The organism is Mycolicibacillus trivialis (assembly GCF_002102395.1).
GTDB classification, from domain to species: domain Bacteria; phylum Actinomycetota; class Actinomycetes; order Mycobacteriales; family Mycobacteriaceae; genus Mycobacterium; species Mycobacterium triviale.
The window spans coordinates 57672-173014 of the sequence record NZ_LQPZ01000012.1; the positions used below are offsets into that span (position 1 = coordinate 57672).

Below are 115343 nucleotides of genomic sequence, written 5' to 3' on the forward strand. Positions count from 1 at the left end.
CACGGTCGAGCCTGCGGATGATGCAGCAGGCGGCCAAGCCCTCACCGCTGCTGTTGCGCCGCAGCCTGGCCAGCCGCACCGAGGCGCTCGACATCGTGCTTGCCGACCTGCACCGCGCCGCCAAGGCCGCCGGCGGCTCGATCAACGACGCTTACCTCGCCGGGCTCTGCGGTGCACTGCGCCGATACCACGCCGCCCTCGGCGTGCCGGTCGCGACACTGCCGATGGCGGTGCCGGTCAACCTGCGCACCGGCAGCGACCCGGCCGGCGGCAACCGGTTCACCGGGGTGAACCTGGCCGCGCCGATAGCGGTCACCGACCCGGCCGAGCGGATCCGCCGGATCCGGGCCCAGATGACCCAGCGGCGCGAAGAGCGGGCGCTGGGACTGCTCGGGGCGATCGCCCCGCTGCTCAGCGTCCTGCCGACTCCGACGCTGGAGTCGCTGGAGGAGCGCGTCATCGCCGCCGACGTGCAGGCCAGCAACATTCCGATGTATCCGGGCGAGACCTACATCGCCGGTGCCAAGGTGTTGCGCCAGTACGGGCTCGGCCCGCTGCCCGGTGTCGCGATGATGGTGGTGCTGCTGTCCCGCGACGGTGTGTGCACCATCAGCGTGCGCTACGACCGGGCCGCCATCACCGACGCCGAGTTGTTCGCCCGGTGTCTGCATGAGGGGTTCGACGAGGTGCTGGCCCTGGCCGGCGACCCGGCGCCGCACTCGGTGCCGGCCTCGTTCACGTCGTTGGCCGCAACGGAGGGTCCATGACATCGTCGCGCGACATGCGCCTGCCCGGTTCGGTGGCCGAGGTCGCCGCCAGCCCGCCCGGCCCCAAGGTCGGCGCCTTCTTCGACATGGACGGCACGCTGGTCGCCGGCTTCACCGGTGTCATCTTGACCCGGGAACGGTTCCGGCACCGGGACATGGGGCTCGGCGAGATGCTGAGCATGATCCTCGCCGGGCTCAGCCACCAACTGGGCCGCATGGAATTCGAGGGCCTCATCAACAAGGCGGCGTCGGCGCTGCGCGGCCGGCCGCTGAGCGATCTCGATGAGATCGGGCAGCGGATGTTCACCCAGAAGATCGAGCCGCGGGTCTACCCGGAGATGCGGGAGTTGGTCCGCGCTCACCTCAAACGGGGCCACACGGTGGTGCTCAGTTCGTCGGCGCTGACCATCCAGGTGGACCCGGTGGCCCGCTTCCTGGGCATCCCGAACACGTTGACCAACCGATTCGAGGTCGACGACGACGGGGTGCTCACCGGCACGGTGCTGGAGCCGATCCTGTGGGGCCCGGGCAAGGCGGACGCGGTGCAGAAGTTCGCCGCCGAGCACGACATCGACCTCAAGGACAGCTACTTCTACGCCGATGGCGACGAGGACGTCGCGCTGATGTACCTGGTCGGCAACCCGCGCCCAACCAACCCGGAGGGCAAGATGGCGGCCGTCGCCAAGAAACGGGGCTGGCCGATCCTGCGGTTCTCCAGCCGCAGCGGAGTCGGTCTTACCGGCGCCATCCGGACCCTCGCCGGCGTCGGCTCCCTGGTCCCGGTCGCCACCGGGGCGGTGTGGTGGGGTCTGCTCACCCGCAGCAGGCGTCGCGGCGTCAACTTCTTCACCGCGAACTGGCAGCGGCTGGTGCTGGCCACCGGCGGGGTCAGCCTCAACGTCCTGGGGGCGGAGAACCTCACCAAGCAGCGGCCGGCGATCTTCATCTTCAACCATCGCAACCAGGTCGATCCGTTGATCGCCGGTTCGCTGGTGCGCGACAACTACACCGGGGTGGCCAAGAAGGAACTCGAAAGCGACCCGGTGCTCGGCGCGCTGGGCAAGGCCCTCGACGTCGTCTTCGTCGACCGCGACGACACCGCCTCAGCGGTGGAATCGTTGCAGGAGGTCGAAGAACTTGCGCGGGAAGGACTGTCGGTCGTCGTCGCTCCCGAGGGGACTCGGCTGGACACCACCGAAGTGGGCCCGTTCAAAAAAGGGCCGTTCCGGATGGCGATGAGCACCGGCCTGCCGATCGTGCCGATCGTCGTGCGTAACGCCGAGGTGGTCGCCTCACGCAACTCGGTGACCATGAATCCCGGCACCGTCGACGTGGCCGTGTTCCCGCCGATCTCGGTCAAGGACTGGACGGTGAAGGAGCTGCCCGACCGGATCGCCGAGGTTCGGCAGCTGTACCTGGACACCCTGGCCGACTGGCCGACCGGCGAGCTGCCTGAGCCGGAGTTGTACCGGCGGGCGACCGGTGCGAAACGGGCCGGGAAAGCGGCTAAGAAGGAGCCGGCTAAGAGGGAGCCGGCGAAGAAGACACCGGCGAAGAAGACCGCCCGAAAAGCCGGCGGACCGGCGAAGAAAGCCGCCGCCAAGCCGGTGAAGAAGGGTGGGGCCGCGTCGCGCGGCGACGGTTCGACGCCGCGACCGCGGGGGCGGCCGTGACCGCGCCGGTGCCTGCCGCGGGCGGGTTCACCGCCGCCGCAGACGCCTTGGTGATCGCCTCGGTGAACTCACCGGTGGAAGCCGACCTGGTCGCCGACTGGCTGCACCGTCAGCAGGCCGCGTACCCCGACGCGAAGATCGACGTGGTGACCCTGCCCGCCGACGCCCAGGAATCGAGTCGGCTGGCCAGCCTGGTCGTCCAGCTGGACGCCGACGAGAACCGGCCCGTCGTCCCGGTGCGGGTGTTCTGGATTCCGCGGGCCAACGCGTCCACCGCGCACCGGGTCCTGGCCCTGCTGCCCGGCCGTGACCCCTACCATCCCACCGAACGTCATCAGCGGCGCATCCTGCGCACCGACCCGACCCGCGCCCGGGTGGTGGCCGGTGAATCGGCCACGGTCGCCGAGTTGCGCCGCGACTTCGAAGAGACCACCGTCGGTGGCAGCCCGCGCGATTTCGCCCACTTCGTCACCCGGCGTGCGGCGCTGGCCCTGGAACGCGCCGAATACCGGATCCTGGGTCCTCAGTACAAGTCGCCGCGACTGGTGAAACCGGAGATCCTCGCCTCCAACCGATTCCGGGACGGCCTTGAGCAGATCCCCGGTGCCACCGTCGAAGAGGCCGGCGAGATGCTCGACGAGCTGTCGACCGGCTGGAGCCGGGTCTCGGTCGACCTGGTCGGTGTGCTCGGCCGGATGGTCAGCCGCGGCTTCGACCCCGACATCGACTACGACGAGTACGAGGTGGCCGCGTTACGCGCCGCGCTGGAGGCCCACCCCGCGGTCCTGCTGTTCTCCCACCGCTCCTACATCGACGGTGCGGTGATGCCGGTGGCGATGCAGGAGAATCGGCTGCCGCCGGTGCACGTGTTCGCCGGGATCAACCTCTCGTTCGGGCTGATGGGCCCGCTGCTGCGCCGCGCAGGCGTCATCTTCATCCGGCGCAACGTCGCAGGCAACCCGCTCTACAAATACGTTCTGCGCCAATACGTCGGCTACGTGGTGGAGAAACGGTTCAACCTGAGCTGGTCGATCGAGGGCACCCGCTCACGCACCGGCAAGATGTTGCCGCCCAAACTGGGGCTGATGGCCTACGTCGCCGACGCCTATCTCGACGGACGCAGTGAAGACATTCTGCTGCAAGGTGTCTCGATCAGTTTCGACCAGCTGCACGAAACCACCGAGTACGCCGACTACGCCCGCGGCGGGGAGAAGACGCCGGAGGGGATCGGTTGGCTGTACCACTTCATCAAAGCCCAGGGCGAACGCAACTACGGCAAGATCTACGTGCGGTTCCCCGAGGCCGTGTCCATGCGGCAGTACCTCGGCGAACCCGACGGGCCGATCGGAGCCGACCCCGACGCCAAGCGTCTGGCCATGCAGAAGATGGCCTTCGAGGTGGCCTGGCGCATCCAACGCGTCACCCCGATCAACGCCACCGCGCTGGTCTCGGCGCTGCTGCTGACCACCCGCGGCCAGGCCCTGACCCTGGGCCAACTGCACCACACCCTGCAGGATTCGCTGGACTATCTGGAACGCAAGCAGGCCCCGATGACCAACAGTGCGCTGCGGTTGCGCAGCCCCGAGGGGGTCCGCGCCGCCGTCGACACCCTGGCCAGCGGCCACCCGATCACCCGCGTCGACGACGGCTGGGAGCCGGTGTGGCGCATCGCGCCCGAACACGAGCACGTCGCGGCGTTCTACCGCAACTCGGTGATCCACGCCTTTTTGGAGACCTCGATCACCGAGTTGGCCCTCTCCCACGCCCGCGACGCCGACGGGGACCGCCTCGAGGTGTTCTGGGATCAGGCGATGCGGGTGCGCGACCTGCTCAAATTCGAGTTCTACTTCCCCGACTCCACCGCCTTCCGCGAGCACATCGACGAGGAGATGTCCTGGCAGGACGCCGCCTGGACCGACCGGGTGCGCGCCGGCGGTGCGGACATCGACGAGCTGCTGCACCGCAAACGCCCGCTGATGGCCAACGCCATGCTGCGGGTCTTCTTCGAGGCCTACGAGGTCGTCGCCGACGTGCTGCGCAGCGCTCCGGCCCGGGTCGACACCGACGAACTCACCCGACTCGCCCTCGGGGTGGGCCGGCAGTACATCGCCCAGGGGCGCATCCGCAGCGCCGAACCGGTGTCGGCGCTGCTGTTCGCCACCGCCTGCCAGGTGGCCGCCGACCAGAACCTGCTGCCCGAGGACACCACCGGCGTGGACACCGCCGAATTGACCCGGCGCCGGGTGGCGTTCCACCGGGAACTGCGCGACGTCCTGCGCGACATCGACCGGATCGAACGGATCTCCCGCGACCAATTCGTCGAACGGGAGGCGCTGCGCCGCTCCGCCGAGCACGACGGCGCCCCCCGACGCTGATCAGTCCGGGTTTTCGGGGCCGATTTCCGCCGGGCCTTAGGCTGGTCGCGTGAGCGTCACCCCCACCACCCGCCGGCCGGCCATCGGGCCGCTGCTGGTCGGTGTCGCGGTCCTGGCCGGCGCGGTGGCCGCGGGCACCGGCGGGCTGTCGTTGGCCGCCGCGCTGACCACCACCGGGCTCGCCGACCCGGGACCGGCCACCACCTACGGGCTGCCGTTCATCCGCGCGGCCGGGGAGATCGCCGCCGTGCTGGCGGTCGGCTCGTTTCTGACCGCGGCGTTCCTGCTGCCGCCGCAGGCCAACGGGGTCCTCGACGCCGGCGGCTACCGGGCGTTGCGGCTGGGCACCGTCGCCTCCGGGGCCTGGGCGGTGTGCGCGGCGCTGCTGGTGCCGCTGACGATCTCCGACGTCTCCGGGCACCCCGTCACCGAACACCTCAACCCCGTCGAACTGTGGTCGGTCGCCGGGCTGGTCAACGTCGCCTCGGCGTGGCGCTGGACCGCGGTGCTCGCCGCCGCCGTCACCCTCGCCAGCCTGGCGGTGCTGCGCTGGTCGTGGACGCCGGCGCTGCTGGCCGCATCGCTGGCGACGCTCATCCCGCTGGGGCTGACCGGGCACTCCGCCGCGGGCGGCTCGCACGACCTGGCCACCAACAGCCTGCTGATCCATCTGCTGGCCGGCGCGCTGTGGGCCGGCGGACTGCTGGCCCTGCTGGTCCACGCCCTGCGCCGCGGTGAGCACGCCGATGTGGCGGCGCGCCGCTTCTCCGCGCTCGCCCTGTGGTGCTTCATCGCGATGGGGCTGAGCGGGGTGGTCAACGCCGGCGTCCGGGTGCTGCCCGAGGACCTGCTGACCACCGACTACGGGCGGTTGGTGATCGCCAAAGCGGTGGCGCTGATCCTGCTGGGCGTCCTCGGGTGGCGGCAACGCCGCAGCGGGGTGGCCGCCCTGCGCGCCGACCCGCAGGCCCGCGGGGCGCTGATCCGGCTGGCGCTGATCGAGGCGGTGATCTTCGGCGCCACCTTCGGCATCGCGGTCGGCCTGGGCCGCACCCCACCGCCGCCACTGCCGATCGGCAACCCGTCGGTTCCGGAGGTCCTGATCGGCTACGACTTCGCCGGCCCGCCCACGGTGGCGCGGGTCCTGTTCGATTGGCGTTTCGACCTGCTCTTCGGTACCGCCGCGATCGTGTTCGCCGGGGTCTACCTGGCCGCCGTGCTGCGGCTGCGCCGCCGCGGGGACGCCTGGCCGGCCGGGCGCACCCTCGCTTGGCTGGTGGGCTGCCTGGCGTTGTTATTCGCCACCTCCTCGGGCATGGGCCGCTACATGCCGGCGATGTTCAGCATGCACATGGCCGCCCACATGTTCCTGTCCATGCTGGTCCCGATCCTGCTGGTACTGGGCGCGCCGACCACGCTGGCGCTGCGCGCGCTGCCGGCCGCAGGCAAGGACAACCCGCCCGGGCCCCGGGAGTGGCTGCTGGCCGGGTTGCACAGCCGGATCTCGGTGTTCTTCACCAACCCGATCGTGGCCGCGGTGATCTTCGTGGTCGGTTTCTACGGCCTGTACTTCGGCAGCATCTTCGACAGTGTGGTGAACAACCACGCCGGCCACGTCGCGATGAACATCCACTTCCTGCTCAGCGGATACCTCTTCTACTGGGTGGTGATCGGTATCGACCCCACCCCGCGACCCATCCCACACCTGGCGAAGATCGTGGTGGTGTTCGCGTCGCTGCCGATGCACGCCTTCTTCGGGGTGCTGCTGATGGGCCGGCACACCGTGCTCGGTGAAACGTTCTACCGCGCGCTGGGGCTGGACTGGCACACCGACCTGATCGGCGACCAGAAACTCGGCGGCGGGATGGCGTGGGCCGCCGGTGAACTCCCGTTGCTGATCGTGATGATCGCGCTGCTGGTGCAGTGGCACCGCAGCGACGAACGCTCGGCACGCCGCCAGGACCGCGCCGCCGACCGCGACGACGACGCCGACCTGGCCGCCTACAACGCGATGCTGGCCGAGTTGGCCCGCCGCGACTCGCCCGGGCGGGTCTGAGCCCGCTTATCCCCAGACGCCGGTTGATCCCCAGGTCGGTGCGGCGGCGGCCGCACCGTTGCCGGCGCGTCGGTGTCCGCGGGCTTAATGGGGCCAGCCCGCGAGGCGGGACACCATGAGGGGAGACACCATGTTCGAAACACCGTTGACCGTGGTCGGCACCGTCGTCGCCGAGCCGCGCCGACGACAGGTCGGTGACCGGGAGGTCATCAGCCTGCGGGTGGCCAGCAATTCGCGGCGGCGCACCGCCGACGGCGACTGGGAGCCGGGCAACTCGCTGTTCATCACGGTCAACTGCTGGGGCAAGCTGGTGACCGGGGTGGGCGCGGCGCTGGCCAAGGGCGCCCCGGTGATCGCGGTCGGAAACATCCACACCAGCGAATACGACGACAAGGCCGGTGTCCGCCGGTCCTCGCTGGAGATGCGGGCCACCGCCGTCGGACCGGACCTCTCCCGCACCATCGCCCGCATCGAGAAGCCGGCCTACACCGGTGCGCCGGTCGAACCGAGCCGCCCCGCGTCCCCACCGGCCGCTGCGGACAGCGCCGCCGGCGCCGGCGGGGAGCCGGACGGCGAAGCGGAGCCGGAGGCCGGCGAGGAAGCTGACACCGCTGGTCGGAGCGGTCGACTACCGCTGACCGCCTAGGCTCGCCGGCGCGGCCCCTAGGATGGTCTGCGAGCACCACCCCCAAACCAGGAAGGCATCACCGCGGCATGGCCGAATACATCTACACGATGAAGAAGGTCCGCAAGGCACACGGCGACAAAGTCGTGCTCGACGACGTCACCTTGAGCTTCCTTCCCGGGGCCAAGATCGGCGTCGTGGGCCCCAACGGCGCCGGGAAGTCCAGCGTCCTGCGCATCATGGCCGGCCTCGACAAACCCAACAACGGTGAGGCGTTCCTGGCCAACGACGCCACCGTGGGCATCCTGCAGCAGGAGCCGCCGCTCAACGAGGAGAAGACCGTCCGCGGCAACGTCGAGGAGGGCCTCGGCGAGATCAAGGTCAAGCTCGACCGGTTCAACGAGGTCGCCGAACTGATGGCCACCGACTACTCCGACGAGCTGATGGAGGAGATGGGCCGGCTTCAGGAGGAACTCGACCACGCCAACGCCTGGGACATCGACTCCCAACTCGAGCAGGCCATGGACGCCCTGCGCTGCCCGCCCCCCGACGAACCGGTGACCCAGCTCTCCGGTGGTGAGCGCCGCCGGGTGGCGCTGTGCAAGCTGCTGCTGTCCAAGCCGGACCTGCTGCTGCTCGACGAGCCGACCAACCACCTCGACGCCGAAAGCGTGCAGTGGCTCGAACAGCACCTGGCCGCCTACGCCGGGGCGATCCTGGCCGTCACCCACGACCGGTACTTCCTGGACAACGTCGCCGAATGGATCCTGGAACTCGACCGCGGCCGCGCCTACCCCTACGAGGGCAACTACTCCACCTACCTGGAGAAGAAGGCCGACCGGCTGGCGGTGCAGGGCCGCAAGGACGCCAAACTGCAGAAACGATTGCAAGACGAGCTGGCCTGGGTGCGTTCGGGCGCCAAGGCCCGGCAGGCCAAGAGCAAGGCCCGGCTGGCCCGGTATGAGGAGATGGCGGCCGAAGCCGAGAAGAACCGCAAGCTCGACTTCGAGGAGATCCAGATCCCGGCCGGCCCGCGGTTGGGCAACGTGGTGGTCGAGGTCGAGCACCTCGACAAGGGCTTCGGCGGACGCACCCTGATCAAGGACCTGTCCTTCACCCTGCCGCGCAACGGCATCGTCGGGGTGATCGGCCCCAACGGCGTGGGTAAGACCACCTTGTTCAAGACCATCGTCGGGCTCGAAGAACCCGACAGCGGCACGGTCAAGGTCGGTGAGACCGTCAAGCTCAGCTACGTCGACCAGACCCGCGCCGGGATCGACCCGAACAAGACCGTCTGGGAGGTCGTCTCCGAAGGGTTGGACCACATCATCGTCGGCGAGACCGAGGTGCCGTCGCGCGCCTACGTCTCGGCGTTCGGGTTCAAAGGCCCCGACCAGCAGAAGCCGGCCGGGGTGCTCTCCGGCGGGGAACGCAACCGGCTCAACCTCGCCCTCACCCTCAAGCAGGGCGGAAACCTGATCCTGCTCGACGAACCCACCAACGACCTGGACGTGGAGACACTCGGGTCACTGGAGAACGCCTTGGAGAAGTTCCCCGGCTGCGCGGTGGTGATCTCCCACGACCGCTGGTTCCTCGACCGGGTCTGCACCCACATCCTGGCCTGGGAGGGCGACACCGACAACGAGGCGACATGGTTCTGGTTCGAGGGCAACTTCGGCGCCTACGAGGAGAACAAGATCGAACGCCTCGGCGCCGAAGCGGCACGCCCGCACCGAGTCACCCACCGGAGGCTCACCCGCGGCTAGGGTTGGGGTCACAACAGCGTCGAGGCGATAGCCAGGGCAGGGGCAGACGATGTGACAGCCGATCCGAAGGGAACGACCTGCAGCCTGGCCGGGGGAGCGGACTTCACCCGCGCCGAGGACATTCCCGACTGGATCACCGCCGCCTACACCGACAGCTATCGCGCGCCGCGTAGCGAGGCGCCCCGACGCCAGGAGCCGACCGAACCCGCGGCGACGCTGACCCCGGCGATGCTGAGCGCGCACTGCCGGCTCGGGCAGCGACGCCGCGCCGACGACATCGGCGTCGCCGTCTACCCCGAAGACGACCCCGCCGGCTTCGGCCCGGCCATCCAGGTGGTGACCGGTCACGGCGCCCTGCTGATGGATTCACTCGCGGTCCTGCTGCACCGCCTGGGCGTCGGCTACGTCGCGATCATGAACCCGGTCTTCGCGGTGCGCCGCGACCCCGACGGCACCCTGCAGAGCATCGCGCCCGGCACCCCAGCCGAGGCAGCCAACGAAACCTGGATCCACGTCCAGTTGGCGCCGCACACCGACCCCCGGGTGCTCACCGAGGCCGAGCGGCTGCTGCCCACCGTCCTCGGTGACGTCCGGCAGGTCACCGCCGACACCACCGCGATGATCGACACCCTCGACCGGCTCGCCGACGCCGTCGACACCGATCCCGCCGGCCGCTTCCCGGCCCCCGACCGCCACGAGGTCGCCGAACTGCTGCGCTGGCTGCGACGCGGGCATTTCGTGCTGCTGGGCTACCAACGCGGCACCGTCGAGGGGGAGCGGGTCACCGCGGCCGACGACGACCGCCTCGGGGTGCTGCGGCTGCGCACCGCCACCCACACCCGGCTGGCCGCCGACCACGACCTGCTGGTCCTCGCCCAGGCCACCACCCCCAGCTACCTGCGGTTCGGCTCCTACCCCTACATCGTGGTGATCCGCGAGACCGCCGCCGACGCCGTCATCGAGCATCGGTTCATCGGACTGTTCACCGTCGCGGCGATGAACGCCAACGTCCTGGAGATCCCGGTGGTCGCCGGCAAGGTGCAGGCGGCGCTGGAGCTGTCCGAACGCGACCCCAGCCACCCCGGGCAGCTGCTGCTCGACATCTTCCAGACGATCCCGCACTCCGAGCTGTTCGCCGCGACCGCCGAACAGCTCCTCACCATCGCGATGGCGGTGGTGGACCTCGGCACCCGGCGACGGGCCCTGCTGTTCGTGCGCGGCGACCGCCTGGGCCGGTTCGTCTCTTGCCTGGTGTACCTGCCGCGTGACCGCTACACCACCGCGGTCCGGCTGGCCATGCAAGACATCCTGGTTCGCGAATTCGGCGGCACCGGCCTGGAGTACACCGCGCGGGTCAGCGAAGCCCCGTGGGCGCTGGTCCACTTCGTGGTGCGCCTGCCCGCCGACGCCGGCTCGTCCGGTGTCGACACCTCCGAAGCGAACCGGTCCCGGCTCCAGGATCTGCTCACCGAGACCACCCGCACCTGGGCCGACCGCCTGCTCGCCGACGCCACCGGCACCGCCGTGGCCTCAGGCACACTCGAGCACTACGCGGCCGCCTTCCCGGAGGTGTACAGGCAAGGGGTCGCGCCGAGTGAAGCGCTCGAGGACATCGCGGTGATCGAGGCGTTGACCGACGACTCGGTCAAGTTGGTTCTGAGCCGGCTCAACGACGAAACCTCGCAACTGACCTGGTATCTGGGCGGACACGGTGCGTCCCTGAGCCGCCTGCTGCCGATGCTGCAGTCGATGGGCGTCGTGGTGATCGAAGAGCACCCGTTCACCGTCACCCGCACCGACGGGCTGGCTGTCTGGATCTACAAATTCAAGGTCTCCCCGCACCCGACGATCACCCTGCCGCCGCAGGGCCCACAGCGCGACGCCGCCGCCGAACGGTTCGCCGACGCGGTCACCGCGATCTGGCAGGGCCGCGTGGAGATCGACGCGTTCAACGAACTCGTACTGCGCGCCGGACTGACCTGGCCACAGGTCGCGATCCTGCGCGCCTACTCCCGCTATCTGCGGCAGGCAACGTTCCCCTACAGCCAGCACCACATCGCCGCGGTGCTCAACGAGAACCCCACGACCGCGGCGTCGCTGGTGGAGTTGTTCGAGGCACTGTTCGACCCCGACCCGGACGGCGCCGCCGCCCGCGACGCGCACGCGGCGGCCACGGCGGTCAGCGCCGACATCGACGCTCTGGTGAGTCTCGACACCGATCGGATCCTGCGGGCCTTCGCCGCGCTCATCCAGGCCACCCTGCGCACCAACTACTTCGTGACGAAACCCGACTCGGCGAGCGCGCACAACGTGCTCGCCGTCAAGCTCGATGCCGCGCAGATCGACCAATTGCCGCTGCCACGACCCAAATTCGAGATCTTCGTCTACTCCCCGCGCGTGGAGGGTGTGCACCTGAGGTTCGGCTACGTCGCCCGCGGCGGGCTGCGCTGGTCGGATCGCCGTGAGGACTTCCGCACCGAGGTGCTCGGGCTGGTGAAAGCGCAGGCGGTGAAGAACGCCGTCATCGTGCCCAGCGGCGCCAAAGGCGGATTCGTGGTCAAGAACCCGCCGACCCCGACCGGGGACGCCGCCGCCGACCGGGACGCCACCCGCGCCGAGGGCATCGCCTGCTACCGGCTGTTCATCTCCGGGCTGTTGGAACTGACCGACAACATCGACCACGCGACCGGCGCGGTCAGCGCGCCGCCACAGGTGGTGCGCCGCGACTCCGACGACGCCTACCTGGTGGTGGCCGCCGACAAGGGCACGGCCAGTTTCTCCGACATCGCCAACGAGGTCGCCGCCGACTACGGCTTCTGGCTGGGCGACGCCTTCGCCTCGGGTGGATCGGTCGGCTATGACCACAAGGAGATGGGCATCACCGCCCGCGGCGCCTGGGAGAGCGTCAAACGCCACTTCCGGGAGATCGGCGTCGACACCCAAAGTGAGGACTTCACCGTCGTCGGCATCGGTGACATGAGTGGTGACGTGTTCGGCAACGGCATGCTGCTGTCGCGCCACATCCGCCTGGTCGCGGCCTTCGACCACCGGCACGTCTTCCTCGACCCCGACCCCGACGCACGGAGTTCGTGGACGGAACGACGCCGCCTGTTCGACCTGCCGCGCTCGAGTTGGGACGACTACGACCGATCGCTGCTCAGCGAGGGCGGCGGCGTCTACAGCCGCGAACACAAATCGATCCCGGTCAGCCCCCAGGTCCGCGCCGCGCTGGGCCTCGACGACGACGTCACCGAGCTGGCGCCGCCCGCACTCATCCGTGCGGTGCTGCGCGCCCCGGTCGACCTGCTCTACAACGGCGGCATCGGCACCTACATCAAGGCCGAGAGCGAGGCCGACGCCGACGTGGGCGACCGCGCCAACGACGCCGTCCGGGTCAACGCGAACCAGTTGCGCGCCAAGGTCGTCGGCGAGGGCGGCAACCTGGGCGTCACCCCCCGGGGCCGCATCGAGTTCGACCTGTGCGGTGGCCGGATCAACACCGATGCGTTGGACAACTCCGCCGGGGTGGACTGCTCCGACCACGAGGTCAACATCAAGATCCTCATCGACTCGCAGGTCACCGCCGGGACGATCCGCGCCGAGGAGCGCGCCGAGTTGCTGGCTTCGATGACCGACGAGGTGGCCGAACTGGTGCTGGCCGACAACGCCGCCCAAAACGACCTGATGGGCACCAGCCGCGCCAATGCCGCCAGCCTGCTGCCGGTGCACGCGGCGCAGATCCGCGACCTCGAGGAGCGCGCCGGGCTCAACCGGCAACTCGAGGCGCTGCCCTCGGAGAAGGAGATCGGTCGGCGCGCCGGCGCCGGCCTGGGGCTGACCTCCCCGGAACTGGCGACGCTGATGGCCCACGTCAAACTCTCGCTGAAAGAGGACCTGCTGGGCACCGACCTGCTCGACCAGGACGTGTTCGCCGCCCGGCTGCCGGTGTACTTCCCCGCGCCGCTGCGCGAGCGGTTCCCCGACGCCATCCGCACCCACCAGCTGCGCCGCGAGATCGTGGCCACGATGACCGTCAACGACCTCGTCGACACCTGCGGTATCGCCTACGCCTACCGCATCGCCGCCGACGTCGGGGTCGGCATGGTCGACGCCGTGCGCGCCTACGCCGCCACCGACGCCATCTTCGGGGTGGGGGAGTTGTGGCTGCGGATCCGCGCCGCGGCCACCGAACACCGGCTGCCCAGCACGGTGTCCGACCGGATGACCCTCGACCAGCGCCGGCTCATCGACCGCGCGGGGCGCTGGCTGCTCAACAACCGGCCCCAGCCGCTGGCGGTCGGCGCCGAGATCAACCGGTTCGCCGCCAAGGTGCAGGCGCTGACCCCGAAACTCGGGGAGTGGCTGCGCGGCGACGACAGCGCCATCGTCGAGCAGCACATCGGTGAGCTCACCGAACACGGCGTGCCCGAGGACCTGGCGTCCGCGGTGGCGTTGGGGCTGTACCGCTACAGCCTGCTCGACATCATCGACATCGCCGAGATCACCGACCGTGACGACGCCGAGGTGGCCGACGCCTACTTCGCCCTGATGGACCACCTCGGCACCGACGCGCTGCTCACCGCGGTGGCCGCGCTGCCCCGGGACGACCGGTGGCGCTCCCTGGCCCGGCTGGCCCTGCGCGACGACATCTATGCTTCGCTGAAATTGCTCTGCGTCGACGTGTTGGCAGTCGGCGAACCCGACGAGGACGGTGTGCAGAAGATCGTGGAATGGGAACAGATCAACGGCTCGCGGGTGCGACGCGCGCAACGCACCCTCAAGGAGATCTACGCCGGCGAGGAGCAGGATCTGGCCGCGCTGTCGGTCGCCGCGCGGCAGATCCGCAGCATGACCCGCTCCGGTGGGCGCGGGATCGCCGGGTGAGCGGCACCGGATTCGTCACCCCGGTCTCGGTGCGCTGGTCGGACATCGACATGTACCAGCACATCAACCACGCCACGATGGTGACGCTGCTGGAAGAGGCCCGCATCCCGTTCCTATCCCCGGTCTTCGGCGCGGAGATCATCACCACCGGGCTGCTCATCGCCGAGGTGCGGATCTCCTATAAAGGTCAGCTGCGCCTGCTGGACTCGCCGCTGCAGGTGACGATCACCGTCGACCGGTTGCGCGCGGTGGACTTCACCCTCGGCTACGAGGTCCGCTCGGTCAACGCCGCCCCCGACTCGCGGCCGGCGGTGATCGCCGAGACCCAGCTGGCCGCGTTCGACATCGACGAGCAGCGCCTGGTGCGGCTGTCCGCCGAGCACCGGGAGTATCTGGGCCGGTTCGTGCGCTGAGTGCCGGACGGACCGGGGGAATCACCGCTGTGCCGTCGTTGCCGCATCATGATGCGTTGGACGTATCATCGTGTCATGCGAACCACCGTGGTCATCGACGCCGACGTGGCTGCCGAGATCGAGCGGCTGCGTCGCGAGGGGCTGGGCATCAGCGAGGCCCTGAATCTGCTGGCGCGCCGGGGGATATCTGCAGGCAGTTCGGTCCGCCAAAAATATCGGCACCGCACCGCGCCGGTCGGATTGAAAATCGACGTCACCGACGTCGCCGACGTTCTGGGCCTACTCGACGATGATCGTTGACGCCAACCTGCTGCTGTTCGCGGTCGATGAGAGCAGCCCCCACAATCCGGCGGCCGCGGACTGGCTGCGGAAAACCCTCGATGGGGACATTCGTGTCGGGCTGCCGTGGCAGACAATCGGTGCGTTTCTGCGGATCATCACCCATCCGCGGGTCAGCCGGAACCCTTTGAGCGGGGCGGCAGCATGGAGCCATGTCGCTGACTGGTTGGCGGTCCCAGTAGTGTGGATACCGCCGGCCACCGAGTCCACCGCCCGGATTTACGCCAGCCTCGGAGAGCGGGTCGAGCTCACCGGGAACCTGGTGCCCGATGCTCAACTCGCCGCCCTGGCGATCGAGCACGGCGTCGAAATCGTCTCTGCCGATACCGATTTCTTGCGATTCCCGGGTGTACGTCTGGTCAACCCGCTCGTGTCGGACTGAACGGTAGACCGGGTCAGGTCATCCAGGCGGCAGTCGCCGGCGGCAACAACTCGCCGGTCAGCGGTCCACTGGCGCAGATCACCGTGCCTTCCGGCAAGGCCGCCGGATGCTCGCCCGCGTTGAGGACACAGACCAAATCACCGCAGCGGAAGGCCAGCACCGCGTCGGGTGACGGTAGCCACGACAGGCCGGCACCCGGTGGGTGTTCGGCGCGGAGACGCAGGGTCCGCCGGTACAGCGCCAGCATCGACCCCGGGTCGCCGTCCTGGCACGCCACGGTCAGCTCCGCCCAGTCGGCCGGCATCGGCAGCCAGGTCCGCGTCGTGGTGGAGAACCCGAACGGCGGAACCGACCCCGACCACGGCAGCGGCACCCGGCAGCCGTCGCGGCCCCGATTTCGGTGCCCGGAACGCTCCCACACCGGGTCCTGGAGCACCGCATCGGGCAACGCCACCTCGGGCAGGCCCAGCTCCTCGCCGTTGTAGACGAACAACACCCCGGGCAGGGCCAGCAACACCAGCGCCATCGCGCGGGCACGGGCCAGACCCACCGCCCCGCCGCCGTAGCGGGTCACCGCCCGCTCCACGTCGTGGTTGGCCAGCGTCCAGGTCGGTGTCGCCCCGACCAGGCCGACCGCGGCCAGCGAGTTGTCGATCGCGTCGCGCAACTCGGCGGCGTCGAACCCCGCCTGCACCAGCCGGAAATTGAAACCCAGGTGCAGCTCGTCGGGGCGCAGGTACTTCGCGAACTCGGCGTTGTCGTGCACCCAGACTTCGCCGATGGTCACCGCCTCCGGATACTCGTCGACGACGGCGCGGATGGCCCGGTGCAGGGCGTGCACGCCGGGCCGGTTGAACCGCGGGTCGTCGTCGCGATGAGCCAGCAACCCGACGTCGGTGGTGGGCATGTCCGGCAGCCCCGGCGGTTTGGCCATCCCGTGGGCGACGTCGATCCGGAACCCGGCCACCCCGCGATCCAGCCAGAACCGCAACGTGCGGGCGAAATCGGCCAGGACGTCCGGGTTGTCCCAGTTCAGATCGGGTTGGGCGGCGTCGAACAGGTGCAGGTACCACTGCCCGGGCCGCCCGTCGGCCTCGGTGACCCGGCTCCAGGCCGGCCCGCCGAACACCGAGATCCAGTTGTTCGGTGGCCGGTTCCCGCCCGGGCCGCGCCCGTCGCGGAAGAAATACCGGTCGCGGGCCGGGCTGCCCGGCGCCGAGCGCAGCGCCTCGACGAACCACGGATGCGCCGAACTGGTGTGGTTGGGCACCACGTCCATCACCACCCGGATGCCGCGGGCGCGGGCCGCGGTCAGCAGTCGCTGCAGTGCGGTGATCCCGCCGAACAGCGGATCGACGTCGCGCGGGTCGGCCACGTCGTAGCCGTGGTCGACCATCGGGGAGACCGTGATCGGGTTGAGCCAGATCCCGTCGACGCCGAGCGCGTCGAGGTGGTGCAGGTGCGCGGTGACCCCGTCGAGGTCGCCGACCCCGTCGCCGTCGCTGTCGGCGAACGAGCGCGGATAGACCTGGTAGAAGACCGCGTGGCGCCACCAGTGGTCGGGACGCACCGTCAGAACGGGGAGTTGACCAGGGAGTGCGCCGCCATCTCCAGATAGTCCAGCAGCGCCCGCCGGTGCGCGTCATCGAGGGTGTCGGTGTCGATCTCGGCGATCGCCACCTTCATGCACTGCAGCCAGGCGTCGCGCTCGGCCGGTCCGATGCGGTAGGGCACGTGCCGCATCCGCAGCCGCGGGTGCCCGCGCTGCTCGGAGTAGGTGCGCGGCCCGCCCCAGTACTGCTCGAGGAACATCCGCAGCCGGTCCTCGGCGCCGTCCATGTCGTCGGCCGGATACAGCGGACGCAAGAGGTCGTCGGCGGCCACCAACTGGTAGAAGCGCCCCACCAGGGCGTGGAAGGTCGGCGCACCGCCGACCGCGTCGTAGAAGGATTGTTGAACCTCGGGCATCGGCTCCATTGTGCATGGCTGCCCGCCGCAGCCGACCGACCAGCGAACACCCGGCCGAATCGAGTGCGATCACGACCGAATCGTGGTGGACTGTTGCGCGGAGGACGCATGGCGCAGCACACGCATCGTCGCGGCCCGCGCACGCCGCCGGCCGCGACCAGCCCGCCCGGGCCCGGCTCGGGTGCGCCGCTGCGCAGTGTGCCCGATCCGCCCGCCCGCCTCTCCGGGCAGCGCCGGGTGCTGCTGCTCAACGCCACCTACGAACCGCTGACCGCGCTGCCGCTGCGGCGGGCGATCGTCATGCTGGTCTGCCACAAGGCCGAGACCGTGCACGACGACCCCGCCGGGGTGATCGTGCGGTCGGCCACCACGGCGGTGGTGGTGCCGTCGGTGATCCGGCTGACCCGCTACGTGCGGGTGCCCTACCGGGCCCGGGTGCCGATGACTCGCGCCGCGCTGATGCACCGCGACCGGTTCCGCTGCGCGTACTGCGGCAACCGCGCCGACACCGTCGACCACGTGGTGCCGCGCAGCCGGGGTGGCGCGCACTGCTGGGAGAACTGCGTGGCCTGCTGCTCGGCCTGCAACCACCGCAAAGCCGACCGGCTGCTGGCCGAGTTGGGCTGGACGCTGCGCTGCCCGCCGGTCACGCCGAAGGGCCAGCACTGGCGGCTGCTGTCAGCGGGCAGCGAACTGGATCCGTGCTGGAGCCGCTATCTGGGCGAGGGCGCCGCCTGAATCCCGTTTCACCGGTCTGCTGAACTGCACCGACAACCGGTGGGATACGGTTTGCACCGTGAGTGTGGCAGAGATCCTTCTCTATTTCGTGGCCATCCCGGGCGGGCTGGCGGCGGTGCTCGGCCTGTGGAGCTGGTCGGGCAAACGCATCCGCCCGGCGACCTACCAGCTGTCCGAGCCGTGGACACACGCACCGATCCTGTGGGCGGCGGTCGACGAAGCGGTCGGCCCCCGGCACGGCGAGGCGGTCGAGTTCAGCGTGGGAGGTGGCGCAAGTGGCAAGTGGTGACGTCGCGACGATCGAACGCACCGAACTCCCGCTCGGGTCGGTGGTGACCTACAGCGGCCGGATCTCCGGGGTCGTCGAGCCCTACGAGCCGTCGATGACCTACCCGTTCCCGATCAAAGACCTCGCGATGCTGGACAACACGCTGACCTACGCATCGCGGAGCGCGCAGGCCCGATTCGCCGTCTACCTCGGCGACCTCGGCGGGGACACCGCCGCGCGGGCCCGCGAGATCCTCGGCTCGGTGCCCACCCCCAACGACGCGGTGCTGCTGGCGGTCTCACCCGACCAGCGCGCCATCGAGGTCGTCTACGGTTCGGCGCTGCGCGGACGGGGAGCCGAGTCGGCCGCCCCCCTCGGCGTCGCCGCGGCGGCCTCCTCGTTCGCCGAAGGCAACCTGATCGACGGGCTGATCAGCGCGGTGCGCGTGATCAGCGCCGGGATCTCCCCGGTCTGACCGCGCCACGGCCGCGGTTGCACACCCGCTGGCTGGGCAACGTCGAACGGCGGGGGATCCCCGGGTCGGTCATCGACGCGGTCGGACGGGCCGGGGTCGGCGCGGCCAGCTTCGAGATCCTGGCCGGGCTGACCGAGGTCGCCGACCCGCGCGGCGGAAGCCACTTCCTGATTCCGGCGCGGACCCCGGCCGTGCAGGTGCGGGCCGCGGTGCTGATGGCCGCGGTGTTCAACGCCGGCAGCGGCTATCCCGGCGGTGACTTCGCCGTCACCGACTTCGGCGCAGCCGAAGTGCGCCGGATCCGTGAGCGGCAGGCCGCCAATGCCTGGAGCTACCGCGCCGCCGGTGCGGTGGCGGGGAACGGCGCGCTGGCGGCGACACCGCACGGCATCCTGATGGGCATCGGCGGCAGCCTGCCGCACCGCGCGGCCAGCCGGCGCGGCGGCACCACCTACGGCGATGTCTTCCTGGTCAACCTCCGCGCCGGAGACGACCCGACGGCCCTGCTGACCGCGATCATCGAATCCGGTGTCGGCTGGTACCGCGGCGACGACGGCACCGCGCGTCCCGGGCGGCTGCACCTGGACCGCCTGCTGCACCATGAGGAACGACACGCCCGGCAGTGGGCCGCGCTGGGGCCGGTGCGGATGAGCGTCGGCTATCTCACCGCGGAGGCCGCGGCGGTGGTGACCGGGCGGCCGAACGCCTTCGAGGTGGCCGCCGGCCTCAGCGACGGCGGCTACCGGCCGGTGCGGTGATCAACTGCCGTCGAACATCCGCGCCCGCAGGGCCCGTTCCACGCCGGCTTTGCCCTCCAGCACCAGGCGGCGCAGCGGTGGCGGCACCTGCGGGTCGGCCAGGAAGGACTCGGCCGCGCCGATGCCGTCGTCGCTGACGTTCCACGTCGGGTACAGCCCGATCACCACGGTCTGCGCCACCTCACTGGACCGGCGCTGCCACACCCCCGGGATCGCGTTGAAGTAGCGCGCGGTGAACGCATCCAGCAGCTCGGCCTGCCCGGGTTGCACGATGCCGGCGATGATCGCCCGACCGGTGATGTTGGCCAGCGTGTCGTCCTCGATGACCCGGGTCCAGGCCCGTTCCTTGACCGCCTGCTGCGGCCGGGCGGCGGCGGCCTGCGCGCCGTGGCGGCGCCCGGTCGCGGTCGGGTCGCGCTGCACCTCGGCATCGATGAACGGGGTGTCCGGGCCGTCGGCATCGACGACGCCGCCGCGCGCCAGTGCGGTGACGATACGCCAGCGCAGATCGGCGTCGACGGTCAAGCCGGTCAGCTGCTGGCCGGCCGGATCGGCGTCGAGCAGAGCGGCGAGCACGTCGGTGTGCCGGTCGGCGAGCACCGAGGTGCTCAGCGCGTTGACGAAGGCCAACTGGTGATCGGAGGCGGGATCGGCGGCGCGGGCCAACTCCAGCAGCCGGTCGGCGAACGCCGGCCATCCGGTGGCCGTCGCCCAGCCCGGGTCGGCGTAGGAGCCCAGCGCGGTCTGCGCCTGCAACAGCAGTCGCTGGGCGACCCCGACCTCGGTCTCGGCGTGGATGCCGCCGGAGACCAGCGCCACGAAATCGCGTGCCTTCAGCTCGGCCTCGCGGGTCATCTCCCACGCCGCCGACCACACCAGCGTGCGCGGCAACGGCTCGGCGATATCGGCGATACGCTCCAGCGCGGTCGCCAGCGACTCCGGATCCAGCCGCAGCGAGCAGTAGGTCAGGTCGTCGTCGTTGACCAGGATCAGCGCGCCGCGGTTCCGGCCGACCAGGGCGGGCACCTCGGTGCTGGGACCCTCGACGTCGAGTTCTTCGCGGTGCACCCGCACCAGCCGGCCGTCCCGCTCGTCGTAGACGCCCACCGCCAGCCGGTGCGCGCGGGTCTCGCCCGCGCCCGGCGCGGCGCCGCCCTGGGTGATGGCGAACCGGGTGACCGCGCCGTCGGCGTCGACATCGAAGTCCGGGCGCAACGTGTTGATGCCGGTGGTCTTGAGCCACTGCCTGCCCCAGTCGGACAGGTCGCGTCCGGAGGCGCGCTCCAACGCCGCCAGCAGATCGTCGAAGGTGGCGTTGGCGTAGGCGTGGGTGCGGAAATAGTCGCGCAGGCCAGCCAGGAACCGATCCAGCCCGACGTAGGCGACCAGCTGCTTGAGCACCGAGGCGCCCTTGGCGTAGGTGATGCCGTCGAAGTTGACCTCGACGGCGGCGAGGTCGGGCATGTCGGCGGCGATCGGGTGGGTCGAGGGCAGCTGGTCCTGTCGGTAGGCCCACGACTTCTCGGCGTTGGCGAACCCGGTCCACGCCTCGGTGTACTCGGTGGCCTCACTTTGGCAGAGCACCGCGGCGAACGTCGCGAACGACTCGTTGAGCCACAGGTCGTCCCACCACCGCATCGTCACGAGGTTGCCGAACCACATGTGGGCCATCTCGTGTAGCAGGGTCTCGGCGCGCCGCTCGTAGGAGGCGCGGGTGACCTTGGAGCGGAAGACATAGTCCTCCAGGAAGGTGACCGCACCGACGTTCTCCATCGCCCCGGCATTGAACTCCGGCACGAACAGCTGGTCGTACTTGCCGAACGGGTAGGTGATGCCGAAATGCTTGTGGTAGAAACCGAACCCCTGTTTGGTCTCGGTGAACAGCCGCTCGGCGTCCATGTGCTCGGCCAGCGAGGCCCGGCAGAAGATGCCCAACGGGATCTCGCCGTGCTCGTCGCGGTAGGTGTCGGTCCAGCGGGCGTAGGGCCCGGCGATCACCGCCACCAGGTAGGTGCTGATCCGCGGAGTGGTCGCGAACGCGTGCACCCCGTCGGCGACCTCGGTGGTGGGGCCGTTGGAGATCACCTGCCAGTGCGCGGGCGCGGTGACCCGGATCTCGAAGGTCGCCTTGAGGTCGGGCTGGTCGAAGCAGGCGAACATCCGTTTCGCGTCGGCGGTCTCGAACTGCGAATACAGGTACACCTCGTCATCGACCGGGTCGACGAAGCGGTGCAAACCCTCCCCGGTGTTGGAGTAGCGGCAGTCGGCGTCGACCACCACTTCGTTGTGCTCGGCCAGCCCGCGCAACGGGATGCCGGTGGACTCGTCATAGCCGGAGACGTCGATGTCGACGCCGTTGAGGGTGGCGCGGCGCACGGTGTCGGCGGCGAGGTCCAGGTAGGTGTCGGCGCCGGCCACGGCGTCGAAGGTGACCGTGGTGATCGAGCGGAAGGTGTCGGCGCCGGGCCCACCGGAACCGTCGGTGAGGTCGAGGTCGATGCGGTAGCCGTCCACGGTGAGCAGCGCGGCGCGTTCGGCGGCCTGGTCGCGGGTGAGGTTAGGAAGTGCCACCCGTCCCAACCTAATGGTTGCGCGAGGACTCCCGGTCACTCGGTTTCCGCTGAAATCGACACCTCAGCGGTGTCATGGCGCTGTTTTCGCGGCTGTACGCCGATACGGCTGTCGATTTCAGGGAAGCGCCGCCGGTCGCGGCGGCGCCGCGGCGACTACGGTGGGGACCGGCGGACCGGCCCGCCACATCGCCGTACTGCGAGAGGACAGCTATGCCCGACAAGGCCGATTTCTGGTTCGATCCGCTCTGCCCGTGGTGCTGGATCACCTCCCGCTGGATCCTCGAGGTCGAGCAGGTCCGCGATATCGAGGTGCACTTCCACGTGATGAGCCTGGCGGTGCTCAACGAGGGCCGCGACGACCTCTCCGACGACTACCGGGAAGGGCTGAAGAAGGCGCTGGGCCCGGTGCGGGTGGCGATCGCCGCCGAGCAGCAACGCGGCGCGGCGATCCTCGCTCCGCTGTACACCGCCATGGGAACCCGGATCCACAACCAGGACAACAAGGACCTGCCGCAGGTGATCGAGCAGGCCCTCGCCGAAGTCGGTCTGCCCGCCGAGTTGGCGCAGGCCGCCACCGTCGACACCTACGACGAGGCGCTGCGCGCAAGCCACCACGCCGGCATGGACCCGGTGGGCAAGGACGTCGGCACCCCGACCATCCACGTCAACGGGGTGGCGTTCTTCGGCCCGGTGCTCTCGCGGATCCCGCGCGGTGAGCAGGCCGGAAAACTGTGGGACGCCTCGGTGGCGTTCGCCGCCTATCCGCACTTCTTCGAACTCAAACGCACCCGCACCGAGGCGCCGGAATTCGACTGACCGGCCGCGCACCCGCCGGTCACCGCGGACCGCTCTGACACAATGACCGCCATGCGCGTTTACCTCGGCTGCGACCACGCCGGCTACGAACTCAAGCAGCAGATCGTCGACCACCTCAAACAGTTGGGGCACGAGCCGATCGACTGCGGCGCGTTCGAATACGACGCCGACGACGACTACCCGGCGTTCTGCATCGCGGCCGCGTCGCGCACGGTGGCCGACCCGGGCAGCCTGGGCATCGTGCTGGGCGGCTCGGGCAACGGGGAGCAGATCGCCGCCAACAAGGTCCCCGGGGCGCGCTGCGCGCTGGCCTGGAGCGTGGAGACCGCGAAGCTGGCCCGCGAACACAACAACGCGCAACTGATCGGGATCGGCGGTCGGATGCACAGCACCGACGAGGCGCTGGCCATCGTCGACGCGTTTTTGGCCACCCCGTGGTCGCAGGCCGAACGCCACCAGCGGCGCATCGACATCCTCGACGACTACGAGCGCACCCACCAGGCGCCGGCGGTGCCGGGCGCGGCCGGCTGACCGGTGCCCGAAGGGCACACCCTGCACCGGCTCGGCCGGCTGCATCAACGCCGGTTCGCCGGCTCGCCGGTGGCGGTGAGCAGCCCGCAGGGCCGGTTCGCCGAGGGCGCCGCCCTCCTCGACGGACTGGTGCTGACCGGCACCGACGTCTGGGGCAAACACCTGTTCCACCGCTACGCCGGGGGCGCGGTGGTGCACATCCATCTCGGCTTGTACGGCACCTTCACCGAGTTCGCGGTGCCGCCCGACGGACCCGCGCCGCCGCCGGTCGGCCAGGTCCGCATGCGCCTGGCCGGCGCGGAGTACGGCACCGACCTGCGCGGGCCGACCGCGTGCGAGATCTTCGACGAACTTCAGGTCGCCGACCTGCTGGCCCGGCTCGGCCCCGACCCGCTACGCCGCGACGCCGACCCCGCCCTGGTGTACAAGCGGATCGCCAAGTCCCGCAGGGCTATCGGCGGCCTGTTGCTGGACCAGTCGGTGGTCGCCGGGGTCGGCAACGTCTACCGGGCGGAGCTGCTGTTCCGCAACGGGATCGATCCGCGCCGCCCCGGGACCACCATCACCGCGGACGAGTTCGACACGGCCTGGCGTGATCTCGTCGCGTTGATGAAGGTCGGCCTGCGTCGCGGCAAGATCGTGGTGGTGCGACCCGAGCACGACCACGGCGCACCGGCCTACGCCGCGGGCAAACCACGCACCTACGTCTACGGCCGGGCGGGGGAGCCCTGCCGCGTCTGCGCCACCCCGGTGCGCGTCACCGACCTGGAGGCCCGCGCCATGTTCTGGTGCCCGGGTTGCCAGGGTTGACCGCGATCAGTCGTCGATGACCCCGAGCACCCGGTAGATCTCATTGGAGAGGCAGACGCTGCGCGGGTCGGCGTTGGCCTTGGTCTCGTCGAACCGGTTCATCACGTAGGCGTAGCCGATCCGCTGTTCCAGGTCGACGAACCCGAACGAGCCGCCCAGCCCGCCGTGACCGAAGATGCGCGGATTCGGGCCGTTCACACACCGCTGGTTGAGCATGTAGCCCAGACCCCAGCCGTGGTCGGCCACCCTGGGGCCCAACACCAGATCGGTGTCGAAGCCACCTTGGGAGACCCGGATGAGATCCATGTGGGCCCGGCTGAGCAACCGCTCCTGGGCCAGCGCGTTGTAGAACGTCGCCATCCCCAGCGCCGACACCTGGGCGTTGGTGCCCGGGAACTCCGACGCCCGCCACAGTTCCAAGTCGTGGGTGGCGACCTCGTCGTCGGGTGCGAACCCCATCGCGATCGCCAGCCCGGCCTTGGGATGGTCGGCCAGCGAGGTCGGACGGTCCGGGGCGCCGACGGCGGCCAGGATCTCCCGGATCGACGGCTTGTCCACCGGGTCGGCGCAGCGGCGCCGCTGCTCAGCCGCGGGCAGCCCGATGTACACCTCGGCGCCCAGCGGTCCGGCGATCTCCCGCGCCAGGTACTCGCCGACGGTGCCGCCGGTGACCCGACGCACCACCTCGCCGATGATGAACCCGTAGGTGGTCATGTGATACCCCTGCGCGGTGCCCGGCTCCCACCAGGGCGCGGCGCGCGCGATGCGCTCGCAGACCAGGTCCCAGTCGGTGACGTCCTGCCACGGCATCGGGTCGCGCGGGCCGATGACACCGGACCGGTGACTGAGCACCATCGCCACGGTGATGTCCTGTTTTCCCGCTTGGCCGAACTCCGGCCAGTAGCGGGCGATCGGCGCGTCGAGGGCCAGCTCGCCGCGCTCCACCAACTGGTGCACGCAGGTGCTGGTCAAACCCTTGGTGCCGGACAGCACGGTGGACAACGTGTCGGGAGTCCACGGCCGTGGGCCGGCCGGGCCACCCCAGAGGTTGACGACGAGTTCCCCGTCGACGAAAGCGGCGACCGCCGCGCCCAATTCGCCGCGGACGGCGAAGTTCTCCTCGAACACCTCGGCGACCCGCTGGAACGCCGGCGCGCACCAGCCCTGGATGCCGACGTCGTTCACGCAGTCTCCCGTCGAGGAACCCCCTTCGAGCGGGCGACGGGAATCGAACCCGCGTCGCTAGTTTGGAAGACTAGGGCTCTACCATTGAGCTACGCCCGCATTACTTCAGCGCGACTCTACGGCCCGTCTGGCGGCAATTCCAATCGACGCCGCTCATCGGCGTGCAGGTCCGGGGCCGTAGGATCGCGTGATCAGTGCGGGGTGTAGCGCAGCTTGGTAGCGCATCCGCTTTGGGAGCGGAAGGTCGCAGGTTCAAATCCTGTCACCCCGACCAGCGTGACCGTCACAACCGACATGAGGAGTACGCCTGTGAAGAGCACCGTCGAGAAGTTGAGCCCCACCCGGGTTCGCATCAATGTGGAGGTGCCCTTCACCGAGCTGGAGCCGGACTTCACCCGTACCTATCAGGAACTGGCCAAACAGGTCCGGCTGCCGGGCTTCCGGCCGGGCAAGGCGCCGGCCAAGCTGCTGGAGGCGCGGATCGGCCGGGGCGCGGTGCTCGAGCAGGTGGTCAACGAGGCGCTGCCCAGCCGCTACAGCGAGGCGGTGGCCAGCGCCGAGGTTCAGCCGCTCGGCCAGCCCGACATCGAGATCACCAAGCTCGAGGACGGCGAGGAACTGGTGTTCACCGCCGAGGTCGACGTCCGCCCGGAGATCGACCTGGGACCGGCCGAGGGGCTGCAGATCACCGTCGACCCGATCGAGGTCGGCGACGACGAGGTCGACGCGGAGCTGGAATCGCTGCGCGCCCGCTTCGGCACGCTGACCGGGGTGGACCGGGCCGCGGCCGACGGCGACTTCGTCTCGATCGACCTGTCCGCCTCGGTCGACGGGGAGGAACTGGCCGACGCGGCGACCGAGGGCCTGTCTCACGAGGTCGGCTCCGGCCAGCTCATCGACGGGCTCGACGAGGCGATCGTCGGGCTCAAGGCCGGGGAGAGCAAGGTCTTCACCACCACGTTGGCCGCGGGCCCGCAGGCCGGTAAGGAAGCACAGGTCACCGTCACCGTCGGCGCGGTCAAGGAGCGTGAGCTGCCCGAGCCCGACGACGAGTTCGCGCAACTGGCCAGCGAGTTCGACACCATCGCCGACCTGCGCGAGAACCTGACCGAGCAGGTGCGGCGCACCAAACGCGTCCAGCAGGCCGAGAAGATCCGTGACAGCGCGCTGGAGTTGCTGCTGGAGAAAGTGGAGGTCCCGCTGCCCGAGGCCATCGTGCAGGCCCAGGTCGACGACACGGTGCACAACGCCATCCACGGCCTCGACCACGACGAGGAGAAGCTGGCCGAGGCACTCGCCGAGCAGGGTTCCTCGCGGGAGGAGTTCGACGCCGACACCCGCTCCTCGGCGGAGAAGGCGGTCAAGACCCAGCTGCTGCTCGACGCGCTCGCCGACAAGCTGGAGATCCAGGTCGGTCAGCAGGATCTGACCGAGCGGCTGGTGATGATGTCGCAGCAGTACGGTATCGAGCCCCAGCAGCTGATGACCTATCTGCAGCAGAACAACCAGCTGCCGGCGATGTTCGCCGACGTGCGGCGGGGCCTGACGATCGCCGCGGTCGTGGAGTCGGCCACCGTCACCGACAGTGCCGGCGCCACCGTCGACACCAGCGAGTTCTTCGGACGGCAGGCGCAGGCCGAGGCGGCCGGGGCGCCGGAGGCCGAGGCTGAGGCGGAGGCCGAGTCTGAGGCCGCCGACGCCGACGAGGCGTGACGCTGTCAGCGAACACGGCGGATTCGGGGCGCGTTGGGGGAGTGCACGGCCCGTCCGGTTGGTTAGTGTCGGGACAGAGCAAACAGCAGAAAGCAGGTATCCCACTGTGAGCGGTGTGACGGACATGCGGTCGGAAGGGCTGGGACTGAACCTGGCCGATTCGGTCTTCGAGCGGTTGCTGAGGGAACGCATCATCTTCCTCGGTTCGCAGGTCGACGACGACATCGCCAACCGGCTGTGCGCCCAGATCCTGCTGCTCTCGGCCGAGGACCCCACCCGGGACATCTCGCTGTACATCAACTCCCCGGGCGGGTCGATCAGCGCCGGGATGGCGATCTACGACACGATGACGCTGTCGCCGTGCGACATCGCCACGTACGCGATGGGGATGGCCGCCTCGATGGGCGAGTTCCTGCTCGCCGGCGGCACCAAGGGCAAGCGCTACGCCCTGCCGCACGCCCGGATTCTCATGCACCAGCCGTTGGGCGGGGTGACCGGCAGCGCGGCCGACATCGCGATCCAGGCCGAGCAGTTCGCGGTCATCAAGAAGGAGATGTTCCGGCTCAACGCCGAGTTCACCGGTCAACCGATCGAGCGGATCGAGGCCGACTCCGACCGGGACCGCTGGTTCACCGCCCAGGAAGCCCTCGAGTACGGCTTCGTCGACCACATCATCACCCGCGCCCACACCAACGGAGCCTCGTCATGAACCCTGATCTTCAGCCCCAGGCGCGCTACGTTCTGCCGCAGTTCAGTGAGCGGACCCACCTCGGGGAACGCATCGTCGACCCCTACGCGAAGCTGTTCGACGAACGCATCATCTTCCTCGGCGCCCAGGTCGACGACGTGTCCGCCAACGACGTGATGGCGCAGCTGCTGGTGCTGGAATCCCAGGATCCCGACCGCGACATCACCATGTACATCAACTCGCCCGGCGGCGGCTTCACCTCGCTGATGGCGATCTACGACACCATGCAGTACGTGCGGGCCGACATCCAGACCGTCTGCCTGGGGCAGGCCGCCTCGGCGGCGGCGGTGCTGCTGGCGGCGGGCACCCCCGGCAAGCGCATGGCGCTGCCCAACGCCCGGGTGCTCATCCATCAGCCGCAGCTGGCCGGGGTGATCCAGGGCCAGTTCTCCGACCTGGAGATCCAGGCCGCCGAGATCGAGCGGATGCGCAGCCTGATGGAGGCCACCCTGGCCCGCCACACCGGCAAGGACCCCGAGGTGATCCGCAAGGACACCGACCGGGACAAGATCCTCACCGCCGAGGACGCCAAGGAGTACGGGATCATCGACACCGTGCTCGAGTACCGCAAGCTCTCCGCCCAGCAGGGCTGAGACCGCGCCGGTCGCGCGCCGGCGAGGCCACGGCCGCCGAGCGTGCAGTCACTGCGAGATCAGCGCGCGGTCTTTTCGCAGCTGTTACACGTTCGGCGTCGGGGTCGGCCCCGCGGCGGGGCCGGCCAGACAGCGACCCAGCGCGGCGATGTCGGCAGGCCGCACCCGGCAGCAACCGCCGACGATGCGGGCCCCGGCGGCCACCCAGGCGGCGGCCTCCCCGGGGCGGAACCGGCTGGGCCCGGTCCACCGCCCGGCCCAGCGCTCGCCGCTGTTGGGGTAGACGATCACCGGCTTGCCGGTGACGGCGCGGGCGGTCGCGATCGCCGGTAGCACGTCGTCCGGGTCGCAGCAGTTGACGCCGATGGCCACGATCCGGTCCACCTCCGCGGCCACCGCGAAAGCCTCCGCCAGCGGCTGGCCCGCGCGGGTGCGCGTGCCCTCGACGGTGAAGCTCAACCACGCCGGCAGCTCACCCTCGGCCACCAGCGCGGCCAGCGCTTCGGCCTCGACGACGTCGGGGACGGTCTCGCAGGCCAGCACGTCGGGTCCGGCGGCGCTGAGCACCTCGAAGCGCCGCCGATGCCAGGCGGTCAACTCGGTCGCCGTCAGCCCGTAGCGGCCGCGGTATTCCGAACCGTCGGCGAGCGCCGCCCCGTACGGTCCGATCGAAGCGGCCACCCACCGGTGGCCATCCACCGTGGTCGCGGCCGCCCGCGCCAGGTTCACACTGCGGCGCAACAGTTCGGCGGTCTGCTCCGCGTCGAGTCCGCGGGCGGCGAAGCCGGGAAAGGAGGCCTGATAGCTGGCGGTGGTGGCGATCTGGGCGCCGGACCGGAAGAACCTCTCATGCGCCGCGGTGATCGACCGCGGCGCGTCCAGCAGCAGGCGCGCCGACCACAGTGGGTCGGTGAGATCGAAGCCGGCGGCTTCCAGCTCGGTTGCCAGACCGCCGTCGCTGATCAGCACGGTATCGTTGGGCACGGCGAACCGCACGGCTTCCACTGTAGGCGTGAGCGGACACCGTGGGCGCGAGCGGAACCGCCGCGCCTTGCGATTCGGTCACGTCGGCGACACGCCCGCGCCACGGCGGCGCGTCCCGCCGGGAGCAGCCGAGTGAAGCGATAGGTTCGACATGCACCAATGCCGTCGGGGTGATTCCCGTTATGAGTCGCCCGGCGGCGCAGCAAGCGGGTAGCGTCGAGGCAAGACGCGCGACGCGACCCGAGACCGACGGCGATCAGGAAAGTGGGAGCCCAGCATCATGGCACGCATCGGAGATGGTGGCGACCTGCTGAAGTGCTCGTTCTGCGGGAAGAGCCAGAAGCAGGTCAAGAAGCTGATCGCCGGGCCCGGCGTCTACATCTGTGACGAATGCATCGACCTGTGCAACGAGATCATCGAGGAGGAACTCGCCGACGGCGACGAGGTCAAACTCGACGAGCTGCCCAAACCGGCGGAGATCCGGGAGTTCCTCGACGGTTACGTCATCGGTCAGGACACCGCCAAGCGCACCCTGGCGGTGGCGGTCTACAACCACTACAAGCGCATCCAGGCCGGCGACAAGAACCGCGACTCCCGCTCCGGTGAGTCGGTCGAGCTGACCAAGTCCAACATCTTGATGCTCGGGCCCACCGGGTGCGGCAAGACCTACCTGGCGCAGACGCTGGCCAAGATGCTCAACGTCCCGTTCGCCATCGCCGACGCCACCGCCCTGACCGAGGCCGGGTACGTCGGTGAGGACGTGGAGAACATCCTGCTCAAGCTGATCCAGGCGGCCGACTACGACGTCAAGCGCGCCGAGACCGGCATCATCTACATCGACGAGGTCGACAAGATCGCCCGCAAGAGCGAGAACCCGTCGATCACCCGGGACGTCTCCGGTGAGGGTGTGCAGCAGGCGCTGCTGAAGATCCTGGAGGGCACCCAGGCCTCGGTGCCGCCGCAGGGCGGGCGCAAGCACCCGCACCAGGAGTTCATCCAGATCGACACCACCAACGTGCTGTTCATCGTCGCGGGAGCGTTCGCCGGGCTGGAGAAGATCGTCTCCGACCGGATCGGCAAGCGGGGCCTGGGGTTCGGCGCCGAGGTGCACTCCAAGGCCGAGGTCGACACCAGCGACCACTTCGCCGAGGTGATGCCGGAGGACCTGATCAAGTTCGGGCTGATCCCGGAGTTCATCGGTCGGCTGCCGGTGGTCGCGTCGGTGACCAACCTGGACCGGGAGTCGCTGGTCAAAATCCTCTCCGAGCCGAAGAACGCGCTCGTCAAGCAGTACATCCGGTTGTTCGACCTGGACGGCGTCGAGCTGGAGTTCAGCGACGAGGCCCTGGAGGCCATCGCTGACCAGGCCATCCACCGCGGCACCGGGGCGCGCGGGCTGCGCGCGATCATGGAGGAAGTCCTGCTGCCGGTGATGTACGACATCCCCAGCCGCGACGACGTCGCGAAGGTCGTGGTGACCCGGGAGACGGTCGAGGACAACGTGTTGCCCACGATCGTGCCCCGCAAGCCGGCCCGCGCCGAGCGCCGCGACAAGACCGCCTGACCGGCCGCTATCCGGTGATCCGGTCGGCGCGGGTGTAGACGTTCAGCGAATCGCCGCGCAGGAACGCCACCAGCGTCAACCCGGCCTCGGCGGCCAGGTCGACCGCCAGCGACGACGGCGCCGACACCGCGGCCAGGATTGGTACCCCGGCCATCACGGCCTTCTGGGTCAGTTCGAACGACGCTCGGCCGCTGACCAGCAACACCGTGCCGGTCAGCGGCACCCGGCCCTGCTCGACGGCCCAGCCGATCACCTTGTCCACCGCGTTGTGCCGGCCGATGTCCTCCCGGACCACCAGGGCGGTGCCTGCGGCGTCGAACAGCGCGGCCGCATGCAGCCCGCCGGTGCTGGCGAACACGTTCTGCCTGGCCAGCAGCTTGTCGGGCAATGCCGTCAGGGTGGCGGCAGGGACGGTGATCGGATCGTCGTCGGGCCGGAACCGGCTCTGCAGCAGCACCGAATCCAGCGAGGTCTTGCCGCACACCCCGCACGACGAGGTGGTGTAGAAGTTGCGCTGCAGACGCGGCCCCGGCTCGGGCACCCCGGGTGACAACGTCGCGTCGAGCACGTTGTAGCTGTTGAGGCCGTCGAGGTCCGCGTCGCCGGCCCCGGCGCAGAACTGGGCGGTGTGCAGATCCTCGCGCCCGCCGATCACCCCCTCGGTGAGCAGGAACCCCTGGGTGAGTTCCACGTCGCGGCCCGGGGTGCGCATCGTGACCGTCAACGGCGTCCCGTTGACCCGGATCTCCAGCGGTTCCTCCACGGCCAGGGTTTCCAGCCGTTCCACCGTGTCCGCGGCCCGGTAGCGGCGGATGCGCCGGCGCGCGGTCAGTCGCCCCACGCCGGCCCGATCCTCGAGAACGCCATATCGGTCATGGTTCCATCTTGGCGGTACCGGCCGTCGGCGCCGCGACCCCGGGGGTGCGGCGCGCGGACCCGACCGCGCGACAGCAGGTGCTAGCAAATGTTACCCACGGGTACGACAGATTCTTAAAGTTGGGATTCCAGCAAAAGTGACCAAAACCACAACGGTAGGGAAAATCCGGGCGGATTGCCGGTATGAGCTGGAGGTTCGCTGAGAAACCGGGGGCGTGTCGGACGGCCCCGGCGTCGAGGCAACCCTAAGAAGAGTGCAATAATCGGTACCGGCAGTGACATAAAACTTGGCGGGCATCCGATCCGACGGCGCCCACAGCGGCAGCCGGATGCCTGTGTGCGCGCGCGACGACGCGCAGACCAGCGAGAAAGGCAGCGGCGTGGAGCCGAACAACGGGGCAGACACGAAAAAGCCGCAACGGCAGAAAATCGAAAAGGTCGTCATCCGCTTCGCCGGTGACTCCGGTGACGGGATGCAACTCACCGGGGACCGCTTCACCTCCGAGGCGGCGCTGTTCGGCAACGATCTGGCCACCCAGCCGAACTACCCGGCGGAGATCCGCGCCCCGCAGGGCACCCTGCCGGGTGTCTCCTCCTTCCAGATCCAGATCGCCGATTTCGACATCCTGACCGCCGGGGACCGTCCCGACGTGCTGGTCGCGATGAACCCGGCCGCGCTGAAGGCCAACATCGACGACCTGCCGCGCGGCGGGTTGGTGATCGCCAACTCCGACGAGTTCACCAAGCGCAACCTGGCCAAGATCGGTTACGAGGCCAACCCGCTGGAGACCGAGGAACTCTCCGACTACGTGGTGATCCCGGTCGCGATGACCACCCTGACCCTCGGGGCGGTGGAGTCGATCGGCGCCACCAAGAAGGACGGCGCCCGCGCCAAGAACATGTTCGCCCTCGGTCTGCTGTCGTGGATGTACGGCCGCCCGATCGAGGCCTCCGAGACCTTCATCCGCGAGAAGTTCGCCCGCAAACCCGAGATCGCCGAGGCCAACGTGCTGGCGCTCAAGGCCGGCTGGAACTACGGCGAGACCACCGAGGCGTTCGGCACCACCTACGAGGTGGCGCCGGCCAAGCTGCCGCCGGGGGAGTACCGCCAGATCTCGGGCAACACGGCACTCGCCTACGGGATCATCGCCGCCGGCCAGCTCGCCGAGACCCAGGTGGTGCTGGGCACCTACCCGATCACCCCGGCCTCGGACATCCTTCACGAGCTGTCCAAGCACAAGAACTTCGACGTGGTCACCCTGCAGGCCGAGGACGAGATCGCCGGCATCGGCGCCGCGCTCGGCGCCTCCTACGGCGGCGCGCTGGGTGTGACCAGCACGTCGGGCCCGGGACTGTCGCTCAAATCCGAGGCGCTGGGCCTCGGGGTGATCACCGAGCTGCCGCTGTTGTTGATCGACGTCCAGCGCGGCGGCCCGTCCACCGGGTTGCCGACCAAGACCGAGCAGGCCGACCTGCTGCAGGCGCTGTTCGGCCGCAACGGCGAGTCGCCGGTGGCCGTGCTGGCCCCGGCCACCCCGTCGGACTGCTTCGAGATCGCGATCGAGGCCGTCCGGATCGCCCTGACCTACCGCACCCCGGTGGTGCTGCTCTCCGACGGCGCGATCGCCAACGGCTCCGAACCGTGGCGCATCCCCGACGTCGCGGACCTCGAACCGATCGAACGGGACTTCGCCAAGCCCGACGAGCCGTTCCAGCCCTACGCGCGTGACCCGCAGACCCTGGCCCGGCAGTTCGCCGTGCCCGGAACCGCAGGCCTGGAGCACCGTATCGGCGGGCTGGAGAAGACCAACGGCTCCGGTGACATCTCCTACGACCCGGGCAACCACGACCTGATGGTCCGGTTGCGGCAGGCCAAGGTCGACGGCATCAAGGTGCCCGATCTGGAGGTCGACGACCCGACCGGTGACGCCGAGCTGCTGCTGCTGGGCTGGGGCAGTTCCTACGGGCCGATCGGTGAGGCGTGTAGGCGGGCGCGGCGCAACGGCATCAAGGTCGCCCACGCGCACCTGCGCTACCTCAACCCGTTCCCGGCCAACCTCGGCGAGGTGCTGGCCCGCTACCCGAAGGTGGTGACCCCGGAGATGAACCTGGGGCAGCTCGCGCTGCTGCTGCGCGGTCGCTACCTGGTCGACGTCCAGTCGGTGACCAAGGTGGCCGGCCGGGCGTTCCTCGCCGACGAGGTCGAGGGGATCATCACCGCGGCGCTGGACGGGACGCTGCGCGACAAGGAGAACGAGAAGCCCGGACTGGCCCGGGCCGCCACCGCCACCATCGAGGGCAAAGCAGGAGCTATCGCATGACCGAGTTGGACACCCACCCGAAGGACCTGGGGCTGACCGCCGTCAGCAGCGTCCCGACCACCGACGAGCCGCAGAAGGCCAAGGACTTCAACTCCAACTCGGAGGTCCGGTGGTGCCCGGGCTGCGGTGACTACGCGATCCTCAACACCATCCGCAACTTCCTGCCCCAGGTGGGGCTGCGGCGGGAGAACATCGTGTTCGTCAGCGGGATCGGCTGCTCCAGCCGGTTCCCGTACTACATGAACACCTACGGCGTGCACTCCATCCACGGTCGCGCCCCGACCTTCGCGACCGGGCTGGCGGTGGCCCGCGAGGACCTGTCGGTGTGGGTGGTCACCGGGGACGGCGACGCCCTGTCGATCGGCGGCAACCACCTGATCCACACGCTGCGCCGCAACGTCAACCTGACGATCCTGCTGTTCAACAACCGGATCTACGGGCTGACCAAGGGCCAGTACTCGCCCACCTCGGAAGCCGGCAAGATCACCAAGTCGACCCCGATGGGCTCACTGGACAACCCGTTCAACCCGGTGTCGCTGGCGATCGGGGCGGAAGCCACCTTCGTCGGCCGGGCGCTGGACTCCGACCGCAAGGGGCTCACCGAGGTGCTCGAGGGCGCCATGCAGCACCGCGGATCGGCGCTGGTGGAGATCCTGCAGGACTGCCCGGTGTTCAACGACGGCTCCTTCGACCTGCTGCGCAAGGAGGGCTCGGAGGACCGGCTGATCAACGTGCGGCAGGGCGAGCCGATCACCTTCGGCGCCAACGGCGAATACTGCGTGGTCAAGGCCGACTACGGACTCGAGGTGGCCAAGACCGCCGACGTCGCCGCCGACCAGATCGTGGTGCACGACGCCACCCTGGAGGACTCCTCGTACGCCTACGCGTTGTCCCGGCTGTCCGAACAGAACCTCGCGCATTTCCCGATGGGGATCTTCCGCCAGGTCAGCAAGCCCACCTACGACGACCAGGTGCGCAGCCAGATCGGGGCCGCCCGGGAGGCCACCCCGCACGACGGCGCCGCCCTGCAGTCGCTGCTGCGCGGCCGCGACACCTGGACCGTCGCCTGAGGTGACACCGCCGGCGGGCGGCCCCGCCGAACAACCGGCGGGGGTCGTCCTCGTCGGCGGCGCGTCGCGCCGAATGGGGCGCGACAAAGCCACCCTGTCGCTGCCCGGTTCGACCCGGACCTTCGTCGAGCACCTCGTTGAACTCCTGGGCCGACGCTGCGCGCCGGTCTTCGTGGTCGCCGCGCCCGGCCAGCGGTTGCCGGCCGTGCCCGCGCGGGTGCTGCACGACGAGGTGGCGGGTCGCGGTCCGTTGCCCGCGACCGGGCTCGGGTTGCGCGCGGCGGTCACGGCCGGGGCGCGACACGCCTTCGTCGCGGCGGTGGATCTGCCGCTTCTCGACCCCGATCTGATCGACGTCCTGGCCGCGGTGGCGGTGTCCACCGACGCTGACGTGGTGGTGCCCTGGGACGGCCGCGACCACTACCTGGCCGCGGTGTACCGCAGCTCCCTCACGGCCGACATCGATGCACTGGTGGCGGCCGGCGAACGCCGGATGCGCGCTCTGGTCGCGGGCCTGGACGCCCAGCGGATCGTGGTGGGGCAGCGGGCCGGGCTGGCCAACCTGAACTCGCCGGCCGACCTGGCCGCGCTGAGAACGCCGTGACGGCATTCGGCCAGCAAATTATATTATAAGACTGTCAAACTAGTTCTAGTATTGCCTTCAAGGCGGCTGAGAAATGACCGTCGTAAATCAAAATGACATCAATTCTTTAATGATTGTTTAATTCATTTGTTATCCGCATCGAGATTTTGTCGAGGTCGCACCCCGAAATTGGCCGCCGAAAACTGTCCATTGTCGTCGTTCGGTTATCCCGCTGTGGCCGACGGGTGTCCGTGGGGTGTCAAACGTGTTGGCGGGGAACAATTTTCGAGGCGCTCCCGGTCCGGCGACGATTGCGTTGTGGGTCCGATCGCGCCGGGTGGAACGGGCGCGCCACCGCTCCGGGGGCGTCAAGCCTGGGTCGAAGAATCGCAGCGAAATAGCCCTTTCGCGACGGAAACCAGTACTGGGTACCGAGTTCGGGCCGGTACGGATTGTCGGGCCGGCGGCGAGGCGACCTGCGGGCGCGTCGGATCCCGTCGGCTCGGGCGCCTGCAGAGCGCACGCCCGACGCCAGTGTGGCGCCGTACCGGCCCGCCACTGTGGGCGGGCTCACAAAAATGCGGTGAGTTACCTCACGATATGTTTGCCGTCGCACTGCTGGGCATGCCGCTACAGCAGGCTCGCTGACCAGCAGAGATCGTTCCAATATCCGTTCGTGATGCCGCCGTTATCCAATCGATATTGGCGTGTCGCCGACGTGACGTATTGGACCGGAGTCTTCTAGCGTGCCTTTCGTTCCGAATACGGAGCAAATAAAAACTCAAACCACGAGTCTGCGTGTGAGCAGGGCTGCGCCTCATCGAGGACCACCGCAGCCGCCGGATCCGAGTCCGGCGGGCATGACCCCCGTACCTGCTGCCGTGCCCAACCGAGAGGGCACGCCCCGCACCCCGTCCAGCGCCACGGCCAAGGCCGGGTAGCGGCACGCGCCCCGCGAAAGGAACGATGTTGCGTCACCTCCGTAAGACCTTGGCCATGACCGCGTTCGCCGGCGGGATGGCGCTGGCCCCGCTCGGGCTCGCCACCGGCACCGCGCACGCCGACAGCGTGGACTGGGATGCCGTTGCGGCCTGCGAGTCCGGCGGCAACTGGTCGATCAACACCGGCAACGGCTACTACGGCGGCCTGCAGTTCGCGCCGGGCACCTGGTCGGCCAACGGCGGCGCCGGCCTGCCCCACACCGCGAGCCGCGCCGAGCAGATCCGGGTCGCCGAGAACGTGCTGGCCACCCAGGGCATCGGTGCCTGGCCGGTCTGCGGGGCGCAGGGCTGACCGCCCACTGACCCTCTCGGTGGTGCCGGGCTGTTCGCGGCCCGGCACCACTGCTCTCTGAGTACCCCCCGCTTCGGCCCAGCGGTGCGCCCTGCGCGGTAGCGTCGGAGCCGTGAACGCCGAGCACCGTGAATTCGACCTGGTCCTCTACGGAGCCACCGGCTTCGTCGGAAAACTCACCGCGCGGTACCTGGCCCGCGCCGGCGGGGCGGCCCGCATCGCCCTGGCCGGCCGATCGACCGAACGGCTCCGCGCCGTTCGCGACGGCCTCGGCGACGAGGCCCGCGACTGGCCGCTGCTGCACGCCGACGCCGAGGTCCCGTCGACGCTGGCCGACCTGGCCGACCGCACCCGGGTGGTGGTCACCACCGTCGGCCCCTACACCCGGTACGGTCTTCCGCTGGTGGGAGCCTGTGCGGCGGCCGGAACCGACTACGCCGACCTGACCGGTGAGGCGATGTTCGTCCGGGAGAGCATCGACACCTTCCACAAGCAAGCCGCCGACACCGGCGCCCGCATCGTGCACGCCTGCGGCTTCGACTCCATCCCCTCCGACCTGAGCGTCTACGCGCTGTATCGACAGGTGCGCGCCGACGGGGCCGGTGAACTGCTCGACACCGACTATGTGCTGCGGCGCTTCAGCGGTGGACTGTCCGGCGGCACCATCGCCTCCGGGGTCGAGATGCTCACGACCTCGTCCTCCGACCCGGAGGCCCGTCGGCTGCTTGCCGACCCCTACACGTTGAGCAACGACATCGCCGCCGAACCGCAACTGGGCCCCCAGCCGGACTTCCCGTGGCGGCGCGGCGCCACGATCGCCCCCGAACTGGCCGGGGTGTGGACCGGTGGGTTCGGCATGGCGCCCTACAACACCCGCATCGTGCGGCGCAGCAACGAGCTGCAGGGCTGGGCCTACGGCAGGCGGTTCCGCTACAGCGAGCAGATGAGCGTCGGCTCCTCGCTGCTGGCACCGGTGGCCGCCGCCGCGGTCACCGGCGTCACCGCCGCGACGTTCGGGCTCGGCGGGCGCTACTTCCGGTTGCTGCCGCGTCGCCTGGTGGAGGCGATCGCCCCCAAGCCCGGCACCGGCCCCAGCGCGGCCGCCCGGGAACGCGGCCACTACCGGGTGGAGACCTACGCCACCACCGACACCGGCGCCCGGTACGTGACCGGCTTCGCCCAGCGCGGCGACCCCGGGTATCAGGCGACCGCGGTGCTGCTGGGAGAGAGCGGTCTGGCGTTGGCGCTGGACCGGAAGAAGCTCTCCGAGTTGCGCGGCGTGCTCACCCCCGCCGCCGCGATGGGCGACGCGCTGCTGGATCGGTTCCCAGCCGCCGAAGTCGCGGTCGACACCACCCGGCTGGGCTAGTCTCGACCCTGCGGCACCCCCGCCACCACCCGCCCCCTCACGGAAGAAGCGTGCACCCCATGGCCGGTCTTGACGATCTGTTCGCGCAGATCCCCACCCAGCAGATCGCGGCGAAGCTCGGCGCCGACCAAGCCGACGTCGACCAGGCGATCCAGACCCTGGTGCCGGTGCTGGTCGGCGGGCTGCAGCAGAACGCCGAGAACCCGGACAACGCCGCCGACATCGAGTCGGCGGCCAGCACGCACGCCGCCCGCGGGCTGCTCGACCGCGGTGTCGCCCTCGACGACGTCGACGAGGACGCCGGCCAGCAGGAGGTCGCCCGGATCTTCGGCGGCAACGACCACACCGAGGTGGCCGCCGCACTCTCCGGCGGCGGCGTCGGCAACAACGAGCTGATCCAGAAGCTGCTGCCGATCCTGACCCCGATCGTGCTCGCCTACATCGGCAAGCAGCTCGGCGGCGCAGGCAAGGAAGAGGCCGCCAAGTCCGGCGGTGGGCTCGGTGAGGTGCTCGGCGGCATCCTCGGGGGCGGGGGCAACAACCCGCTGGGCTCCATCCTGGGCGGGGTGCTCGGCGACGACAAGGGCGGCCTGCTCGGCGGCATCCTCGGTGGCCTGCTGGGCGGCAAGAAGTAGTACGGCGGCTGCCCGCGGTTTTGCGGGCTTCCTAGAATTGGCCGGGTGACTGCCAGCCCGAGCCGCCTGACCGATGACGCCCTCCCGAAATCCTGGGACCCGGGCGCCGTGGAAGCCGCGCTCTACCAGGGCTGGGTCGAGGCCGGCTACTTCACCGCCGACCCGCACAGCGACAAGCCCGGCTACTCGATCGTGCTGCCGCCGCCCAACGTCACGGGCAGCCTGCACATGGGCCACGCCCTCGACCACACCCTGATGGACGCGCTCACCCGCCGCAAACGGATGCAGGGCTACGAGGTGCTGTGGCTGCCCGGCATGGACCACGCCGGCATCGCCACCCAGAGCGTGGTGGAACGCCGCCTCGCGGAGGCCGGACAGACCAAGGAGGACCTCGGCCGCGAGGGCTTCATCGAGAAGGTGTGGGCGTGGAAAGCCGAGTCCGGCGGCACCATCGGCGAACAGATGCGCCGGATCGGCGACGGTGTCGACTGGAGCCGGGACCGCTTCACGATGGACGCCGGGCTGTCCCGCGCGGTGCGCACCATCTTCAAGCGCCTCTACGACGCCGGGCTGATCTACCGCGCCGAACGGCTGGTCAACTGGTCGCCGGTGCTGGAGACCGCGATCAGCGACCTGGAGGTCAAATACGCCGACGTCGAGGGCGAGCTGGTCTCGTTCCGCTACGGCGCCCTCGATGACGACGGCCCGCACATCGTGGTCGCCACCACCCGGGTGGAGACCATGCTCGGCGACACCGCCATCGCCGTGCACCCCGACGACGAGCGCTACCGCCACCTGGTCGGCGCGGCGCTGCCGCACCCGTTCCTGGACCGCGACGTCGTGATCGTCGCCGACACCCACGTCGACCCGGAGTTCGGCACCGGCGCGGTCAAGGTCACCCCCGCCCACGACCCGAACGACTTCGAGATCGGGTTGCGCCACGGCCTGCCGATGCCCTCGATCCTGGACACCCGGGGCCGCATCACCGACACCGGCACCGCCTTCGACGGGATGGACCGGTTCGAAGCGCGGGTGAAGGTGCGCGAGGCGCTCGCCGAGCAGGGCCGCATCGTCGCCGAGAAACGCCCCTACGTGCACAGCGTCGGGCACTCCGAACGCAGCGGCGAGGTCATCGAGCCGCGGCTGTCGATGCAGTGGTGGGTGAAGGTCGACGGGCTGGCCAAGGCGGCCGGCGACGCGGTGCGCGACGGCGACACCGAGATCCACCCGGCCGGGCTGCGGCCACGCTGGTTCGACTGGGTCGACGACATGCACGACTGGTGCATCTCGCGGCAGCTGTGGTGGGGCCACCGCATCCCGATCTGGCACGGGCCCGACGGGCAGATCGTGTGCGTGGGCCCCGACGAGGAGCCGCCCGCGGGCTATGAGCAGGACCCCGACGTCCTCGACACCTGGTTCTCCTCGGCGCTGTGGCCGTTCTCCACGATGGGCTGGCCCGAGCAGACCGCCGAACTGGCGAAGTTCTATCCCACCAGCGTGCTGGTCACCGGCTACGACATCCTGTTCTTCTGGGTGGCCCGGATGATGATGTTCGGCACCTTCGTCGGCACCGACGACGCGATCACCGGCGCCGGCTCGCGCGGCCCGCAGGTGCCGTTCCGGAACGTGTTCCTGCACGGCCTGATCCGCGACGAGCACGGCCGCAAGATGAGCAAGTCGCGCGGCAACGGCATCGACCCGCTGGACTGGGTGGAGCGGTTCGGCGCCGACGCGCTGCGGTTCACCCTGGCCCGCGGCGCCAGCCCCGGCGGGGACCTCTCGATCGGCGAGGACCACGCCCGCGCCTCCCGCAACTTCGTCACCAAACTGTTCAACGCCACCCGGTTCGCGCTGCTCAACGGCGCCGCCCCGGCTCCGCTGCCGGACCCCGCGGCGCTCACCGCCGCCGACCGGTGGATCCTGGGCCGGCTCGAGCAGGTCCGCGCCGAGGTGGACTCCGCCCTCGACGGCTACGAGTTCAGCAAGGCCTGCGAGGCGCTCTACCACTTCACCTGGGACGAATTCTGCGACTGGTACGTGGAACTGGCCAAGGTGCAACTGGGCTCCGGGCACGCCCACACCACCGCGGTGCTGGCCGCGGTGCTCGACACCCTGCTGCGGCTGCTGCACCCGGTGATCCCGTTCGTCACCGAGACGCTGTGGCTGGCGCTGACCCGCGACGCGGCCGCCGAGGAGCGGTCGCTGGTGATCGCGGCGTGGCCGGGCCCGTCGGGTGTCGCCCTCGATCCACAGGCCGCCCAACGGGTGGCCGACGTGCAGAAACTGGTCACCGAGATCCGCCGGTTCCGCAGCGACCAGGGCCTGGCCGACCGCCAGAAGGTCCCGGCCCGCCTCGCCGGCATCGACACCGCCGGCCTCGACGCCGAACTGGCGACGGTGCGCGCCCTGTCCTGGCTGCAGGCCCCGGACGCGGACTTCACCGCTTCGGCGGCGGTGGAGGTGCGGCTCAGTGCCGCCACCGTCGTCGTCGAGGTGGACACCTCCGGCACCGTCGACGTCGCCGCCGAGCGCCGCAGGCTGGAGAAGGACCTGGGCGCCGCCCAGAAGGAACTGGCCACCACCAGCGCGAAACTGGACAACCCGGCCTTCCTGGAGAAGGCGCCCGCCGCGGTGGTGGACAAGATCCGCGGGCGCAGGCAACTCGCCCGCGAGGAAGCCGACCGGATCACCGCGCGGCTGGCGGACCTGGCGTGAGCGCCCCCGACGAAGCGGACGTCCCCACGCCCGACGAGGTCGCGGCGCTGCTGCAGGTCGAGCATCTGCTCGACCAGCGGTGGGGCGAAACCCAGATCGAGCCGAGCCTGACCCGCATCAACGCCCTGCTCGACCTGCTCGGATCCCCGCAACGCGGCTACCCCACGATCCACATCGGCGGCACCAACGGCAAGACCTCGGTGGCCCGGATGGTCGACGCGCTGCTCACCGCGCTGCACCGCCGCACCGGCCGGCTGACCAGCCCGCACCTGCAATCGGCGGTGGAGCGCATCGCCGTCGACGGCCGGCCGATCAGTCCGGCACAGTACGTGGCGACCTACCGGGAGATCGAACCGTTCGTCCAGATGGTCGACGAATCCTCCCGCGCCCAGGACGGGCCCGCGATGAGCAAGTTCGAGGTGCTCACCGGGATGGCGTTCGCCGCGTTCGCCGACGCGCCCGTCGAGGTCGCCGTCGTCGAGGTCGGTTTGGGCGGGCGGTGGGACGCCACCAACGTGGTCAACGCGCCGGTGGTGGCGATCACCCCGATCGGCATCGACCACGAGGAGTACCTCGGCAGCGAACTGGCCGGCATCGCCGCGGAGAAGGCCGGGATCATCCACGCCGCCGCGGCCGACCAGGTCGACACCGTCGCGGTGATCGCCCGGCAGCAACCCGAGGCGATGGAGCCGCTGCTGGCCCGCGCGATCGACACCGACGCCGCGGTCGCCCGGGAGGACGCCGAGTTCGCCGTCCTGGACCGGCAGGTGGCGGTCGGCGGCCAGCTGCTCACCCTGCAGGGCCTCGGCGGGGTGTACTCGGAGATCCTGCTGCCGCTGCACGGAGAGCACCAGGCGCACAACGCGGCCGTCGCGCTGGCGGCGGTGGAGGCGTTCTTCGGGGCCGGCAAGGACCGCCAACTCGACGTCGAGGCGGTGCGGGCCGGGTTCGCCGCCGTGCGCAGCCCCGGCCGGCTGGAGCGGCTGCGCAGCGCCCCGACCGTCTTCATCGACGCGGCCCACAACCCGGGCGGCGCGGCGGCGCTGGCCCAGGCCCTCGACGACGAGTTCGACTTCCGCTACCTGGTCGGGGTGGTCAGCATCCTCGCCGACAAGGACGTCGACGCGATCCTGGCCGCCCTCGAGCCGGTCTTCGACCATCTGGTGGTCACCCATAACGGCTCGCCGCGGGCGGTCGACGTCGAGGAGCTCACGCTGGCCGCCCAACAGCGCTTCGGCCCGGACCGGGTCAGCCCGGCGCCGACCCTGCCCGATGCCATCGAAGCGGCCACCGCGCTGGTCGAAGACGCCGGCGCCGATGGCGCGCTGGCCGGGACCGGCATCGTCATCACCGGCTCGGTGGTCACCGCCGGCGCGGCCCGCAGCCTGTTCGGAGGTGAACCGCAATGACCGACCGTCCCGCTCCGGTCGACCCGTGGAAGAGTTTCCGCGGGGTGATGGCCGCGACGCTGATCCTCGAGGCGATCGTGGTGCTGCTGGCCCTGCCGGTCGTCGGCATGGTCGGCGGTGGGCTGACCGCGGTGTCGCTGAGCTATCTGCTGGGGATCGCCGCCGTGCTGATCCTGCTCACCGGGATCCAGGGCCGGCCCTGGGCGATCTGGGTGAACCTGGCCGTGCAGATGGTGCTGCTGCTGGGGTTCGCCGTCTACCCGGGGATCGGTTTCGTCGGGGTGGTGTTCACCCTGGTGTGGGTGCTGATCGCCTACTTCCGGGTGGAGGTGCTGCGCAGGCAGCGCCGCGGGTTGCTGCCCGGCCAGGCCGGGCCGTCCGACGGTGCTGCCTGACCCCGGTCGGTTACGCTGTGCGCCGTGACCGAACGCACCCTGGTGTTGATCAAGCCCGACGGAGTCGAACGACGCCTGGTGGGCGAGATCGTGCGCCGCATCGAAGGCAAGGGGCTCACGCTGGCGGCGTTGGAGCTCAAGAACGTCACCGACGACCTGGCCCGCAGGCACTACGCCGAGCACGACGGAAAACCGTTCTTCGACTCGCTGCTGGAGTTCCTGACCTCCGGCCCGGTCGTGGCCGCGGTGGTCGAAGGCCCCCGGGCCATCGCCGCATTCCGGCAACTCGCCGGCGGCACCGACCCGGTCGACAAGGCCACCCCCGGCACGATCCGCGGTGACTACGGGCTGGAAATCCAGTCCAACCTGGTCCACGGCTCCGATTCGGCCGACTCGGCGCGCCGCGAGATCGAACTGTGGTTCCCCGGACTTTGAGAACAGATCACCGACTTGGTTCGCGCCGGCGCGACAGTGTGGGATACTGAGCCGAGGTGAACGACATCGAACCGATGTCCGACACCCGGGTGACGACTTAGACAAGCGCGACCATCGCAGCCATGATGTGGCGCGGATAGTCGAAGTGATCATCAGCCAGGCGCCGAGTGGGTTCGCCACGAGCCGCTCGGAGCGAGACCACCACAAGCTCGGGAAACGTGACCCGGGCATATAGCGCAAGCCCTCGTGTAGGCCCGCGTCGACCAGACGCGCCCGGGGGCTCGAGGAGACTCACGTGAGTGATGATGTCCAATCCGTATCTTCATCCGAGGCCGCAACCGAGGCCCACGACCTGCCGGAGAAGCTGAGGGTCCATTCGCTGGCCCGGGTGCTGGGCACGACGAGTAGGCGCGTGCTCGACGCGCTCGCCGACCTCGACGGCCGGATTCGCAGCGCGCACTCCAGCGTCGACCGGGTCGACGCGGTCCGGGTCCGTGACCTGCTGACCGCCCCCGAGGTCGCCGCGGAGCCCGACCCCGCGGTGCCCGAGGTCGTCACCGCCGAATCCGAGGAGCCGGAGTCCCGGCTGATGTTGGAGACGGCACCCGCGCAAGCCGAGCTCATGCCGCTGTTCGTCGCGCCCGAACCGGTGCCCGCCGCCAAAGCCGGCGCCGCGACCACCGGGGACGGCGACACCCGCGACACCCGCGATTCCGACGACTCCGACGACGGCGACGATTCCGACGACTCCGACGACGGTGACCGCCCGGCCGGCCGGCGCCGCCGTCGTGGGCGCCGGGGCCGCGGCCGGGGCCGAGGCGAGCAGGGTGGCGCCGACGACACCGGCGACTCCGGAGACGATGCGGCCGCCGACAGCGACGACAAAAACGATGCCGACGACGGCGACGACGACACCGGCGACGACGACACCGGCGACAACGGCAACGGCGACAACGGTGCCGGTGAGGGCGGTAGCAGCCGGCGCAGGCGGCGGCGCAGGCGCCGCAAGGGCGGGTCCGGCGACGACAACGACGACAACGGCGGCGACGACCCGCCGAACACCGTCGTCCACGAGCGGTCGCCGCGCAGCAAGGACTCCGAGATCCAGGGCATCAACGGCTCGACCCGGCTGGAGGCGAAACGGCAGCGCCGCCGCGACGGCCGCGACGCCGGGCGGCGCCGCCCGCCGGTGCTCTCCGAAGCCGAGTTCCTGGCCCGCCGCGAATCGGTCGAACGCACCATGGTGGTGCGCGACAAGGTCCGCAGCGAGGCGCCGCACGAAGGCACCCGCTACACCCAGATCGCGGTGCTCGAGGACGGCATCGTCGTCGAACACTTCGTCACCTCCGGCGCGTCGACGTCGCTGGTCGGCAACATCTACCTGGGCGTCGTGCAAAACGTGCTGCCGTCGATGGAGGCCGCGTTCGTCGACATCGGCCGCGGCCGCAACGGTGTGCTCTACGCCGGTGAGGTCAACTGGGAGGCCGCCGGGCTCGGCGGCGCGAACCGCAAGATCGAGCAGGCCCTCAAGCCCGGCGACTACGTCGTGGTGCAGGTCAGCAAGGACCCGGTGGGTCACAAGGGGGCCCGGCTGACCACCCAGGTGTCGCTGGCCGGCCGCTACCTGGTCTACGTGCCCGGCGCCTCGTCGACCGGGATCAGCCGCAAGCTGCCCGACACCGAACGGCAACGGCTCAAACAGATCTTGCGCGAGGTGGTGCCGTCCGACGCGGGCGTGATCATCCGTACCGCCTCCGAAGGCATCAAAGAAGACGACATCCGCGCCGACGTGAACCGGCTGCAGGAGCGCTGGAACCAGATCGACGCGACCGCGAAAGAGACCCAGAAGAAGGCCGCCGGTGCCGCCGTCGCGCTCTACGAGGAGCCCGACGTCCTGGTCAAGGTGATCCGGGACCTGTTCAACGAGGACTTCTCCCGGCTCATCGTCGCCGGCGACGAAGCGTGGGGCACGATCACCGGCTATATGGACTCCGTCGCACCCGAACTGCTGGCCAAGGTCGACAAGTACGAGCCGCCCAGCGGCCCGGACGGACAGCCCGGCCCCGACGTGTTCGCCGTGCACCGCATCGACGAGCAGCTGACCAAGGCGATGGACCGCAAGGTGTGGCTGCCCTCGGGCGGCACCCTGGTCATCGACCGCACCGAGGCGATGACCGTGGTCGACGTCAACACCGGCAAGTTCACCGGTGCGGGCGGCAACCTGGAGGAGACGGTCACCAAGAACAACCTGGAGGCCGCCGAGGAGATCGTTCGGCAACTGCGGCTGCGCGACATCGGCGGCATCGTGGTGATCGACTTCATCGACATGGTGCTGGAGTCCAACCGCGACCTCGTGCTGCGCCGGCTCACCGAGGCGCTGGCCCGGGACCGCACCCGCCACCAGGTCTCCGAGGTGACCTCGCTGGGCCTGGTCCAGCTCACCCGCAAACGGTTGGGGACCGGGCTGATCGAGGCGTTCTCCAGCACCTGCCCGCACTGCGCGGGCCGGGGGATCACCCTGCACTCCGATCCGGTCGAGTCGGGGTCGGCGGCGGGGCGGCGCTCGGAATCCGGTGGCCGCCGTGGCCGTCGCTCACGTCGCGGCCGGGCCGAGGAACCGGCGGTGGCGAAGGTGCCCGCCCACACCGCCGGGGAACACCCGATGTTCAAGGCGATGGCCGCCGCGCAGGCCGCCGAGGACGAAGCCGAAGCCGAGCCGACCGGGGCCACCGCCGCCGAGCCGGACGCCGAGGACACCGCCGCTGCGGCGGCCGGGGGCAGGGGCGGCCGGCGCCGCGCCGGCACCGGGCACGCCGGCCGCGGCTACACCGGTGAGGCCGACGAGAACGACGAACTCGACCCCGCCGACGACGCCGACGATGAAGACACCGACGACGCCGAGGACACCGAGGACGAGTTCGAAGACGACACCTCCGCGGACTTCGACGAGTTCGACGACTTCGAGGACGACGCGGAGGACTATGGGGACGCCGAGGACGACTCCGACGAGGACACCGAGGATGCCGCGGATTCCGACGAGGACGACCCGGACGAGGATTCCGGCGGCGGTCACCGGCCGCGTCGGCGCCGCGCCGCGGCCCGCCCGGCCGGCCCACCGCGGCACGAGCTGTGACGACCGGCCGGTTTGACCCCTTACCCGCTGGTCACGTACCCTTGAGCAGTTGTCGCCAGGCCGGGTGGGTCCACCGGGGCCGGCGCATCCCAGACCCAGCTCGCGCACCAGTCGGGTGTCGCAGTGTCCTCCGGACACCGGAAACGAAGAGGTAGCAGCACGATGGCGACGTACGCAATCGTCAAGACCGGCGGCAAGCAGTACAAGGTCGCGGTCGGGGATGTGGTGAAGGTCGAGAAGCTCGACGCCGAGGCCGGTAAGTCGGTCTCGCTGCCGGTCGCGCTGGTCGTCGACGGCGCCACCGTCACCACCGACGCCGCGGCGCTGGCCAAGGTCGCCGTCACCGGTGAGGTCCTCGAGCACAAGAAGGGCCCGAAGATCCGGATCCACAAGTTCAAGAACAAGACCCGCTACCACAAGCGGCAGGGTCACCGTCAGCAGCTGACCGTGCTCAAGGTCACCGGAATCAAGTAGCAGGAGCCGAACATGGCACACAAGAAGGGCGCATCCAGCTCGCGGAACGGGCGGGACTCCAACGCGCAGCGACTCGGCGTCAAGCGGTTCGGCGGCCAGGTGGTCAAGGCCGGTGAGATCCTGGTCCGGCAGCGCGGCACCCGATTCCACCCGGGCGTCAACGTCGGCCGTGGTGGCGACGACACCCTGTTCGCCACCGCCGCGGGCGCGGTGCAGTTCGGGGTCAAGCGCGGCCGCAAGACCGTCAACATCGTCCCGGCCGGCGCCGACCAGAGCTGACCCGCCGGCCGCACACCGGCGAACGTGCGCCGGCTGCGAGAATTCACCCGAAGATTCGCAGTGGTGACACGTTCGCTGCGTGAGTAGGGGTGAAAGGACGCCCGATGCCCCGGTTTGTCGACCGCGTGGTCATCCACGTGCGCGCCGGCTCCGGTGGGAACGGCTGCGCGTCGGTACACCGCGAGAAGTTCAAGCCGCTCGGCGGTCCCGACGGCGGTAACGGCGGCCGCGGCGGCAGCGTCGTCCTCGTCGTCGACCCCCAGGTCCACACCCTGCTCGATCTGCACTTCCGCCCGCACCTCATCGCGTCGTCGGGCAAACAGGGCATGGGCGGCAACCGCGACGGAGCCGCCGGCGCGGACCTGGAGGTCAAGGTGCCCGACGGCACCGTCGTCCTCGACGAGGACGGCACCCTGCTGGCCGATCTGGTCGGCGCGGGCACCCGGTTCGACGCCGCCGCGGGCGGCCGCGGCGGGCTGGGCAACGCTGCCCTGGCCTCCCGGGCCCGCAAGGCCCCCGGGTTCGCCCTGCTCGGCGAGAAGGGACAGGAACGCGACCTGGTCCTGGAGCTGAAGACCGTCGCCGACGTCGGGCTGATCGGTTTCCCTTCGGCGGGCAAATCCTCACTGGTGGCGGCGATCTCGGCGGCCAAACCCAAGATCGCCGACTACCCGTTCACCACCTTGGTGCCCAACCTCGGTGTCGTCTCGGCCGGTGAGCAGACCTTCACCGTCGCCGACGTCCCCGGACTCATCCCGGGCGCGGCGGCCGGCCGCGGCCTCGGCCTGGACTTCCTGCGCCACGTCGAGCGCTGCGCGGTGCTGGTGCACGTCGTGGACTGCGCCACCCTGGAACCCGGCCGCGACCCGCTCTCCGACATCGAGGCGCTGGAAGCCGAACTGGCCGCCTACACCCCGACATTGCGCGGCGACACCACCCTCGGCGACCTGGCCGAGCGGCCGCGGGCGGTCATCCTCAACAAGATCGATGTGCCCGAGGCGCGCGAGCTGGCCGACTTCGTCCACGACGAGGTCGCCGAACGCGGCTGGCCGGTGTTCTCGGTGTCCACCGCCAGCCATGAGGGGTTGCGCCCGTTGACGTTCGCGCTCGCCGAGCTGGTCGCGGCCTACCGGGCCGCCCAACCCGAGGTGGCGCCGCGGCGCCCGGTGATCCGACCGGTGCCGGTCGACGAATCCGGCTTCCGCGTCGAACGCGACGGGCAGGGCGGTTTCGTGGTGCACGGCACCCGGCCGCACCGCTGGGTGCAGCAGACCGACTTCGACAACGACGAGGCGGTCGGCTACCTCGCCGACCGGCTGGCCCGGCTCGGTGTGGAAGACGAACTGGTCCGCCTGGGCGCGCGGCCCGGCGCCACCGTCACCATCGGGGAGATGACCTTCGATTGGGAGCCCGCGACACCGGCCGGGGTCGACGTGCCGCTGGGCGGACGCGGCACCGACTCGCGGATGGACCGCAGCGAGCGGCCCAGCGCCGCCGACCGCAAGGCGGCCCGGCGGGCCCGCCGGGAGAGCGACCGGTGAGCGGCACCCGCGACCTGATCCGCGGCGCCCGCAGCGTCGTGGTCAAGGTCGGAACCACCGCCTTGACCACCGACAGCGGCATGTTCGACGCCGGTCGGCTGGCCGGGCTGGTCGACGCGATGGAGGCCCGCATGCGGGCCGGCTCGGATCTGGTGCTGGTCTCCTCCGGCGCGATCGCGGCCGGCCTCGAACCGCTCGGGCTCACCCGGCGGCCCACCGACCTGGCCACCAAGCAAGCCGCCGCCAGCGTCGGGCAGGTCGCGCTGGTCAACGCCTGGAGCACGGCGTTCGCCCGGCACGACCGCACCGTCGGGCAGGTGCTGCTCACCGCGCACGACATCGCGCGGCGGGTCTCCCACACCAACGCCCAGCGCACCCTGGACCGGCTGCGGGCGCTGCACGCGGTGGCGATCGTCAACGAGAACGACACGGTGGCCACCAACGAGATCCGGTTCGGCGACAACGACCGGCTCTCCGCGCTGGTGGCGCACCTGGTCGGCGCCGACGCGCTGGTGCTGCTCTCCGACATCGACGGGCTCTACGACGCCGACCCGCGCAAGGGGCCGGCGCGGTTCGTCGCCGAGGTGTCCGGCCCGGCGGATCTCACCGGGGTGGTCGCCGGGCAGGGCAGTTCGCTGGGCACCGGCGGCATGGCCTCGAAACTGTCCTCGGCGTTGCTGGCGGCCGACGCGGGCGTGCCGGTGCTGTTGGCCGCCGCCGCCGACGCGGCCGCCGCCCTCTCCGAGGCGTCGGTGGGCACCGTGTTCCCGGCGCGTGGGGCGCGGATGTCGGCCCGGCGGTTCTGGGTGCGCTACGCAGCGGACTCGGCGGGCACCCTCACCCTGGACACCGGTGCGGTGGAGGCGGTGCTGGCCCGTCGCGGCTCGCTGCTGCCGGCCGGGATCACCGCGGTGCACGGCCGGTTCACCGGCGGCGACGTGGTCGAACTCTGCGGGCCGGACGGGGCGGTCATCGCGCGCGGGGTGGTCGCCTACGACGCCACCGAACTGGCCGGCATGACCGGGCGGTCGACCTCCCAGCTGCCCGCTGAGCTACGTCGTCCGGCGGTGCACGCCGACGACCTGGTCGCCGTCTGAGCGACGCGCCGGATACAGCGCGCCGCGCACGATCGCGGTGAGCGCGTCGGCGAGGGTGGCGTCGTACTCCGGCGGGCTGCCCGGCAGGCCCTGCTGGCAGGAGCGCTCCACCATCCAGGTCAGCGCCGCGGCGGTCGCGGCGGCGGGCAGATCGGCGTGGATCGAGCCGTCGGCCTGGCCGGCCTCGATCACCGCGGTCAGCGCGGCCGCGACCCCGGCGACCAGCTCCCGGTAGGTCTCGGACACCTGCTCGTCGTAGCCGGACATCTCGCTGAGCGCGATCAGCAACGCCTGGTGTTGCCGGTAGCTGGCGATGATCCCGGCCATGCCGCGATGGACGTCGGCCGGGTCGCTGCGCCACGCCACCCGCCACCAGTTCTGCGCCGCCGCGGTCAGGTCGCCGAACACGTGGGCGGCCAGTCGCCGCAACAACTCGCCCTTGTCCTGGAAGTAGATGTAGAAGCTGGCCCGGGAGATGCCGGCCTGCGCGGCGAGCCGCTCGACGCTGAGCTCGGTGAAGCTGGCACCGGCGGTCATCAGCTGCTCGGTGGCCGCCAGCAGCCGACGCTCGATATCGCCGCGGCGCTGCTCCCGGGTCGCCTGCGGCCTGCGCGTCACGGAGGCCATACCGTCAGCCTAAGCCCGGCTGGACATATTGACTAGACACTCTGTCCAGACCTACGGTAGCTGTGGTCCACGTCACCGTGCAGGAGGTCTCATGTCCACATCACCGGTCGCCGAGCGCGGTTATGACCCGATCGACCTGTCCTCCCGGGCGTTCTGGTCGACCCCGGCGGCCGAGCGCGAACGCGCGTTCGCCACCCTGCGCGCGGAGCGTCCGGTGAGCTGGCACCCGCCGGTGCAGGACACCTTGATCCCCGACCCGACCGACCCCGGCTATTGGGCCGTCACCCGCCACAGCGACATCGTCGCCGTCAGCCGTGCCAACGATGTTTTCCTGTCCGGCAAAGGGGTGCTGTTCGACAACGTGCCCGAGGAGTTGTTGGAGGGCAACCAGTCCTTTCTCGCGATGGACCCGCCCCGGCACACCAAACTGCGCAAACTGGCCAGCGCCGCGTTCACGCCACGCCAGGTCCGCCGCATCGAGGACTCGATCAAGGCGAACGCCAAGAGCATCGTCGAAGAACTCGCCGCCGCGGGCAGCGGCGCCGACTTCGTCGAACACTGCGCCAAAGAGTTGCCGGTACGGACCCTGTCGGACATGGTCGGCATCCCCGAATCCGAACGGGACCGGGTCGCCGATGCCGCCGACGCCCTGGTCTCCTGGGCGGATCCGGTCTACCTCAACGGTCGCAACCCGCTGGAAGTCCTGTTCGAGAACCAGGGCTACCTGCACCAACTCGCGGCCACCCTGTCCGCCGACCGCCGGGAGAACCCCAGCGACGACCTGTTCTCCAGCCTGGCCAACACCGAGATCGACGGAGACCGGCTGACCGACAACGAGATCGCCGCCTACTTCGTGTTGCTGTGTGTCGCCGGCAACGACACCACCCGCCAGGCCACCAGCCACGCACTGAAGGCTCTCACCGACTTCCCCGACCAGCGAGCCTGGCTGACAGCTGATTTCGACAACCGCATCGGCACCGCCGTCGAGGAGTTCATCCGTTGGGCCACCCCGGTGTTGACCTTCCGGCGCACCGCCGCCACCGACACCGAACTCGCCGGCGAACAGATCCGCGCAGGGGAGAAGGTGGTGATGTTCTACCAGTCCGGCAACTGGGACGAAGCCGTCTTCGACCGGCCCGATCGCCTGGACCTGAGCCGGGACCCGAACCCGCACATCGGATTCGGGGGCGGCGGCGCGCACTACTGCCTGGGCACCCATGTGGCGCGTGCGCAACTGCGGGCGATCATCGGCGAGTTGCTCCGCCAACTCCCCGACATCCGAGCCGGCGAACCCGCCTTCGTCCCCAGCAACTTTGTGCACGCCATCCGCGCGATGCCCGCCGAGTTCTAGCGGGCCGTCAGGTGGGCGCGGCGGTGTCGGCCGCCGCGGTGGCGCCGAACTCCCGGCCGGTGGCGTCCCGGCCGATCGCGGCGAGGAATATCACGATCAACAGCACCGGCACGATCGTGACCGCCAGGGCGAACGGGTAGCCGCGGGCGGTCGCCAGGTGCTCCTGGATCGGCAGGTTCAGCGACGCGAACAGATTTCCGAGCTGATAGGTCACTCCCGGATACAGGCCGCGGATCGCATCCGGGGACATCTCGTTGAGATGCGCGGGAATGACCCCCCACGCGCCCACCACGAACACCTGGATGAGGAACGCGCCCAGACACAGCATCGCCGCGGATCGTGAGAACGCGAACAGCGGCACGATCGGCAATGCCATGGCGGCGCACCACATCACGGTGTGGCGCCGCCCGAACCGCTCGGAGAGCGCCCCGAAGACCACCCCGCCGATGATCCCGCCGATGCTGTACACCACCACGATCCACTTGACCGCGGAACTCGACAGGCCGGCGCCGCCGTGGTCGGTGGCCTGCAGGAACACCGGATACACGTCCTGGGTGCCGTGGCTCATCCAGGTGAACGCGGTCATCAGCAACACCAGATAGCCGAACCGCCGGATCACGGCCGGATTGGCGAGGACGTCGCGGATACGGGTGTGGGTCAGCGCCATCCGATCGTGGGTGGCCTCCCACGCCTCGGATTCCTTCACCCGGTAGCGGATGATCAAACTGATCGCCGCGGGCAGGATGCTCAACGCGAACAACCACCGCCAGGACAGCTGCAGCCAGTCCATCATCAGCAGCGCCGCCAGGCTGGCCAACAGGTAGCCGACCATGTAGCCCTGCTGCAACAGCCCGGAGAAGAAGCCGCGTCGTGCGGTGGGCACCTTCTCCATCGCCAAGGCGGCCCCCAGGCCCCACTCGCCGCCCATCCCGATGCCGAACAACATCCGCAGGACGACCAGGACGGTGAAGTTCGGGGCGAAGGCGCAGAGGAACCCGGCGACCGAGTAGAACACCACGTTGACCATCAGCGGCACCCGTCGGCCGACCCGGTCGGCCCACAATCCGAACAGCAGCGCACCGACCGGTCGCATCACCAGCGTGGCGGTGGTCAGAAAGGCGACGGTGGTCTTGGAATGGCCGAAGTCCGCGGCGATGTGGGCGTAGACGAACACCACCAGGAAGTAGTCGAAGGCATCCATCGTCCAGCCCAAAAACGCCGCCAGAAACGCATTGCGCTGATCGGAGGTGAGCCGCTGCGTGGTCACCGCAGCATCGTGGCACGGCGCGCCGGCCCGTCACGCAACCGGACTCAGCGCACGTCGAGGCGCCGGAAGGCGATCACCGCCGCGCCGGCGAGCACCAACGCCGCACCGCCCAGCACCGCCAGCCAGGCCGGGGACTGCCCATCGCGCAACTGATGGTCACCGACCGCGTAGAAGAACGGGGAAAAATACCGACCCGGTTCCAGCCAGTCGATCAGCGGGGCCAGCGAATTGACCAGGTAGCTCACCGCCGCCGCCCCGGTCGTCACCCCCAACGCCACCCCGCGGCTGCCCGTGAGCGCCCCGAGCAACAGCGCCAACGCGCCGAAGACCAATCCCAACCCCACGACCCCCGCGGTGGCGCCCCACAGCTGCGCGGCGCCGAGGTTGAGATCCAGGCCCCGACCGGCCACGATGCACGCGGCGGTGGCCACCGGCACCGGCAGCGCCTGGACCGCCAGGGCCGCCAGCTTGGCCATCGCGATCCGCGCCCGGCGCACCGGCAGGCTCGCCACCAGGGCCAGGGTGCCCTCCTCGTTCTGCCCGGCGATCGCCGTCGCGCCGTAGCCGATGGTGGCCATCAGGGTCAGCAGCGGCAGGAAGTTGCCGTACAGGTTGGCGCCCAGCCAGCCGGCCGGGGAGGTCAACGGATCGGTCGCGCCGAACAGGGCGGCCACCGCACCCGAGTCCTGCACCAGGGCGTCGAGCCCGTGAGCGTCCTTGAACGTCGGGTACAACGCGATGACCACGGCGGTGTAGGCGGCCATGCCCAGCATGTAACCGAGGGTCAGCCGTCGGCGCAGCCGCAGATCCAGCAGCGCGATGTCACCCATGACGGCCCGCTTCGTCGGCGCCGCCGCGGTAGTAGCCCAAGAACAACTCCTCGAGATCCGGTGGGCGCACGGTCATGTCGACCGGATCGAGATCGGCGGCCAGACGCAGCAGCGGTCCGATGGCGCCGGCCATCGTCAGGCGCAGCCGACCGTCCTGCTGGGCCAGCACCCGCACCCCGTCCAGCCGCCGGAACGGGGCGAGATCGACGGCATCGGTGAAGCACAGCTCGACGGTTTTCGGCGCGGCGGCCCGCAACCGCTCCACGGTGTCGGTGACCTGCAGCCGGCCCTCCTTGATGATCGTCAACCGGTCGGCGACCCGCTGCACCTCGTCGAGATCGTGGGAGGACAAGAACACGGTGCGCCCCTCGTCGGCGGTTTCGCGCACCAGGCGGGTGAACTCGTCCTGCAGCAGAGGGTCGAGACCCGAGGTGGGCTCGTCGAGGATGAGCAGGTCGGGCCGGTGGGCGAACGCCAGCACCAATCCCATCTTCTGCACGTTGCCCTTCGACAGCGTGCGGATCGGCGCGTCGAGTTCGACGGTGAACCGCTCGGCGAGCTCGTCGCGGAAGCGGTGATCGGTGTGGCCACGGATTCGGGCCAGCCGTTTCAGGACCTGCCGCCCGGTCAGTCGCGGGTACAGGCTCAGCTCACCGGGCAGGTAGCCCACCCGGCGCAGAGCCTCGACCGGACGGCGGTGCGGGTCGAGGCCGAACAGCGCGACGTGCCCGGAGGTGGGCCGACACAGTCCCAGCAGGAGCCGGATCGTGGTGGTCTTACCGGCCCCGTTGGGGCCGAGGAACCCGAACACCTCACCGGGGCCAACCCGCAGGTCGACTTCGCTGACCCCGCGGCGACGGCCGAAACGGCGGGTAAGGGCCAGGGTCTGCAGCACCGTCCCGGCCGACTCAACCACCGGGGGCCACCGCGGCCGGACGGGGCAACTCCGCGGCCAGAAGCGCCAGCAACGGAGAGCACCCCGCGTCGAGTTTCACCGTGGCCAGCGCATCGCCGCGGGTCGGCCCGCGGTTGACGATCGCGACCGGGATACCTTGCGCCGCGGCGCGCCGGACGAACCGGTACCCGGAGTACACCGTCAGCGACGACCCGGCCACCAGCAGCGCGTCGGCCTCGTCGACCAGGGCGTCGGCCCGGGCGACCCGCTCGCGGGGCACGTTCTCCCCGAAATAGACGATGTCGGGCTTGAGCAACCCGGTGCACCGCGGACAGTCGACGAACCGGAAGTCGGCGGTGTCGGTGACGACGGCGTCGGCGTCCGGAGCCACCGCGATCCCGCCGACCGGGCCGGCGGACCGGCCGAAACCGGGGTTGAGCGCCTCGAGCCGATCGGCCAGCGCCGCGCGGCTGAGGGTGTGCCCGCAGTCCAGGCAGACCACCCGGTCGTAGCGGCCGTGCAGGTCGATCACCGCTCGGCTGCCCGCCTTGGTGTGCAGCAGGTCGACGTTCTGGGTGATCAGTCCGCACACCACCCCGGCGTGTTCGAGTTCGGCCAGCGCCCGGTGCCCGGCGTTGGGCGCGGTGGCCGCCATGTGCCGCCAGCCGACATGGTTGCGGGCCCAGTACCGCTGCCGAAACAGCGGGTCGCCGGTGAACTGGGCGATCGTCATCGGGTTACTGGGCGGCGAGTCGGGACCGCGGTAATCGGGGATGCCCGAGTCGGTGGAGACCCCGGCGCCGGTGAGCACCGCGACCCGCCGCCCGGCCAACAACGCGACCAGGTCGGGGGCCGTGGCGCTGTCGGCACCGGTCACGACCGTCACCCCGTCGAGGTTAACGGTGATCGAGACACTCCGCGGCCGTCGTCAGCCGCGCCCCCATGTTCTGGCGCATCATCCGCAGCGCCGCCTCGGCCAGGTCGGCGTCGATGTGGGCCACCGCGTCGGTCGCCACCGTCACCGGGATATGGCGCACATAGGCGTCCAGCGCGCTGTAGAGGATGCACTGCTCGGTGACCTGCCCGGCGAGCACCAGTCGCTGGACCCGGCGCCGTTCCAGCAGATACCCCAGTGCGGTGGCGTAGAACACGCTGTGGCGCACCTTGGTCACGGTCAGGCTGTCGGGCGCCGGGGCGATCGGACGGACCAGGTCGGGGTGTCCCCCGTCCAGGGCCGCATCGACCAGATCGGAGAAGTCGGCGGTGAAATCGCCGTAGTTGTCGTTGACGTAGACCAGGTCGACGTCGTCGCTGCGGTGGGCCCGGCCGATGAGGTCGGCCAGTGGTTCGATGATCCGGGCGGCGTCGCGGGCCAGCAGGTCGGCATCGGGGTGCCGGTAATCGTTCATCATGTCCACGACCAGGACCGCGGTGTCACTCATGATCATCTGGTACCCAAAGCCAGCGCGATGACACCGCAGAGGCGACAATGGCGGCGATGGACTTCTACAGCGTCTACCGGCACGGGTTCGTCAGGGTCGCCGCCTGCACCCACCGCACCGCCCTGGGCGAACCGGAGGCCAATGCCGAGTCGGTGCTGACCCTGGCCCGCGCCTGCCACGACGACGGGGTCGCGGTGGCCGTCTTCCCGGAGTTGACCCTCTCGGGGTACTCGATCGACGACATCGTGCTGCAGGACACCCTGCTGGCCGCCGTGCACAGTGCGCTGGGGACGGTCGTGGCGGCCTCGGTGGCGCTGCGCCCGGTGCTGGTGCTCGGCGCACCGCTGCGGCACCGCAACCGGGTGTACAACACCGCTGTGGTCATTCACCGCGGCGCGGTGCTCGGCGTGGTCCCCAAGTCCCACCTGCCCGGCTACCGGGAGTTCTACGAGCCGCGCTGGTTCGCCACCGGGGCAGGGGAGCACGGTGAGATCGAGGTGGCCGGCGCGCAGGCGCCGTTCGGGCCGGACCTGCTGTTCGCCGCCGACGATGTCGCCGATCTGGTGTTGCACGTGGAGATCTGCGAGGACATGTTCGTGCCGATCCCGCCGAGTGCGCAGGCCGCGCTGGCCGGCGCGACGGTGCTGGCCAACCTGTCGTCGAGCCCCATCACCATCGGCCGGGCCGAGGAACGCAAGCTGCTGGCCCGCTCCGCCTCGGCGCGGTGCCTGGCCGGCTACATCTACTCGGCGGCCGGACCGGGGGAGTCGACCACCGACCTGGCCTGGGACGGCCAGTCGGTCATCTACGAGAACGGTGCGCTGCTGGCCGAGGGCGAGCGATTCCCCGCTGCCGCCCAGCGCACCATCGCCGACATCGACGTCGGCGCACTGCGCGCGGAGCGGTTGCGGGCGAACACCTTCGACGACAACCGTCGCAGACACCGGGTGGAGACCGAGTCGTTTCGAACCGTCACCTTCACCGTCGACCCGCCGCAGGGCGACATCGGCCTGCGCCGCAGGGTGGAGCGCTTCCCGTTCGTCCCGGCCGATCCTGCCCGGCTGCAACGCGATTGCTACGAGGCGTACAACATCCAGGTGTCCGGCCTCGAGCAGCGGCTCCGGGCGATCGGGAACCCCAAGGTGGTGATCGGGGTATCGGGCGGCCTGGACTCCACCCACGCCCTCATCGTCGCAGCCCGGGCCATGGACCGGCAGAAGCGGCCCCGCAGTGACATTCTCGCGTTCACCATGCCCGGCTTCGCCACCGGCGATCACACCAAGAACAACGCAATCGCGTTGAGCCGAGCACTGGGCGCCACCATCGAAGAGATCGACATTCGCGACACCGCGACGTTGATGCTCAACCGGATCGGGCACCCCGCGGGCCGCGGCGAGCCGGTCTATGACGTCACGTTCGAGAACGTGCAGGCCGGGCTGCGCACCGACTACCTGTTCCGTATCGCCAACCAGCGCGGCGGCATCGTGCTGGGCACCGGTGACCTGTCCGAACTGGCGTTGGGCTGGGCCACCTACGGCGTGGGCGACCAGATGTCGCACTACAACGTCAACGGGGGAGTGCCGAAAACACTGATCCAGCACCTCATCAGGTGGGTGATCTCCTCCGAGCAGTTCTCCACCGAGGTCGCCAAGGTGCTCGCCTCGGTGCTCGACACCGAGATCAGCCCGGAACTGGTGCCACCGGGGCACGGTGAGGACATCCAACGCAGCGAAGACGTCGTGGGGCCCTACGCGTTGCAGGACTTCACCCTGTTCCAGGTGCTGCGGCACGGCTCGGGCCCGGCGAAGATCGCGTTTTTGGCCTGGCAGGCCTGGCACGACGCCGAACTCGGCGCCTGGCCGTCGGGGTATCCGGCCGGGCGGCGCCCGGCCTACCAGCTCGCCGAGATCCGGCACTGGCTGCAGGTCTTCGCCCGGCGCTTCTACGGGTTCGGTCAGTTCAAACGCTCTGCGATGCCCAACGGCCCCAAGGTCAGCGGTGGCGGAGCGCTCTCACCGCGCGGCGACTGGCGGGCCCCGTCGGATCTGTCCGCCCGCATCTGGCTCGACGCGATCGACCGCGAGATCCCCGAGGGCTGACCGCGGTTCAGGGCAGGTCGGTCAGCGCGGCCTCGATCGACGCGGCGGTGGGCGCGCAGTCGCCGGCCCCGCCCACCAGTGTCGCCAACCCGCCGGCCACACTCGCGCGCCGCAACGCCTGCTGCGGACCTGCCGACCACCCGGCGGCCAGCACCCCGGCGAACACGTCTCCGGCGCCTGCGGTGTCAACCGGCGACACCGGCAGGGCAGGCACCGCGAACCGCCCCGCCGGACCCCGGTAGCGGGCGCCGTCGGCGCCGAGGGTCACCACCAGGTGGGCCACCGGGTGGGGCCAGTGCGCCGCTTCGGCCTCGTTGACCACCACGACGTCGGTGAGCGCCGCCAGTTCGTCGAGGCCGGGACGGGCCGGGGAGGCGTTGACGATCACGGTGGCGCCGGCGGCGCGTGCCGCCGCCGCGGCGGCCACCGCGGTCGCCACCGGGATCTCCAGTTGCAGCAGCACGACGTCGCACCCGGCGATCACCGCACGCAGCGCGTCGTCGATCTCGAGTTGCGCGTTGGCGCCGGGCGCCACGACGATCATGTTCTGGCCGGCGTCGTCGACGACGATCAGGGCCTGCCCGCTGGGGCCGGGCCGGCAGACCAGCCCGTCCAGGCCGACCCCGTTGGCGTCCAGGTGGTCGCGCAGCCGCCGGCCGGCCGCGTCGTCGCCGACGGCGCCGACGAACCGCACGTCGGCGCCGGCGCGGGCGGCGGCCACCGCCTGGTTGCCCCCCTTGCCGCCGGGCCCGCTGGCCGCCGGTCCGGCGAGCACGGTCTCCCCGGTCCGCGGCAGCGTCGCCACCCGGTAGGCGGTGTCGAGGTTGACACTGCCGACCACGCCGACCCGCGGTCCGTCCGTCACGGCCGGCTCAGAACACGATCGTCTGGTTGCCGTGCTGGATGACCCGGTCCTGACAGTGCCATTGCACCGCCCGCGACAGCACCGCGCGTTCCACGTCCGCGCCGATGCGCACCAGGTCGGCCAGCATGTGGGCGTGGTCGACCCGGGCGACGTCCTGCTCGATGATCGGCCCCTCGTCGAGATCGTCGGTGACGTAGTGCGCGGTGGCCCCGATCAGCTTGACCCCGCGGTCGCGGGCCTGCTGGTAGGGGTTGGCGCCGATGAACGCCGGCAGGAACGAGTGGTGGACGTTGATCATCGGGCAGCCGATGCGGCGCAGGAAGTCGGGGGTGAGGATCTGCATGTAGCGGGCCAGGACCACCAGGTCGACGTTGCCCTGCAGCAACTCCAGTTGACGCTGCTCGGCCTCGGCGCGGTTGGCGGCGCTTGCCGGGATGTGGACGAACGGGATCCCGAACGGCCGCACCCGGTCGGCGAGGTCGGGATGGTTGGAGATGACCATCACCACCGACATGTCCAGCTCGCCGCGCTGGTTGCGCCACAGCAGGTCCAGCAGGCAGTGGTCGGTGCGTGACGCCATGATCGCCACCCGCTTGAAGGCGGCGGCCTCGGTGAAATGGAAGTCGATACCCAACTCGGCGGCGACGGTGGCGCCGAACTCGGCCTCCAACCGGTCGCGGGCCGCGGTCAGGCCGGGCAGGACGAAGATGGTGCGCTGCAGCAGGGTGCCGCCGACCGGTTCGGTGGAGTGCTGGTCCAGGGAGACGATGTTGGCGCCGGCCCGGGCCAGAAAGGTGCTGACCGCCGAGACGATGCCGGGTTGGTCGGGACACCGGAGGACCAGCCGGCCGATGTCCTCGACCGGAAGGGAGCGGCGCGGTGCCGGCGAAGTCGTCATGACCGGCAGGTTAGTCGGCCGGGTCCCGCGACGGGGGTCGGTCGCTCACCCGGCCGCCGCCCCGCGGGGGCCGGCGGCGCGGCCCGATACCCTGGACGGATGAGTTCGCAGTTGATCCCCGATCTGACCTCGGCCGGCAAACCCGAGCCGGACCTGCGCCGACACGTCCACGACGCGGCGCGGCGGGCCCGGGTCGCTTCTCGGGTGCTCGCGACGCTGCCCACCGTCGCCAAGGACCACGCCCTGCACGCCGCCGCCGACGCGCTCACCGAACACCGCGAGAAGATCCTCGCCGCCAACCGTGACGACGTCGAGGCGGCCCGCGCCGTCGGGACGCCCGAGGCGATGATCGACCGGCTGGCGCTGGACGCCCAGCGCGTCGACGCCATCGCCGCCGGGCTGCGGCAGGTCGCCGGGCTGCCCGACCCGGTCGGCGAGGTGCTGCGCGGCTACACCCTGCCCAACGGGTTGATGCTGCGTCAGCTGCGGGTGCCGCTCGGGGTGGTCGGCATGGTCTATGAGGGCCGGCCCAACGTCACCGTCGACGCGTTCGGCCTGGCCCTCAAGTCCGGCAACGCCGCGCTGCTGCGGGGCAGCTCCTCGGCGGCGAACTCCAACCGGGCGCTGGTCGAGGTGGTCCGCGACGCGCTGCTCGGTGAGGACCTGCCCGCCGACGCGGTGCAACTGCTCGACGCCTCCGACCGCATCACGGTCACCCACCTGATCCAGGCGCGCGGCCTGGTCGACGTGGTGATCCCGCGCGGCGGTGCCGGCCTGATCGAGGCGGTGGTGCGCGACGCGCAGGTGCCCACCATCGAGACCGGTGTCGGCAACTGCCACGTCTACATCCACGAAGCCGCCGACCTCGACCTGGCCGAGCGGATCCTGTTGAACTCCAAGACCCGTCGGCCCAGCGTCTGCAACGCCGCCGAGTCGCTGCTCGTCGACGCCGCGATCGCCGACCGGGCGCTACCGCGGCTGCTCGACGCGCTCAGCGCCGCCGGGGTCACCGTGCACGGCGGCGACGCCGCCGCAGGTGAGGACGAACTGCGCGCCGAGTTCCTCTCGATGGACATCGCGCTGAAGATCGTCGACGGCATCGACGCCGCCATCGAGCACGTCAACGAATACGGCACCGGGCACACCGAGGCGATCGTGACGGCGAACATGGCGGCCGCGCAACGTTTCACCGAGCAGGTGGACGCGGCTGCGGTGATGGTGAACGCCTCGACGGCGTTCACCGACGGCGAGCAGTTCGGCTTCGGCGCCGAGATCGGCATCTCCACCCAGAAACTGCACGCCCGCGGCCCGATGGGCCTGACCGAACTGACCTCGACCAAATGGATCGTGTGGGGCGACGGCCAGACCCGGCCCGCCTGACCGACGAACCCCAGGAGCACCCACTGTGAGTCTGCCCGCCCGGCCCGCCGCCCTCTTCGCCGACATCGACGATGTGGCGGCCCGGCTGGCCGCCACCGGCTACCTGCCCGACACCGCCACCGCGACCGCGGTCTACCTCGCCGATCAGCTGGGCAAGCCGCTGCTGGTGGAGGGGCCGGCCGGGGTCGGCAAGACCGAGCTGGCCCGCGCGGTCGCGCAGGCCACCGGCTCGGGACTGGTGCGGCTGCAGTGCTACGAGGGCGTCGATGAGGCGCGTGCCCTCTACGAGTGGAACCACGCCAAGCAGATCCTGCGGATCCAGGCCGGTTCGGGGGACTGGGACCAGACCAAAACCGATGTGTTCTCCGAGGAGTTCCTGCTGTCGCGGCCGCTGCTGACCGCGATCCGGCGCACCGAGCCCACCGTGCTGCTCATCGACGAGACCGACAAGGCCGACATCGAGATCGAGGGGCTGCTGCTGGAGGTGCTCTCCGATTTCGCGGTCACCGTTCCCGAGCTGGGCACGATCACCGCCACCCGGGCGCCGTTCGTGGTGCTGACCTCCAACGCGACTCGGGAACTGTCCGAGGCGCTCAAGCGGCGCTGCCTGTTCCTGCACATCGACTTCCCCGACGCCGAACTCGAGCGGCGCATCCTGCTGTCGCGGGTGCCGGAGCTACCCGAACGTCTCGCCGAGGAGTTGGTCCGCGTCGTCGGGGTGCTGCGCGGCATGCAACTGAAGAAGCTGCCGTCGGTCGCCGAAACCATCGACTGGGGCCGTACCGTGCTTGCGCTGGGACTGGACACCCTGGAGGACGCCACCATCGCCGCCACCCTCGGAGTGGTGCTCAAACACCAGTCCGACCAGACCCGCGCCGCCGGCGAACTGCGGCTGAACTGAACCGATGACGCCGCGCCGCACCGGACCAGCCCAGCCGCTCGCGCCGCAGGGCATTCCCGGCCACCTGGTCGGGTTCGTGTCGGCGCTGCGCGGCCACGGTATCGCCGTCGGGCCGTCGGAGACCGTCGATGCGGGCCGGGTGCTCACCGTCGTAGGACTCGGGGACCGGGAGGTGCTGCGGGAGGGGCTGGCGTGCGCGGTACTGCGCCGCCCCGATCACCGCGACACCTACGACGCCCTGTTCGACCTGTGGTTCCCGGCGGCGCTGGGTGGGCGGACCGTGCTCGACGACGACGCCGCCGCCGGCGACGTGGTGCCCCCCGATGACGTCGACGCGATGCACGCGATGCTTCTCGAGGCGCTCACCGACACCGATCCGGCCGCCGAGGACCGGCTCGCCGGGCTGGTGGCCCAGATCGTGCAGGCCTACGGCCGGTACAACTCCAGCCGCGGCCCGTCGTACTCGTCGTATCAGGCGATCAAAGCGATGTCGCTGAACGAACTGGAGGGCCGACTGCTGGCCGGGCTGCTCGCCGGCTACGGAGACGAACCCAGCCCAAGCCAGGAGCAGATCGCCAAAGCCGTTGCCGCCAAGCAGATCACCAAACTGCGCAAGATGGTCGAGGACGAAACCAAGCGGCGCACCGCCGAGCAACTGGGCCGCGACCACGTCCAGATGTACGGGATCCCGCAACTGGCCGAGAACGTGGAGTTCCTACGCGCCTCCGGCGACCAACTGCGCCAGATGCGCCGGGTGGTGGCGCCGCTGGCCCGCACCCTGGCCACCCGGCTGGCCGCCCGGCGGCGCCGCTCCCGGGCCGGGGCGATCGACCTGCGCAAGACCCTGCGCAAATCGATGTCGACCGGCGGGGTGCCGATCGACGTGGTGCTGCGTAAACCCCGCCCGGCCCGGCCCGAGCTGGTGGTGCTGTGCGACGTGTCGGGGTCGGTCGCCGGATTCAGCCATTTCACCCTGCTGCTGGTGCACGCCCTGCGCCAGCAGTTCTCCCGGGTGCGGGTGTTCGCGTTCATCGACACCACCGACGAGGTGACCCACCTGTTCGGCCCGGACGCCGATCTCGCGGTCGCCATCCAGCGGGTCACCCGCGAGGCGGGCGTGTACACCATCGACGGCCACTCGGACTACGGTCACGCACTGACCTCGTTCGCGGACAACTTCCCGCAGGTGCTCTCGCCGCGCAGTTCGCTGCTGGTGCTCGGCGACGCCCGCAACAACTACCGCGACCCCGCCCTCGGCGTGCTCGCCGAGCTGGTGTCGGCCAGCCGCCATGCCCATTGGCTCAACCCCGAACCGAAACACCTGTGGGGGACCGGGGATTCGGTGGCGCCGCGCTACCAGGATCTGATCACCATGCACGAATGTCGCTCGGCCAAGCAGCTGGCGGCGGTGGTCGACCAATTGTTGCCGGTGTAGCGGCGCGCTCAGCCGATCCCGGGCACGAACCGGCCCACCTCGGCGCGGTAGCGGCGGTACTGCGCGCCGTGCACCGCGGCGAGGTAGGGCTCCTCGACCACGCGCACCTGCAACTCGATGCTGACCAGCAGCAACCCGAACGCGCCCAGCGCCAACGCATTGGGCGCCAGCAGCGCTGTTCCCGCGGCGAAGGCCAGCATGGCGGTGAAGATCGGGTTGCGGACCAGGCCGAACACGCCGTCGCGGACCAACTGCGTCGTCTCGTCCTGATCGACCCCGACCCGCCAGGACTCGCCCATGTCGCGCTGGGCGTAGAACGTGCTCAGCATTCCGGCGATCGCCAACACCAGCCCGACGGCCTGCAGCCATCCGGCGTCCAGCACCGGCACCGGGGACAACAACCCGGCGATCTGCAATGCCGGAGCGGCCACCCCGGCGAGCGCCGCGAACAGGAAACCGGCGCCGGCCAGCAGCGCGCCGGGACTCGAACCGACCCGGCGGAACCCGGTCGACCCGGTGCGCCGGTACTGCGCCCAACTGCGCCACCCGAACCCGACCGCGGCGAACACCAGATAGAGCGCCAGCGCGGCGTAGGGCATCACGACCCTCTCCTAATTCATGCAAACATTGCTATGTGTATGGCTATCGGGTGGTGCGCGCGATGTCAACACCCCCGGACGCCGCGAATGAAGCCCGACGGTGAAACAACCGTCGTTCCACCGCCATGGAACGACTTTCGAGGGCGACTAGCATCGGAGGACATGACCACCGTTGACCCGAACGCCCCGGTGCTGGTCACCGGCGGCAGCGGTTACGTCGCCAGCTGGATCGTGCGTTACCTGCTCGAAGACGGCCACCGGGTGCGCGCCACCGTGCGCGACCCGCAGAAACCACACGGGCTGGAACACCTGCACGCGCTGGCGGCGCAGCACCCCGACCGGCTCAGCCTGCACCGCGCCGACCTGCTGGAGCCGGACAGTTTCACCGCCGCGATGGACGGCTGCCACCTGGTCATCCACACCGCGTCGCCGTTTTTGATGGGCACCGTCCGCGACCCGCACGAGCAGTTGATCCGCCCCGCCCTTGAGGGCACCCGAAACGTGTTGACCAGCGTGAACGCCACCGAGTCGGTCAAGCGTGTGGTGCTGACCAGCAGCGTCGCCGCGATCTACGGTGACAACGCGGACATGGCCGGCAAGGACTGCTTCACCGAGGCGGACTGGAACACCACCAGCACCGTCGACCATCAGGCGTACTCGTACTCCAAGACCGTCGCCGAGCGGGAGGCCTGGGCCATCCAGCAGGCCCAGCAGCGCTGGGATCTGGTCACCATCCACCCGTCGCTGGTGCTGGGACCGGCCCTGACCACCTCCAGCGTCTCGGGCAGCATGACGACGATGCGCCATTTCGTCGACATGTCGATGGCGATGGGCGCGCCGGCGCTGCAACTCGGCGCCGTCGACGTGCGCGATGTCGCCCGGGCGCACATCGCCGCCGGCTTCACCGCGGACGCCCACGGCCGCTACGTGGTCAACTCCGAGATCGTCAGCATGCTCGGGCTCAGCCGGATGCTGCGCCGCCACTTCGGCCCGCGCCTGGCCTTCCCCACCCGCGAACTGCCCAAGTTCCTGATCAAGCTGGCCGCACCCGTCGGCGGACTGACCCGCACGTACGTCGAGCGCAACGTCGGTTGGCCGCTGTGCTTCGACGGGTCGCGCGCCCCGGCCGAACTGGGCATCACGCTGCGGCCGGTGGAGGACTCGGTCGTCGAACACTTCCAGCAGATGATCGACGACGGGTCGGCGCGACGGTAGCCGGTGGCCACCGGCCACCCAAGTAAGCTGGCCTATCGTGCGTGAACGACGGCGACTGGGTGTCATGGGTGGGACGTTCGACCCCATCCATCACGGCCACCTGGTCGCGGCCAGCGAGGTGGCCGCGCGTTTCGACCTCGACGAAGTCGTCTTCGTCCCCACCGGGCAGCCCTGGCAGAAAGACCGCCACGTCACCGCCGCCGAGGACCGCTACCTGATGACGGTCATCGCCACCGCCTCCAACCCGCGGTTCTCGGTGAGCCGCGTCGACATCGACCGCGTCGGTCCCACCTACACCAAAGACACCCTGCGTGATCTGCACGCGCTCAACCCGGACGCCGAGCTGTACTTCATCACCGGCGCCGACGCCCTCGCCACCATCCTGTCCTGGCAGGACTGGGAAGACTTGTTCGCGGTGGCCCGCTTCGTGGGGGTCAGCCGGCCCGGCTACGACCTCAACGACGACCACCTCGGCGATGTCCTCGACGACTTGCCCGGCGACGCGCTCACCCTCATCGAAGTCCCCGCCCTGGCGATCTCATCGACCGACTGCCGCCGCCGCGCCGCCGAGTCCCGGCCGATCTGGTACCTGGTCCCCGACGGCGTCGTGCAGTACGTCACCAAACGCAACCTGTACGCAGACCACCACACAGACCAGCGAGGCCACCGATGACATCAGCCACCGAGGCACTGGCCATGGCCCGCGTCGCCGCCGAGGCCGCGGACGACAAACTCGCCAACGACGTCGTGATCATCGACGTCTCCAGCCAACTGGTGATCACCGACTACTTCGTGCTCGCCTCCGCCGCCAACGAACGCCAGGTCGGCGCCATCGTCGACGAGGTGGAGGAGAAGATGCGCCACGCCGGGCACAAGCCGGCGCGTCGGGAGGGCACCCGGGAGGGGCGCTGGGTGCTGCTGGACTACGTCGACGTCGTGGTGCACATCCAACACCGCGACGAACGCGAGTTCTACGCCCTCGACCGGCTGTGGCGTGACTGCCCGACAGTGCCGGTCGCCCCGGCCGGGGACGACTCGTGAGCGTGCGACGCCTGGTTATGCTGCGGCACGGCCAGACCGAGTTCAACGCCACCAGCCGGATGCAGGGCCAACTGGACACCGAGCTCAGCGATCTGGGCCGGGCGCAGGCGGTGGCCGCCGCCGAAGTGCTGGCCAAACGCCAGCCGCTGGTGATCGTCTCCTCCGACCTGCGCCGCGCCCACGACACCGCCGTCACCCTCGGCGAGCGCGCCGGGCTGCCGGTGCGGATGGACGCCCGGCTGCGCGAGACACACCTGGGCGACTGGCAGGGCCTGACCCACACCGAGGTTGACGCCGCCGCACCCGGCGCCCGGCTGGCGTGGCGCGAAGACGCCACCTGGGCGCCGCACGGCGGCGAGAACCGCATCGACGTCGCCGAGCGCAGCCTGCCGCTGGTCGCCGAATTGGTCGCCGCCGAAACGGGGTGGGGCGCCGACCCCGAACAGCGGCCGGTGGTGCTGGTCGCCCACGGCGGGCTGATCGCGGCGCTGACCGCAGCACTGCTGCGGCTGCCGGTGGCGAACTGGCCCGCACTCGGTGGGCTGGCCAACGCGAGCTGGGTGCAGCTCAGCGGCCATCCCGCTGCCGATCGCGGCGGCGATCCCGAGGCGATCAGCTGGCGGCTCGACGTGTGGAACGCCTCCGCCCAGGTGGCCAACGATGTCCTCTGAGGCGAGTCGGGCCGGCGTGACCCGCCCGACGCTGCTGGTGTTCGCCGACTCGCTGTCCTACTACGGACCCACCGGCGGGCTGCCCGCCGACGACCCGAGAATCTGGCCGAATCTGGTTGCCGCCGAACTCGACTGGGATGTGGAACTGATCGGGCGGATCGGCTGGACCAGCCGCGACGTATGGTGGGCCGCCACCCAGGACCCGCGAGCCTGGGCGGCGCTGCCGCGCGCCGGGGCGGTCGTCTTCGCCACCAGCGGCATGGACTCACTGCCCTCGGTGCTGCCCACCGCCCTGCGCGAGCTGATCCGTTACATCCGGCCGCCGCGGCTGCGGCGCTGGACCCGGGACGGCTACGGCTGGTTGCAGCCCCGGTTGTCGCCGGTGGCGCGTTCGGCGCTGCCGCCGCAGCTGACCGTGGACTACCTCGAACAGACCCGCGCCGCAATCGATTTCAATCGGCCGAACATCCCGGTGATCGCCTGCCTGCCGTCGGTGCACATCGCTGAAACCTACGGCAAGGCACACCACGGCCGTCAGCCGACGGTGGCGGCGTTGACCGACTGGGCGGCGAGCCGTGATGTCCCCCTGGTCGATCTGAAAGCGGCTGTCGGCGAACACATCATGGCCGGGCGGGGCAACCCCGACGGCATCCACTGGAACTTCGAGGCGCACCGGGCGGTGGCGGACCTGATGCTCAAGGCGCTGGCGCAGGCCGGCGTCGGCGGAGCCGCGTCGTGACGGTGGTCGTGGTCACCGATTCGGCGGCGCGGATCCCGGCGCCGCTGCGCGCGCGGTGGGGCATCCCCGAGGTGCCGCTGCACATCCTGGCCGACGGGGCCGACCTCAGCGACGGCGTCGACGACATGCCGGCCGACCTGATGGAACGCGGCCGGGTCAGCACCGCGGCCGCCACCCCCGAAGAGTTGCGCGCCGCCTACCGGCGGGCTCATGCCGCCAGCGACGGCGACGGAGTAGTCGCAGTGCACGTCTCGGCGGAGCTGTCCGGCACGGTCGGAGCGGCGTGGGCCGCCGCCGGTGAGTTCGGTGACGCGGTGCGGGTCGTCGACTCCCGCTCAGCGGCCATGGGCGCGGGGTTCGTTGCACTCGCCGCGGCCCGCGCGGCCGCCGACGGCGCCGAGCTGGCCGTCGTCGCCGCTGCCGCGGCCACCGCGGCCGAACGCGGTCGCGCCTACCTGGTGGTGCAGCGGCTGGAGAGTCTGCGCCGCAGCGGCCGCATCGGCGGTGCCGGCGCCTGGTTGGGAACGGCGCTGTCGCTGAAACCGCTACTACGCATCGACAACGGCAAACTCGTCCTGGCCCAACGGATCCGGACGGCAGGCAAGGCGATCGCGGCGATGGTGGAGCGAGTGTGCGACACCGTCGGCGACCAGTCGGCGGCGATCGCGGTGCACCACGTCGACGACCCCGACGGCGCCGCGGAACTCGCCGCCACCCTCGCTGACCGGTTGCCGCAGTGCCCCCCGGCCATCGTGACCGGGCTGGGGCCGGTGCTGGGGCTGCACGTCGGACCCGGCGCGCTCGGGGTCTGCGTCGACCCGGCGGCCCCGCAGTACTGAACCCCGGATGACTACCGGGCGGCGCGTCCGGTGACCGGCGGCAGGTCGGCCAGCGTGACGATGCCCGGGGGAGCGGCCACCACGGCGGGCACCGCATTGGTGACCGGCATCGCGGTGTAGATCGATCCGAGGCCCTCGAAACTTCGCTCGGTCCAGTCGGCGGGCGGCAGACAGTGCAGCACGGTACGCATGTTGGGCACTCCGAAGACCTGGATGACGTGGCCGTGCGCGAGCGGTTTGGGCGGGGTGACCTGGTCGCCCATCGTCCAGTTGAAGCCGACGCTGACGAGGTTGCGGTCGCCGACCCAACCCCGGTGGTAGCCGTACACGCCGGCCACCGTCCCGGCCGGGATCCGCATGAAGCCCAGGTCGCTGTCGCCGGTCGCGGCGGTGAACTCGACGTCGAAGGTGACCTCGTCCAGGCGCGCGCCGAGCGCCCGGGCCATCATCGCGGCCGACTCGGCGAAGACCTCGCTCTCCCGGCGCACGCTCTCGGCGAGCCCCGGGGTGTCGGGGGAATGCCCGAACCCCATCGCCGCCATGGTGTCGGCCGACTCGTAGGTCGAGCAGTCCACCGATTCGGTGATCCGGATCTCGTCGACCCGCTCGCAGGCGCCCGACAGCACCATCCCCACCATGTTGGTGATGCCGGGGTGGGCGCCGCTCCCGAAGATCGTCGCCGCACCGCGTTCGCAGGCCGCTCGGATCCGGCGCAGGTCGTCGGGGGCCTGCTTGTCGCCGGTGATCCACGCGGCGCTGGTGCAGACGTTGACACCGGCTTCCAGCAGCCGCACCAGGTCATCGATGTCGGGCCACAGCGGGTTGTAGCAGCACGCGTCGGGCCGCAGCGCCAGCAACTCCTCGATGTCGTTGGTGGCCAGCACCCCGGTCGGCTCGGGCCAGCCGGCCAGCTGGGCGGCGTCCACGCCCACCTTGTCCGCGCCGTGGGCGTAGACCCCCACCAATTGCAGGTCGGGCCGGCCCAGGATGGCGTGCAGCGAGCGGCGACCGATGTTTCCCGTCGTCCACTGGATCACTCGCAACGGTGTGGTCAACTGAATCCTCCTGGGCCTGCGCAACCGGGTGCCCACACCTTATGGGCCGGACCGAGGACCGCCGCGCGACGACCCCGGCTCGGCAAGGTCAGCCGGTGGCGGCGCGGCCGGTGCGGCTGCCGCGGTAGGCGGCGGCCCGCAGGTCGGCCAGCCAGTGCGGGACGAGCTGAACCCCGGGCGCGGTGTTGCGCACCGGGTCGAACGCCATGTCGTCGTCGCGCACCGGGACCAGCCGCTTGAGCAGGCTGAGCTCGGCCAGCGGCCGGAATTCGGCGCCGCCGGCCGCCTGGTCCAACTCGATGCGGATCGGGGCGCCGTCGAGCCGATCGCGCACCGCGGCCAGCGACAGTCCCGGGCCGCTGACCCCGGTGTGCATCCGGGCGCGCAGCCACCATTGCCGGCCGCGATAACGCAACGGCATCAGCGTGGTCAGGATCAACTCCGACCAGGAGAACACCGGATGCAGCCCGATCGCCCGGCTGAGCGGCCCGGAGCCGGCGGTCACCATCAGCACGTCCCAGGGGCCGGGCTGCTGCTCCCACCCCATCGTGACCCGGAACGCCAGGCCCACCCCGTCGGGCAGCGCAGCGGGGGTGCCCAGTGCCTTGGAGACGCGGGCCACGATCGCCGAGGACGGCACCGGCAGCCCTTCGTCGGGTGGCGCGGTACGGGTCAGGTGTCCGGTGGCCAGCACACCGGCCGGATGGAACAGCCGGCGATCGCGCAGCGCCGCCCCCCACCGGAACGGCGCCGCCACCCAGTCCGAAGCATCCATGTGGGTTGATTGCCCACCGCCGCAGCGGTGCAAACGCCACCTGGTGGCACCCGGTGGCCCCTGAAATCGACACGCTGACGGCTTCTGAGCGCCCGAAAACGCCCCAAGTGACCGCTGAGCCGTCGATCTCAGCAGTGAGCGGTCACAGCGCGGCCACCTCGTAGTCGCCGAGCTGACCGGCGAGCACCCGCACCTGCGCGGCCGACGAACCCAGCGTCTGGTCGATCGCGGTGAGCCGGGCGGCGTAGTGGCCCACCGGGTACTCCGCGGTCATTCCGATACCGCCGTGCAACTGGATCGCCTCTTCGGCGATGTGGCGGCCGGACCGGATGATCTGCAGGCCGGCTCGCGCGGCGACGACCGGGTCGACGGTGCCGTCGGCGATCGACATCGCCGCGTAGAGATTCATGCTGCGAGCCAGTTCCAGTGACACGTACATGTCGGCGGCCCGCTGGGTGAGGGTCTGGAACTTGTTGAGGGTGACCCCGAACTGCTTACGGGTGGTCAGATACTCGGTGGTCAGCCGCAACGCTTCCTCCATCGCCCCGACGGCTTCGGCGCACAGCGCCGAGTGCATCCGCACGGTGGCCGCGGTGATCGCCGCGGTGGCGTCCGCGGCGGCGCCCAACGGCTCGGCCGGGGTGGCATCCAGGTCGAGCTGCGCGCCGTGCAGACCGTCGAAGGTTCGGTAGGCGCGACGGCCGGCCGCGTCGGCGTCGACCAGGAACAGACCGGTTCCGCCGTCGGGCAGTGCGGCGCTGACGATGAAGGTGTCGGCGCAATGCCCGGCCAGGACCGGGTTCTTGCGCCCGGTGAGCTGCCAGCCGTCGCCGTGCTGCTGCGCGGCGGTGCCGGCGTCGGCGGGCTCGTGATGGGCGAACGCCAGCAGCGTCTCGCCCGAGGCGACGGCGTCGAGGATGCCGCGCTGCTCGGGTGTGCCCTGCTCGGCGATCAGGGCGCCGGGCCCGAGTGCGGCGGTCAGTACCGGCTCGGGGGCCAACCGGCGGCCGATCTCGGTGCACACCACCGCGACCTCGATCTGTCCACCGGTGTCCTCGTCGAAACCGAGTCCCAGGATGCCGGTGTCGGCCAACTGCTTCCACACGTCGCGGCTGAAGCCGTCGTCGGTGTCGAGGACCCGGTTGCGGGTCTCGGTGTCGTAGCTGCGGGCCAACAGGTCGCGGGTGGTGTTGCGCAGCAGTGACTGTTCGTCGGTGAGTTGAAAGTCCATGGCTGCCTCACAATCCCAGAATCGTCGACGCGATGATGCTGCGCTGCACTTCGTTGCTGCCGCCGTAGATCGAGGTCTTGCGGTAGTTCAGATAGTGCGGTGCGCTGAGTTGAGCCCACTGCGGCGACGCGATCTCGGCCGTTTCCCCGGTCCAGGCGTCCACCGGCAGCGCGTCGAGACCCGCCACCTCGACCATCAGCTCGGTGGCTGTCTGCTGGAGCTGACTGCCGCGCAGTTTCAGTACCGACGACGCCGGGTTGGGCTTGCCGCCGGCGGAGTCGGAGGTCACCCGCAACTGGGTGAGTTCCAGTGCCAGCACCTGGTTCTCGGCTTCGGCGAGCCGCGCGGCGAACAACGGATCGTCGAGCAGACCCCGTTCCCGGGCGCGCCGCTTCACCTCGGCGAGCCGGACCTTGGTGCGGCCGATCTGGGCGATACCGGTCCGTTCGTTGCCGAGCAGGAACTTCGCATAGGTCCAGCCCTGGTTCTCCTCGCCGACGAGCTGGTCGGCGGGCACCCGCACGTCCTCGAAGAAGACCTCGTTGACCTCGTAGCCGCCGTCGATCAGCTTGATCGGCCGCAACGTCACACCGGGGGTGTCCATCTCGAAGAGCAGGAACGAGATCCCGGCCTGACGTTTGGGGGCCTGCGGGTCGGTGCGCACCAGGCAGAAGATCCAGTCCGCGTACTGCCCGAGCGTGGTCCAGGTCTTCTGGCCGTTGACGATGTAGCTGTCGCCGTCGCGGACCGCGGTGGTGCGCAGCGACGCCAGGTCCGATCCGGCCTCCGGCTCGGAGAACCCTTGGCACCACCAGATGTCCAGGCTTGCGGTGGGCGGGAGAAACCGCTGCTTGAGTTCTTCGGAGCCGAACTCGGCGATCACCGGGCCGACCATCCTGGCGTTGAACGTCAGTGGCTCGGGCACGCAGGCCAACTGCATCTCATCCAGCCAGATCTCGTGCTGGGTGGGCGTCCAGTCCTTGCCGCCCCACTGCACCGGCCAGTTGGGCACCGCGAGCCCGTGCTCGTGCAGGATCTTGTGGCTGGTCGCGATGTCGTCGTGGGTCGGGCCCAGACCCAGCCTGGTCCGCTCCCGGATATCGGCCGGGATCTCGGTGGTGTAGAAGGTCCGCAGGTCGTCGCGGAAAGCGGATTCGTCCTCGGTGAGCGCCAGATGCACGGGCCGTCTCCTGTGTCGGGGGAACGCTGCTTGGCACCTTAGCGTGGCGCGCCGCGGCCCCATCGGGCATCGGCGCGATCCCGGTGGGCACCGGATCGATCCACAGTCTCCCGACGGTCCCCAACCGGGCTGTGGCCGGCCGAAACGACGCATCGCCCGACGGCGGCGCGGCCTAGCGTCGCCCGCATGCGAACCTCATCACCGGTCGAACGGTTGCAGCAGCGGTTGTCGTCGGCCGCGCCGGCCGCCGCGGCCGAACCCGAACCCGACGAGGACGACCCGGCTTCGCTGGTACCGCCCTGGTGTCCGGAGACCCCGGATGGCTGGGTGGCGCGGATCCGCGCCGACCCGGGCCGGGCCGGGGCGTTGTTGCTGGCGGCGATCGCGGTCATCGCGGTGCTGGTCACCGTGTTCACCGTGCTGCGCGGCTCCACCGACCCGGTGGTGGCCGCCCAGTTGCCGCCGGTGGAGATGGTGTCCTCGGCCGCGCCGTCGAGTGCTCCGGCGGGCCCGGTGGTGGTCAGCGTCGTCGGTCTGGTGCACGCACCCGGTCTGGTCACCCTGGCGCCGGGAGCCCGCATCGCCGACGCGCTGCAGGCCGCCGGCGACCCGCTGGAGGGCGCCGACACCCTCGGGTTGAACCTGGCGCGCCCGGTCGCCGACGGCGAACAGATCGTGGTGGGCATCGCCCCCCGGCCGGGTCTGCCGCCCGCGCTGGGCAGCTCGGTCGGCGGCGAGTCGCCGGCCACCCCGCCGGCGCCGCCGGCCCAGACTCCGGCCGCCTCCACCGCCGCCCGAGCCGGCGACCCGGTCGACCTGAACGCCGCGACCGTGGACCAACTCGACGCGCTGCCCGGCGTCGGGCCGGTCACCGCCGCCGCGATCGTGGCGTGGCGCCAGACCCACGGACGGTTCAGCAGCGTCGACGAGCTCGGCGAGGTCGACGGCATCGGGCCGGCCCGGCTGGCCAAACTGCGACCCCTGGTCCGGGTCTGACCGCTCATGACGCCGGTGGAGGTCCCGGTTGCGCCAACCGGCGACACCACCGCGGCCGGGCCCGACCTGCGATTGGTCCCCGCGGCGCTGACCTCCTGGCTGGTCACCGCGGCCGGCATCGAGTGGCCGGCCACCGCGGGACCCGCGGCGATCGCCGGGGCGCTGCTGGTGATCGGCGGGCTGGCGTGCCGGGTGCGGGTCCGGGCCCTCACCGCCGGGCTGGTGGCGCTCGGTGTGGTCACGGCCGGGTTCGCCGCGGCGATCGGGTTCCGGGACGCGGCGATCGATCGGCATCCGTTCACCGCACTGGTCGGTGCCGACCGGACCGTGACGGTCACCGCAACCGAGAGCGCGGTGCGGGTCGGCAGCACCCGGCTGATGTTCCGGGCCACGCTGCTCCGAGTCGAGGACACACCGGTGACCGGCCGGGTGGTGGTCTTCATGTCGACCCGCACCTTCGGGACGGTGATGGTCGGCCAGCCGGTCACCTTCCGTGCACACATCACCGAACCGACCCGACGCGACCTGACCGTCGCGGTGCTCAATGCGGTCGGGCCGCCCAGCCGGGGCCGCGCCGGGCCGCTGCACCGCGCCGCCCACGGCGTGCGCTGCCGGTTCAGCGCCGCGTCCCGCACGGCGCTACCCGGCGAGCAGGCCGCGCTGCTGCCCGCGCTGGTACTCGGCGACACCACCGCGCTGAGCGGCACCGCCGACCGGGAGTTCAAGGCGGCCGGGCTCACCCACCTGATGGCGGTCTCGGGGGCGAACGTGACCGTCGTCTGCGGCGCGGTGCTGCTGTCGGCGTGGCTGATCGGGCCGCGGGCCGCGGTCCTGCTGGCCGCGACGGCGCTGCTGGCCTTCGTCATCGTCGTGCAACCGACCGCCAGCGTGCTGCGCGCCGCGGTGATGGGCGCGATCGCGCTGGCCGGCGTGCTGTCCTCGCGGCGACGCCAGGCCATCCCGAGCCTGGCCGCCTCGGTGCTGGTGCTGATGGTGTTCGCGCCGCAGCTCGCGGTGGACGTGGGCTTCGCGCTGTCGGTGGTGGCCACCGCCGCCCTGGTGGTGGTGGCGCCGGTCTGGTCACGGCACCTGGTGGGCCGCCGCTGGCCCAAGCCGCTGGCCGACGCGGTGGCGATCGCCGCGGCGGCCCAGCTGGTCACCGCGCCGTTGATCGCCGGGATCTCCGGTCGGGTCAGTGTGGTCTCCGCGGCGGCGAACCTGGCGGTGGCGGCACTGATCGCACCGATCACGGTGCTCGGCAGTGCCGCCGCGGCGCTCAGCGGGCCCTGCCCGGTGGCCGCCGAGGTGTTGATCCGGTTCACCGGGCCTGCGGTGTGGTGGGTGCGGGCGGTGGCGCACTGGGCAGGCGGTTTGCCGGGCGCGACCGTGCCGGTCCCGGCCGGGGCCGGCGGCGTCGCGCTGGTCGCCGCGCTCACCGTCGCCGCGGTCGCGGGGTGGCGGTGGCGCTGGTGCTGGGTGATGCTCGCCGCCTGCGGATTGCTGCTGCTGTCCTGGACGCTGTCGGGCGTGCTGGGCGGGGGTTGAGGTCGGCCTCGCGGCCGGATGTGACGGCGGGCCGTGACACGATGCCTTCGTGGCCCACTCGGATTCACCGTTACACCTGGTCCTCGGCGATGAGGAACTGCTGGTCGAACGTGCGGTCGCCGAGGTACTGCGCTCGGTGCGCCGACGCGCCGGCGCCGACGCGATCCCGGTCAACCGGATGCGGGCGGGCGATGTCAGCGCCAGCGAACTCGCCGAGCTGCTCAGTCCGTCACTGTTCGCCGACGAGCGGGTCGTGGTGCTCGAGGCCGCCGGGGAGGCGGGCAAGGACTCCGCGGCGCTGGTGGCCTCTGCCGCCGCGGACATCCCGGACGGCACCGTGCTGGTGGTGGTGCACTCCGGCGGTGGGCGGGCCAAGTCGCTCGCCGATCAACTGCGCAAGCTCGGGGCGCGGGTGCATCCGTGTGCGCGGATCACCAAGCCGGCCGAACGCGCCCAGTTCGTCCGCGACGAGTTCGCTGCCCAGCGGGTGAAGATCGACGACGAGACGGTGACCGCCCTGTTGGACGCCGTGGGTTCGGACGTCCGCGAGCTGGCCGCGACCTGCTCGCAGCTCGTCGCCGACACCGGCGGGCAGGTCGACGTGGCCGCGGTGCACCGCTATCACAGTGGCAAGGCGGAGGTGAAGGGCTACGAGATCGCCGACAAGGCGGTCGCCGGCGACCTCGCCGGGGCCGCGGAGTCGCTGCGCTGGGCGATGCTGCGCGGCGAGCCGCACGTGGTGCTGGCGGACGCACTGGCCGAGGCGGTGCACGCGATCGCCCGAGTGGGGCCGCTTTCCGGGGACCCCTACCGGCTGGCGGGGGAGTTGAAGATGCCGCCGTGGCGGGTGCAGAAGGCGCAGCGCCAGGCTCGCCGCTGGTCGCGCAGCTCGGTGGCGGAGGCGATCCGGGTGGTTGCGGCGCTCAACGCCGACGTGAAGGGCGCGGCAGCCGACCCCGACTACGCGTTGGAGGCCGCCGTGCGCACCGTCGCGGAACTGGCCGCCGACGGGCGGTGACCGATCAGAGCTTGTTGAGGGCCCGGGCCAGCGCCGACTTCTTGTTGGCGGCCTGGTTCTTGTGGATGACGCCCTTGCTGGCAGCCTTGTCCAACTTGCGGCCGGTCTGGACCAGCAGGTCGGTGGCCTTGTCCTTGTCGCCGGCTGCGGCGGCCTCACGGAACGACCGGATCGCGGTGCGCAGCGAGGACTTCACCGACTGGTTGCGCAGCCGGCGGCGCTCGTTGGTGCGGTTGCGCTTCACCTGCGACTTGATGTTGGCCACGCGTGCGGTTCCTTCGTAAAACGATCGGTTGATGTGGGGCTGCGGCGCGGGGCGCCGGGGCAGCGGTTGTTCAGGCTACCAGCCGCTGCGGCCATCTCCCAAAGCGGAGCGTACTGGCCTGCGGAAACGGCGACGACCGGGTCGCTGCGGTGGACCGGCGGCGAAGCCGCCGCGCAGCGGCCGGATCCGGGCTAGCCTGGTGTGAGGTTGGTCACTTCAGTCCTGAAGGAATCGGCTGGGAGGAAACGATGCGTATCGCAGACGTGCTACGGAACAAAGGGTCGGCCGTGGCCACGGTGACACCGCAGACGACGGTCGCCGAATTGCTGGCCGGGCTGGCCGAACACAACATCGGCGCGATGGTGGTGGTGGACTCCGGCGGTGTCGTCGGCATCGCCTCGGAGCGCGACGTGGTCCGCAAACTGCACCGGTTCGGCGCGGAACTGCTGAACCGCCCGGTGTCCGACATCATGACCGCGCTGGTCGCCACCTGCGGCCCGGCGGACCAGGTCGACGATCTCAGCGAGCTGATGACCGAGAAACGGGTCCGGCACATCCCGGTCCTCGAAGACGGACGGCTCACCGGCATCGTCAGCATCGGTGACGTGGTCAAGACCCGGATGGAAGAACTGCACGCCGAGCGCGAGCAGTTGCACGACTACATCACCCAGGGTTGAGGTCCACGCGCCGGGCCACCGGCCGTCACTGCCACGAATAGTCCGCCCGCAGCCGGGCGGCGACCCGGTCGAACACCGCCCGGTCGAGAACGGCGCCCTCCCGACGGATGCCCTCCTCGGGGACGTCGAGCACCCGGTCGAGCCGCACCCAGCTGGCCCGCCCCTCGTAGTCCCAGGCCCCCGACCCGATCCCGATCCAATGCGCCGTGTCCTGGCCGTGGTCCCGGCTGGACAACATCAGCCCCAGCAGGGTGCCGCGATCGCGACCGACCACCAGCACCGGGCGGTCCTTGCCCTGGCTGGGATCGTCCTCGTAGACCACCCACGCCCAGACCACCTCGCCCGGGTCGGCGCGACCGTTGAGGTCCGGCGCGTAGACGAGCTTGCGGGCACGTTGCGCGGTGGGAACGCTGGCGCTCGAGACCGGCCGGCCGGTGGTGACCGCGGCGGGCGCCTCTGCCGTGGCCCCGGCGATCATCTCCACGCCGATCCGGAGGCCCTGCTGGAGTCCGCGCCGCAGGGTCGGGGAATGGCGCAGCGAGCGGAGAACCTTCGGAGCCTCGTTGAACACCACGTTCTCCGCGAATCGCTGCCAGGTCTGCCAGGGCGTCTTCCGCGGGGAAGCCATAGCCGCCAGCGTAGGCCAATCCGCGGCCAATCCGGGCGGCGTGATTGTGCCGCCGCGGTGCCGCCCGGATACGCTGGAGGCCGTCCGATCCCGTCCATCCCGCCGCCGACCAGGAGATTCCCATCAGCAGTTTCGCCGACCAGACCTTCACCGCGCCGGCGCAGATTCGGAACTTCTGCATCATCGCCCACATCGACCACGGCAAGTCGACGCTGGCGGACCGGATGCTGCAATTGACCGGCGTGGTCGATGACCGATCGATGCGCGCGCAGTACCTCGACCGCATGGAGATCGAGCGGGAGCGCGGCATCACGATCAAGGCGCAAAACGTGCGGCTGCCCTGGCGGATTGGTGACGAAGAGTACGTCCTGCACCTCATCGACACCCCCGGCCACGTCGACTTCAGCTACGAGGTGTCTCGTGCCCTGGAGGCGTGCGAGGGCGCCATCCTGCTCGTCGACGCCGCCCAGGGCATCGAGGCGCAGACGCTGGCCAACCTCTACCTGGCGCTGGACCGCGACCTGGCGATCATCCCGGTCCTCAACAAGATCGACCTGCCCGCCGCCGACCCGGAGCACTACGCCGCGGAGCTGGCGCACATCATCGACTGCGACCCGGCCGACGTGCTGCGGGTCTCGGGCAAAACCGGCGAGGGTGTGCCGGAACTGCTCGACGCGGTGGTCGCCGCGGTGCCCGCCCCCACCGGCGACCCCGACGCCCCGGCGCGGGCGATGATCTTCGACTCGGTCTACGACATCTACCGCGGGGTGGTCACCTACGTTCGGGTCGTCGACGGCGCGATCACCCCGCGCGAGAAGATCTCGATGATGTCCACCGGCGCCACCCACGAACTGCTCGAGGTGGGCATCGTCTCCCCGGAGCCCAAACCCACCGACGGGCTCGGTGTCGGCGAGGTCGGCTATTTGATCACCGGGGTGAAAGACGTCCGGCAGTCGAAGGTCGGTGACACCGTCACCACCGCCCGCCACGGCGCCGCCGAGGCGCTCACCGGCTATCGCGAACCCAAACCCATGGTCTATTCCGGGCTGTACCCGGTCGACGGCTCCGACTACCCCAACCTGCGCGACGCGTTGGACAAGCTGCAACTCAACGACGCCGCCCTGACCTACGAGCCGGAGACGTCGGTGGCGCTGGGCTTCGGTTTCCGCTGCGGGTTCCTGGGGCTGCTGCACATGGAGATCACCCGGGAACGGCTGGAACGGGAATTCGACCTCGGGCTGATCTCCACCTCGCCCAACGTGGTCTACCGGGTGTTGCGCGACGGCAAGTCCGGCGACCTGGAGGAGATCCAGGTCACCAACCCCTCGGACTGGCCGGAGGGCAAGATCCGCACCGTGTTCGAGCCGATCGTGAAGACCACGATCCTGGCGCCCAGCGAGTTCGTCGGCACGATCATGGAGTTGTGTCAGTCCCGCAGAGGGGAACTCGGCGGTATGGACTACCTCTCCCCGGACCGTGTCGAACTGCGGTACACGCTTCCGTTGGGCGAGATCATCTTCGACTTCTTCGACTCGCTGAAGTCGCGCACGCGCGGCTACGCCAGCCTGGACTACGAGGAGGCCGGCGAACAGGAAGCCGATCTGGTCAAGGTCGACATCCTGCTGCAGGGCGAGGCGGTCGACGCGTTCAGCGCCATCGTGCACAAGGATTCCGCAGCCGCCTACGGCAACAAGATGACCACCAAACTCAAAGAGCTGATTCCGCGCCAACAGTTCGAGGTGCCGGTCCAGGCTGCGATCGGCTCGAAAATCATTGCCCGCGAGAACATCCGGGCGATCCGCAAGGACGTGTTGAGCAAATGCTACGGCGGTGACATCTCCCGCAAGCGCAAACTTCTGGAGAAGCAGAAGGAAGGCAAGAAGCGGATGAAGACCATCGGTCGGGTCGACGTGCCGCAGGAAGCCTTCGTCGCGGCGCTGTCCACCGACGCCGGCGCGGAAAAAGGGAAAAGGTAAGGGCCGCGGTTGGACTCTACACGAATGAATGCGGCCGACGACTTCAACGTTTCGAGGGTAGTGACAGCCGAGTTCGTCGCGTTCGATATGTACGCTAGCTCAAGGGTTTCCAGGGTCTTCAAGGCATCTATTAACAATATGAAGTGGTTACCAGTATCGCGTCAAGGGCAACTCCAACTAGATAGATGCAAAGAAAAGTGTTTGGTACCCACGTCTCTCGCGAAGTAAAGCTCCTATACTTCTTTGGATTCTTGCCATAGTCCAAAGCTTTCCACTCAGCCAAATAAACTGCTACGGGAAGTAGTTTTTCAATCCTGTTTATAACGACGAATTTGCCGGTGTTGAGTTGCCCGAACGATCTAATGAGACTCTTCCATGCTGATGCTATGACTACGCCGGTGACAGCCAGCACGAGGAGACCCCACTTTTGAAACTCGACCGCTATGCCGTGTCCGAGTACGAGGCCTGTAGCTGTGAGTATTGCCCCATTTGCTGTGAGGAAGAACGTATTTACACCCTGGCGGCGCGTCACCAACGCCTCCGAGCTGCTGACCATCAATTTATATAGATCGATCGCGCGTGAGATTTCGCCTTCAGAAGAAGGTATGCCGTTCGGGAAAAGCGTCGCATCGATCGGTTCTGGGTCAATCATTTGAGTACCTCAGCCGCGACTTTTCGTATAGCATCAACGTAGGGCGTATCGCAACGAGCGGTAGTGTCATCAAGTTCGTTGAATGGCACAAGGGACTCATGCGTTGGATCGATCCTCAGCATCCATGCTACCCAAGCGTTGTGGATATCCGTTGGGTCGACCTGGTCGCCCTTCGCGAGCGCAAGTACAGCATAAATCCTGAATAGATCGGTTGCATTGTCATCTGGCAGTTTCGTTGAAGGCACCTCCGTTCGTATTTGTTGTGCAAGTAAATCCAGATAGTTTACTGCCATGTCGACAACCTCTTCACGATTTGATCAAAGTCCCATCGGACAACCTCGTCATGTCGCAGGCCGGAAGGTACGGTATAAGTATGAGTCGAGCGCGTTTGAATACCAAACATATAATGTTTTTGCCGCGAAGTTTCTGCGATCTCCCAGAGAACTGCCTCCGATAAATAGGTTGTGGAGCCGATCAATACGATCGTCCCCTGTGTCAATGCGATACGTTCCCGGCATTGCGTCTTCCACGAGTTATCCCACGGATTTTGAACGGAATAATCTATGAATTCGATGTCGTTGCGCTTGTCCTTGGCATGTTGGGCGAGAAAATCTCGTGCCCATCTATCTTCCATCTGAAAACTAATGAATACGCGTGGCGCCATATTTTTGTACTTTCGTCGTGGATCTTGAAAGGCTAGTTTCGCTGCTTACCAGTCCGCAGAGGGACTTTTGAACAGCGTGTACTGGACAATCCAAAACTTCTTCGGACGTGGGTGCGCACCTCAGTGACCTTCAGGAGCTAGTTGGCTCTTCGGGACCTCCGTTCCAAGATGGCCCATCTCCCGACGAGATGCACTGCGGTAGTCACGTGTTGTGGCACTGCGGTTAGCTGGTTCATTCGGTGGCATCAGCTAGATACTTCCGTCCTAGATAGGAGACGATATGCTCGGCTGCGACACTGATGTTGTCGTATACGACTACATCACCAGTGAGTCCCAGCTGCAACGTTTGGGGGATGGCGCTGTGGTACAGCGTAAGATATCTGCTGGCATCGGCCTGCGTTAGCTCCCATTCTTGCCAGCTAGGACGATTGCCTGAATCAACAACACGCGGTTGGCCTCCGGTAGACAGCTCAATTGCCGCTACTTGTTCGGAATAGGTTTCGAAAAATGCAATTACTTGCGCGAGTTTCAACTTAGCAGATAAATATACCCGCAAGTCATTATCGGAGACGTTCCACAAGCTGTCTCGTTGATCAAAAAAGCAAGTGAGCATATATTGGCGTTCTAATGCAAACGCCAATGCGCGTGCCTCGGCCACGTATTTTGCATGCTTATAGCTTATAAAGACTTCCGCGGAAGACCCTGTCATACTAATGTCCTCCCGCGAGGTGGTCGTGCACCTGGCGGCAGGATACTCCATGCGAGGTCTGTTGGGTATCCCGACGGTGCTGAATCTAATTCGGCGTGCCATAGGTCCAGATAGTGTGCGAGCTTGAGGGGCGGGCGTCAGGGTTGATCGCTCCGGGTGGGCTGCAAGTTTTGTTTTACAAAAGGGTCCGTGGTGAGCGGAAGATAGAGCACCGTTGCCGTTGCACGCGCGGATGGACACGATCACCGACTTGAGCTGACCGGCCCCTACATCGGGGCGTTGGCGGGCTGGAAGTCCCCGGAGCTGTCGGCCTCCTCCTCCGCGCGGATGATGTGCACCACCGCGTTGATCAGCGCCAGGTGGGTGAAGGCCTGCGGGAAGTTGCCCAGGTGCCGGCCGGTGCGCGGCTCGATCTCCTCGGCGTACAGGTGCAGCGGGCTGGCGAAGGACAGCAGCCGCTCACACAGGTGCTTGGCGCGGCTGACCTCGTCGATCTCCACCAGCGCCGACACCAGCCAGAACGAGCAGATGGTGAACGCGCCCTCCTCGCCGCTCAGTCCATCGTCGGTCTCCTCGACCCGGTAACGCAAGACCAGCCCGTCCTCGGTGAGCTCGTCGGCGATGGCCAGCACCGTGTTGCGGATCCGCTGGTCATCGGGCGGCAGGAACCGGGTCAGCACGGCCAGCAGCAGCGAGGCGTCCAACGCGTCCGATCCGTACCGCTGGGTGAGCACCCCGCGCTCGTCGACACCGTGCTCGAGGACGTCGGCCTTGATCTCGTCGGCGATCGCGCGCCACTGCTGGGCGTAGCTCTTCTCGCCCTGCACCTCGGCGAGCTTGGCGCCGCGGTCCAGCGCCACCCAGCACATGATCTTCGAGGAGGTGAAATGCTGCGGCTCGCCGCGCACTTCCCAGATCCCGCGGTCGGGCTCGCGCCAGTGCTTGATCGCCTCCTCCACCTGCTGCTTGAGCACCGGCCACAGCGCCTCGGGGATCTGTTCGCGCGACTTGGCGTGCAGGTACACCGAATCGAGCATGGTGCCCCAGATGTCGTGCTGGCGCTGGTTGTAGGCGCCGTTGCCGATCCGCACCGGCCGGGCGTTGTCGTAGCCCGACAGGTGGCTGAGTTCCTCCTCCTCGAGTTGGCGTTCCCCGCCGACCCCGTACATCACCTGCAGCGGGTGCCGCTCGCCGTTGTTGGCGCCGGACACGTCGGCGATGAACGCGAAGAAGTCGTCGGCTTCCCGGTCCAGTCCCAGGGTGTACAGGCCCCACAGCGCGAACGTCGAGTCGCGGATCCAGGCGTAGCGGTAGTCCCAGTTGCGTTCGCCCTGCGGCGTCTCGGGCAGCGACGTGGTGCTCGCCGCCAGCAGCGCGCCGGTCGGGGAGTAGGTCAGCCCCTTGAGCGTCAGCGCGCTGCGCTGCAGGTAGGAGCGCCACGGGTGGTCGGGGAAGTCGCCGATGTTGATCCACTGCCGCCAGCACTCGGTGGTGTTCCACAGTTTCTCGGCGGCCTCCTCGTAGGTCTGCGGCGCCGGGTGCTTCGACCAGCTCAACGCCACGAAGACATTGTCGCCCTCCTTCAGCCGGGTGCGGGCCCGCGCCTCGCGTCCCTCCAGACCGATGCGCAGGTTGGTGGTCAGCCGCAGCATCGGGTGGGCGTCGGGGTTGGTCTTGGCGCGGGCCACCGCCTCGCCGTACGCGGATGCCGAGTACTCCCAGTAGCCACCGATCCGGTGGTAGTCGAACGCCGGCTCGCAGCTCATCATCAACTCGACGGTGCCGCTGACACAGCGGACACTGCGCAGCAGAATGTGTTCGGCGTCCCAGTCCATTGGGGTGCGCCGGTGGGTGCGAGAGCGGGTCTCGATGTCATGCCACGGACCCATCACCAGCGCATCGCGCACGATGAGCCAGCCGGTGTGGGTCTGCCAGGTGGTCTCCAGGATCAGGCTGCCCGGCAGGTAGCGCCGCGCCGAGGGAACCGAAACCCCGTAGGGGCCGATCCGGAAATGACCGGCGCTGCGGTCGAGCATCGCGCCGAACACGCTGGGGGAGTCCGGGCGCGGCACGCACAACCACTCCACCGAACCGGCCGCCGAGATCAGGCAGGTGGTCTCGCAGTCGGAGAGGAAGGCGTAGTCGGCGATCGGCGGGAACGGGTTGCGCAGCCCGCCGACGGCCTCGGGCACCGGTTCGGTGACCGCGTGCGGCGGTGGTGGGGCGTCGCTGGCCGGCTGGACATGCATAACCATGCCGACATCATCTTCGCTAAACGCCGCAGAGTCCACCGGCCGCGCGGTGGGCGGTCAGCGGCGCGGCCGGCGGGCGAACGCGGGGGCGTGCTCGGGCAGCGGTCCGACGGCCACCGCGTAGCCCGCCCAACGCTGCAGACGGGGCGACCGGCCGGCCAGCCGGACCAGCAGTGGCGGCGCCGGATCCGCCGTGGTGACGGCCACCGCGATGACCCTGGCGTGCAGCACCCGCTGCACGGTCTGCACCAGCACCGTCGGCAGCCAGCGGCGCGCCTGCACCCGCAGGAGGTGGCGGCCGGCGACCCGGCCGCGGCGTAACGGCGGGGCCAGGATGCGGGCCGCGGCCACCGCGTCGGCGACCGCGAGATTGATGCCCACCCCGCCGACCGGCGACATCGCGTGCGCGGCGTCCCCCAGCAGCAGAACCCCCGGACGGAACCAGCGGCGCAGCCGGTTGAGCTGCACGTCGAGCAGTTTGACCTCGTCGAAGGAGCTCAGCGCGTCGACCCGGTCGGCCAGCCACGGCACCTGTGCGACCAGCGCCCGCTGGAGCGCCTCGATTCCGGCGGCGCGCAGTTCGGCATCGCGTCCCTTGGGGATGAGGTAGGCGATCTGGTAGTAGTCGCGGCGGTCGATCATGATGACCGCCCGCCCGGCGTCGAGCACCCCGGCCAGCCCGGCGGGGTCGCTGTCGCGGCGCGGCAGCCGGAACCACCACACGTCCATCGGGACGCCGAACCGCCGCGGTGCGGCGCCCAGCGCCTGCCGCACCGTCGAGGACCGCCCGTCACAGGCCACGGTCAGCGGCGCGTGCAACCGGCGGATCCGCCCGTCGACGTCGCGGTAGCGCACCCCGGTCACCCGTGCGCCGTCACGCAGCACGTCGACCACCTCGGCGTTGCGCAGCAGCCGGAAACCCGGCTCGGCGGCGGCCGCCCCCGCCAGCAGTTCCAAAAAGTCCCACTGCGGCACCAGCGCGATGTGGGGGTGGGGGCCGCGGATCGCGCCGACGTCGACGGTGACCGGGACCCCCTGCACCCTCAGCACGATCGAGTCGATCCTCCGCTGCGGCAGCTCGGCGAACCGGTCGCCGAGTCCGAGCTCGTCGAGCAGTAGCAGGGTGCTGGCGTGCACGGTGTCACCGCGGAAATCGCGCAGGAAATCGGCGTGCTTCTCCAAGACGGTCACCGCCACGCCGGCGCGGGCGAGCAGCAACGCGAGCACCATTCCGGCCGGGCCGCCGCCGGCGATCACCACGCCGGTCGTTTCGTCGGTGGCGGCCTCGGCGGACATCTCCAGATGGTTGCACGTTGGTGCCGACGGCCGCGACCCCTAGGGTGGAGACCGTGGACGGCTTCCTCAGTTGGTGGGACGGCGTGGAGTTGTGGCTCTCCGGCCTCGGGTTCGGGCTGCAGACCATCGTGGTCATCCCGATCGTGTTGTTGCTGTCCTACGGTGTGGCGGTGCTGCTCGACGGGCTGCTGGGCAACGGCATCTGGCTGATGCACCGCGCCAGGCACCTCGATGAGACGAAGCGGCCGTCGTGAAACCGATGCCGCGCTCCCGGGTCACCCTCGTCCTGGTGGGGCTGATCGTGCTGGTGATCCTCACCTGGCTGCTGACCCGCTGAGCGGCGTCGGCGCGCCGGATTCTGTTAGGCTTCCCGCCATGTGCGCAGCCCCCGGTCGAGTGACGTGCCGTGTCCCGGCGCGCCCGCCGGTGATGGTCTGCGCGGCCACCGATGTGGACTGTTGCCGCTGACCGGCACCCCCGCTTGCGGTCCGGTGCTCCGAGGCTGAGCGATTCCGTTCCGGCCCGGCGCCTCGAACGCAGTCGCGCGCCCGCTGTCGCCGAAGCCACCCGGAAAGGTCCCCCGATGCTCGCTCCCCGCGCCACCGTACTGGCGGTCGTTGCCGCCCTGCTCGCCGCCTGCGGCGGTGGCCCCAGCGATGTGGTCGGCGCCAGCGGACTCAAGGACGCCCACACCAGGATCACCCTGGTCAGCTACGCGGTGCCCGAGCCCGGCTGGAGCAAGGTCATCCCGGCGTTCAACGACTCCGAGGAGGGCGACGGCATCGAGGTGACCGCCTCCTACGGCGCCTCGGCGGACCAGTCGCGCGGCGTGGCCGACGGCAAGCCCGCCGACGTGGTCAACTTCTCCGCCGAACCCGACATCACCCGCCTGGTCGACGCGGGCAAGGTCTCCCCGTCCTGGAACCAGGACGCCACCAAGGGCGTCCCGTTCGGTTCGGTGGTGGCGCTGGTGGTGCGCGAAGGTAACCCGAAGAACATCCGGGACTGGGACGACCTGCTGCGCCCCGGGATCGAGGTCATCACTCCCAGCCCGCTCAGTTCCGGCTCGGCGAAGTGGAACCTGCTGGCGCCCTACGCGGTCAAGAGCGACGCCGGCAAGAACCCGCAAGCCGGACTGGATTTCGTGACCCGCCTGGTCAACGACCATGTCACGTTGCGTCCGGCGTCGGGCCGGGAAGCCACCGACGTGTTCGTGCAGGGCAGCGGCGACGTCTTGATCAGCTACGAGAACGAGGCGATCGAGGCCCGACGGCAAGGCAAACAGGTCGAGCATGTGGTGCCGGAGCAGACCTTCAAGATCGACAACCCGGTGGCGGTGCTGACCACCAGCAGACATCTTTCGGCAGCGACGGCGTTCAAGAACTTCCTGTACACGCCGACCGCGCAGCGGCTTTGGGCGCAGGCCGGTTTCCGCCCGGTGGACCCGGCGGTCATCGCCGAGTACCGCGACCGGTTCCCGGCGCCGAAACGGCTGTTCACCATCGCCGACCTGGGCGGCTGGGAGGTGGTCGACCCGCAACTGTTCGCCAAGAACACCGGGTCGATCACCGCCGTCTACCTCGAGGCGACCGGATGAGCCTGACCGCGACGCTCGAGCGCCCGCCGGCGCCGCTGCGACGGAGTACCACCGGGCTTCGGGTCGGCATGGCCACCGGCTGGCTGTCGGTGATCGTGCTGTTACCGCTGGCGGCGATCGTGTGGCAGGCCGCTGACGCCGGCCCGGATGCGTTCGTCTCGGCGGTCACCTCCAAGGCGGCGCTGGAGTCGTTTCGGGTCACCGTCACCATCGCCACCGGCGTCACCGCGCTGAACCTCGTCTTCGGACTGTTGATCGCCTGGGTGCTGGTGCGCGACGAGTTCCCCGGAAAACGGTTGGTGGAGACGGTCATCGACCTGCCGTTCGCGTTGCCCACCATCGTCGCCAGCCTGGTGATGCTCGCACTGTACGGACCCAACAGCCCCATCGACGTGCATCTGCAGCACACCGGGTGGGGCGTGGGCGTCGCGCTTGCCTTCGTCACCTGCCCGTTCGTGGTGCGCACCGTCCAACCGGTGCTGCTGGAGATCGACCGCGAAGCCGAGGAGGCCGCCGCGTCGCTGGGCGCCGGACCCGGGACCGTCTTCCGCGCCGTGGTGCTGCCGTCGCTGGCGCCGGCGCTGCTCACCGGCGCGGGTCTGGCGTTCTCCCGGGCGATCGGTGAATTCGGTTCGGTGGTGTTGATCGGAGGGGCGATCCCCGGCAAGACCGAGGTGTCCTCGCAGTGGATCAGGACGCTGATCGAAAACGACGACCGAGCCGGCGCTGCCGCGATCTCGGTGGTGCTGCTGACGATCTCGTTCACGGTGCTGTTGTTGCTGCGTCTGGTCGGCACCCGGGTCGCGCGCCAGGAGGAACAGACCGCATGACCCTGTCCACACCGGTGCGCCTGGTGCTGCGGTGGCTGGCGCTGGCTTACATCCTCGCGCTGCTGGTGGTACCCGTCTCGCTGATCCTGTGGCGCACTTTCCAGCCCGGGCTGAGCCAGTTCGTCGCCTACATCACCACTCCGGCGGCGATCGCGGCGCTGGACCTGTCGCTGCTGGTGGTGGCCATCGTGGTGCCGCTCAACGTGATCTTCGGCGTTCCGACCGCGCTGGTGTTGGCGCGCAACAAGTTCCGTGGCAAGGGCCTGCTGCAGGCGGTGATCGACCTGCCGTTCGCGGTGTCGCCGGTGGTGGTCGGTGTCGCGCTGATCGTGCTGTGGGGGTCAGCCGGGGCGCTGGGGTTCGTGGAGAACAACCTCGGATTCAAGATCATCTTCGGTCTGCCCGGCATCGTGCTGGCCAGCGTCTTCGTCACCTGCCCGTTCGTGGTGCGTGAGGTCGAACCGGTGCTGCGTGAACTGGGCACCGATCAGGAGGAGGCCGCCGCCACCCTGGGTGCCAACAGTTGGCAGACGTTCTGGCGCATCACGGTGCCGGCGATCCGGTGGGGCCTGACCTACGGGATCGTGCTCAGCGTTGCCCGCACCCTCGGCGAGTACGGCGCGGTGCTGATGGTGTCGTCGAACCTGCCCGGAACCTCGCAGACCCTCACGCTGCTGGTCTCCGACCGGTACAGCCGCGGTGAGGAATACGGCGCCTATGCGCTGTCGACACTGTTGATGGGGGTCGCGGTGCTGGTCCTGGTCGTCCAGGTGGTCCTCGACGCCCGGCGGGGGAGGGCGTCCGCGTGAACAGGGAGAAGAGTTGATGGTGGACGACGCGATCACGGTATCGGGTGCCAGCAAGCGCTACGGCGACTTCGTCGCGCTGGACAACGTCGACTTCACCGTGCCGCAGGGATCGCTCACCGCGTTGCTGGGCCCCAGCGGGTCGGGCAAATCGACGCTGCTGCGCGCCATCGCCGGCCTCGACCACCCCGACAGCGGCACGATCACCATTCACGGCCGCGACGTGACCGGGGTGCCGCCGCAACAGCGCGGGATCGGCTTCGTCTTCCAGCACTACGCCGCCTTCAAACACATGACGGTGCGCGGCAACGTCGCCTTCGGTCTGAAGATCCGGCACCGACCCAAAGCCGAGATCGCCGCGAAGGTCGACAACCTGCTCGAGGTGGTCGGCCTGGCCGGATTTCAGGACCGCTATCCCAGCCAGTTGTCCGGTGGGCAGCGCCAGCGGATGGCTTTGGCGCGAGCGCTGGCCGTTGACCCCCAGGTGCTGTTGCTCGATGAGCCGTTCGGGGCGTTGGACGCCAAGGTTCGCGACGACCTGCGGGTCTGGTTGCGGCGCTTGCACGACGAGGTGCACGTCACCACCGTCCTGGTCACCCACGATCAGGCCGAGGCGCTGGACGTGGCCGGCCGGATCGCAGTGCTCAACCAGGGCCGCATCGAGCAGGTCGGCACCCCCGACGAGGTGTACGACGAGCCTGCCAACGCGTTCGTGATGTCGTTTCTGGGCCCGGTGTCCTCCCTCAACGGCAGCCTGGTGCGTCCGCACGACATCCGCGTGGGACGCACTCCCGAAATGGCCGTTGCGGCAGGCGGACCCGGCGCGCAGGCAGCGGTGTTGCGCGCCACCGTCAAACGGGTGGTGATGCTGGGCTTCGAGGTTCGGGTGGAACTGACCAACGCCGCCACCGGGGGAGCGTTCACCGCCCAGATCACCCGAGGGGACGCCGAGGCGCTGAAACTGAACGCCGGCGACACCGTCTACGTGCGGGCGACCCAGGTCTCGGCGCTCAGCGCGCCCTGACGGTCAGGCGGCGGCCACGTCGACCAGGGCGTCCTCGACCCGGTCGAGCACCGCGGCGGCCACCAGCCGGTGCGCCCCCAACGGTTCGGCCATCACCATCCCGGCGTCGCGGGCATAGCCGGCGACCCGGTCGGTGATCCGGCCGTGCGCCAGGAACCACGGCGCGACGGCGATCCGGGTGGCGCCGCGCTGGCGCAGTCGCTCGGCGGCCTCGGCGATCGACGGTCGCGCTCCGGTCGCGAAGCAGACCTCCGCACCGGCCCAACGGGTGCCGCGGGCGAGCGTGTCGGCAACCCGCGCGGTGCGGGCGTTGGCGTCCGGTTTCGACGAGCCGACCGCGGCCACCAGCACCCCGAGTCCGGCGTCGAACCGGGACACCCCGACCTCGCCCAGCCGTTGCCGCATCACCTGCAGGAGACGCTCGTCCTCGCCGAGCACGGCAGCCTGCCGGACGGACACCCCGGCGTCGACGATGAGGGCCGGGATGTCGATGCGGGCGTGGTAGGCCGCGGCCAACAGCAGTGGCGCGACCACCACCCGGTCGTGCAGACCGGGGAGCTCGAGCAGCGCGTCCCGCAGATTCGGTGAGTTCTGCTCACAGAACGCCACCCGCACATCGAGTTCCGGGGACACCCGGCGCAGATGCCCGGCGATCGCCCGGGTGTTGGCAGGCGAGCGCGGGTCCGCGCTACCGTGCGCGGTCAAGATGACGGTGGTCATGAGGCGTGCAGGCCGCACTCGATCTTGGCGCTGCCCTGCCAGCGGCCGCTGCGCGGGTCCGCGCCCTCGGCCGGTTTGGCGGTGCACGGGGCACACCCGATCGACGGGTATCCCTCCTCGATCAGCGGGTTGACCAGCACGTTGTGCTCATCGATGTAGGCGGCCACGTCCTCGTCGCTCCACGCGGCGAGGGGGTTGATCTTGACCAGCTTGAACTGCTCGTCGAAGCTGATCAGCGGTGCGTTGGCGCGGGTGGGAGCCTCCACCCGGCGGATTCCGGTCACCCACGCGGCGAACCCGCGCAGTGCTTTGGTCAGCGGTTCGACCTTGCGCAGCCTGCAGCATTCCCCGGGGTTACGGGCGAACAGGTCCTTGCCCAGGGTCGCGTCCTGCTCGGCGACGGTCTGCTCGGGCGTGACGTTGAGGATCCGCACGTCGTAGACCGCCTCGACCGCGTCGCGGGTCCCCAGCGTCTCGGCGAAGTGGTATCCGGTGTCCAGGAACAACACCGGAACCCCGGGCCGTACCTTGGCGGCCAGATCCACCAGTACCGCGTCGGCCATGTTCGAGGCGACCACGTAGTTGCAGGTCGCACCACCGCGCGGACCGTTGACGCCGCCGAAATGCTCGTCGGTCCAGCGCAACAACTCGGTCGCGTCGGCGCCGTCGAGTTCGGCAGCGCCGCGGGCCGCCAGGTCGCGCAGGTGCTCCTCGCTCCAGCCGCTCATCGCAGATCGTCCTCGTCGGCGCGGACCACCCACTGGGCGAATCGTTCCCCGTCGTTGCGCTGTTTGATGAAGGTGCGCACGAGCCGCTCGATGTAGTCACCGAGTTCACTGTCGGCCACCTTGTGTTGCCGCAGCTTGCGTCCGAAGCCGCTGTCGGCGCCGAGGCTGCCGCCGAGGTGGACCTGGAAGCCGGGCACCGGGTTGCCCTCGCCGTCGTCGATCATCTGGCCCTTGAAGCCGATGTCGGCCACCTGGACCCGCGCGCAGGAGTTGGGGCAGCCGTTGATGTTGACCGTGATCGGCACGTCCAACAGCGCGTTGAGGTCCTCCAGGCGGGCTTCCAGCTCCGGAACCAGGCCTTGGGCGCGCACCCGGGTCTCGACGAAGGACAGCTTGCAGAACTCCAGTCCGGTGCAGGCCATCAGGTTTCGTCGCCACGGCGACGGGTCGGCGGGCAACCCGAGCGCCTCGAGACCGGCGAGCAGACCGTCGAGTTGGTCGTCGGCCACGTCGAGGATGATCAGTTTCTGGTACGGGGTGAACCGGGCCCGGTCGGAGCCGGCACGCTCCATCAGCTCGGCCACCCGGGTCAGGATGGTGCCCGAGACCCGCCCGGAGACCGGGGCGACGCCGACGGCGTTGAGCCCGTTCTTCAACCGCTGCACGCCGACGTGGTCGATCGGGGCGGCCGGCTGCGCGGGAGCCGGGCCGTCGATGAGCTTGCGGCCCAGGAACTCCGTTTCCAGCACGTCGCGGAATTTCTCCACGCCCCAGTCCTTGACCAGGAACTTCAGCCGGGCTTTGGACCGCAGGCGCCGGTAGCCGTAGTCGCGGAACAACCGGGTGACGGCTTCCCACACGTCGGGCACCTCGTCGAGCGGCACCCAGGCGCCCAGCCGCTGGGCCAGCATCGGGTTGGTGGACAGCCCGCCACCGACCCACAGGTCCAACCCCGGGCCGTGTTCGGGGTGGTCGACCCCGATGAACGAGATGTCGTTGACCTCGTGGGCGACGTCCTGCAGGCCCGAGATCGCGGTCTTGTACTTACGCGGCAGGTTGGCGTACTCGGGGTTGTCGATGTAGCGGCGCACGATCTCGTCGAGGGCCGGCGACGGGTCGATGACCTCGTCGAGGGATTCGCCGGCCAGCGGCGAACCGAGCATGCCGCGAGGGCAGTCACCGCACGCCTCGGTGGTCTGCAGGCCGACAGCGGCCAGCCGCTCCCAGACCTCGGGGACGTCCTCGATCTCGATCCAGTGGTACTGCAGGTTCATCCGGTCGGAGATGTCGGCGGTGTCGCGGGCGAACTCGGTGGAGATCTCGCCGAGGGTCCGCACCGCTTGCGCGGACATCGCCTTCCCGTCGCAGCGGACCCGCATCATGAAGTACGGAGCCTCCAGCAGGTCGGTGTTCTCGTCGCCGGTCCAGGTGCCGTCGTAGCCCTGGGCGCGCTGGGTGTACAGGCCCATCCAGCGGAACCGGCCGCGCAGGTCGGTCTTGTCGATGGAGTCGAATCCCTGCTTGGAGTAGGTGTCGAGGATCCGGGCGCGCACGTTCAGCGCGGGATCGTCGCGTTTGAGTTCCTCGTTGGGGTTGAGCGGGTCGAGGCTGCCCAGAGCCCACTGACCCTCGTCGCGGGTCTTTTTGGGGCGGGCCTTGCGGGGCGTTTCGGCGGTGGTCATGTTGCTCCTCGTGGACAGGAGCCGGCGTGGATCGCGCAGGTCAGCATGGCTTCCCGGTCGCGCAGATCCGGCGGCCAGCTGGGTATCAGTGGGCGGGTCTACGACGTCAGGGCAGACAACAACAGCTGCAGACGCGTTTGAAGTCGACGTGACGGCGGGCCACCAGGGCTACATCGAACGAGGAGTGGGGCGCGACGGTCACGTTCGCCATTGTGCCATGCGGGGGCGAAAACCTTCTAACCGGGCCGAAGTTCTGCTCACCGTGAGTAAAACTCCGCCGAGGCGGACGGCACACAAACCTGTCAACCCGCTGTCAATCCGATGGACGGGCCGTGTCGGCGCGACACCGGTGAAACGGCGGACCGAGCATGGGGGCACCCGACCAGGAGGTGAGCCCGAATGACCGGACCTCCCGACCGAAGCCGTCGCCGGCTGGCGCGTCGCGGCACCCGGGTCGCCGCTCTGGTTACCGTCCTACTGCTGGGGTTGATCGGTCTCGGCGGCTGGTGGCTCGTCCAACGCCACCGGGTCCACGTCGCGGCCGCGGGCGCACAGGCTGCGGCGGAACGCTATGTGGAGACCCTGACCAACTTCGACACCGCCGCCGACCCGGCCGTCACCGGCCGGAGGACGGCGACACTGCTGGACGGCGCCGCCGACCCGTTCCGGCGGATGGTCGCCAGGTCCGGTGACCAACTGCGCACCTTCCAGCGTGACCACCGGGTGTCCGCGCAGGGCAGGATCGTGGACTCCGCGGTCGAGGACGCCAGCACCACCGGCGCCGTCGTCGACCTCACCGTCGAGGAGACGGTGCGCAACCGCGACCTCGCCGAGCCCGACGTCGATGACACCGAACTGCGCCTGACCATGACCCGGGTCGACGGTCGGTGGCTGGTCAGCCGCATGGAGCTGGCGTGAGGCGGGCGGCAGCGGTGGCAGCCGGCCTCGTCGCCTGTCTGGGTTTCGGCGGCCTCGCGGCATCTGAGCCCGCCGTGAACTGGAATGCACTGGCCCAGTGCGAATCCGACGGGGACTGGTCGGCCGATACCGGCAACGGCTTCTACGGCGGGCTCCAGATCAGTGAGTCGACCTGGCGTGCCAACGGCGGGCAGGGCACACCGGCCCAGGCCAGCCCGGCCGCCCAGATCGCGGTGGCCCGCCGCATCCTGGCCCGCCAGGGCACCAGCGCCTGGCCGACCTGCAGCTCGCACGGCCGGGCGCGCAGCCGGGCCCCGGTGGGATCGACCACCCATTTCCTGATGTATCTGGCCGATCAGGCCGCTGCGGCACTCGACGGCTGACCGACTGCGGAGCCGCGTGGGAGGATCGAGTGCCATGACGGTTCGCCCCGAGCTCCGCGACCTGCCGCAGTTACGGCTGCGGCCCGGCGCCCCGGTCGGGCTGTACCTGCACGTGCCGTTCTGCCTGACCCGCTGCGGCTACTGCGACTTCAACACCTACACGCCGGCCGAACTCGGCGGGGTCAACCCGGACGCCTGGCTGGCCGCGTTGAGCGCCGAACTGCAGCGGGCCGGCGCCCTGCTGGACCACCCGGAAGTGGCCACCGTCTTCGTCGGCGGAGGAACGCCGTCGCTGCTCGGCGGCGACCGGATGACGGTCATGCTCGACGCGGTGCGGACCGCGTTTCCGCTGGCCGGGGACGCGGAGGTGACCACAGAAGCCAACCCCGAATCGACGTCCCCGGAGTTCTTCGCAACCCTGCGCACGGCCGGATACACCCGGATCTCGCTGGGCATGCAGTCGGTGGCGCCGCGGGTGCTGGCGGTGCTCGACCGGGTGCACTCGCCGGGGCGGGCCGCGGCGGCCGCCGGTGAGGCCCGGGCGGCCGGGTTCGATCACGTCAGCCTGGACCTGATCTACGGCACGCCGGGAGAGACCGACGAGGATCTGCTCGCGTCGGTCGAGACCGCGATCGCGGCCGAGGTCGACCACGTCTCGGCCTATGGGCTGATCGTCGAGGAGGGCACCGCGCTGGCCCGCCGGATCCGCCGCGGCGAGCTTCCCGCACCCGACGACGATGTGCTGGCCGCGCGCTACGAACTGGTCGACGCGCGGCTCACCGACGCCGGATTCCATTGGTACGAGGTGTCGAACTGGGCCCGGCCCGGCGGCGAGTGCCGGCATAACCTGGGCTACTGGGACGGCGGGCAGTGGTGGGGCGCCGGGCCCGGCGCGCACGGTTTCGTCGGCGACGTGCGCTGGTGGAACGTCAAACACCCCAACGCTTACGCCCACGCCCTCGACGGGGGCCGACTGCCGGTCGCCGGTTTCGAGACCCTCACCGACGAGACCAGGCACACCGAAGAGGTGATGTTGGCGCTGCGGCTACGCCGCGGCCTGGCCCTCGATCGCCTCGACGCCGCCGAGCGGGCCCGCGCCGACACCGCGGTGGCGGCAGGTCTGGCGGTCGTCGAGGACCGACGTCTGGTGCTCACCGCGCGGGGCCGGCTGCTGGCCGACGGGGTGGTCCGCGACCTGCTCGGTTAGCTGTCCGCGTTCGGCGGGGCGGCGCGAAGCTCCGCAGGTGAGATTATTCACGATGTTTTAATTCGCTATCGCGGAATTACGACGTTATTGTTACCGCAAATACGGATAAATAAGTTGATTTACTCCTGAGGTGCGCCTCGGGGCGGATGGCGGAGGGTCGGTGCCGGATGGGTGAGTCGTCGCGACGGATCGAGGACGGGTTTCACCGGGCCGGCAACCGGGTGTTGCTGTTCCTGGGGCGCCAGCACCGGTTGGACCGGCCGAGTTACCGCCTGGAGAACACGTTGAGCTTCGTGTTCAACGCCTTCGGTGCGCGGCGTGATCGGGTCGCCAACATCCTGAACGGCGTGTGGCTGGGGCACCCGGTCCATCCACCGCTGGCATCGCTGACCAGCGGCGCGATCGGCACGACCGTGGCGCTCGACACGCTGAGCCTGTTGCCGGGCCGCCCGAGGAGCGAACTCCTGGACGCCTCCCGGTTCGCGAGGCGCTCGCTCGGCGTCGGGATCGTCGCGAACTTGGCTTCGGCGGTCACCGGCGTCGCCGATTGGCAACACACCCATGAGCAGGACCGCCGGATCGGGCTCGTGCACGGCGTGCTGAATCTCCTGGCGACCGGGCTCTACCTCCAGTCGTGGCGCGACCGGCGCGGTGGGCGTCACCTACGGGGCATCGCGGCCAGCGCGATCGGATACGGAATCACCACCGGCAGCGGATTTCTGGGTGGCGCCCTGGTGTTCGGTTCGGGAATCGGGCTGGATCAGTCCGGCGCCCGGCTGCGGCTGACGGAGTGGACGCCGGTCGCGGCGATGGCGAATCTGGCCGACGGTGCCCCGACCCGGGTCGAGGTCGACGGTGTGGGGCTGGTGCTGTGCCGCAACGGCGAGTCCGTCTCCGCGCTGGGCGGCTACTGCCCACATCTTGCGGCGCCGATGGGCGACGGTTGGCTCGATCGCGGCCGGCTCGTCTGCCCCTGGCACGGATCACAGTTCGACACCGCTACCGGCGAGGTCGTTCGGGGGCCGGCGGCGGCGCCATTGCCGTGCTACCAGGCCCGAGTGCGCAACGGAACCGTCGAATTACGCGACGGCGCCCCCCATCCGGTCGGCTCCGGCCGGAACCGGGAGGTTCACCCCGCACCGATTCGCCACATCCCCGAGGAGGCGACACGATGACCACCGGAGTGACCAACGCCTATGACGTCCTGCGCGACCACCACAACGTGTTGCGCGACCTGGGAAACAGGTTCAAAGAGTTGCCGGCCGGCTCGGCGGCCCGGCAGCGGGTCCTCGACGAACTCCTGGTGGAGTTCGACATTCACATGCGCATCGAGGACGACCTCTACTACCCGGCGATGGCTGCTGCCAGTCGACTCATCGCGATCGCGCACGCCGAACACCGGCAGATCTACGACGCGCTGGCCGTTGCGCTTCGCACACCGGCGACCGCACCGCAGTACGAGGCCGAGTGGGAGTTCTTCCTCACCGTCCTGGAGGCGCACGCCGACGAAGAGGAACGCGACCTGATCCCGCCGCCGGCGCCGGTGAAACTGACCGAGGCGCAGTTGGAGGATCTCGGTGCGGCGATGAGTGCTCGCATGGCAAAGCTGCGTAACTCCACCTGGGAGCGTCTGCGCGTCCGGGCTCGCGCGGCCCTGCTGCGGGTCTTGTGAACCCAGCCGACGTACAGCGCGGTGTCCTACAGTGGCCGGGTGGGATTCTCCGGCTACCGGCAGTTGACGTTCGACCGGCGCGACAACGGCGTCCTGCTGATCACCATGAACCGGCCGGAGAAGTACAACGCCGCCGACGAGGAACTGCACAGCGAACTCGCCCGGGTCTGGACCGACGTCGCCAACGACGCCGCCACCCGGGTCGCGGTGATCACCGGTGCCGGTAAGGCGTTCTCGGCCGGCGGGGATCTGGCCATGGTCGAGCGGATGGCCGGCGACTACGAGCGGGTCTCCCACATGCTCACCGAGATGGGTGAGCTCGTCTACAACATGATCAACTGCGACAAGCCCATCGTCTCGGCGATCAACGGGGTCGCGGTCGGTGCGGGCACCGTGGTGGCCCTGCTGGCCGATATCGCGATCGCCGCGGAGGATGCCAAGATCGGCGACGGCCACGTCAAACTCGGGGTGGCCGCCGGCGACCACGCCGCGATCATCTGGCCGCTGCTGGCCGGCATGGCCAAGGCCCGCTACCACCTGCTCACCGGGGAGATGATCACCGGTGCGGAGGCCGAACGGGCCGGCATGGTGGCCAAGGCGCTGCCCCGCGACGAGGTCCTCGACGAGGCGTTGCGCATCGCCGACGCCCTCGGCTCCGGCGCGCAGCAGGCGATCCGGTTGACCAAGCGCGCCCTCAACGGCTGGCTGCGCACCGCCGGACCGATCTTCGAACAGTCCGCCGCCTACGAGATGCTGACCTTTCTGGGGCCCGACGTGGTCGAGGGGTACACCGCCCTGCGGGAAAAGCGTCCCCCGCGCTTCCCGTCGGCCGGCCCGACCGGCGGCATGTAACACCGCCGGGCGCTCCGGCGACATCAGCAGTGTCGGCGCGGACATCCTCGCCGGTACATCAGCGAAAGGACCCAACGTGACCGTGAAATCGCTCGCCACCGGTGCTGCCGCCGTCGCTGCGCTCGGAGCCGCCGCCCTGGGTGTGACCGGTGTGATCGGTACCGCCCCCGCCCCGCAGGTTCAGCTCACCACCCTCGGCGCACCGTTGCCGTTGGAGCCCGCCGAGGCGCTGCCGACGGCCGATCAGCTCACCGGCGTGCTGACCAGCCTGGCCGACCCGGCGGTGCCGTTCGCCAGCAAGGGCAACCTGATCGAGGGCGGTATCGGCGGTGTCGAGGGCACGGTGGCCGACCGCAAGCTGCAGAAGGCCGCCCGTAAGGGGCAGCTGCCGCTCTCGTTCAGCGTCGACAACATCGCCCCGGCCGGGCCCGGGACCGCTGCCGCGGACGTGACCGTCTCCGGACCGAAGATGGCCGCCCGCACGATGAACCTCACCTTCGTTAACCAGGGCGGCTGGGAGCTTTCCCGCTCCTCGGCCACCCAGCTGATCCAGGCCGCCTCGGCGCTCTGACGCACCGGGCGGGGCCCGGAAACCCGGCCGAAGGTAGGTTAGGCTACATTTACTAACCGTGACCGAGGTTGGTGTTCAGATCCCGGCCGCCGGGTCGGCGGCCATCCCGCTTCCGGGCGGAGTCGACCCGGCCGACCTGGCGGCGGAGCTCGCCGCCGCGCTGCCTGAACGCGACGGCGAGGACTACCAGCTCTACGAACGCGACGGCACCTGGACCCTGGCGTTCGGAGTGCGCGCGGCGGTCGAACTCGACAGCGACGAGCTGCGCATCATCCGCGGCGACGCGACGAGCCGGCAGAGCTGGCACGGCCGGCCCGGCGCGGTCCTCGGCGAGGCCGTCGACCGGCTCCTGCTGGAGGCCGGACCGGCGTTCGGCTGGGTGGCGTTCGAGTTCACCGCCCACCGGTTCGGCCTTGCCGACCGGCTCGCACCGGGCACCCCGCTGGCGCGGGTGTTCTGGCCGCGCACCCGGATCGTCGTCAGCGCCGCCGGGGTCGAGGTCGTCGACGGTGACGAGCGCTGCGACGCGATGCTGCGGCAGGTCCTCGCCGCGGGCCCGGTCGCGGTGCCCGCGCCGGCACCGGTGGACACCAGCGCCGACACCAGCGACTACCGCAACCGGGTGCGCACCGCGATCGACGAGATCGCCGCGGGCCGTTACGAGAAGGTCATCGTCTCCCGCAGCGTTGACGTGCCGTTCGCGCTGGACTTTCCGGCCACCTACCGGCTGGCGCGCCGCAACAACACTCCGGCACGCTCCTTCCTGTTGCGGCTGGGCGGCACCAGAGCGGTCGGCTACAGCCCCGAACTGGTCGCCGCGGTCCGGCCGGGCGGCGTGGTCCTCACCGAACCGTTGGCAGGTACCCGAGCGCTGGGGCGAGGTGCGGCCGACGACCGCCGCGCTCGTGCGGAGCTGGAATCCAACGCCAAGGAGATCGTCGAGCACGCCATCTCGGTGCGGACCTCGATCGCCGAGATGAACGAGGTCGCCCGGCCGGGCTCCGCAGCGGTCACCGACTTCATGACGGTGCGCGAACGCGGCAGCGTGCAGCACCTCGGCTCCACCGTGCGTGCCGAACTGGATCCGTCGCGCACCCGGATGGACGCGCTGGAGGCGTTCTTCCCCGCGGTCACCGCCTCCGGCATCCCGAAGGGGGACGCGGTCGAGGCCATCATGCGGTTGGACGACTCGGCGCGCGGACTGTACTCGGGGGCGGTGGTGATGTTCGACGCCGACGGCGGCCTGGACGCGGCGCTGACCCTGCGTGCTGCCTACGAGCGGGATGGCCGCACCTGGCTGCGGGCCGGTGCGGGCATCATCGCCGATTCGCGCCCGGAGCGGGAGTTCGAGGAGACCCGGGAGAAGCTGGCGACCGTCGCACCGTACCTGGTGCCGCTGACGACCTAGTTCGCCTCGGCGGCAGGAGAATTGGCCAAGTAGTCGGAGAGCAGGTTACCCACCATCGCCTCGATCGTCGATTCGATCGAGGACGCCAGCGTGGCGGTGACCGAGGCGACCGCCTGGGTGCGGAACCGCACCAGCATGGTGATCAGGGCAGCGATCTCGGTGTCGGCCGGAAGTGGTTCGCCCGGCTTGATGTGGTCGATGACGTGCTCGGCGCCCGCGCGCACCAGCATGTCGCTGATCGCGTCGATGTGCGGCAGCGTCTGCGCGTGCAACTCGATCAGCGTGTCGAGGGGGACACCGTAGCGGTGGATCTCGCTGAACGCCTCGATCAACCTGGGCCGGGCGACGGTTGCGGTGTCCCCGTCGATGCGGAGCACTCCCAACTCCACCAGTCGGTCCAGTCCCGCCGAGCCGCCGAGGAGGTCGGTGACCCGGTCGAGTGGCATCGTCTCCGGGCGCTCGGTGGTCCACGATCCGGCGATCGCGGTCTCCAGACCCAACACATCGGCGAGGTCTTTGCCGTTCTCCCAGGCGTTGAGCATCTCCTTGACGTGGGCGATGTTGTAGCCTCGGTCGAGCATCGAGGTGATCAGCCGCAGCCGGGTCAGGTGCGTGTCGTTGTAGAGCGCCACCCGCCCGACTCGGCGCGGCGGCGGAAGCAGTCCCCGGTCGCGGTAGACACGGATGTTGCGCGTGGTGGTGCCCGACCGGCGGGCCAGATCGTCGATCCGATACTCCCCGGAGTCGGCCGAGACCGGTTGGCGCACCGCCGCGTCGAAGAGCTGCGACACCGCGGCCTCGATGACGTCGCGGGATTGTCGCCGCACCCGCTGCGGGGCGCGTCGCAGGTTGGCCAGGACACCGGCGATGGTGCCTGCCTCGGGTCGTCGCTCGGTAGCCATCAGGCGGTCGCGACGACCGCGTCCCGCTGCGGGATCGCGTGGTAGTCGGCCAACCGGAAACTGCGCATCTGTCGAAGATACTGGGTGGCGAAACCCGGATACATCGCGGCATTGTAGCCGTCCTCGGTCAGATACCAGCTACGGCACCCGGTCATCCACGTGGTCCTGGTCAACCGGCGCTGCAGGCGCGCGTTGTGCCGCTGTTGGACCTCCGCACGGACGTCGAGGTAACGCAGATCCTTACGCAGGATCGTGGTGATGGCCCGCGTCGCGTAGTCCAGTTGGCCTTCGACGTAGACCAGCAGCGAATTGTGGCCGGGCCCGGAGTTCGGCCCGGTCATGAAGAACAGGTTGGGGTAGCCGTGCGCCTGGATGCTCTTGTAAGCCTGACCCGCATGCGCCCACTCCTCGGCCAGCGACCGCCCGTCGAGCCCGGTCACCGGGAACGGCGGCCCGGTCAGCTGGACCTGGTAGCCGGTGGCGAACACGATCGCGTCGAGGTGGTGCTCCACCCCGTCGCTGGTGCGGATCCCGGCGGGGCTGAGGGTCGCGATCGGCCAGTCGATGAGTTTGCAGTTGTCGCGCTGCAGCGCCGGGTAGTAGTCGCTGGACAGCAGCATCCGCTTGCATCCCGGTGTGAACGACGGGGTGAGCTGCCGCCGCAGCCAGGGGTCCTTGACGGTCAGCCGCAGGTGGGTGCGGCCCAGCTGGGCCACCAGCCCACTCAGTGGGGTGTCCCACACCAGGGCGGTCGCGCTGGCCTCGTGCCCCCAGAACAGCGCCTGGCGGGCGATTTGTTGGGCGCCCGGCACGGTGGCGAACAGTTTCTGCACCGGGGGCGGCATCGGCACATCCAGGCGCGGCAGCACCCAGCCGGGGGTGCGCTGGAAGACCTTGACGAACTCCGCCTTCTTGACCAGCTCCGGAATGATCTGCACCGCACTGGCTCCGGTGCCGATCACCGCGACCCGCTTGCCGGTGAAATCGTAGGCGGAATCCCATCGGGCGCTGTGGATCTTGTGGCCTTCGTAGCGGTCCAGACCACGGATTGCGGGAAAGTCCGCGTTGGACAGCGGCCCGGAGGCCAGCACGACGGTGCGGGCGCGGACCCGCCTGCGCCCCGACGGCGTCGTGACGGCGGCGGTCCAGACCCCGGCGGCCGCATCGAAGGACAGGCCGGTCACTTCGTGGCCGAAGTGGATCTGGCGGGTCACGTCGAAACGGTCGGCCATCGCCTCGATGTGGGCGCAGATCTCCTCGGCGGGGGAGTAGGCCCGCGACCAGCGCGGGTTGGGAACGAAGGAGAACGAGTACAGCAGTGACGGGATGTCGCAGGCGGCGCCGGGATAGCGGGTGTCGCGCCAGGTGCCGCCGACCCGGTCGCTGCGCTCGAGGATCGTGACGTCGTGGACACCGGCCTCGGCGAGTTTGATGGCCGCGCCGATGCCGCTGAACCCGGCCCCGACGATCAGTGTCTCGTGGACGTGCGCGCGGGCCACGATCAGGCCGCCGGCTCGTGGGTCAGTTCCTTGAACCAGCTCGGGATCGGCCGCAGCAGTCGCTTCGGGTAGAACTCCGAGAGGTGCACCAGCGGGTTGGCCAGCAGGTGGTAGGGGCTGTCGGGGTTGGCGAACATCTTCGCGTAGCCCCTGATCAGCTGATAGGCCGGCACTGTTCGGGTGCGTTCGCCGCGGTCGCCGAACTGTTGGAACCGCATCAGCGCCGTGTAGAGCTTCTGCGGATCCAGCCCCATCCCGATCACCTCGTTGCGCACCCGGCTGAACAGCGGCACCGCCATCAGCGCGCCGACGATCACCCCGGGGGATGCGATGTTGCCGACGAACTCGATCGCCAGTTTGCGTGCCTTGGCGTGTCCGATCAGCTCAAGTACCGCGAAATCCACGGCGATGTGGCGGGATTCGTCGTTGTTGATCTTCTCGAAGACCTGGTGGCAGATCGGGTCGTCGACCTCGTCGAGCAGGAACCGAAGGAGTGCGCCGTCCAGCGCCACCTCCAGCATCGGGATCACGGTGCCCAGTACCGACAGCGGCATCCCGTCGGCGTAGTCGTCGAGCCACTGCATCGCCAACCGAATGTTGACGTTGGGTTCGGGCATCTCGTCGTTGTCGAGCATGCCCCAGCGCTTCATCAGGGCCAGTTCGGCGTTGGCGTGGCGCTGTTCCTCGGCGTGGAAGTAGCGGTAGATCTCGGCCAGGGTGGGGGTGGGCGCCTTGCGGGCCATGGCGGCGAAACCGCGGGCGCCGATGTTCTCGATCCAGCACAGATCGGCCATGAACGCCTTGAGTTTCGGTTTCATCTCAGGCCGGATCAGTTCAGCGCCCGGCGCGTCCCAGTCGATGTCGGCCAGCGCCCACTGCCGGTCCTTGATCTTGGTGAGCATGACGTCCATGTCCATGGCGGATCTCCTTGCCTCAGTGCGGCCCGGCGCGGGAGGCCAGACCGATTGCCCTGGTGTACGTCTCGGGAGCGAAGCGCTTGACGCTCCAGCCGATCTTGGCTTCCAGCTGCGGCATGCAGTACAGGCCGCCGCGGTCATGGGTGTTCAGGCAGGTGCGCGCCACGCTGGCGGCGGAGAAGCCGGTCCAGCGCATCAACCGGTCGGCCAGTTCGGTGGAGTGTTCGGTGATCCGGCCAGCTTCGACGATGTTGGTCTTGACGAAGGTCGGGCACAGCACGGTGACCCCGATGCCGGTGCCGGACAACTCGGCGGCCAGCGTCTCCGACAGCGACAGAACGCCGGCTTTGCTGACGTTGTAGGCGGACATGCCGGGTGCGGCGCCGAACGAGGCGGCGGAGGCGACGTTGATGATCCCGCGCGGCGGCGTGCTGTCGCCGGCGGCGCGCAGGATCGGTGCGAAGACGTGGCAGCCGTGGATCGGGCCCCACAGGTTGACGCCCAGCGTCCAATTCCAGTCCTCGATGGACATCTCGCCGATCGGGGTGCCGCCCGCGCCGACTCCGGCGTTGTTGATGACCAAGGTGGGGGCATGGCCGAACCAGTCCTGGGCGGCGGCGGCCAGGTTCTCCACGTCGGCGAGTCGGGACACGTCGCAGTGCACCGCGGTGGCCGAACCGCCCGCGGCGGTGATCGCCTCGACGGTGCGCCCGGCGGCATCGTCGTCGATATCGCTGCACACCACGGCGCCGCCGCGCCGGGCGAGTTCGGTGGCGAAGGCCGCCCCGATCCCGCTACCGGCGCCGGTCACCACCGCCGATGCGCCCTTGCTGCGTTGCGGGGATCGCCAGAACCACACCCCGTCAGTCAACGACAAATGGTGACATTAGTCAATGGCAGAATTCGGTGTGTCGGGTCGTGTCAGCCGGTGGACCAGCGTCTTCTTGTCGACCTTGCCGACGGCGGTCATCGGCAGGCTCGGTAGCGCCGCCACCGCGTCGAGGCGGAGGTGGGTGGCGGTGCCCCGCTCGGCCAGGTGGCCGTTGAGGTCGGCGAGGGTCGGCGATGCGCTGGCTAAGACGACTGCGGCGCAGACTTTCTCGCCGAGCTTCGGATCCGGCAGGCCCACGACTGCGACCGCGCGGACCGCCGGATGGGCCAACAGATGCTCTTCGACGGCCAGGGCGGGCACCGTCTCCCCGCCGCGCAGGATGACGTCTTTGACCCGCCCGGTGACCTCGAGGTTGCCGTCCGCGCGGCGTCGGACCCGGTCCCCGGTGCGAAAGAACCCGTCGCCGGTGAAAGACGCCCCGTTCACATCCGGTTCGGCAAAGTAGCCGTTGAGCGTGTAAGGGCCGCGGGCCAGCAACTCGCCCTCTTCGCCGGGAGCCACCTCGGTACCGGTGTCGTCGACGATCCGTAATTCGTCGTCGGCGCACAGCGGTCTGCCCTGGGTGCACTCGAGGACCTCGTCGGGATCGTCCAGGCGGGTGAAGTTGAGCAGTCCCTCGGCCATTCCGAAGACCTGCTGCAGGCCCGGGGTGAGGGACGCGCGGATCCGGCGGGCGTCCTCGGCGCCGAGTTTGGCGCCACCCACCTGCAGCAGCCGCAGCGAATCGGGGGTGACCGGCTCCCAGGCGCAGGCCTGGGCCCACAGGTTCGCCAACTCCGGCACCAGTGCGGTGACGGTGACCCGGTGGCGCGAGATCGCGTCGAACGCGGCCTCCGGGCTGGGGTCGGCGGTGAACACGGTGGTGGCGCCGACCGCGACCGCCCCGAGCAGCCCCGGGCAGGCCAGCGGGAAGTTGTGCGCGGCCGGCAACGCCACCAAGTAGACGTCCTCGGCGGTCAGGCCGCACAGGGCGGCGCTGGCGGTGGCGTTGTAGACGTAGTCGTCGTGGGTGCGCGGGATCAGTTTGGGCAGTCCGGTCGTGCCGCCGGAGGTCAACAGCAGAGCCGGGGCGTCGGTCGGTGTGGTCACCACCGGTGCGGCCGCGGTCGGCAGGTCGGCCAGCGACCGGAACGGTCCGGGCTCGCCGTCGACCAAAACGTGGCGTAGGTGCGGGAGATCGGAGCGCAGTCGGCCGGCGGTGGAGCGCGGGTCGAAGCCGCCGATTTCGTCGGCGATCACGAGTCCGACGGCTCCGCTGCGTTCGGCGAAGTGGGCCAGTTCGGCCTCTCGGTGGGCGGGAAGGCAGAGCACCGGGATGGCCCCGGCGCGCAGTAGGGCGAACAGTGTCACCGCGAAACGCGACGAGTTGGGCAGCTGCAGCAGGATCCGGTCTCCCGGGCCGATGCCGAGAGCGCTGAACCCGCCGGCGACCTGGTCCACCCTGCGGTCCAGTTCGCCGTAGGTGTGGGTGTCACCCGCCCCGGCGACCGCGACACGGTCGGGCCAGCTCGTCGCGGCCCGGCGCAGCAGCGAGTCGAGCCGCTGACCGGTCCAATATCCCGCGGCCCGGTAGCGGGCGGCGCGCGGTGCGGCGAACGGTACGAACCCGGGTATCACCGCTGGTGCGGCGACGGATCCGGAGCCTGGCGTCGACACGGCGGACCTCCTCGGGGTGTGGTGGGCTGGCGGCCGGGCATCGTGTAGCGTACAGAAAATTAGGGCAGCCTGCGCTAACTACGGAGGGTGAAGGTGAGCGAGACTCTCGACGGCGGGACCGCCGGGCGGTGAGCGGCACGCTCGCGGTGGTGGGCGCCGGGGTCAAAGCGATCGCGGTGGCGGCCAAGGCCGCGATTCTGCGCCAGATGGGCGTCGCGACCATCGATGTGGTCGCCATCGAACGCACCGGGGTGGCGGCCAACTGGCGCCCCGAGGGCGGCTGGACCGATGGCCGCCAGCGTCTGGGGACCAGCCCGGAGAAGGACATCGGTTTCCCCTACCGGTCTGCGTTGGTGCCCGGCCGCGACGCCGAGCTCGACGCCCGGCTGATGCAGTGGAGTTGGCAGTCCTATCTGATAGCCACCGACCAGTTCGTCGGCTGGGTCGACCGCGGCCGGCCCGCACCCAGCCACGAGGCGTGGGCGCGGTATCTGCGCTGGGTTGCCACCACGGCGGGGCTCAACGTGGTGCGCGGCGAACTCGTGGCGGCCGACGTCGACGGGTCACGCTGGCAGTTGCGCACCCGTACCTCCCAATTGAGCGCCGACGCACTGCTGATCACCGGGCCGGGGCAGTCCCGGCATTCGATGCTCACCGGTAACCCCCGGGTGCTGTCGATCGCCGAGTTCTGGCAGCGCGCCGCGGCGCCGGAGCGGATCAGCGTCGACAGCGTCGCGGTGATCGGCGGTGGGGAGACTGCCGCGTCGATCCTCAACGAGCTGTTCCACCACCGGGTCTGCTCGGTCACGGCGATCTCGCCGCAGCCCACCCTGTACACCCGCGGGGAGGGGTTCTTCGAGAACTCGCTGTTCTCCGATCCGGGCCGGTGGCGCAGCCTGTCCCGGACCGAACGCCGGGACTGCATCTCGCGCACCGACCGCGGGGTGTTCTCCGCGCGTGTGCAGGAGTCACTGCTTGCGGACGAGCGCATCCACCATCTGCGTGGGCGGGTGATCAACCTGGTCGACCATGACGAGCGGATCTGGGTCACGCTGCACTGCGGTGATGCCGGCCACGACAACAGCCTGCACGGCTTCGACCTGGTCATCGACGGCTCGGGTGCCGACCCGCTGTGGTTCCTGTCGCTGTTCACCCCTGCGGCCCGCGAACATATACAGAACCGACTGGGGGGGCCGCTGACCGCGGCCGCATTGGAAGACACCATCGGTTACGACCTTGCCGTGGAAGGCCTGGCACCGAAGCTCTTCCTGCCCAACCTCGCCGGGCTGAACCAGGGCCCGGGCTTTCCCAACCTGAGTTGTCTTGGTTTGCTGTCCGACCGCATCCTGAGCGCAGACGTCAGCGCGCCTCGGCCCGCCTTGGAGAGAGACGATGAGTACCAACCCGTTTGACGACGACAATGCCCAGTTCCACGTCCTGGTCAACGACGAGGAGCAGCACTGCCTGTGGCCGGAATTCGCCGCCGTCCCGGAGGGGTGGCGCTCGGTGCTGGGCCCGGTGGCACGCGCTGAGGCGCTGGCCTACGTCGAGGAACACTGGACGGATTTGCGCCCGAAGAGCCTGCGCGAGGCGATGGCGAGCGACTGACTCCCGCTGGGCTATCGGCCCAACTGGGTGAGCACATCGGCGATCGATGCCCCGCCCAGGAGATCGGCGACGGCCAGGTCATGGTCGAGCTCGGCTTGGACCCGACGCCGGAATTCCAGCGCCTGCAGCGAATCCAGCCCGAGTGCCACCATCGGGGTGTCGACGTCGATGGTTTCGGCTGATTCGACACCGATGGTGCCGGCGAGCAGGCCGGTGAGGTGGTGTTTGAGGTCGCCGACTACCGGCTGTGGTGGCCGCGGACGGTCACGGCCCGGTGTCAGCTCGGAAAGCAGCGGGCCGTAACCGTATGTCCCCAGCACCGATTGCGCTCGGACCGGGTCGAATGCCGCGACGATCGCGTTTTCCCCGGACAAGGTCATTCCCACTGCCAGCGCATCTGCGGGCTGCATGCGGAAAAGTCCGGCAGCCGACGTCTTGGCCATGCCGGCCTCGTCAAGATTGGCCACCGTCCACTGGCCCCACTGGATCGCGGAGCACTCCACGCCGTCGGCACGGAGGCGGTGTGCAACCGCGTCGAGAGTGCGGTTGGCGGCCGCGTACAGGGCTTGGCCTCGTCCGCCGATCGTCGCCGCCAGCGATGAACACAGGAGCACCCGGCATCCCGCCTTGCGGGGAACGGTATCGAGGACCCGCGCCAGGCCGGCTACTTTGGCGTGCAAGGCGTCTCGCGCCCGGGCCGACGTTATCTCGGCCAGGTCGTAATCGGAGTATCTGCCCGCGGCATGCACCAGTAAGTCGACCGGCGCGTTCGTGCACCGCTCGGCGAGAAGGGACACGGCGGAGGGATCGCCGATGTCGCAGGAGACGATCTCGATGGCGGTACCGCGGGAAGCGCGGATCCCGTCGACTCTGTCGGCGACTGGTGCGGTGTCCCCCGATCGGCTCACCAAGGTGATGCGCCTGGCGCCCCGTGCTGCGAGATATTCACAGAATTCCAGACCGAGGTTGCCCGTCCCTCCGGTGATCAGGACATGCTCGAAGGGGCCTGTAGTGAGGCCGTCGCCGGGGCCATCGCTGGAGCCGTCGCCGGGGCGAGACTCCTCGCTCACTCGTTTGCCGTAGAGGTGGCCACCGCGCACTGCGAGTTCGGGTTCGACGCTGGTGTGCAATGCCATCAGCGCAGTCGTCGCGATCTCAGCGACATCGGTTTGAGCCGGCAGGTCGAGGTGGCGGAACGCGGTGCGGCGGTATTCAGCGCCGATGCTGCGGAAGCCCGCGCTGATCGCTGCGGTCAGGGGGTCGGGGGCCGGGTCGGCGGCGACAACCGCTTCGGCACCCCATGAGACGAGCCAACACTCGGTGACCGCATCGATGTCGGTCGGCCACCAGTCGCGGTTTGCGAAGAATGAAGCAACCTCGTCGGCAACGGCCGGCAAATCGCGGTTCGACGCGGGGGGGAGCAGAACCACGTAACTGTTGGCGCTGCCCGATTCCGCATCGTCGGACGAATCCAGGACGCGGACCGTGGCGCCGATGCTCTCGCCCGCGTGGCGCAGGGCGTCGACCAATGCCGAAGATCGGCCACCGTAGTCCAGAATCGCCAGGCGGCGCGGCGGGCTCAGCCTCCGTTGGGGCAGCGGAACCCATTTCTCGGTCAGCAGCTGAACTGCTGCCGGAGCCCCGGGCGACCGGTGGTCGGGTTGCGCTGGCTTCACCTCCGGATCGTCCGCCTCCGAGGCGCTTTCGACGGCGACACGTCGAGGCGATTCTTCATAGGGCAGCCACAGCCGGATGTCGTTGGTGATGGTGTTGGGGAAATCGGGGAGTGGAAGCGGTGGCGCTCCGTCGGGATCGTCCGCCCTGCGCCCCCATCGATGATCGATCTGGCTCACCGAGTAGCGGGCGAGTTGACGACTGAATTCGTCGAGTCCGGCACTGTCGCGGACAGAGGTGCCGATAACGACCGCGGTGCGGTGGTCGCCGCTCGACGCGATGTTCTGGTGAAGCGCTGACTCAAGCACGGGGTGTTCGGCGAGTTCGATGAACATGTCGATTCCGTGGGAGACCGCTTCGAGTACGGCTTTGTCGAAGCGGACCGGGTTACGCAGATTCCAGAACCAGTACTGGTCGACGGCATCGGTGGGACTGAGAGCACCGCCGAGTGTGGCGCCATAGCAGGGGGTCTCACTGTTGAGGAACGCTGGTGAGCCCACCTGCTGACGTATCGTCTCGCGGAGTTTCGCACCGAACCGGTTCATCAGGCTGGTATGTGCGGGATAGCGCACATCGATGACCTTCGCGAACGTCCCCCGCTCGGTAAGCGCATCAACCAGGTCGAGTATCGCGTGGCGCTGACCTGAGATCCCGGTCATTCCCGGCGCATTGATGACCGAGATCTCTGCCCAGCCGTCACACCGGGCGAGTAACTCCTCGCATTCCGCCCGTCCGGCCGCGACGACCGCCATCGCGTAGCGATGACGATCCGAAGAGCCGTCGATCTCATCGACGAATCGCGCACGGATGTCGACCAACCGGGCTGCGTCGGCCAAACTCGTCGCTCCGGACACATATGCGGCCGCGATCTCGCCTTGACTGTGGCCGATGGTCGCCGTGGCGGTAACGCCGTAGTCCTGCCACATCGCAGCCAGTGCCGCCATCTGAGTGAACAGCGCCGGCTGAACCACGGCCGCGGTGCGGTCGTCGAGATCGTCCCCGTCGAGCAGGTAGGGCAGTGGCGAGCGACCGGTGTGGGCGAGGAACGCTTCGGCGCAGCGATCGGCCTCCGCTCGGTAGGCGGACACCGAGTCGTAGAAGATGCGTCCCATCCCCGGGCGCTGACTTCCCTGGCCGGGAAAGACGAACGCCAGCTTCCGGTCGATTGCCGGTTCGGTGGAACGGATCAGCGACGGGTGTTCTCGCTGATCGGCCAAGGCACGTAAACCCTCGAGGAGATCGTCGCGACCGTTGGCCGCCACCACCGCGCGGTAACGGCGGGTCTGGCGGGTACGGGCCAGCATCAGAGCGATGTCGGAAGGTTCGACCGAAGGGTGGTCGATGGTGTAAGAGAGCAGTGCCGCCGACTCGCGCGGGAGCAACTCGGCGGTGTCGGACGACACGGGAACCGGAGTGGCCCCGTTGGGTAGCACTTGAACGGCGGCAGGCACGAATTCCCTCCTAAGATCCGACGGGGATGGCGACGATCGCGTGGGCATTCGCACCGCCCGCACCGAACGAGGACACGGCTCCGTAGCGGACTCCGTTCCGCGGCTGCCACTCGTGGAGTTTGGTCGCCAGACGTAACGCAGTGAGATCCCAGTCGAGCAGGGTGGTCGGTTTGTCGGCGAACAGCGTAGGCGGAATCTGGCCGTATTGGCCCGCCAAAAGCAACTTGATCAGCCCCAAGATGCCGGAGGCGGCCTGCGGGTGACCGATGTTCGACTTGATGGAGCCGATTTTGGCCTCGGATCCGGCGGCGCCGTACGTCTTGAACAGAGCGAGCAACTCAGCGGGATCCCCCGCCTTGGTGCCGGTCCCGTGGCCTTCGATCATCCCGATGTCCGCCGGATCGACCCGCGCGGCGTCCAATGTTTTGCGCACGACTTGTTCTTGAGCGCGAACCCGAGGCACCAGGATCGGCTTGCCCTTGCCGTTGTGGTTGGTGCGGGCGGCGAGAAGTCGTCCGTATACCGGGTGGCCCAAACTGCGGGCTCGTGATTCACGCTCGATGATCACCATGCCCGCGGCTTCACCCCAGACTGTGCCGTTCGCGTCGTCAGAGTAAGCGCGGCAATGACCGTCGCTGGAAAGTGCGTTGAGTCGCGCGAATTCGTAGAATGCCGCAGGAGAACCCATGACGCACACACCGCCGGCGAGTGCCCACTCGCATTCGCCGGACGCCACCGACGACGCGGCCATTTGGACAGCGGTGAGAGATGACGCACACGCCGTGTCGACACTGATCGATGGCCCGGTGAGGCCCAGGCTGTGCGAGATCCGCGCAGCGCCGGCCAACTGGCCCAGGCTGGCGATCCGATGTCCGCTGAACCCGTCGGCCAAGGCGACCCGCGGCCCGTATTCCATCGGCGACATGCCGACGAAGCATCCGACGAACTCGCCGTCCAGCGAGGTCGGGTTGATCCCGGCGTTTTCCAGGGCGTTCCATGCGACGCGCATCACGACCCGTTGCTGAGGCTGCATGACCAGCGCTTCGCGTTGGGTGATGCCGAACAGAGCCGGATCGAAATCACCGGCCCGAGTAAGGAATCCGCCGGCATCGCATGCTGACCCCCACCCTTCTCGGCTTCCCACCGACAGCAGGTCGTCGACGGGCCAGCCACGGTCGCGTGGAAAGGGGGTGAGCAACTCTTTGCATTCGGTCAGTGCAGCCCACAGGCTTGCCGGACTCTCGATTCCGCCGGGAGCTTCCACCGCCATCCCGGCGATAACGATCGGATCGGACTCCACCTCGGTCATGCGAGATGCCCGGTGCGGTCCTCGGTGGCCAGTAGGTTGCTCACCATCTCGACGTGGTCGTGGAAGTAGAAGTGCCCACCGCTGAACATTGTCAAGTCCACCGAAGCCGAATGGCGGTTCCAGCCATAGAGATCGGCGAGCGGGACGAACGGGTCCTGGTCACCGCCGAGGACTCGGACCGGTGCGGCAACTCTTGCGTCTTCGGGACAGTCGTAGGCGTCGAACGCGCGGTAGTCGGCCTTGATGGCGGGCAGCGCCATGCGCATCAATTCCGGACTTGCGAACACGGCGCTGCCGGTACCTTCCAGCGCGGCCAGATGGCGGAGGATGTCCTCGTCGGCCGTCGGGTGCGGTGGTTTGGCGGCGACCCGGCTGGGCGCGACTGCGGCCGAGACGTTGAGACGGCGCACCGGGATCCCGCGCGCTTCGGCGATGCGCACGAATTCGAACGCAACCAGACCGCCCATGCTGTGGCCGAAGGCAGCGAGTGGGGTGTCGCGCCGGTGCTCTGATGCCGCGAATTCATCGAATGCACCGGCGGCGATCTCGGGTAGAGATGTCAGGGCCGGTTCCGCCGCCCGGTCCTGCCTACCCGGGTACTGGAAGATCAGGACCTCGAACGCAGTGCTGAGGGTCTTGGAGAAGTCGCGGTAGGCGGACGCCCCGGAGCCGGCATGCGGGAAGATCAGCAACTGCGGACAGCTCACGGAGGGCGGTTCGTGGAATCGCCGGACCCAGCCCCGGTTGCGTGCCATTTACCGCTACCTTTCGTTCGGTTCTTTCCGGCCGGATCAAAACTTAGCGAAGGCTAACATAAGTCGATGGCCGGGTCGGTTGGGTCGTCGCGGTGCCGGACGTCTAGCTTGGGCGCTCGCGAATGATCAGGGCGGCACGCTTGTCGGGTAGATCGATCGTCGTGACACGACGGAACCCCGCGCGCTCCGCAACGCGGATGACCCGCTCGTTGCGGACGTCGGGCTCGCCGACCACCCGAGTCGCCTTCGGATCGGCGGCCAACTGCCAGCCGGAGACCAATCGCAGCAACGTCTCGGCCAGCCCGCGGCCGCGGCAGTGGGTCGGTCCGATCAGCAGGTGTACGCCTGCATCGTGCGCGCATGCCGGGTAGTACTCGGCCAGCGGGTCGAGGTCGGCGCGGTAGAGCTCCCAGTAACTCATCGGCGCCCCCGACAACTCCCCGACGTAGGCGGCGGAGTGAGAACTCTGCTGCTGGTCGCGGAGATAGGCGGCGATGTGCTCACGTGGCCAGGCCTTTCGCCAGAATTCGGCCACGTCGGGATCATTCATCCAGCCGTGTATGAGGTCGAGGTCACGGTCGATATCCAACGGGCGCAGCGAGAATTCGCCGGCGAACTCCGCGTGATCGACGGCAGAGCGACGCTGGGAGAAGTCCGGTACGGCGGTCACACGATGCCTTCCCGTCGAAATGGCCAGCCCGGGGGACCCCCGGGGCTCGGGTCGCGGCGCTTAGCATAGCCTAGGCTAAGTCGATTGTTGCTCCGGCTGACGACGTTCGCACCGCGCTGCGACGACGACCGCCGCCACGGCAACACGGCGACCAGCGATGCAGACGACTTGGACGCGAGGGGTAGACACAGATGGCGGGCGACGCCGACTCGATACGTGACCGTCGACGGGAGTTGATGCGCAAGCGCATCGCGGAGAGCGGTATCACGTCCACCGAACCAGCCGAACACATCGCCGCCGAAGCCGAGCAGCCCTACCCGCTGTCGAGCGGTCAGCGGCGAATGTGGTTTCTGCAAACACTGGCCCCTACCGACCCGACCTTGAACATCGGCGTCGGCTACCGGCTGAGCGGAGCGATAGACGAAGGCCGGCTTCGCGACGCGGCGTCCGCCGTGCTGGCGCGACACGCCATCCTGCGCACGACATATGGCACAGACTCCGAAGGAGTTCCCTACCAACAATTCAAAGAGCACGTCGAGTTGCCCTGGCAAAGCGACGACCTCAGCGGACTTCCCGAATCAGAGCGCAACCAACGGATCGAATCGATCACCCACACGGAATTCGGTCGCCCGTTCGACCTGTCCACAGAGTTGCCGATTCGACTGACCCTGGTTCGGCTGGCCACCGACGAAGCGGTGTTCCTGATCGTCGCGCACCATATCTGTTGGGACGACGAATCGTGGCCGGTCTTCTTCACCGACCTCAACGCCGCCTACAACGGCCGCCGACTGGACCCGCACGTCCCGCAATATCTGGTCGCCGAAGTGCTCGGTGCACGTCCGGACACCCACGACAACGACATTCGCTACTGGCGTGACAACCTGGCGTCGCTGCCCGGCCCGGTCGAATTCCCGGGCGCAACCTCGACATCTCCCTCCCGGACGGCTGCCCACACTCGCCACCGCTTACC

At 69.6% G+C, this 115343-nt stretch carries 108 protein-coding genes and 2 tRNA genes (2 of these 110 cut by a window edge); 69 read left to right on the forward strand and 41 right to left on the reverse strand.

The window, feature by feature from the left end; translation table 11 throughout:
• The 10 genes from AWC30_RS03565 to AWC30_RS03610 all read left to right on the forward strand — a co-directional run.
• Window positions 1-767, forward strand: the 3' portion of a protein-coding gene (locus tag AWC30_RS03565) for a wax ester/triacylglycerol synthase family O-acyltransferase (RefSeq protein WP_085108826.1). It extends 691 nt beyond the left edge of the window; 767 of the gene's 1458 nt are visible here — the last part of the coding sequence; its start codon lies off the left edge, out of view; its stop codon occupies window positions 765-767.
• Window positions 764-2440 (forward strand): HAD-IB family hydrolase/lysophospholipid acyltransferase family protein, encoded by a 1677-nt coding sequence (locus AWC30_RS03570; RefSeq protein WP_085108827.1) that lies wholly within the window; start codon window positions 764-766, stop codon window positions 2438-2440. Before AWC30_RS03565 ends, AWC30_RS03570 begins: the two co-directional genes overlap by 4 nt.
• Window positions 2437-4815 carry a glycerol-3-phosphate 1-O-acyltransferase gene (locus tag AWC30_RS03575; RefSeq protein ID WP_085108828.1) on the forward strand — a complete coding sequence of 793 codons (2379 nt, stop codon included), beginning with the start codon at window positions 2437-2439 and terminating at the stop codon, window positions 4813-4815. The genes AWC30_RS03570 and AWC30_RS03575 overlap by 4 nt, the downstream gene beginning before the upstream one ends.
• Before the next feature lie 49 nt (window positions 4816-4864).
• A complete protein-coding gene (locus AWC30_RS03580; protein ID WP_085108829.1) occupies window positions 4865-6871 on the forward strand; it encodes a bifunctional copper resistance protein CopD/cytochrome c oxidase assembly protein in 2007 nt (668 codons plus the stop codon).
• A gap of 130 nt (window positions 6872-7001) precedes the next feature.
• A complete protein-coding gene (locus AWC30_RS03585) occupies window positions 7002-7517 on the forward strand; it encodes a single-stranded DNA-binding protein (protein WP_085108830.1) in 516 nt (171 codons plus the stop codon).
• Between the two features lie 68 nt (window positions 7518-7585).
• Window positions 7586-9262 carry an energy-dependent translational throttle protein EttA gene (gene ettA, locus AWC30_RS03590; RefSeq protein ID WP_085108831.1) on the forward strand — a complete coding sequence of 559 codons (1677 nt, stop codon included), beginning with the start codon at window positions 7586-7588 and terminating at the stop codon, window positions 9260-9262.
• A 51-nt stretch (window positions 9263-9313) separates the two neighbouring features.
• Window positions 9314-14146, forward strand: a complete 4833-nt coding sequence (locus tag AWC30_RS17980) for an NAD-glutamate dehydrogenase (RefSeq protein ID WP_085108832.1) — start codon at window positions 9314-9316, stop codon at window positions 14144-14146.
• Window positions 14143-14559, forward strand: a complete 417-nt coding sequence (locus tag AWC30_RS17985) for an acyl-CoA thioesterase (protein ID WP_264000198.1) — start codon at window positions 14143-14145, stop codon at window positions 14557-14559. The genes AWC30_RS17980 and AWC30_RS17985 overlap by 4 nt, the downstream gene beginning before the upstream one ends.
• A 75-nt stretch (window positions 14560-14634) precedes the next feature.
• Window positions 14635-14859 carry a CopG family transcriptional regulator gene (locus tag AWC30_RS03605; protein ID WP_085108833.1) on the forward strand — a complete coding sequence of 75 codons (225 nt, stop codon included), beginning with the start codon at window positions 14635-14637 and terminating at the stop codon, window positions 14857-14859.
• The gene (locus tag AWC30_RS03610; protein WP_085108834.1) at window positions 14849-15280 is read left to right on the forward strand and encodes a TA system VapC family ribonuclease toxin; all 432 of its coding nucleotides are present in this window, start codon (window positions 14849-14851) and stop codon (window positions 15278-15280) included. The genes AWC30_RS03605 and AWC30_RS03610 overlap by 11 nt, the downstream gene beginning before the upstream one ends.
• A 13-nt stretch (window positions 15281-15293) precedes the next feature.
• Here AWC30_RS03610 and AWC30_RS03615 read toward each other — a convergent pair whose 3' ends face one another.
• Both AWC30_RS03615 and AWC30_RS03620 read right to left on the reverse strand, forming a co-directional pair.
• Entirely contained in the window at window positions 15294-16850 is a 1557-nt protein-coding gene (locus tag AWC30_RS03615) for a glycoside hydrolase family 13 protein (protein ID WP_085108835.1), read from the reverse strand.
• Window positions 16851-16852: 2 nt separating this feature from the next.
• A complete protein-coding gene (locus AWC30_RS03620; RefSeq protein ID WP_085108836.1) occupies window positions 16853-17257 on the reverse strand; it encodes a globin in 405 nt (134 codons plus the stop codon).
• Window positions 17258-17356: 99 nt separating this feature from the next.
• Here AWC30_RS03620 and AWC30_RS03625 point away from each other — a divergent pair, with 99 nt between their 5' ends.
• The 4 genes from AWC30_RS03625 to AWC30_RS03640 are packed head-to-tail and all read left to right on the forward strand — an operon-like array spanning window position 17357 to window position 19487.
• A complete protein-coding gene (locus AWC30_RS03625; protein WP_085108837.1) occupies window positions 17357-17986 on the forward strand; it encodes an HNH endonuclease in 630 nt (209 codons plus the stop codon).
• A gap of 58 nt (window positions 17987-18044) precedes the next feature.
• Complete coding sequence (gene ctaJ, locus AWC30_RS03630) at window positions 18045-18275, forward strand: aa3-type cytochrome oxidase subunit CtaJ (RefSeq protein WP_085108838.1); 231 nt, start codon at window positions 18045-18047, stop codon at window positions 18273-18275.
• Window positions 18262-18729, forward strand: coding sequence for a DUF5130 family protein (locus AWC30_RS03635; RefSeq protein WP_085108839.1), 468 nt, complete (start codon window positions 18262-18264; stop codon window positions 18727-18729). The genes ctaJ and AWC30_RS03635 overlap by 14 nt, the downstream gene beginning before the upstream one ends.
• 17 nt (window positions 18730-18746) lie before the next feature.
• Window positions 18747-19487 carry a hypothetical protein gene (locus AWC30_RS03640; RefSeq protein WP_085108840.1) on the forward strand — a complete coding sequence of 247 codons (741 nt, stop codon included), beginning with the start codon at window positions 18747-18749 and terminating at the stop codon, window positions 19485-19487.
• Here the strand turns inward: AWC30_RS03640 and pepN are convergent, their stop codons facing one another.
• Window positions 19488-22058 carry an aminopeptidase N gene (pepN, locus tag AWC30_RS03645; protein ID WP_085108841.1) on the reverse strand — a complete coding sequence of 857 codons (2571 nt, stop codon included), beginning with the start codon at window positions 22056-22058 and terminating at the stop codon, window positions 19488-19490.
• Window positions 22059-22270: 212 nt separating this feature from the next.
• Between pepN and AWC30_RS03650 the strand changes: the two genes are divergently transcribed.
• From AWC30_RS03650 to AWC30_RS03660, 3 genes are read left to right on the forward strand one after another with little or no spacing between them, the layout of a single operon-like run.
• Complete coding sequence (locus tag AWC30_RS03650; protein WP_085108842.1) at window positions 22271-22876, forward strand: mycothiol-dependent nitroreductase Rv2466c family protein; 606 nt, start codon at window positions 22271-22273, stop codon at window positions 22874-22876.
• 51 nt (window positions 22877-22927) lie between these two features.
• Complete coding sequence (locus AWC30_RS03655; RefSeq protein WP_085108965.1) at window positions 22928-23407, forward strand: ribose-5-phosphate isomerase; 480 nt, start codon at window positions 22928-22930, stop codon at window positions 23405-23407.
• A gap of 3 nt (window positions 23408-23410) precedes the next feature.
• Window positions 23411-24217: an Fpg/Nei family DNA glycosylase gene (locus AWC30_RS03660; protein WP_085108843.1), complete on the forward strand. Its 807-nt coding sequence runs from the start codon at window positions 23411-23413 to the stop codon at window positions 24215-24217.
• A 6-nt stretch (window positions 24218-24223) separates the two neighbouring features.
• Here AWC30_RS03660 and AWC30_RS03665 read toward each other — a convergent pair whose 3' ends face one another.
• Window positions 24224-25402 carry a serine hydrolase domain-containing protein gene (locus tag AWC30_RS03665; protein ID WP_085108844.1) on the reverse strand — a complete coding sequence of 393 codons (1179 nt, stop codon included), beginning with the start codon at window positions 25400-25402 and terminating at the stop codon, window positions 24224-24226.
• Window positions 25403-25430: 28 nt separating this feature from the next.
• A tRNA-Gly gene (locus tag AWC30_RS03670) sits at window positions 25431-25501 on the reverse strand.
• Between the two features lie 98 nt (window positions 25502-25599).
• On the opposite strand from AWC30_RS03670, the gene AWC30_RS03675 reads away from it, so the two are divergent.
• The 4 genes from AWC30_RS03675 (at window position 25600) to AWC30_RS03690 (ending at window position 28456) form a co-directional block, all read left to right on the forward strand.
• Window positions 25600-25676 (forward strand) — tRNA-Pro (locus AWC30_RS03675).
• A 35-nt stretch (window positions 25677-25711) separates the two neighbouring features.
• Window positions 25712-27115: a trigger factor gene (gene tig / locus AWC30_RS03680; RefSeq protein WP_165756420.1), complete on the forward strand. Its 1404-nt coding sequence runs from the start codon at window positions 25712-25714 to the stop codon at window positions 27113-27115.
• Window positions 27116-27221: 106 nt separating this feature from the next.
• On the forward strand, window positions 27222-27824 hold the full coding sequence (locus tag AWC30_RS03685) for an ATP-dependent Clp protease proteolytic subunit (protein WP_085108846.1): 603 nt from the start codon (window positions 27222-27224) through the stop codon (window positions 27822-27824).
• Window positions 27821-28456, forward strand: coding sequence for an ATP-dependent Clp protease proteolytic subunit (locus AWC30_RS03690; protein ID WP_085108847.1), 636 nt, complete (start codon window positions 27821-27823; stop codon window positions 28454-28456). The genes AWC30_RS03685 and AWC30_RS03690 overlap by 4 nt, the downstream gene beginning before the upstream one ends.
• 84 nt (window positions 28457-28540) lie before the next feature.
• On the opposite strand, the gene mmuM is transcribed toward AWC30_RS03690, so the two are convergent.
• Window positions 28541-29461 (reverse strand): homocysteine S-methyltransferase, encoded by a 921-nt coding sequence (gene mmuM, locus AWC30_RS03695; protein ID WP_372507089.1) that lies wholly within the window; start codon window positions 29459-29461, stop codon window positions 28541-28543.
• A 259-nt stretch (window positions 29462-29720) separates the two neighbouring features.
• On the opposite strand from mmuM, the gene clpX reads away from it, so the two are divergent.
• Window positions 29721-31004: an ATP-dependent Clp protease ATP-binding subunit ClpX gene (gene clpX, locus AWC30_RS03700; RefSeq protein ID WP_085108848.1), complete on the forward strand. Its 1284-nt coding sequence runs from the start codon at window positions 29721-29723 to the stop codon at window positions 31002-31004.
• 7 nt (window positions 31005-31011) lie between these two features.
• On the opposite strand, the gene fdhD is transcribed toward clpX, so the two are convergent.
• On the reverse strand, window positions 31012-31845 hold the full coding sequence (gene fdhD, locus AWC30_RS03705) for a formate dehydrogenase accessory sulfurtransferase FdhD (protein ID WP_085108849.1): 834 nt from the start codon (window positions 31843-31845) through the stop codon (window positions 31012-31014).
• 364 nt (window positions 31846-32209) lie between these two features.
• On the opposite strand from fdhD, the gene AWC30_RS03710 reads away from it, so the two are divergent.
• The 15 genes from AWC30_RS03710 to proB all read left to right on the forward strand — a co-directional run bounded on the left by AWC30_RS03710 (window position 32210) and on the right by proB (window position 50629).
• Window positions 32210-34201, forward strand: a complete 1992-nt coding sequence (locus AWC30_RS03710) for a 2-oxoacid:acceptor oxidoreductase subunit alpha (RefSeq protein WP_085108850.1) — start codon at window positions 32210-32212, stop codon at window positions 34199-34201.
• Window positions 34198-35271, forward strand: a complete 1074-nt coding sequence (locus tag AWC30_RS03715; RefSeq protein ID WP_085108851.1) for a 2-oxoacid:ferredoxin oxidoreductase subunit beta — start codon at window positions 34198-34200, stop codon at window positions 35269-35271. The genes AWC30_RS03710 and AWC30_RS03715 overlap by 4 nt, the downstream gene beginning before the upstream one ends.
• 1 nt (window position 35272) lies before the next feature.
• A complete protein-coding gene (gene mobA, locus AWC30_RS03720; protein ID WP_264000192.1) occupies window positions 35273-35875 on the forward strand; it encodes a molybdenum cofactor guanylyltransferase in 603 nt (200 codons plus the stop codon).
• 948 nt (window positions 35876-36823) lie between these two features.
• Window positions 36824-37147, forward strand: a complete 324-nt coding sequence (locus tag AWC30_RS03725; protein WP_085108967.1) for a transglycosylase family protein — start codon at window positions 36824-36826, stop codon at window positions 37145-37147.
• A gap of 112 nt (window positions 37148-37259) precedes the next feature.
• Window positions 37260-38516, forward strand: coding sequence for a saccharopine dehydrogenase family protein (locus AWC30_RS03730; RefSeq protein ID WP_085108853.1), 1257 nt, complete (start codon window positions 37260-37262; stop codon window positions 38514-38516).
• A 59-nt stretch (window positions 38517-38575) separates the two neighbouring features.
• Entirely contained in the window at window positions 38576-39151 is a 576-nt protein-coding gene (locus AWC30_RS03735; RefSeq protein ID WP_085108854.1) for a DUF937 domain-containing protein, read from the forward strand.
• A 45-nt stretch (window positions 39152-39196) separates the two neighbouring features.
• The gene (locus tag AWC30_RS03740) at window positions 39197-41866 is read left to right on the forward strand and encodes a valine--tRNA ligase (protein ID WP_085108855.1); all 2670 of its coding nucleotides are present in this window, start codon (window positions 39197-39199) and stop codon (window positions 41864-41866) included.
• Complete coding sequence (gene folC / locus AWC30_RS03745) at window positions 41863-43275, forward strand: bifunctional tetrahydrofolate synthase/dihydrofolate synthase (RefSeq protein WP_085108856.1); 1413 nt, start codon at window positions 41863-41865, stop codon at window positions 43273-43275. Before AWC30_RS03740 ends, folC begins: the two co-directional genes overlap by 4 nt.
• The gene (locus AWC30_RS03750; protein ID WP_085108857.1) at window positions 43272-43670 is read left to right on the forward strand and encodes a DUF4233 domain-containing protein; all 399 of its coding nucleotides are present in this window, start codon (window positions 43272-43274) and stop codon (window positions 43668-43670) included. The genes folC and AWC30_RS03750 overlap by 4 nt, the downstream gene beginning before the upstream one ends.
• Before the next feature lie 24 nt (window positions 43671-43694).
• Window positions 43695-44105, forward strand: coding sequence for a nucleoside-diphosphate kinase (gene ndk / locus AWC30_RS03755; protein WP_085108858.1), 411 nt, complete (start codon window positions 43695-43697; stop codon window positions 44103-44105).
• Between the two features lie 295 nt (window positions 44106-44400).
• Entirely contained in the window at window positions 44401-47238 is a 2838-nt protein-coding gene (rne, locus tag AWC30_RS03760) for a ribonuclease E (protein ID WP_207568390.1), read from the forward strand.
• A 162-nt stretch (window positions 47239-47400) separates the two neighbouring features.
• A complete protein-coding gene (gene rplU / locus AWC30_RS03765; protein ID WP_085108859.1) occupies window positions 47401-47712 on the forward strand; it encodes a 50S ribosomal protein L21 in 312 nt (103 codons plus the stop codon).
• 12 nt (window positions 47713-47724) lie between these two features.
• Window positions 47725-47991 carry a 50S ribosomal protein L27 gene (gene rpmA / locus AWC30_RS03770; RefSeq protein WP_085108860.1) on the forward strand — a complete coding sequence of 89 codons (267 nt, stop codon included), beginning with the start codon at window positions 47725-47727 and terminating at the stop codon, window positions 47989-47991.
• A gap of 104 nt (window positions 47992-48095) precedes the next feature.
• A complete protein-coding gene (gene obgE / locus AWC30_RS03775; RefSeq protein ID WP_085108861.1) occupies window positions 48096-49532 on the forward strand; it encodes a GTPase ObgE in 1437 nt (478 codons plus the stop codon).
• Entirely contained in the window at window positions 49529-50629 is a 1101-nt protein-coding gene (gene proB, locus AWC30_RS03780; RefSeq protein ID WP_085108862.1) for a glutamate 5-kinase, read from the forward strand. Before obgE ends, proB begins: the two co-directional genes overlap by 4 nt.
• On the opposite strand, the gene AWC30_RS03785 is transcribed toward proB, so the two are convergent.
• Window positions 50585-51256, reverse strand: coding sequence for a TetR/AcrR family transcriptional regulator (locus AWC30_RS03785; protein ID WP_085108863.1), 672 nt, complete (start codon window positions 51254-51256; stop codon window positions 50585-50587). The genes proB and AWC30_RS03785 overlap by 45 nt on opposite strands.
• Window positions 51257-51347: 91 nt before the next feature.
• On the opposite strand from AWC30_RS03785, the gene AWC30_RS03790 reads away from it, so the two are divergent.
• Window positions 51348-52607, forward strand: a complete 1260-nt coding sequence (locus AWC30_RS03790; protein ID WP_085108864.1) for a cytochrome P450 — start codon at window positions 51348-51350, stop codon at window positions 52605-52607.
• A gap of 7 nt (window positions 52608-52614) precedes the next feature.
• Here AWC30_RS03790 and AWC30_RS03795 read toward each other — a convergent pair whose 3' ends face one another.
• The 5 genes from AWC30_RS03795 to AWC30_RS03815 are packed head-to-tail and all read right to left on the reverse strand — an operon-like array spanning window position 52615 to window position 57041.
• A complete protein-coding gene (locus AWC30_RS03795; protein WP_109561912.1) occupies window positions 52615-53874 on the reverse strand; it encodes an MFS transporter in 1260 nt (419 codons plus the stop codon).
• Between the two features lie 44 nt (window positions 53875-53918).
• The gene (locus AWC30_RS03800; RefSeq protein ID WP_085108865.1) at window positions 53919-54704 is read right to left on the reverse strand and encodes an ABC transporter permease subunit; all 786 of its coding nucleotides are present in this window, start codon (window positions 54702-54704) and stop codon (window positions 53919-53921) included.
• Window positions 54697-55620 (reverse strand): ABC transporter ATP-binding protein, encoded by a 924-nt coding sequence (locus tag AWC30_RS03805; protein ID WP_085108866.1) that lies wholly within the window; start codon window positions 55618-55620, stop codon window positions 54697-54699. The genes AWC30_RS03800 and AWC30_RS03805 overlap by 8 nt, the downstream gene beginning before the upstream one ends.
• Window positions 55613-56485 carry an NAD-dependent protein deacetylase gene (locus AWC30_RS03810; RefSeq protein ID WP_234807923.1) on the reverse strand — a complete coding sequence of 291 codons (873 nt, stop codon included), beginning with the start codon at window positions 56483-56485 and terminating at the stop codon, window positions 55613-55615. Before AWC30_RS03810 ends, AWC30_RS03805 begins: the two co-directional genes overlap by 8 nt.
• 10 nt (window positions 56486-56495) lie before the next feature.
• Complete coding sequence (locus AWC30_RS03815; RefSeq protein ID WP_085108971.1) at window positions 56496-57041, reverse strand: cysteine hydrolase family protein; 546 nt, start codon at window positions 57039-57041, stop codon at window positions 56496-56498.
• A gap of 56 nt (window positions 57042-57097) precedes the next feature.
• On the opposite strand from AWC30_RS03815, the gene AWC30_RS03820 reads away from it, so the two are divergent.
• Window positions 57098-59140, forward strand: coding sequence for an NAD(+) synthase (locus AWC30_RS03820; RefSeq protein WP_085108972.1), 2043 nt, complete (start codon window positions 57098-57100; stop codon window positions 59138-59140).
• 7 nt (window positions 59141-59147) lie between these two features.
• Here the strand turns inward: AWC30_RS03820 and AWC30_RS03825 are convergent, their stop codons facing one another.
• Window positions 59148-60005 (reverse strand): ribokinase, encoded by an 858-nt coding sequence (locus AWC30_RS03825; protein WP_085108867.1) that lies wholly within the window; start codon window positions 60003-60005, stop codon window positions 59148-59150.
• 7 nt (window positions 60006-60012) lie between these two features.
• Window positions 60013-60903 carry a formyltetrahydrofolate deformylase gene (gene purU / locus AWC30_RS03830; RefSeq protein ID WP_085108868.1) on the reverse strand — a complete coding sequence of 297 codons (891 nt, stop codon included), beginning with the start codon at window positions 60901-60903 and terminating at the stop codon, window positions 60013-60015.
• 99 nt (window positions 60904-61002) lie between these two features.
• Here purU and AWC30_RS03835 point away from each other — a divergent pair, with 99 nt between their 5' ends.
• Genes AWC30_RS03835 through AWC30_RS03845 form a run of 3 tightly spaced genes read left to right on the forward strand, consistent with a single transcriptional unit; the run spans window position 61003 to window position 64619 of the window.
• Complete coding sequence (locus tag AWC30_RS03835; protein ID WP_085108869.1) at window positions 61003-62283, forward strand: glutamate-5-semialdehyde dehydrogenase; 1281 nt, start codon at window positions 61003-61005, stop codon at window positions 62281-62283.
• Window positions 62284-62308: 25 nt separating this feature from the next.
• Window positions 62309-63184 carry an AAA family ATPase gene (locus AWC30_RS03840; protein ID WP_085108870.1) on the forward strand — a complete coding sequence of 292 codons (876 nt, stop codon included), beginning with the start codon at window positions 62309-62311 and terminating at the stop codon, window positions 63182-63184.
• A 4-nt stretch (window positions 63185-63188) separates the two neighbouring features.
• Window positions 63189-64619, forward strand: a complete 1431-nt coding sequence (locus tag AWC30_RS03845; protein ID WP_085108871.1) for a vWA domain-containing protein — start codon at window positions 63189-63191, stop codon at window positions 64617-64619.
• An 8-nt stretch (window positions 64620-64627) separates the two neighbouring features.
• Here AWC30_RS03845 and AWC30_RS03850 read toward each other — a convergent pair whose 3' ends face one another.
• Window positions 64628-65218, reverse strand: coding sequence for a methyltransferase family protein (locus tag AWC30_RS03850; RefSeq protein ID WP_085108872.1), 591 nt, complete (start codon window positions 65216-65218; stop codon window positions 64628-64630).
• Between the two features lie 162 nt (window positions 65219-65380).
• Here AWC30_RS03850 and AWC30_RS03855 point away from each other — a divergent pair, with 162 nt between their 5' ends.
• Genes AWC30_RS03855 through AWC30_RS03880 form a run of 6 tightly spaced genes read left to right on the forward strand, consistent with a single transcriptional unit; the run spans window position 65381 to window position 69723 of the window.
• On the forward strand, window positions 65381-66433 hold the full coding sequence (locus AWC30_RS03855) for an NAD-dependent epimerase/dehydratase family protein (protein ID WP_085108873.1): 1053 nt from the start codon (window positions 65381-65383) through the stop codon (window positions 66431-66433).
• A gap of 37 nt (window positions 66434-66470) precedes the next feature.
• Window positions 66471-67106: a nicotinate-nucleotide adenylyltransferase gene (nadD, locus tag AWC30_RS03860; protein ID WP_372507223.1), complete on the forward strand. Its 636-nt coding sequence runs from the start codon at window positions 66471-66473 to the stop codon at window positions 67104-67106.
• Window positions 67103-67474, forward strand: coding sequence for a ribosome silencing factor (gene rsfS, locus AWC30_RS03865; RefSeq protein WP_085108875.1), 372 nt, complete (start codon window positions 67103-67105; stop codon window positions 67472-67474). The genes nadD and rsfS overlap by 4 nt, the downstream gene beginning before the upstream one ends.
• A complete protein-coding gene (gpgP, locus tag AWC30_RS03870) occupies window positions 67471-68145 on the forward strand; it encodes a glucosyl-3-phosphoglycerate phosphatase (RefSeq protein WP_085108876.1) in 675 nt (224 codons plus the stop codon). The genes rsfS and gpgP overlap by 4 nt, the downstream gene beginning before the upstream one ends.
• Window positions 68135-68884: a diglucosylglycerate octanoyltransferase gene (gene octT, locus AWC30_RS03875; RefSeq protein WP_085108877.1), complete on the forward strand. Its 750-nt coding sequence runs from the start codon at window positions 68135-68137 to the stop codon at window positions 68882-68884. The genes gpgP and octT overlap by 11 nt, the downstream gene beginning before the upstream one ends.
• The gene (locus AWC30_RS03880; RefSeq protein WP_085108878.1) at window positions 68881-69723 is read left to right on the forward strand and encodes a DegV family protein; all 843 of its coding nucleotides are present in this window, start codon (window positions 68881-68883) and stop codon (window positions 69721-69723) included. The genes octT and AWC30_RS03880 overlap by 4 nt, the downstream gene beginning before the upstream one ends.
• 11 nt (window positions 69724-69734) lie before the next feature.
• On the opposite strand, the gene AWC30_RS03885 is transcribed toward AWC30_RS03880, so the two are convergent.
• The 4 genes from AWC30_RS03885 to AWC30_RS03900 form a co-directional block, all read right to left on the reverse strand.
• Window positions 69735-70778: an NAD(P)H-dependent amine dehydrogenase family protein gene (locus tag AWC30_RS03885; protein ID WP_085108879.1), complete on the reverse strand. Its 1044-nt coding sequence runs from the start codon at window positions 70776-70778 to the stop codon at window positions 69735-69737.
• An 88-nt stretch (window positions 70779-70866) separates the two neighbouring features.
• Window positions 70867-71553, reverse strand: a complete 687-nt coding sequence (locus AWC30_RS03890; protein ID WP_085108880.1) for a phosphodiesterase — start codon at window positions 71551-71553, stop codon at window positions 70867-70869.
• 142 nt (window positions 71554-71695) lie between these two features.
• Window positions 71696-72784, reverse strand: coding sequence for an acyl-CoA dehydrogenase family protein (locus tag AWC30_RS03895; protein WP_085108881.1), 1089 nt, complete (start codon window positions 72782-72784; stop codon window positions 71696-71698).
• A gap of 7 nt (window positions 72785-72791) precedes the next feature.
• A complete protein-coding gene (locus AWC30_RS03900) occupies window positions 72792-73964 on the reverse strand; it encodes an acyl-CoA dehydrogenase family protein (RefSeq protein WP_085108882.1) in 1173 nt (390 codons plus the stop codon).
• 186 nt (window positions 73965-74150) lie between these two features.
• Here AWC30_RS03900 and AWC30_RS03905 point away from each other — a divergent pair, with 186 nt between their 5' ends.
• The 3 genes from AWC30_RS03905 to holA all read left to right on the forward strand — a co-directional run bounded on the left by AWC30_RS03905 (window position 74151) and on the right by holA (window position 77523).
• Window positions 74151-74960 (forward strand): ComEA family DNA-binding protein, encoded by an 810-nt coding sequence (locus AWC30_RS03905; RefSeq protein WP_085108883.1) that lies wholly within the window; start codon window positions 74151-74153, stop codon window positions 74958-74960.
• Between the two features lie 66 nt (window positions 74961-75026).
• Window positions 75027-76505 (forward strand): ComEC/Rec2 family competence protein, encoded by a 1479-nt coding sequence (locus AWC30_RS03910; protein ID WP_234807933.1) that lies wholly within the window; start codon window positions 75027-75029, stop codon window positions 76503-76505.
• 49 nt (window positions 76506-76554) lie between these two features.
• Window positions 76555-77523, forward strand: coding sequence for a DNA polymerase III subunit delta (holA, locus tag AWC30_RS03915; protein ID WP_085108885.1), 969 nt, complete (start codon window positions 76555-76557; stop codon window positions 77521-77523).
• 4 nt (window positions 77524-77527) lie between these two features.
• Here the strand turns inward: holA and rpsT are convergent, their stop codons facing one another.
• Window positions 77528-77788, reverse strand: coding sequence for a 30S ribosomal protein S20 (gene rpsT, locus AWC30_RS03920; RefSeq protein ID WP_085108886.1), 261 nt, complete (start codon window positions 77786-77788; stop codon window positions 77528-77530).
• 248 nt (window positions 77789-78036) lie between these two features.
• Between rpsT and AWC30_RS03925 the strand changes: the two genes are divergently transcribed.
• A complete protein-coding gene (locus AWC30_RS03925) occupies window positions 78037-78465 on the forward strand; it encodes a CBS domain-containing protein (protein WP_085108887.1) in 429 nt (142 codons plus the stop codon).
• A 25-nt stretch (window positions 78466-78490) separates the two neighbouring features.
• Here AWC30_RS03925 and AWC30_RS03930 read toward each other — a convergent pair whose 3' ends face one another.
• On the reverse strand, window positions 78491-79093 hold the full coding sequence (locus tag AWC30_RS03930; protein ID WP_085108888.1) for a type II toxin-antitoxin system PemK/MazF family toxin: 603 nt from the start codon (window positions 79091-79093) through the stop codon (window positions 78491-78493).
• Between the two features lie 68 nt (window positions 79094-79161).
• Here AWC30_RS03930 and lepA point away from each other — a divergent pair, with 68 nt between their 5' ends.
• Complete coding sequence (gene lepA / locus AWC30_RS03935; RefSeq protein WP_085108973.1) at window positions 79162-81069, forward strand: translation elongation factor 4; 1908 nt, start codon at window positions 79162-79164, stop codon at window positions 81067-81069.
• Between the two features lie 130 nt (window positions 81070-81199).
• Here lepA and AWC30_RS17510 read toward each other — a convergent pair whose 3' ends face one another.
• From AWC30_RS17510 to AWC30_RS03955, 6 genes are all read right to left on the reverse strand, one after another.
• Window positions 81200-81721 (reverse strand): RipA family octameric membrane protein, encoded by a 522-nt coding sequence (locus AWC30_RS17510; protein ID WP_085108889.1) that lies wholly within the window; start codon window positions 81719-81721, stop codon window positions 81200-81202.
• Window positions 81718-82014, reverse strand: coding sequence for a DUF7701 domain-containing protein (locus AWC30_RS17515; protein WP_133053647.1), 297 nt, complete (start codon window positions 82012-82014; stop codon window positions 81718-81720). Before AWC30_RS17515 ends, AWC30_RS17510 begins: the two co-directional genes overlap by 4 nt.
• Window positions 82005-82385: a TIR domain-containing protein gene (locus AWC30_RS18270; RefSeq protein ID WP_085108890.1), complete on the reverse strand. Its 381-nt coding sequence runs from the start codon at window positions 82383-82385 to the stop codon at window positions 82005-82007. Before AWC30_RS18270 ends, AWC30_RS17515 begins: the two co-directional genes overlap by 10 nt.
• Window positions 82386-82617: 232 nt before the next feature.
• The gene (locus AWC30_RS17520) at window positions 82618-83094 is read right to left on the reverse strand and encodes a hypothetical protein (protein WP_133053648.1); all 477 of its coding nucleotides are present in this window, start codon (window positions 83092-83094) and stop codon (window positions 82618-82620) included.
• Between the two features lie 266 nt (window positions 83095-83360).
• Entirely contained in the window at window positions 83361-85349 is a 1989-nt protein-coding gene (locus AWC30_RS03950) for a glycoside hydrolase family 15 protein (RefSeq protein ID WP_085108891.1), read from the reverse strand.
• Window positions 85350-85403: 54 nt separating this feature from the next.
• The gene (locus AWC30_RS03955) at window positions 85404-86642 is read right to left on the reverse strand and encodes an FAD-dependent oxidoreductase (protein ID WP_085108892.1); all 1239 of its coding nucleotides are present in this window, start codon (window positions 86640-86642) and stop codon (window positions 85404-85406) included.
• A 53-nt stretch (window positions 86643-86695) separates the two neighbouring features.
• Here AWC30_RS03955 and AWC30_RS03960 point away from each other — a divergent pair, with 53 nt between their 5' ends.
• From AWC30_RS03960 to AWC30_RS03980, 5 genes are all read left to right on the forward strand, one after another.
• Window positions 86696-86896, forward strand: coding sequence for a hypothetical protein (locus tag AWC30_RS03960; protein WP_085108974.1), 201 nt, complete (start codon window positions 86696-86698; stop codon window positions 86894-86896).
• Between the two features lie 329 nt (window positions 86897-87225).
• Window positions 87226-88239: a sulfate ABC transporter substrate-binding protein gene (locus tag AWC30_RS03965; RefSeq protein ID WP_085108893.1), complete on the forward strand. Its 1014-nt coding sequence runs from the start codon at window positions 87226-87228 to the stop codon at window positions 88237-88239.
• Window positions 88236-89069 carry a sulfate ABC transporter permease subunit CysT gene (gene cysT, locus AWC30_RS03970; protein WP_085108894.1) on the forward strand — a complete coding sequence of 278 codons (834 nt, stop codon included), beginning with the start codon at window positions 88236-88238 and terminating at the stop codon, window positions 89067-89069. Before AWC30_RS03965 ends, cysT begins: the two co-directional genes overlap by 4 nt.
• A complete protein-coding gene (gene cysW / locus AWC30_RS03975; protein WP_085108895.1) occupies window positions 89066-89878 on the forward strand; it encodes a sulfate ABC transporter permease subunit CysW in 813 nt (270 codons plus the stop codon). The genes cysT and cysW overlap by 4 nt, the downstream gene beginning before the upstream one ends.
• Before the next feature lie 16 nt (window positions 89879-89894).
• Window positions 89895-90899, forward strand: coding sequence for a sulfate/molybdate ABC transporter ATP-binding protein (locus AWC30_RS03980; protein ID WP_085108975.1), 1005 nt, complete (start codon window positions 89895-89897; stop codon window positions 90897-90899).
• Between the two features lie 3 nt (window positions 90900-90902).
• Here AWC30_RS03980 and AWC30_RS03985 read toward each other — a convergent pair whose 3' ends face one another.
• The 4 genes from AWC30_RS03985 to AWC30_RS18275 form a co-directional block, all read right to left on the reverse strand.
• Window positions 90903-91619 (reverse strand): sirohydrochlorin chelatase, encoded by a 717-nt coding sequence (locus AWC30_RS03985; RefSeq protein ID WP_085108896.1) that lies wholly within the window; start codon window positions 91617-91619, stop codon window positions 90903-90905.
• The gene (locus AWC30_RS03990) at window positions 91616-92347 is read right to left on the reverse strand and encodes a phosphoadenylyl-sulfate reductase (protein ID WP_085108897.1); all 732 of its coding nucleotides are present in this window, start codon (window positions 92345-92347) and stop codon (window positions 91616-91618) included. Before AWC30_RS03990 ends, AWC30_RS03985 begins: the two co-directional genes overlap by 4 nt.
• Window positions 92344-94029 (reverse strand): nitrite/sulfite reductase, encoded by a 1686-nt coding sequence (locus AWC30_RS03995; protein ID WP_085108898.1) that lies wholly within the window; start codon window positions 94027-94029, stop codon window positions 92344-92346. The genes AWC30_RS03990 and AWC30_RS03995 overlap by 4 nt, the downstream gene beginning before the upstream one ends.
• Before the next feature lie 106 nt (window positions 94030-94135).
• The gene (locus tag AWC30_RS18275) at window positions 94136-94240 is read right to left on the reverse strand and encodes an Ms4527A family Cys-rich leader peptide (RefSeq protein ID WP_372507229.1); all 105 of its coding nucleotides are present in this window, start codon (window positions 94238-94240) and stop codon (window positions 94136-94138) included.
• Window positions 94241-94428: 188 nt separating this feature from the next.
• On the opposite strand from AWC30_RS18275, the gene AWC30_RS04000 reads away from it, so the two are divergent.
• From AWC30_RS04000 to AWC30_RS04035, 8 genes are all read left to right on the forward strand, one after another.
• The gene (locus AWC30_RS04000; RefSeq protein WP_085108899.1) at window positions 94429-94947 is read left to right on the forward strand and encodes a hypothetical protein; all 519 of its coding nucleotides are present in this window, start codon (window positions 94429-94431) and stop codon (window positions 94945-94947) included.
• Window positions 94948-95021: 74 nt separating this feature from the next.
• A complete protein-coding gene (locus AWC30_RS04005) occupies window positions 95022-95330 on the forward strand; it encodes a transglycosylase family protein (RefSeq protein WP_234807924.1) in 309 nt (102 codons plus the stop codon).
• Between the two features lie 34 nt (window positions 95331-95364).
• Complete coding sequence (hemW, locus tag AWC30_RS04010) at window positions 95365-96537, forward strand: radical SAM family heme chaperone HemW (RefSeq protein WP_085108901.1); 1173 nt, start codon at window positions 95365-95367, stop codon at window positions 96535-96537.
• Window positions 96538-96704: 167 nt separating this feature from the next.
• Window positions 96705-97712, forward strand: coding sequence for a Rieske (2Fe-2S) protein (locus tag AWC30_RS04015; RefSeq protein WP_085108902.1), 1008 nt, complete (start codon window positions 96705-96707; stop codon window positions 97710-97712).
• Window positions 97709-98209, forward strand: coding sequence for a hemerythrin domain-containing protein (locus tag AWC30_RS04020; protein WP_085108903.1), 501 nt, complete (start codon window positions 97709-97711; stop codon window positions 98207-98209). Before AWC30_RS04015 ends, AWC30_RS04020 begins: the two co-directional genes overlap by 4 nt.
• A 39-nt stretch (window positions 98210-98248) precedes the next feature.
• A complete protein-coding gene (locus AWC30_RS04025) occupies window positions 98249-99061 on the forward strand; it encodes an enoyl-CoA hydratase/isomerase family protein (protein WP_085108904.1) in 813 nt (270 codons plus the stop codon).
• A gap of 76 nt (window positions 99062-99137) precedes the next feature.
• Window positions 99138-99632, forward strand: coding sequence for an MTB12 family secreted protein (locus AWC30_RS04030; protein ID WP_085108905.1), 495 nt, complete (start codon window positions 99138-99140; stop codon window positions 99630-99632).
• A gap of 58 nt (window positions 99633-99690) precedes the next feature.
• The gene (locus tag AWC30_RS04035; protein WP_085108906.1) at window positions 99691-101040 is read left to right on the forward strand and encodes a salicylate synthase; all 1350 of its coding nucleotides are present in this window, start codon (window positions 99691-99693) and stop codon (window positions 101038-101040) included.
• Here AWC30_RS04035 and AWC30_RS04040 read toward each other — a convergent pair.
• From AWC30_RS04040 to AWC30_RS04060, 5 genes are read right to left on the reverse strand one after another with little or no spacing between them, the layout of a single operon-like run.
• Window positions 101037-101942 (reverse strand): MerR family transcriptional regulator, encoded by a 906-nt coding sequence (locus AWC30_RS04040; RefSeq protein WP_085108907.1) that lies wholly within the window; start codon window positions 101940-101942, stop codon window positions 101037-101039. The genes AWC30_RS04035 and AWC30_RS04040 overlap by 4 nt on opposite strands.
• A complete protein-coding gene (locus tag AWC30_RS04045; protein WP_085108908.1) occupies window positions 101942-103447 on the reverse strand; it encodes a flavin-containing monooxygenase in 1506 nt (501 codons plus the stop codon). The genes AWC30_RS04040 and AWC30_RS04045 overlap by 1 nt, the downstream gene beginning before the upstream one ends.
• Complete coding sequence (locus AWC30_RS04050) at window positions 103444-104358, reverse strand: reductase (protein WP_085108909.1); 915 nt, start codon at window positions 104356-104358, stop codon at window positions 103444-103446. Before AWC30_RS04050 ends, AWC30_RS04045 begins: the two co-directional genes overlap by 4 nt.
• A gap of 16 nt (window positions 104359-104374) precedes the next feature.
• Complete coding sequence (locus tag AWC30_RS04055; RefSeq protein WP_085108910.1) at window positions 104375-105217, reverse strand: SDR family NAD(P)-dependent oxidoreductase; 843 nt, start codon at window positions 105215-105217, stop codon at window positions 104375-104377.
• Window positions 105218-105244: 27 nt separating this feature from the next.
• Window positions 105245-106906 (reverse strand): (2,3-dihydroxybenzoyl)adenylate synthase, encoded by a 1662-nt coding sequence (locus AWC30_RS04060; RefSeq protein WP_234807925.1) that lies wholly within the window; start codon window positions 106904-106906, stop codon window positions 105245-105247.
• A 128-nt stretch (window positions 106907-107034) separates the two neighbouring features.
• Between AWC30_RS04060 and mbtG the strand changes: the two genes are divergently transcribed.
• Window positions 107035-108318 (forward strand): NADPH-dependent L-lysine N(6)-monooxygenase MbtG, encoded by a 1284-nt coding sequence (gene mbtG, locus AWC30_RS04065; protein WP_085108911.1) that lies wholly within the window; start codon window positions 107035-107037, stop codon window positions 108316-108318.
• Window positions 108299-108514 (forward strand): MbtH family protein, encoded by a 216-nt coding sequence (locus tag AWC30_RS04070; RefSeq protein ID WP_085108912.1) that lies wholly within the window; start codon window positions 108299-108301, stop codon window positions 108512-108514. Before mbtG ends, AWC30_RS04070 begins: the two co-directional genes overlap by 20 nt.
• Window positions 108515-108525: 11 nt before the next feature.
• On the opposite strand, the gene nbtC is transcribed toward AWC30_RS04070, so the two are convergent.
• From nbtC to AWC30_RS04090, 4 genes are all read right to left on the reverse strand, one after another.
• Window positions 108526-111639: a nocobactin polyketide synthase NbtC gene (gene nbtC / locus AWC30_RS04075; RefSeq protein ID WP_264000502.1), complete on the reverse strand. Its 3114-nt coding sequence runs from the start codon at window positions 111637-111639 to the stop codon at window positions 108526-108528.
• 10 nt (window positions 111640-111649) lie between these two features.
• Window positions 111650-112948: a beta-ketoacyl [acyl carrier protein] synthase domain-containing protein gene (locus AWC30_RS04080; protein WP_085108914.1), complete on the reverse strand. Its 1299-nt coding sequence runs from the start codon at window positions 112946-112948 to the stop codon at window positions 111650-111652.
• A complete protein-coding gene (locus AWC30_RS04085) occupies window positions 112945-113703 on the reverse strand; it encodes a thioesterase II family protein (RefSeq protein WP_085108915.1) in 759 nt (252 codons plus the stop codon). The genes AWC30_RS04080 and AWC30_RS04085 overlap by 4 nt, the downstream gene beginning before the upstream one ends.
• 103 nt (window positions 113704-113806) lie before the next feature.
• Window positions 113807-114373, reverse strand: coding sequence for a GNAT family N-acetyltransferase (locus AWC30_RS04090; protein WP_085108916.1), 567 nt, complete (start codon window positions 114371-114373; stop codon window positions 113807-113809).
• A 191-nt stretch (window positions 114374-114564) separates the two neighbouring features.
• Here AWC30_RS04090 and AWC30_RS04095 point away from each other — a divergent pair, with 191 nt between their 5' ends.
• On the forward strand, window positions 114565-115343 hold the 5' end (the start) of the coding sequence (locus tag AWC30_RS04095) for a non-ribosomal peptide synthetase (RefSeq protein ID WP_085108917.1). 4255 nt of this gene lie beyond the right edge of the window; the window shows 779 of its 5034 coding nt (coding positions 1-779); it begins with the start codon at window positions 114565-114567; the stop codon falls past the right edge of the window.

Bases quoted from the DNA above. Each gene is read 5' to 3' on its own strand.
- AWC30_RS03570 (WP_085108827.1), top strand. From the start codon at position 764: ATGACATCGTCGCGCGACATGCGCCTGCCCGGTTCGGTGGCCGAGGTC.
- AWC30_RS03585 (WP_085108830.1), top strand. From the start codon at position 7,002: ATGTTCGAAACACCGTTGACCGTGGTCGGCACCGTCGTCGCCGAGCCG.
- ettA (WP_085108831.1), top strand. From the start codon at position 7,586: ATGGCCGAATACATCTACACGATGAAGAAGGTCCGCAAGGCACACGGC.
- AWC30_RS03605 (WP_085108833.1), top strand. From the start codon at position 14,635: ATGCGAACCACCGTGGTCATCGACGCCGACGTGGCTGCCGAGATCGAG.
- AWC30_RS03610 (WP_085108834.1), top strand. From the start codon at position 14,849: ATGATCGTTGACGCCAACCTGCTGCTGTTCGCGGTCGATGAGAGCAGC.
- AWC30_RS03620 (WP_085108836.1), bottom strand. From the start codon at position 17,257: ATGGAGCCGATGCCCGAGGTTCAACAATCCTTCTACGACGCGGTCGGC.
- AWC30_RS03625 (WP_085108837.1), top strand. From the start codon at position 17,357: ATGGCGCAGCACACGCATCGTCGCGGCCCGCGCACGCCGCCGGCCGCG.
- AWC30_RS03650 (WP_085108842.1), top strand. From the start codon at position 22,271: ATGCCCGACAAGGCCGATTTCTGGTTCGATCCGCTCTGCCCGTGGTGC.
- AWC30_RS03655 (WP_085108965.1), top strand. From the start codon at position 22,928: ATGCGCGTTTACCTCGGCTGCGACCACGCCGGCTACGAACTCAAGCAG.
- AWC30_RS03690 (WP_085108847.1), top strand. From the start codon at position 27,821: ATGAACCCTGATCTTCAGCCCCAGGCGCGCTACGTTCTGCCGCAGTTC.
- clpX (WP_085108848.1), top strand. From the start codon at position 29,721: ATGGCACGCATCGGAGATGGTGGCGACCTGCTGAAGTGCTCGTTCTGC.
- AWC30_RS03710 (WP_085108850.1), top strand. From the start codon at position 32,210: ATGCCTGTGTGCGCGCGCGACGACGCGCAGACCAGCGAGAAAGGCAGC.
- AWC30_RS03715 (WP_085108851.1), top strand. From the start codon at position 34,198: ATGACCGAGTTGGACACCCACCCGAAGGACCTGGGGCTGACCGCCGTC.
- AWC30_RS03735 (WP_085108854.1), top strand. From the start codon at position 38,576: ATGGCCGGTCTTGACGATCTGTTCGCGCAGATCCCCACCCAGCAGATC.
- AWC30_RS03750 (WP_085108857.1), top strand. From the start codon at position 43,272: ATGACCGACCGTCCCGCTCCGGTCGACCCGTGGAAGAGTTTCCGCGGG.
- rplU (WP_085108859.1), top strand. From the start codon at position 47,401: ATGGCGACGTACGCAATCGTCAAGACCGGCGGCAAGCAGTACAAGGTC.
- rpmA (WP_085108860.1), top strand. From the start codon at position 47,725: ATGGCACACAAGAAGGGCGCATCCAGCTCGCGGAACGGGCGGGACTCC.
- obgE (WP_085108861.1), top strand. From the start codon at position 48,096: ATGCCCCGGTTTGTCGACCGCGTGGTCATCCACGTGCGCGCCGGCTCC.
- AWC30_RS03785 (WP_085108863.1), bottom strand. From the start codon at position 51,256: ATGGCCTCCGTGACGCGCAGGCCGCAGGCGACCCGGGAGCAGCGCCGC.
- AWC30_RS03790 (WP_085108864.1), top strand. From the start codon at position 51,348: ATGTCCACATCACCGGTCGCCGAGCGCGGTTATGACCCGATCGACCTG.
- AWC30_RS03800 (WP_085108865.1), bottom strand. From the start codon at position 54,704: ATGGGTGACATCGCGCTGCTGGATCTGCGGCTGCGCCGACGGCTGACC.
- AWC30_RS03815 (WP_085108971.1), bottom strand. From the start codon at position 57,041: ATGAGTGACACCGCGGTCCTGGTCGTGGACATGATGAACGATTACCGG.
- AWC30_RS03820 (WP_085108972.1), top strand. From the start codon at position 57,098: ATGGACTTCTACAGCGTCTACCGGCACGGGTTCGTCAGGGTCGCCGCC.
- purU (WP_085108868.1), bottom strand. From the start codon at position 60,903: ATGACGACTTCGCCGGCACCGCGCCGCTCCCTTCCGGTCGAGGACATC.
- AWC30_RS03835 (WP_085108869.1), top strand. From the start codon at position 61,003: ATGAGTTCGCAGTTGATCCCCGATCTGACCTCGGCCGGCAAACCCGAG.
- AWC30_RS03845 (WP_085108871.1), top strand. From the start codon at position 63,189: ATGACGCCGCGCCGCACCGGACCAGCCCAGCCGCTCGCGCCGCAGGGC.
- AWC30_RS03850 (WP_085108872.1), bottom strand. From the start codon at position 65,218: ATGCCCTACGCCGCGCTGGCGCTCTATCTGGTGTTCGCCGCGGTCGGG.
- AWC30_RS03855 (WP_085108873.1), top strand. From the start codon at position 65,381: ATGACCACCGTTGACCCGAACGCCCCGGTGCTGGTCACCGGCGGCAGC.
- rsfS (WP_085108875.1), top strand. From the start codon at position 67,103: ATGACATCAGCCACCGAGGCACTGGCCATGGCCCGCGTCGCCGCCGAG.
- octT (WP_085108877.1), top strand. From the start codon at position 68,135: ATGTCCTCTGAGGCGAGTCGGGCCGGCGTGACCCGCCCGACGCTGCTG.
- AWC30_RS03890 (WP_085108880.1), bottom strand. From the start codon at position 71,553: ATGGATGCTTCGGACTGGGTGGCGGCGCCGTTCCGGTGGGGGGCGGCG.
- AWC30_RS03895 (WP_085108881.1), bottom strand. From the start codon at position 72,784: ATGGACTTTCAACTCACCGACGAACAGTCACTGCTGCGCAACACCACC.
- AWC30_RS03905 (WP_085108883.1), top strand. From the start codon at position 74,151: ATGCGAACCTCATCACCGGTCGAACGGTTGCAGCAGCGGTTGTCGTCG.
- AWC30_RS03925 (WP_085108887.1), top strand. From the start codon at position 78,037: ATGCGTATCGCAGACGTGCTACGGAACAAAGGGTCGGCCGTGGCCACG.
- AWC30_RS03930 (WP_085108888.1), bottom strand. From the start codon at position 79,093: ATGGCTTCCCCGCGGAAGACGCCCTGGCAGACCTGGCAGCGATTCGCG.
- AWC30_RS17510 (WP_085108889.1), bottom strand. From the start codon at position 81,721: ATGATTGACCCAGAACCGATCGATGCGACGCTTTTCCCGAACGGCATA.
- AWC30_RS17515 (WP_133053647.1), bottom strand. From the start codon at position 82,014: ATGGCAGTAAACTATCTGGATTTACTTGCACAACAAATACGAACGGAG.
- AWC30_RS18270 (WP_085108890.1), bottom strand. From the start codon at position 82,385: ATGGCGCCACGCGTATTCATTAGTTTTCAGATGGAAGATAGATGGGCA.
- AWC30_RS17520 (WP_133053648.1), bottom strand. From the start codon at position 83,094: ATGACAGGGTCTTCCGCGGAAGTCTTTATAAGCTATAAGCATGCAAAA.
- AWC30_RS03950 (WP_085108891.1), bottom strand. From the start codon at position 85,349: ATGGTTATGCATGTCCAGCCGGCCAGCGACGCCCCACCACCGCCGCAC.
- AWC30_RS03955 (WP_085108892.1), bottom strand. From the start codon at position 86,642: ATGTCCGCCGAGGCCGCCACCGACGAAACGACCGGCGTGGTGATCGCC.
- AWC30_RS03965 (WP_085108893.1), top strand. From the start codon at position 87,226: ATGCTCGCTCCCCGCGCCACCGTACTGGCGGTCGTTGCCGCCCTGCTC.
- cysT (WP_085108894.1), top strand. From the start codon at position 88,236: ATGAGCCTGACCGCGACGCTCGAGCGCCCGCCGGCGCCGCTGCGACGG.
- cysW (WP_085108895.1), top strand. From the start codon at position 89,066: ATGACCCTGTCCACACCGGTGCGCCTGGTGCTGCGGTGGCTGGCGCTG.
- AWC30_RS03980 (WP_085108975.1), top strand. From the start codon at position 89,895: ATGGTGGACGACGCGATCACGGTATCGGGTGCCAGCAAGCGCTACGGC.
- AWC30_RS03985 (WP_085108896.1), bottom strand. From the start codon at position 91,619: ATGACCACCGTCATCTTGACCGCGCACGGTAGCGCGGACCCGCGCTCG.
- AWC30_RS03990 (WP_085108897.1), bottom strand. From the start codon at position 92,347: ATGAGCGGCTGGAGCGAGGAGCACCTGCGCGACCTGGCGGCCCGCGGC.
- AWC30_RS03995 (WP_085108898.1), bottom strand. From the start codon at position 94,029: ATGACCACCGCCGAAACGCCCCGCAAGGCCCGCCCCAAAAAGACCCGC.
- AWC30_RS18275 (WP_372507229.1), bottom strand. From the start codon at position 94,240: ATGGCGAACGTGACCGTCGCGCCCCACTCCTCGTTCGATGTAGCCCTG.
- AWC30_RS04000 (WP_085108899.1), top strand. From the start codon at position 94,429: ATGACCGGACCTCCCGACCGAAGCCGTCGCCGGCTGGCGCGTCGCGGC.
- hemW (WP_085108901.1), top strand. From the start codon at position 95,365: ATGACGGTTCGCCCCGAGCTCCGCGACCTGCCGCAGTTACGGCTGCGG.
- AWC30_RS04015 (WP_085108902.1), top strand. From the start codon at position 96,705: ATGGGTGAGTCGTCGCGACGGATCGAGGACGGGTTTCACCGGGCCGGC.
- AWC30_RS04020 (WP_085108903.1), top strand. From the start codon at position 97,709: ATGACCACCGGAGTGACCAACGCCTATGACGTCCTGCGCGACCACCAC.
- AWC30_RS04040 (WP_085108907.1), bottom strand. From the start codon at position 101,942: ATGGCTACCGAGCGACGACCCGAGGCAGGCACCATCGCCGGTGTCCTG.
- AWC30_RS04050 (WP_085108909.1), bottom strand. From the start codon at position 104,358: ATGGACATGGACGTCATGCTCACCAAGATCAAGGACCGGCAGTGGGCG.
- AWC30_RS04070 (WP_085108912.1), top strand. From the start codon at position 108,299: ATGAGTACCAACCCGTTTGACGACGACAATGCCCAGTTCCACGTCCTG.
- AWC30_RS04080 (WP_085108914.1), bottom strand. From the start codon at position 112,948: ATGACCGAGGTGGAGTCCGATCCGATCGTTATCGCCGGGATGGCGGTG.
- AWC30_RS04085 (WP_085108915.1), bottom strand. From the start codon at position 113,703: ATGGCACGCAACCGGGGCTGGGTCCGGCGATTCCACGAACCGCCCTCC.